The organism is Sphingobacterium faecium, from assembly GCF_003054045.1.
In the GTDB taxonomy this organism is placed as follows: domain Bacteria; phylum Bacteroidota; class Bacteroidia; order Sphingobacteriales; family Sphingobacteriaceae; genus Sphingobacterium; species Sphingobacterium faecium.
In genome coordinates, this window is the sequence record NZ_QBKH01000002.1 from 115,343 (window position 1) to 230,685 (window position 115,343).

General features: G+C 38.4%; 98 protein-coding genes (1 of these 98 cut by a window edge). 74 read left to right on the top strand and 24 right to left on the bottom strand.

Features of this window, described 5'->3' with window-relative positions:
* Positions 1-579 carry the 5' portion of a carboxy terminal-processing peptidase gene (locus C8N37_RS04955; protein ID WP_108158405.1) on the bottom strand. 1,542 nt of this gene lie to the left of the window's left edge, so 579 of the gene's 2,121 nt are visible here — the first part of the coding sequence; it begins with the start codon at positions 577-579; its stop codon lies off the left edge, out of view.
* A gap of 471 nt (positions 580-1,050) precedes the next feature.
* Here C8N37_RS04955 and C8N37_RS04960 point away from each other — a divergent pair, with 471 nt between their 5' ends.
* Entirely contained in the window at positions 1,051-1,788 is a 738-nt protein-coding gene (locus C8N37_RS04960) for a dienelactone hydrolase family protein (protein ID WP_108157874.1), read from the top strand.
* 24 nt (positions 1,789-1,812) lie between these two features.
* Here C8N37_RS04960 and C8N37_RS04965 read toward each other — a convergent pair whose 3' ends face one another.
* On the bottom strand, positions 1,813-2,943 hold the full coding sequence (locus C8N37_RS04965) for a tetratricopeptide repeat protein (protein ID WP_108157875.1): 1,131 nt from the start codon (positions 2,941-2,943) through the stop codon (positions 1,813-1,815).
* 502 nt (positions 2,944-3,445) lie between these two features.
* Here C8N37_RS04965 and C8N37_RS04970 point away from each other — a divergent pair.
* Complete coding sequence (locus C8N37_RS04970) at positions 3,446-4,861, top strand: arylsulfatase (RefSeq protein ID WP_108157876.1); 1,416 nt, start codon at positions 3,446-3,448, stop codon at positions 4,859-4,861.
* A gap of 83 nt (positions 4,862-4,944) precedes the next feature.
* On the opposite strand, the gene C8N37_RS04975 is transcribed toward C8N37_RS04970, so the two are convergent.
* Entirely contained in the window at positions 4,945-6,522 is a 1,578-nt protein-coding gene (locus C8N37_RS04975) for a DUF3843 family protein (RefSeq protein WP_108157877.1), read from the bottom strand.
* A gap of 231 nt (positions 6,523-6,753) precedes the next feature.
* Here C8N37_RS04975 and C8N37_RS04980 point away from each other — a divergent pair, with 231 nt between their 5' ends.
* The 4 genes from C8N37_RS04980 (at position 6,754) to C8N37_RS04995 (ending at position 11,439) form a co-directional block, all read left to right on the top strand.
* Positions 6,754-8,061 carry a replication-associated recombination protein A gene (locus C8N37_RS04980; RefSeq protein ID WP_108157878.1) on the top strand — a complete coding sequence of 436 codons (1,308 nt, stop codon included), beginning with the start codon at positions 6,754-6,756 and terminating at the stop codon, positions 8,059-8,061.
* A 55-nt stretch (positions 8,062-8,116) separates the two neighbouring features.
* Positions 8,117-8,662, top strand: coding sequence for a 3'-5' exonuclease (locus C8N37_RS04985; protein WP_108157879.1), 546 nt, complete (start codon positions 8,117-8,119; stop codon positions 8,660-8,662).
* A gap of 357 nt (positions 8,663-9,019) precedes the next feature.
* Positions 9,020-9,565, top strand: coding sequence for a hypothetical protein (locus C8N37_RS04990; RefSeq protein ID WP_108157880.1), 546 nt, complete (start codon positions 9,020-9,022; stop codon positions 9,563-9,565).
* A gap of 440 nt (positions 9,566-10,005) precedes the next feature.
* Positions 10,006-11,439, top strand: a complete 1,434-nt coding sequence (locus C8N37_RS04995; protein ID WP_186812805.1) for a S41 family peptidase — start codon at positions 10,006-10,008, stop codon at positions 11,437-11,439.
* A 158-nt stretch (positions 11,440-11,597) separates the two neighbouring features.
* Here C8N37_RS04995 and C8N37_RS05000 read toward each other — a convergent pair whose 3' ends face one another.
* The 5 genes from C8N37_RS05000 to C8N37_RS05020 all read right to left on the bottom strand — a co-directional run bounded on the left by C8N37_RS05000 (position 11,598) and on the right by C8N37_RS05020 (position 15,888).
* Positions 11,598-12,518 (bottom strand): hypothetical protein, encoded by a 921-nt coding sequence (locus C8N37_RS05000; protein WP_108157882.1) that lies wholly within the window; start codon positions 12,516-12,518, stop codon positions 11,598-11,600.
* A gap of 10 nt (positions 12,519-12,528) precedes the next feature.
* Positions 12,529-14,112 carry an ABC transporter ATP-binding protein gene (locus C8N37_RS05005; protein ID WP_108157883.1) on the bottom strand — a complete coding sequence of 528 codons (1,584 nt, stop codon included), beginning with the start codon at positions 14,110-14,112 and terminating at the stop codon, positions 12,529-12,531.
* A 69-nt stretch (positions 14,113-14,181) separates the two neighbouring features.
* The gene (locus tag C8N37_RS05010) at positions 14,182-14,451 is read right to left on the bottom strand and encodes a PqqD family protein (protein ID WP_108157884.1); all 270 of its coding nucleotides are present in this window, start codon (positions 14,449-14,451) and stop codon (positions 14,182-14,184) included.
* Between the two features lie 65 nt (positions 14,452-14,516).
* Complete coding sequence (locus C8N37_RS05015) at positions 14,517-14,969, bottom strand: S24 family peptidase (protein ID WP_108157885.1); 453 nt, start codon at positions 14,967-14,969, stop codon at positions 14,517-14,519.
* A gap of 10 nt (positions 14,970-14,979) precedes the next feature.
* Entirely contained in the window at positions 14,980-15,888 is a 909-nt protein-coding gene (locus tag C8N37_RS05020; protein ID WP_108157886.1) for a DUF5106 domain-containing protein, read from the bottom strand.
* 290 nt (positions 15,889-16,178) lie between these two features.
* On the opposite strand from C8N37_RS05020, the gene C8N37_RS05025 reads away from it, so the two are divergent.
* From C8N37_RS05025 to C8N37_RS05120, 20 genes are all read left to right on the top strand, one after another.
* Entirely contained in the window at positions 16,179-16,625 is a 447-nt protein-coding gene (locus C8N37_RS05025; RefSeq protein ID WP_228115774.1) for an adenylyltransferase/cytidyltransferase family protein, read from the top strand.
* A gap of 120 nt (positions 16,626-16,745) precedes the next feature.
* Positions 16,746-17,174, top strand: a complete 429-nt coding sequence (locus C8N37_RS05030; RefSeq protein WP_108157887.1) for an adenylyltransferase/cytidyltransferase family protein — start codon at positions 16,746-16,748, stop codon at positions 17,172-17,174.
* A gap of 79 nt (positions 17,175-17,253) precedes the next feature.
* Positions 17,254-18,252: a mannose-1-phosphate guanylyltransferase gene (locus C8N37_RS05035; protein ID WP_108157888.1), complete on the top strand. Its 999-nt coding sequence runs from the start codon at positions 17,254-17,256 to the stop codon at positions 18,250-18,252.
* Positions 18,253-19,102: 850 nt separating this feature from the next.
* Positions 19,103-21,340: an LruC domain-containing protein gene (locus C8N37_RS05040; RefSeq protein ID WP_108157889.1), complete on the top strand. Its 2,238-nt coding sequence runs from the start codon at positions 19,103-19,105 to the stop codon at positions 21,338-21,340.
* Between the two features lie 151 nt (positions 21,341-21,491).
* Positions 21,492-21,857 (top strand): response regulator, encoded by a 366-nt coding sequence (locus C8N37_RS05045; protein ID WP_108157890.1) that lies wholly within the window; start codon positions 21,492-21,494, stop codon positions 21,855-21,857.
* On the top strand, positions 21,857-23,047 hold the full coding sequence (locus tag C8N37_RS05050) for a sugar transferase (RefSeq protein WP_108157891.1): 1,191 nt from the start codon (positions 21,857-21,859) through the stop codon (positions 23,045-23,047). The genes C8N37_RS05045 and C8N37_RS05050 overlap by 1 nt, the downstream gene beginning before the upstream one ends.
* Positions 23,048-23,072: 25 nt before the next feature.
* Positions 23,073-23,813 (top strand): TolC family protein, encoded by a 741-nt coding sequence (locus C8N37_RS05055; protein WP_108157892.1) that lies wholly within the window; start codon positions 23,073-23,075, stop codon positions 23,811-23,813.
* A gap of 4 nt (positions 23,814-23,817) precedes the next feature.
* A complete protein-coding gene (locus C8N37_RS05060) occupies positions 23,818-25,968 on the top strand; it encodes a GumC domain-containing protein (RefSeq protein WP_108157893.1) in 2,151 nt (716 codons plus the stop codon).
* Between the two features lie 177 nt (positions 25,969-26,145).
* Positions 26,146-27,432: an O-antigen ligase family protein gene (locus C8N37_RS05065; RefSeq protein WP_170114474.1), complete on the top strand. Its 1,287-nt coding sequence runs from the start codon at positions 26,146-26,148 to the stop codon at positions 27,430-27,432.
* Positions 27,413-28,318 carry a glycosyltransferase family 2 protein gene (locus tag C8N37_RS05070; protein WP_108157895.1) on the top strand — a complete coding sequence of 302 codons (906 nt, stop codon included), beginning with the start codon at positions 27,413-27,415 and terminating at the stop codon, positions 28,316-28,318. Before C8N37_RS05065 ends, C8N37_RS05070 begins: the two co-directional genes overlap by 20 nt.
* A gap of 8 nt (positions 28,319-28,326) precedes the next feature.
* On the top strand, positions 28,327-29,508 hold the full coding sequence (locus C8N37_RS05075; protein ID WP_108157896.1) for a glycosyltransferase family 2 protein: 1,182 nt from the start codon (positions 28,327-28,329) through the stop codon (positions 29,506-29,508).
* On the top strand, positions 29,477-30,616 hold the full coding sequence (locus tag C8N37_RS05080; RefSeq protein ID WP_108157897.1) for a glycosyltransferase family 4 protein: 1,140 nt from the start codon (positions 29,477-29,479) through the stop codon (positions 30,614-30,616). The genes C8N37_RS05075 and C8N37_RS05080 overlap by 32 nt, the downstream gene beginning before the upstream one ends.
* A 31-nt stretch (positions 30,617-30,647) precedes the next feature.
* Entirely contained in the window at positions 30,648-31,196 is a 549-nt protein-coding gene (locus C8N37_RS23205; protein ID WP_147051534.1) for an acyltransferase, read from the top strand.
* Positions 31,193-32,128, top strand: a complete 936-nt coding sequence (locus C8N37_RS05090) for a glycosyltransferase (RefSeq protein WP_108157899.1) — start codon at positions 31,193-31,195, stop codon at positions 32,126-32,128. Before C8N37_RS23205 ends, C8N37_RS05090 begins: the two co-directional genes overlap by 4 nt.
* On the top strand, positions 32,129-33,580 hold the full coding sequence (locus C8N37_RS05095) for a lipopolysaccharide biosynthesis protein (protein ID WP_108157900.1): 1,452 nt from the start codon (positions 32,129-32,131) through the stop codon (positions 33,578-33,580).
* Positions 33,581-33,669: 89 nt separating this feature from the next.
* Positions 33,670-34,791 carry a glycosyltransferase family protein gene (locus C8N37_RS05100; protein WP_108158407.1) on the top strand — a complete coding sequence of 374 codons (1,122 nt, stop codon included), beginning with the start codon at positions 33,670-33,672 and terminating at the stop codon, positions 34,789-34,791.
* Positions 34,792-34,963: 172 nt separating this feature from the next.
* Complete coding sequence (locus C8N37_RS05105) at positions 34,964-36,142, top strand: glycosyltransferase family 2 protein (protein ID WP_108157901.1); 1,179 nt, start codon at positions 34,964-34,966, stop codon at positions 36,140-36,142.
* Between the two features lie 13 nt (positions 36,143-36,155).
* Positions 36,156-37,979, top strand: a complete 1,824-nt coding sequence (locus tag C8N37_RS05110; RefSeq protein WP_108157902.1) for a PAS domain-containing sensor histidine kinase — start codon at positions 36,156-36,158, stop codon at positions 37,977-37,979.
* 10 nt (positions 37,980-37,989) lie between these two features.
* The gene (locus tag C8N37_RS05115) at positions 37,990-39,048 is read left to right on the top strand and encodes an endonuclease/exonuclease/phosphatase family protein (protein WP_108157903.1); all 1,059 of its coding nucleotides are present in this window, start codon (positions 37,990-37,992) and stop codon (positions 39,046-39,048) included.
* A 167-nt stretch (positions 39,049-39,215) separates the two neighbouring features.
* The gene (locus C8N37_RS05120) at positions 39,216-40,346 is read left to right on the top strand and encodes a hybrid sensor histidine kinase/response regulator (protein ID WP_108157904.1); all 1,131 of its coding nucleotides are present in this window, start codon (positions 39,216-39,218) and stop codon (positions 40,344-40,346) included.
* Between the two features lie 60 nt (positions 40,347-40,406).
* Here C8N37_RS05120 and C8N37_RS05125 read toward each other — a convergent pair whose 3' ends face one another.
* Positions 40,407-41,342 (bottom strand): UDP-glucuronic acid decarboxylase family protein, encoded by a 936-nt coding sequence (locus tag C8N37_RS05125; protein WP_108157905.1) that lies wholly within the window; start codon positions 41,340-41,342, stop codon positions 40,407-40,409.
* A gap of 192 nt (positions 41,343-41,534) precedes the next feature.
* Between C8N37_RS05125 and C8N37_RS05130 the strand changes: the two genes are divergently transcribed.
* Positions 41,535-42,917: a nucleotide sugar dehydrogenase gene (locus tag C8N37_RS05130; RefSeq protein ID WP_108157906.1), complete on the top strand. Its 1,383-nt coding sequence runs from the start codon at positions 41,535-41,537 to the stop codon at positions 42,915-42,917.
* Between the two features lie 38 nt (positions 42,918-42,955).
* Here C8N37_RS05130 and C8N37_RS05135 read toward each other — a convergent pair whose 3' ends face one another.
* Positions 42,956-43,567 (bottom strand): response regulator transcription factor, encoded by a 612-nt coding sequence (locus tag C8N37_RS05135; protein ID WP_108157907.1) that lies wholly within the window; start codon positions 43,565-43,567, stop codon positions 42,956-42,958.
* Positions 43,558-45,456: a sensor histidine kinase gene (locus C8N37_RS05140; RefSeq protein ID WP_108157908.1), complete on the bottom strand. Its 1,899-nt coding sequence runs from the start codon at positions 45,454-45,456 to the stop codon at positions 43,558-43,560. Before C8N37_RS05140 ends, C8N37_RS05135 begins: the two co-directional genes overlap by 10 nt.
* Before the next feature lie 270 nt (positions 45,457-45,726).
* Here C8N37_RS05140 and C8N37_RS05145 point away from each other — a divergent pair, with 270 nt between their 5' ends.
* The 36 genes from C8N37_RS05145 (at position 45,727) to C8N37_RS05320 (ending at position 82,634) form a co-directional block, all read left to right on the top strand.
* A complete protein-coding gene (locus C8N37_RS05145; protein WP_146171007.1) occupies positions 45,727-46,239 on the top strand; it encodes a hypothetical protein in 513 nt (170 codons plus the stop codon).
* Positions 46,240-46,741: 502 nt separating this feature from the next.
* Complete coding sequence (locus C8N37_RS05150; protein ID WP_146171010.1) at positions 46,742-47,116, top strand: hypothetical protein; 375 nt, start codon at positions 46,742-46,744, stop codon at positions 47,114-47,116.
* A 149-nt stretch (positions 47,117-47,265) separates the two neighbouring features.
* The gene (gene rfbB, locus C8N37_RS05155; RefSeq protein ID WP_108157911.1) at positions 47,266-48,318 is read left to right on the top strand and encodes a dTDP-glucose 4,6-dehydratase; all 1,053 of its coding nucleotides are present in this window, start codon (positions 47,266-47,268) and stop codon (positions 48,316-48,318) included.
* 129 nt (positions 48,319-48,447) lie between these two features.
* Entirely contained in the window at positions 48,448-49,008 is a 561-nt protein-coding gene (gene rfbC, locus C8N37_RS05160) for a dTDP-4-dehydrorhamnose 3,5-epimerase (RefSeq protein WP_108157912.1), read from the top strand.
* The gene (gene rfbD, locus C8N37_RS05165; protein WP_244914345.1) at positions 48,956-49,861 is read left to right on the top strand and encodes a dTDP-4-dehydrorhamnose reductase; all 906 of its coding nucleotides are present in this window, start codon (positions 48,956-48,958) and stop codon (positions 49,859-49,861) included. The genes rfbC and rfbD overlap by 53 nt, the downstream gene beginning before the upstream one ends.
* An 80-nt stretch (positions 49,862-49,941) precedes the next feature.
* Positions 49,942-50,802, top strand: a complete 861-nt coding sequence (gene rfbA / locus C8N37_RS05170) for a glucose-1-phosphate thymidylyltransferase RfbA (protein ID WP_108157914.1) — start codon at positions 49,942-49,944, stop codon at positions 50,800-50,802.
* Between the two features lie 35 nt (positions 50,803-50,837).
* Positions 50,838-53,348, top strand: a complete 2,511-nt coding sequence (locus C8N37_RS05175; RefSeq protein WP_108157915.1) for an SLBB domain-containing protein — start codon at positions 50,838-50,840, stop codon at positions 53,346-53,348.
* A gap of 3 nt (positions 53,349-53,351) precedes the next feature.
* Positions 53,352-54,428 (top strand): lipopolysaccharide biosynthesis protein, encoded by a 1,077-nt coding sequence (locus C8N37_RS05180; RefSeq protein WP_108157916.1) that lies wholly within the window; start codon positions 53,352-53,354, stop codon positions 54,426-54,428.
* A 76-nt stretch (positions 54,429-54,504) separates the two neighbouring features.
* A complete protein-coding gene (locus C8N37_RS05185; RefSeq protein WP_108157917.1) occupies positions 54,505-56,022 on the top strand; it encodes a lipid II flippase MurJ in 1,518 nt (505 codons plus the stop codon).
* Entirely contained in the window at positions 56,019-57,137 is a 1,119-nt protein-coding gene (locus C8N37_RS05190) for a glycosyltransferase family 4 protein (RefSeq protein WP_108157918.1), read from the top strand. The genes C8N37_RS05185 and C8N37_RS05190 overlap by 4 nt, the downstream gene beginning before the upstream one ends.
* A gap of 17 nt (positions 57,138-57,154) precedes the next feature.
* A complete protein-coding gene (locus C8N37_RS05195) occupies positions 57,155-58,231 on the top strand; it encodes a glycosyltransferase family 4 protein (protein WP_108157919.1) in 1,077 nt (358 codons plus the stop codon).
* Positions 58,218-59,177, top strand: coding sequence for a glycosyltransferase family 2 protein (locus C8N37_RS05200; protein WP_052627649.1), 960 nt, complete (start codon positions 58,218-58,220; stop codon positions 59,175-59,177). Before C8N37_RS05195 ends, C8N37_RS05200 begins: the two co-directional genes overlap by 14 nt.
* Positions 59,174-60,319 (top strand): glycosyltransferase, encoded by a 1,146-nt coding sequence (locus C8N37_RS05205; RefSeq protein ID WP_108157920.1) that lies wholly within the window; start codon positions 59,174-59,176, stop codon positions 60,317-60,319. The genes C8N37_RS05200 and C8N37_RS05205 overlap by 4 nt, the downstream gene beginning before the upstream one ends.
* Before the next feature lie 6 nt (positions 60,320-60,325).
* Positions 60,326-61,423 carry an EpsG family protein gene (locus C8N37_RS05210; protein WP_108157921.1) on the top strand — a complete coding sequence of 366 codons (1,098 nt, stop codon included), beginning with the start codon at positions 60,326-60,328 and terminating at the stop codon, positions 61,421-61,423.
* Between the two features lie 17 nt (positions 61,424-61,440).
* Positions 61,441-62,250: a glycosyltransferase family 2 protein gene (locus C8N37_RS05215; RefSeq protein WP_052627648.1), complete on the top strand. Its 810-nt coding sequence runs from the start codon at positions 61,441-61,443 to the stop codon at positions 62,248-62,250.
* A 70-nt stretch (positions 62,251-62,320) separates the two neighbouring features.
* On the top strand, positions 62,321-62,911 hold the full coding sequence (locus C8N37_RS05220; RefSeq protein WP_045754541.1) for a DapH/DapD/GlmU-related protein: 591 nt from the start codon (positions 62,321-62,323) through the stop codon (positions 62,909-62,911).
* 35 nt (positions 62,912-62,946) lie between these two features.
* The gene (locus tag C8N37_RS05225; RefSeq protein ID WP_108157922.1) at positions 62,947-63,771 is read left to right on the top strand and encodes a glycosyltransferase family 2 protein; all 825 of its coding nucleotides are present in this window, start codon (positions 62,947-62,949) and stop codon (positions 63,769-63,771) included.
* Positions 63,771-64,673 carry an NAD-dependent epimerase/dehydratase family protein gene (locus C8N37_RS05230; protein ID WP_108157923.1) on the top strand — a complete coding sequence of 301 codons (903 nt, stop codon included), beginning with the start codon at positions 63,771-63,773 and terminating at the stop codon, positions 64,671-64,673. The genes C8N37_RS05225 and C8N37_RS05230 overlap by 1 nt, the downstream gene beginning before the upstream one ends.
* 412 nt (positions 64,674-65,085) lie before the next feature.
* Positions 65,086-66,054, top strand: coding sequence for an MraY family glycosyltransferase (locus C8N37_RS05235; protein ID WP_108157924.1), 969 nt, complete (start codon positions 65,086-65,088; stop codon positions 66,052-66,054).
* A 95-nt stretch (positions 66,055-66,149) separates the two neighbouring features.
* Positions 66,150-66,575 (top strand): WxcM-like domain-containing protein, encoded by a 426-nt coding sequence (locus tag C8N37_RS05240; RefSeq protein ID WP_108157925.1) that lies wholly within the window; start codon positions 66,150-66,152, stop codon positions 66,573-66,575.
* A 404-nt stretch (positions 66,576-66,979) separates the two neighbouring features.
* Positions 66,980-67,498, top strand: a complete 519-nt coding sequence (locus C8N37_RS05245; RefSeq protein ID WP_108157926.1) for a winged helix-turn-helix domain-containing protein — start codon at positions 66,980-66,982, stop codon at positions 67,496-67,498.
* A gap of 15 nt (positions 67,499-67,513) precedes the next feature.
* Positions 67,514-68,482: an SDR family oxidoreductase gene (locus C8N37_RS05250; protein WP_108157927.1), complete on the top strand. Its 969-nt coding sequence runs from the start codon at positions 67,514-67,516 to the stop codon at positions 68,480-68,482.
* A gap of 61 nt (positions 68,483-68,543) precedes the next feature.
* A complete protein-coding gene (locus tag C8N37_RS05255) occupies positions 68,544-69,827 on the top strand; it encodes a nucleotide sugar dehydrogenase (protein WP_108157928.1) in 1,284 nt (427 codons plus the stop codon).
* A 53-nt stretch (positions 69,828-69,880) separates the two neighbouring features.
* Positions 69,881-71,320, top strand: coding sequence for a lipopolysaccharide biosynthesis protein (locus C8N37_RS05260; protein WP_108157929.1), 1,440 nt, complete (start codon positions 69,881-69,883; stop codon positions 71,318-71,320).
* On the top strand, positions 71,317-72,426 hold the full coding sequence (locus C8N37_RS05265) for a polysaccharide pyruvyl transferase family protein (RefSeq protein WP_108157930.1): 1,110 nt from the start codon (positions 71,317-71,319) through the stop codon (positions 72,424-72,426). Before C8N37_RS05260 ends, C8N37_RS05265 begins: the two co-directional genes overlap by 4 nt.
* A gap of 3 nt (positions 72,427-72,429) precedes the next feature.
* A complete protein-coding gene (locus tag C8N37_RS05270) occupies positions 72,430-73,323 on the top strand; it encodes a glycosyltransferase family 2 protein (protein ID WP_108157931.1) in 894 nt (297 codons plus the stop codon).
* Complete coding sequence (locus C8N37_RS23210; RefSeq protein WP_108157932.1) at positions 73,317-73,832, top strand: acyltransferase; 516 nt, start codon at positions 73,317-73,319, stop codon at positions 73,830-73,832. Before C8N37_RS05270 ends, C8N37_RS23210 begins: the two co-directional genes overlap by 7 nt.
* Positions 73,833-74,023: 191 nt before the next feature.
* Positions 74,024-75,172, top strand: coding sequence for an EpsG family protein (locus C8N37_RS23260; protein WP_373866212.1), 1,149 nt, complete (start codon positions 74,024-74,026; stop codon positions 75,170-75,172).
* Positions 75,156-76,280, top strand: a complete 1,125-nt coding sequence (locus C8N37_RS05285; protein ID WP_108157934.1) for a hypothetical protein — start codon at positions 75,156-75,158, stop codon at positions 76,278-76,280. The genes C8N37_RS23260 and C8N37_RS05285 overlap by 17 nt, the downstream gene beginning before the upstream one ends.
* On the top strand, positions 76,273-77,370 hold the full coding sequence (locus C8N37_RS05290; RefSeq protein ID WP_108157935.1) for a glycosyltransferase: 1,098 nt from the start codon (positions 76,273-76,275) through the stop codon (positions 77,368-77,370). The genes C8N37_RS05285 and C8N37_RS05290 overlap by 8 nt, the downstream gene beginning before the upstream one ends.
* Positions 77,371-77,372: 2 nt before the next feature.
* A complete protein-coding gene (locus tag C8N37_RS05295; RefSeq protein ID WP_211322201.1) occupies positions 77,373-77,942 on the top strand; it encodes an acyltransferase in 570 nt (189 codons plus the stop codon).
* On the top strand, positions 77,939-79,099 hold the full coding sequence (locus tag C8N37_RS05300; RefSeq protein ID WP_108157936.1) for a glycosyltransferase: 1,161 nt from the start codon (positions 77,939-77,941) through the stop codon (positions 79,097-79,099). The genes C8N37_RS05295 and C8N37_RS05300 overlap by 4 nt, the downstream gene beginning before the upstream one ends.
* A complete protein-coding gene (locus C8N37_RS05305; RefSeq protein ID WP_108157937.1) occupies positions 79,096-80,271 on the top strand; it encodes a glycosyltransferase family 4 protein in 1,176 nt (391 codons plus the stop codon). Before C8N37_RS05300 ends, C8N37_RS05305 begins: the two co-directional genes overlap by 4 nt.
* Before the next feature lie 2 nt (positions 80,272-80,273).
* Entirely contained in the window at positions 80,274-80,879 is a 606-nt protein-coding gene (locus tag C8N37_RS05310) for a sugar transferase (protein ID WP_108157938.1), read from the top strand.
* 11 nt (positions 80,880-80,890) lie between these two features.
* Complete coding sequence (locus C8N37_RS05315; RefSeq protein WP_108157939.1) at positions 80,891-81,478, top strand: acetyltransferase; 588 nt, start codon at positions 80,891-80,893, stop codon at positions 81,476-81,478.
* A gap of 19 nt (positions 81,479-81,497) precedes the next feature.
* Positions 81,498-82,634, top strand: a complete 1,137-nt coding sequence (locus C8N37_RS05320; RefSeq protein ID WP_108157940.1) for a DegT/DnrJ/EryC1/StrS family aminotransferase — start codon at positions 81,498-81,500, stop codon at positions 82,632-82,634.
* A gap of 54 nt (positions 82,635-82,688) precedes the next feature.
* Here the strand turns inward: C8N37_RS05320 and C8N37_RS05325 are convergent, their stop codons facing one another.
* Positions 82,689-83,792 (bottom strand): nucleotidyltransferase family protein, encoded by a 1,104-nt coding sequence (locus C8N37_RS05325; RefSeq protein WP_108157941.1) that lies wholly within the window; start codon positions 83,790-83,792, stop codon positions 82,689-82,691.
* A gap of 324 nt (positions 83,793-84,116) precedes the next feature.
* On the opposite strand from C8N37_RS05325, the gene C8N37_RS05330 reads away from it, so the two are divergent.
* From C8N37_RS05330 to porN, 5 genes are all read left to right on the top strand, one after another.
* A complete protein-coding gene (locus C8N37_RS05330; RefSeq protein ID WP_244914346.1) occupies positions 84,117-84,812 on the top strand; it encodes a polysaccharide biosynthesis/export family protein in 696 nt (231 codons plus the stop codon).
* A gap of 8 nt (positions 84,813-84,820) precedes the next feature.
* Positions 84,821-87,217, top strand: coding sequence for a GumC family protein (locus C8N37_RS05335; protein ID WP_108157943.1), 2,397 nt, complete (start codon positions 84,821-84,823; stop codon positions 87,215-87,217).
* A gap of 214 nt (positions 87,218-87,431) precedes the next feature.
* Complete coding sequence (locus tag C8N37_RS05340) at positions 87,432-88,115, top strand: outer membrane beta-barrel protein (protein ID WP_108157944.1); 684 nt, start codon at positions 87,432-87,434, stop codon at positions 88,113-88,115.
* Between the two features lie 42 nt (positions 88,116-88,157).
* Positions 88,158-89,450 (top strand): T9SS ring complex lipoprotein PorK/GldK, encoded by a 1,293-nt coding sequence (porK, locus tag C8N37_RS05345; RefSeq protein ID WP_108157945.1) that lies wholly within the window; start codon positions 88,158-88,160, stop codon positions 89,448-89,450.
* A 14-nt stretch (positions 89,451-89,464) separates the two neighbouring features.
* Positions 89,465-90,415, top strand: coding sequence for a type IX secretion system ring subunit PorN/GldN (gene porN, locus C8N37_RS05350; protein ID WP_170114475.1), 951 nt, complete (start codon positions 89,465-89,467; stop codon positions 90,413-90,415).
* A 291-nt stretch (positions 90,416-90,706) separates the two neighbouring features.
* Here porN and C8N37_RS05355 read toward each other — a convergent pair whose 3' ends face one another.
* From C8N37_RS05355 to C8N37_RS05405, 11 genes are all read right to left on the bottom strand, one after another.
* Complete coding sequence (locus tag C8N37_RS05355) at positions 90,707-91,318, bottom strand: response regulator (RefSeq protein ID WP_108157947.1); 612 nt, start codon at positions 91,316-91,318, stop codon at positions 90,707-90,709.
* 1 nt (position 91,319) lies between these two features.
* Complete coding sequence (locus C8N37_RS05360; RefSeq protein WP_108157948.1) at positions 91,320-93,308, bottom strand: sensor histidine kinase; 1,989 nt, start codon at positions 93,306-93,308, stop codon at positions 91,320-91,322.
* Between the two features lie 44 nt (positions 93,309-93,352).
* Entirely contained in the window at positions 93,353-93,964 is a 612-nt protein-coding gene (locus C8N37_RS05365) for a hypothetical protein (protein WP_108157949.1), read from the bottom strand.
* A 22-nt stretch (positions 93,965-93,986) separates the two neighbouring features.
* Entirely contained in the window at positions 93,987-94,955 is a 969-nt protein-coding gene (locus C8N37_RS05370; RefSeq protein ID WP_146171012.1) for a TolB family protein, read from the bottom strand.
* 238 nt (positions 94,956-95,193) lie between these two features.
* Complete coding sequence (gene porM, locus C8N37_RS05375) at positions 95,194-96,726, bottom strand: type IX secretion system motor protein PorM/GldM (protein WP_108157951.1); 1,533 nt, start codon at positions 96,724-96,726, stop codon at positions 95,194-95,196.
* Positions 96,727-96,755: 29 nt separating this feature from the next.
* On the bottom strand, positions 96,756-97,568 hold the full coding sequence (porL, locus tag C8N37_RS05380; RefSeq protein WP_108157952.1) for a type IX secretion system motor protein PorL/GldL: 813 nt from the start codon (positions 97,566-97,568) through the stop codon (positions 96,756-96,758).
* 203 nt (positions 97,569-97,771) lie between these two features.
* Positions 97,772-99,418: a gliding motility protein RemB gene (locus C8N37_RS05385; protein ID WP_108157953.1), complete on the bottom strand. Its 1,647-nt coding sequence runs from the start codon at positions 99,416-99,418 to the stop codon at positions 97,772-97,774.
* Positions 99,419-100,045: 627 nt separating this feature from the next.
* Positions 100,046-100,858 (bottom strand): N-acetylmuramic acid 6-phosphate etherase, encoded by an 813-nt coding sequence (gene murQ, locus C8N37_RS05390; RefSeq protein ID WP_108157954.1) that lies wholly within the window; start codon positions 100,856-100,858, stop codon positions 100,046-100,048.
* A gap of 122 nt (positions 100,859-100,980) precedes the next feature.
* Positions 100,981-102,735, bottom strand: a complete 1,755-nt coding sequence (locus C8N37_RS05395) for a RagB/SusD family nutrient uptake outer membrane protein (RefSeq protein ID WP_108157955.1) — start codon at positions 102,733-102,735, stop codon at positions 100,981-100,983.
* Positions 102,736-102,739: 4 nt separating this feature from the next.
* Positions 102,740-106,027: a SusC/RagA family TonB-linked outer membrane protein gene (locus tag C8N37_RS05400; RefSeq protein ID WP_211322202.1), complete on the bottom strand. Its 3,288-nt coding sequence runs from the start codon at positions 106,025-106,027 to the stop codon at positions 102,740-102,742.
* A 40-nt stretch (positions 106,028-106,067) separates the two neighbouring features.
* The gene (locus C8N37_RS05405) at positions 106,068-107,318 is read right to left on the bottom strand and encodes an exo-beta-N-acetylmuramidase NamZ family protein (protein WP_108157957.1); all 1,251 of its coding nucleotides are present in this window, start codon (positions 107,316-107,318) and stop codon (positions 106,068-106,070) included.
* A gap of 435 nt (positions 107,319-107,753) precedes the next feature.
* On the opposite strand from C8N37_RS05405, the gene C8N37_RS05410 reads away from it, so the two are divergent.
* The 6 genes from C8N37_RS05410 (at position 107,754) to C8N37_RS05435 (ending at position 114,208) form a co-directional block, all read left to right on the top strand.
* The gene (locus C8N37_RS05410) at positions 107,754-108,446 is read left to right on the top strand and encodes a sugar transferase (protein WP_108157958.1); all 693 of its coding nucleotides are present in this window, start codon (positions 107,754-107,756) and stop codon (positions 108,444-108,446) included.
* A 222-nt stretch (positions 108,447-108,668) separates the two neighbouring features.
* The gene (locus C8N37_RS05415) at positions 108,669-109,448 is read left to right on the top strand and encodes an ABC transporter ATP-binding protein (protein ID WP_108157959.1); all 780 of its coding nucleotides are present in this window, start codon (positions 108,669-108,671) and stop codon (positions 109,446-109,448) included.
* Complete coding sequence (locus C8N37_RS05420) at positions 109,445-110,257, top strand: ABC transporter permease (protein ID WP_108157960.1); 813 nt, start codon at positions 109,445-109,447, stop codon at positions 110,255-110,257. Before C8N37_RS05415 ends, C8N37_RS05420 begins: the two co-directional genes overlap by 4 nt.
* 65 nt (positions 110,258-110,322) lie before the next feature.
* Positions 110,323-111,852, top strand: a complete 1,530-nt coding sequence (gene murJ, locus C8N37_RS05425) for a murein biosynthesis integral membrane protein MurJ (protein WP_108157961.1) — start codon at positions 110,323-110,325, stop codon at positions 111,850-111,852.
* The gene (locus tag C8N37_RS05430; protein WP_108157962.1) at positions 111,846-113,063 is read left to right on the top strand and encodes a glycosyltransferase family 4 protein; all 1,218 of its coding nucleotides are present in this window, start codon (positions 111,846-111,848) and stop codon (positions 113,061-113,063) included. Before murJ ends, C8N37_RS05430 begins: the two co-directional genes overlap by 7 nt.
* Entirely contained in the window at positions 113,060-114,208 is a 1,149-nt protein-coding gene (locus C8N37_RS05435) for a glycosyltransferase (RefSeq protein ID WP_108157963.1), read from the top strand. The genes C8N37_RS05430 and C8N37_RS05435 overlap by 4 nt, the downstream gene beginning before the upstream one ends.
* Positions 114,209-114,221: 13 nt before the next feature.
* Here the strand turns inward: C8N37_RS05435 and C8N37_RS05440 are convergent, their stop codons facing one another.
* Positions 114,222-115,334 (bottom strand): glycosyltransferase family protein, encoded by a 1,113-nt coding sequence (locus C8N37_RS05440; RefSeq protein WP_108157964.1) that lies wholly within the window; start codon positions 115,332-115,334, stop codon positions 114,222-114,224.
* Between the last annotated feature and the right edge of the window lie 9 nt (positions 115,335-115,343).

Below are 115,343 nucleotides of genomic sequence, written 5' to 3' on the forward strand. Positions count from 1 at the left end.
CAAGGTCTCTTTTTGCTTGGTTTCCGTGCTATCTGTTTTTTTAGCAGTTGTCATTTCCAGATTCAACAAATCATATTTCACACGATGTTTCCATTGCGTATCGGCTTCGGCTGTATTTTTGAACCAACCTAATTTCTCTCTGCTCGGAAGAAAATATTCATCTAGAGTAAAATCTTGCTTAACATCCACTTGTTTGAGCGCATATTGCATGCGTTCCAAATAGCGCTTGGAGTACACATTGAAAATATGAAAAGGCGCGGATAAATCACCATTTCTAAAATCTTGAGCGATTGTATTGCGGTATTGTTGAAATTCATCGATATCGGACTGTAATAGGTAGTTTTTTCCTTGATCCAACGTTTTTATTAAATTGTCAAAAACAATCTTCGAGATGGAATCATTCAGTTGTACTTTTTTATAACTGGTCGATTCTAAGAGTCCTGCAACTTCTTTTGCGATGACTTCGTGTTGTGCGCTAGGCTTTAAACCTCCTTCTACTTCGGTTAAATTAACTCGCGGCTTCGAGCCGCAGGAGACGATCGAAATAACAAAAAGGGTGAATATTAGCTTTTTAAACATATTTTCTATAATTTTAATAGTCATTTTTAATATATGAGATAGCGCTTTAAATCCAAAGAGCTAAATTTAAAGAATTTCAGTTCATATTTTTAACAAATCAACAAATTTATTTGATACTTTATTTGAAACATCTCTAATATTTATATTTCTTGTAATAATAACTCATTTTAATGAATTTAAGTATCTTTATCCAACAAGCAATTGATGCTGTAATAATAATGTTATAAGAAGATCATGTGCTTCAGTCGGTTTAAGAGCCATATCAGTTGTGCGTACAATATGCGTCTCACGAACAATGAAATTTAGCAGAGCGACCTCTATAGTCGTAGTTTAGACGATAAGAGCAGCAGTCAAGATCCAATGGCACAGCATATACGTGTTTAAAAACGAAGTACTAATTAACTAAACAAAGCTGGATACCAGATGTTCATTTCACTTCATAATATAGAAACTTATCAATAATAATAGCTAATGAAAAATTTAATAATGACCATTATATGTTTGTGCGTCACGGAGACCAGTTTCGGGCAACTTAAAAACATCCGCTATTCAGATGGCGACCAAGGATTAACGGGTTTATTAAATACGGATGCTGGTGAAGGTGCACCAGGTGTATTGATTCTTCCAGCTTGGATGGGTATTGATGATGAAGCTACGCAAGCTGCTGTACAGCTGAGCAAGGAAGGGTATATCACCTTTGTTGCCGATATCTATGGCGATGGCAATAAGCCGACTACTGCAGCAGAAGCGGGGCAACAGGCTGGAAAATATAAGCAGGACTACCAAGCTTATCAAAGAAGGATTCGTCTTGCTCTAGAGCAGCTGGTCAAAGCTGGAGCGAGTCCACGTCGTTTGGCTGTTATGGGCTACTGTTTTGGTGGTACCGGAGCTTTAGAAGCTGCAAGAGCAGGCTTAGAAGTGCAAGGTGTCATTTCTGTACATGGCAACCTTGGTAAAGGTAGTCGTCCAGATGGAGCGCTCAAGACTAAAATATTGGTTCTTCATGGTGCCGCAGACCCACATGTATCAGCACAAGAAATTGCAAATTTTAGAAAAGAAGTGGAAACCGCGCATGCCGATTGGCAAATGATTTATTATGCTGACGCTAAACATGCTTTTACCAATCCTGCGAGTGCTGATTTTCAGCCGATAGCCGCACAGCGATCCTGGAAACATTTACTTGTTTTTTTAGATGAAATATTGAAATAAGTGCGACTCTTTTCAAGCTATAGATTAATGAGCGTATTCCTCTATAGCTTGATGAAAGGAAGCTTTTAGTTTTGCAAAGTCCTCATACGTATTTTCTGCTTGTTTATAGTCTTTTAGAAGGATGTATACCTCTCCCAGTTTATCTAAAACTGCGAGCTCAAGCTGTATGTCTTTTCTTTCACGTGCCAGGAGAAGAGCTGAAAGGAATTCTTTTTTTGCGATTTTGATATTATTGTCTAACAGTTTAGACGAAGCAAGTACATATTCTATAGCCGCCAGTTCATGGGTTAGTTTTTTATTTTCTGCGAGTTGTTGCGCCTGCAGTAAAAACCATTGTGCTTCGGTAAATTTATTTTGGTCAAAATATACTTGAGCGAGTTGTTGCCAAGCAATGATCTTATCCCCATAAGCCTTTGATTTGTTATAAAGGGGTATCGCTTTCCTAATGATATCCAGTTCTGCGCCATCATAGTTTTTCATCCCAGCTTTAGCCATAGCAATCTGCATCCAAGCATTTGCTTGTTCATGGGTGTTTTTTGACTGGACAGCAGACTTCAAATTTTCCTGTGCAGCCAGTTCTGCTTTTTCAAATTTTCCTGCATAAAGTAACACAACAGCAAGATTTTGGTTCAATAGTGTTTTGTCCAGTTTATGGTTTCCTTTAGCAGCAATTTGGATCGCATTTTCAAAATAAGCGATTGCTTGATCTGGTAAATTATGATTTACCGCAAATAAACCGGCTTCATTTAAAAGGCTGTAGTTTGCGTGATCATCGTATTGTTGCCCGATACGGACTAATAGTTCATTCCATTTGCCTAAATCAGTAGGTACTGGATGGATTAAATATTGAAATTGTGCCTGATCTGTCAAGCTTTTAATTTGCGTGAGCAAGGTTTTATAACGCAGTTCCTGAGCTATTTTTTTTGCAAAATCTTTTCGCGTGCTGCTATCAAATAGCTCTATTAATTGTTCTGTTTTGCTCTTAGGAGGTGGGAGAATATATACCTTCGGGCCTATACCTTTAAAATCACTATTATACTTTATGATGGTATTCGTATTATCTGTGCTTGATTCCTGAGCATACGACATGAAGCAGCCTATCAAAAGATAGCTACTGGTAAGAAAAGTAATTTTCCAATATTTCTTTTTAGTCATGTATATCCCTGCTGTTAGTGAGGTTATTGCAAATATGGAGAAAAAATGTGTAAAATACTGTTAAAGGGATAACTAGAACGTGGCGTGCACCTATTTTTAACGAAAAAATTAAATTTTCAAGATTTTAAAGGAGTTCATAATACACGGATTGATTATCCGATATCAACCCTAAATCTGAAAATCGAACCCATCTTAATTTTCTGTAAAGCACACTATATAATATACAAATTGGAGTTGCCTATCTATATCTTCTTACCACTGTAACTTTTTTATCGAAAAAACTGATTTGCTTGCATCAAGTTTTAACCTTTCATTTATCTTCTTTACTTTAGCTTCTGATCAATCCTCTAAACTTTAATCTTTTATACATGACAATCAAAAAGAGACGTGTAAGATTTGTTCATGTCCTATCGTAATTTGGGAAATCTATTCCCCATGATCTTTAGATCTTTGTGAACTTATTTCAACCATTTTTAATTTACAAGAGTAATAAACCAATAAAATGAAAAAACCAGCACTATTTGCGTTATTTTTTGCCCTGAGCAGCATTGCCATAGCACAAAAGAAAAGCGATCGACCTAATATTGTCTTTATCATGGCGGATGACCTGGGATATGGTGATCTTGGAGCTTATGGGCAGCGAATCATCGAAACAAAGCATCTGGATGCTTTAGCAAAACAGGGGATGCGTTTTGATAACTTTTATGCCGGTACTTCTGTTTGTGCACCTTCCCGATCCGCTTTGATGACTGGTCAACATACCGGACATACGCCTGTGCGTGGTAATAAAGAATTAGAACCCGAGGGACAGCAACCCTTAGCAGATTCGGTGCAGACGATCGCGATGCTATTGCAAAAGGCAGGTTACGCGACAGGTGCATTTGGAAAATGGGGATTAGGTATGGTGGATACCTACGGTTCTCCGAATCGGAAGGGCTTTGATGAGTTCTATGGCTATAACTGCCAGCGACAATCCCATCGTTATTATCCAACACATCTGTGGCATAATCAAGAACGTATCGAGTTAGAAGGAAATGGTTTAATGGCCAAAGGGCAATATGCTCCAGAGCTGATTCAAGAAAAAACACTGGAATTTATTGAAAACAATCAGGATCGACCTTTTTTCCTGTATGTTCCGACGGTATTACCACACGCCGAATTATCCGGACCTGATGATCAATTTTATGCGCAATATGCCAACACATTTGATGAAAAAGCGCATAAAGGAAATGACTATGGTTCTACAGCGACCATTGCAGGATACGCTTCTGTGGCTAAACCAAGAGCTACTTATGCCAGTATGGTCAGCCGTATGGATGCACAGGTTGGACAAATAGTTGAAAAGCTCAAAGCGTTAAATTTATTGGACAATACCATCATTGTCTTTACAAGTGATAATGGATCACATCGCGAAGGAGGTGCGGATCCCGAATTTTTCAACAGTTCCGGAGGTTTGAGAGGGTACAAACGCGATCTGTATGAGGGTGGTGTAAAAACACCATTTATTGTTTATTGGCAAGGAAAAGTGTCTCCAGGATCTACTTCTGATTATTTAGGGGCATTTTGGGATGTTATGCCCACTCTAGCAGAAGTTGCGCAGGCAGGAAAACCGCAATATACAGACGGTATTTCGTTTGTTCCGACATTACTTGGAAAACCTAAAAAGCAAAAGCAGCATGATTACTTATATTGGGAGTTTCATGAAGATGGCGGCCGTCAAGCGGTGCGTCAAGGTGATTGGAAATTGATTTTGCAAAAAGTGAAAAGTGGAAATCCTATCCCCGAATTGTATAACCTGAAACAGGATCCTCAGGAACAAAACAACTTGGCCGCAAGTAGTCCCCAAAAAGTGGAGGCCTTGCGTAAAATTACAACAAAAGCACATGTGGAAAATCGTGATTTTCCCTTAGTTAGATAAGAGAGTGAGAAGGTTAGAGCTGGAGGTTAGATATTTAGAATGTTCTCACCTACTAACTAGCTCACCTTCTCACTTTTTTCACCTTACTTAATCATGATATGTGGTTGATTGTGATAGGTTTCACTTTTATAAAAACGAATAAGGAAATCCAATGTTTCGCGTGTTAATGGATAGAAAAACTGCTCATTGATTTCCTTTTGGTAAACTTCATAATAATGTTGTACGAGTCCAACAGAGAAAAACTTCTGAACCAATAGTTGCAATAAGTTTTGCGCATAGTTTGTTGGTTCATGTTCATCTTCCACAAAAAATGGATTATTTTTTAAGGGGAAAAGATTTTCAATACCACCAAAAAATTCCAGACCTATTTTCGGATTATAAAATGCGGTCACAGGCGTATCCTTAGAAGCATTGGGGTTAGCCACCTCTTCGATGAGCGGTAGCCCTACTTGTTCACGATATGCTGTGGTGAGCTCATGGATGTAACCTGAAATTTCAGCTTCCTTCATAAATGCCAGCAGGCCGTCATGCTTGTCCATAAATAACGTTTTTACATCTTCCACCTGTTGTTCTGCTTTTTCAATATGGCTCCTTTTACCCTTTAGTGCTTCTACCAAATAAGCTTGATCCATTTCTTGGTCAGCAGTCAGGTCGATTTGATCAGCATCAACAGCAGACATCATACCCGATAAGTTCCAAGCATCTTGCCATGGAACAATCTCCATATAGAATAATTGTGCAGCTGGAGGCTCCTGGAAATTTTGAATTGAATTTTGATTGACAAAAAAGAGTTCCCCTGTAGTCAAGTGTTTCAATTGTAGGCGTTCCGCTTCTAATTTTTCAAATTCAAAGAAGCTATCGATCCGTTTTCCAATTTGGCGTACCTGCTCATATTGTGGATGATGAGGAGTTAAAGTCGAGGCAACAAATTCACAAGATCTTAAACCCAATAGATGTAAACGGAAGAAAACAAAGTGATTATCGCGCACGCGGAAAGTCATTTGATTCAAATACGCAGGATCATGCTGATAGCGACCTAAGTCTGCAATATCCATATGCTGCATCAAACTGTTGTAATAATAACCTCCCGTGATATAGTTGGTTGCGATTACCTTTTCCGCAAAATTGCGAACCTCCAGATAATTGGCATCCGCTGCTAGTTCGTATTCCTTTTGTAATAAGGTATTTTCTGGTGCGACCTCATAGTGCTCTTCCAGCACCGCATAAGCAAGATCTGTTACTAAAGCGAGCAAACGACCTTCTTTATCTAAGAAAAGGTGCGGATTACGCTCGCTGAAAAACAACCAAGAAAGAACCAGTACATCCTGCGGATTGATATCTTCAGGGAAATAGTCTGTTAAATCCTGATCCTCAAAAAAGGGAAGCATTTTTCCATACAGCGCTTTGTGCTCTGTTCTGAAAGCATCAAAAAGCTTTGTTCCAGAAACTACATCCTCGAGATAGCAGGTCAAGTAAACGCTGAGTGTTTTTATAATTTCAGGTCTGATCAGCGCATCTGTTTCTTCTTCGTCAAACCATAATGTGCTTAGCGCATCGTGTATGTCATTGGCAACTTGTAAATAATAACGATCGGCATCCGATCTTCCTTGATAAGGATGTTGTCCTAGCCAATCTTGTATATAAATACGATTTTTGTTCATCAAATAAATAGTTAATGAGTATAAGTTTCAGTATGTAAATGAGCCTATTTTTTTATAATTAAGGTGATGAGAATACGAGCAGTACCGTTGTTCATCTTGTTTTAAAAAACAATTTTACTGTTGATAAGTCTCCTATATAAAATGCTCATCCAAAAATAGCCAAATTTTTGAATTCCATAAATTGATTGTGAAGTAAATGAACAATTGCTAATATCTTCTTACTTTTGATCTATGGCTACACGAATTCCACTGGCAGAGCGCATGCGTCCCAAGAAATTGGAAGATTATGTTGGACAGCAACATATTATCGGTCACGATGCGGTTTTATATCATGCCATTCAACAAAAAAATATTCCTTCCATGTTACTTTGGGGTCCTCCGGGGGTTGGGAAAACGAGTTTGGCACTTTTGATGGCCAAAGAATTGGGTAGGCCATTTTTTTCTTTAAGTGCGATTCAGTCTGGCGTGAAAGATATTCGTGAAGTCATTGAAAAAGCAGAGAAGCTCATGCAGGTCAATCAGGAGCAATCTTTGATGAATTTTAATCAAGAACAACCCATTTTGTTTATTGATGAGATCCATCGTTTCTCCAAGTCACAACAAGACTCCTTATTGGGAGCGGTAGAACGCGGTCTGGTGACCCTCATTGGGGCCACGACCGAAAATCCGTCCTTCGAAGTTATATCGGCACTACTGTCGCGCTGTCAAGTCTACGTACTAGAACATTTAAGCAGCGAAGATCTGATCGGTCTGATGGAGAAAGCGCTCCACGAAGATGCCTACCTGAAAGACTTAAATATAGAGATTGAAGAATATGAGGCTATTTTAAGACTTTCGGGCGGAGACGCGCGCAAACTGCTCAATGTATTAGAATTGGTCAGTAATGCAGCAGTATTGCATCATGAACCAGTGACCAATGCATTTGTATTGAAACAAGTGCAGCAAAATATGGCTATTTATGATAAGACCGGGGAGCAGCATTACGATATCATATCTGCTTTTATCAAATCCATTCGTGGTTCGGATCCCAATGCGGCTATTTACTGGTTGGCGCGTATGATTGAAGGTGGAGAAGATCCTTCTTTTATTGCCAGAAGATTATTGATTTTAGCATCTGAGGACATTGGCAATGCTAATCCCAATGCACTTTTACTAGCCAATACCTGCTTTCAGGCGGTCAATGTGATCGGGTGGCCCGAGTCACGTATTATTCTGGCTCAGGCAGTGACCTACTTAGCAAGTTCTCCCAAGAGCAATGCCTCTTATGAAGCCATTAATAAAGCTCAGGGAGTGGTGAAGCAAACAGGAGACCTTTCTGTACCTCTTCATTTGCGCAATGCGCCGACTAAACTGATGAAAGAGCTTCATTATGGTGCCGAATATAAATATGCCCATGCTTATCCCGGTAATTTTGTGATTCAAGAATTTTTACCCGATGAACTAAGCGGTATGACCCTATATGAACCAGGTAAAAATCCGCAAGAAGAAAAGTTAAGACAGGGATTGCGAGACAAGTGGAAAGAGAAGTACAGGTATTGATTTCATTTTAAATCTCAGAGGATATTGTTTACCTTTGCTCGGATAGGATTAAAGCATGACATCAGATTTAACATTTACAGCGATAGATTTTGAAACAGCAACAGGGCATCAAAATAGTGCCTGTGCAGTGGGTATCGTTACAGTGGAATCTGGTATCATTACCAATGAGTTTTATTCCTTGATCCAACCGCCACGCAATGAGTATATGTGGCAGACGACGCGTGTGCATGGTATCAAACCTCGAGATACACAGCATTCGCCAACATTTAAGGAATTGTTCCCATCCATTAAATCTTTATTGGCAAATAAATTAATGATTGCGCACAATGAGCTGTTCGATCGTAATGTTTTACGCAAAACGATGCTTCACTATGGACTTTCCTACGAAGAGCTGCAGTTGGCTGAGATGTGGGAGTGTACGTATAAGATCTACCGCAATAAAGGTTTTAAACCTGCACGTCTAAATGCATGTTGTGAAGTGTTAGGCATCACACTGAATCATCACGAAGCTTTATCCGATGCCAAAGCCTGTGCAGAACTCTATCTCCGCCACCCCTATGTGGCCACATTGGAAAGTAAGGTCGAAGGTTTAGAGGGGTAGCCTATCGTGTTGGCCTTGTATCAATAACCACTACCTGACTCGATTTCGGAGTAACATCATTAAAGACCTTTATTTTTGAAGGAAATTATCATCTATGGGTTAAGATATGAGCATGCGATGATGGAGTCGTTTTTCACTACGATATCATCAGGATTTCGAAAAGCATATGGCCCAGAAACTGGTTCTAATTGTTCGATTTTCCACATTTAGGTCAGATGTCCCCTACTTTGTCCCCCCTTTGTCCCCCTTGTAAAATTGCGTCTCCATCACGTAAAAATTATATTTGCTGCGTCTTTTAAAAGATTCGTTATTTCTTAATTAATTAAATGATTAACCTTTTCTTTATTTTAAATTAACATGTTTTACGCCTTCCTTTTGATCACGATTTTGATTTTTATAGCTGGATTTTACTATTGGAAAAGATTCAGTTTATCCCGTCACTTTTTAGATCGGGCCTCCGTGAACATCGAGCACCGCTACCATCAATTGGAAAGTGGTGATTCGACATCTGGTAAATCAAAAAATGGAGCACTCCTATTTACAGTAAAAAGAATAAGCCTAGATACCCGCAATATTGTGATCAAAGATGTAAAACTCGATCATGCATCCATTCATGTCAGTTTAGATCAATTGATTATGATCACCTTTCCTGCAGAGTCAAATCAAGCTTATGAAGCTTCCGTGCGTTTTCGAATACGTGGACAATCGCGTCCTTCAGATTTTATGAGCCAGCGTCGCGCAACCGTTAGTGGTTATATTACCTCCGAATCATCAGGCCGTATTCCTTTTCGTGTTCAATTGCCTGTCTCGCAGTTTATGGAAGAAGCAAACGCAGTGGGCTCCGAAAAGGAGCCGGTTAGCATGTCAGATCGTGTGCGGGTGAACAAATTGAAGGGGGAGTAGCTGACTTCATGAGTTGATTATTTTGGATTGTTTTATGTTACATTCATAGTTAGGATAAGACTGATTCACCATCTACCTAAGTCTTGTTTATAATGCCTTGATCTGTCAAGGCATTTTTTATTAAACATCAGGTCAGCTGAAGTTCGAATAGCTATCTCCTCATCTGCAAGAAAGTTATCGTTATTGCTTATTACTTAAAAGATGTCGTCATCAGCACCGGCCCCATGACCTATTAAATTCTGTCTGTTGATTGTCGCGATCACCAACAATCATAGATTGCGATCAGGTGTCATATTGAAAATCAAGTTTGCCTCATATGCTTGTTGTATATGAGCTTCTATTTATATAAGTTTGTATATCTTATAGATTTAAATATGAAATTATTTTCAACGCAAATTTTAGGGAAAGGATTATTTTTTTCTCTGGTTGCACTTTTTTTTATGAGTTGTAAAAAAAACAATCCACAACCCGAGCCTGAGCCCTTGGTCCGTACGAGCGATCAAATGATTCGGGATAGTATCTACTATTACTATAAGTTATATTCATTGTGGGGAGACCAATATATACCCCAATACGATGATGCTTTTAAATTTACAGATCAGTATACCTCTGCAGATGCCGTCCTGGTCGGATTGAAGAGTTTAACTCCTGCTTATCCTAATTATGCTTCTTATGGAGGATTCTTGGATCGATTCTCTTTTATCGATGGGCTGAATGGGTATAACACGGGTACGCAATCTAGATTAAAAATGGATAGAAATGAGGGTTATGGATTATATATATCCATGAGCCCCATTGATTCAAAATTGGCCAGGCCCGTTATTTATTTTGTCGAAGGTGGTTCTCCAGCTGAAAAAGCAGGATTGAAACGTTCCGATATGATCACTTCCATCAACGGTGATCCTAATTTTGCAGTTGCCATCACCTGTGATGCTTTCGGTTGTAAACCCCAGGATCCCAAGGATCTTGATGATGTAATAACCCGTGTTGCAAATGCACTGGAGGGAGGCGGGCTTCAGCTTGAATTGCTACGTCAGGATCAGACCACTTACAGGCAAAATCTTTCCTATGCTTCTTATACCATTGACCCCCTGTATCGCGATTCGGTTTATCAATATGCAAGTAAGAATGTCGGTTATCTTGCGCTATCTTCCTTTGAAGAAATCGAAAACAATAATCGTAATCAGCAAAAAATTGATGCCGTATTTCAAGGTTTTGAAAATAAGGACATTGAAGATCTTATTGTGGACTTACGCTATAATACGGGAGGATATGTTGATGCTGCTGTATATATTGCGAATAAGATCGGTGGATCGACCACATCGGGCAAACTGATGGTGACCTATCTATGCAATTCCTATATGGAGAAAACATATAAAGGGGCTAATGGCATGTTTAAAGATACTTACTTTACTAAAACCAGTAATTTGAACCTTCGTAAAGTCTATTTTTTGGTGAGTGAAACGACCGCTTCGGCCGCAGAGATGCTCATTAATGTACTGAAACCTTATCTTTCCATTCAGATTATTGCTACGGGTACCCATACCTATGGTAAACCCGTGGGTTTCTTTGAGCAAACTATTGAAAACAAAGTGTCCTTCTGGCCTGCTTCTTTTCAGCTGAAAAATGCCGCAGGTTTTACCGATTATTGGGATGGTCTGCAGGCCGACAAAAGCGATATCAACGATTATATCTTTGTAGAATCAGGAGATATACAAGAAACCATGTTGGAAACTGCCTTGGGAGATGCCGTACCCGATAGTAAAAAGAAAGCTCATGCAGGTCGATCGACCAATCAAACTGCCCCTCGGATGTTATTGGGTCAGCAGCAGATCAATACCTTGCCTGAAAGAGGACTTTTAAAGAGTCCATAAGATTTTAGCCCGCTCAAGGTTTACTCCATCCTGTTTTTCTCCTACAGATTGTCAATAGGACTTGAACTTGAATAGATGGCGCTAAGCGAAATTTAAGCCTATGTAAGACCAGAATTTGAAAGCGTTCTGGTCTTACTTCTCAGAAGAGTAACGTGCTTTTATTTTACCGCTATATCCACTATGCGATCATGACAGAGCTGTGCCGCCTCTTGGTCGGGCAAGCACTTTAAAAACCCGACCGGCACTTTGGCGATTACCTTTTCAAGTGTCGTGTTCATTTCAGCAAAAAGATCTTTATTCCATCGGATCGCACTACAGCTCGGCAGCACAGCGATAAAACCTTTGACACCCTGCAACGCTTCAAATTTATTTTCAGGAGCTTGCTGCAGGCGAACGAAAGCTTTTAGCAAAATCGCTTCATTCTTATAGCAGGGCGTTTTTCCGCTCCATGGTGTTCCATAGATCAGTACCCCACGCGCTGTCACCCGGATAGCAGGATTATCATCATTGAGCAAGGAAGTTTCTGCGATATGGTTCAACCAAAGACGGCTGTGGGTACTCTTCCCTGTGCCACTTTTCCCTAAGAAAGCAATACCCTGACCCTTTAAGTTAATGACAGAACCATGGATCATAATGATTTCATGTAACAATGCCGCTTGCCCAAATATCATCATCAACATCCAGCAGATGACCGTACTTTGTTCATAATCATTGCTTTCAGGTATGTAAACTGTAGACTGCGCAAAATTTCGCTCGCTATACAGATACCACAGTTCATTACCCTGTTCGTTCACGATGGTCGTGATGTAGCCCTCTTCTTTTTCATAGAAGCAGAAACGATCGCCCCAAGATATGGACAGGTCACTTCGGAGCATTCCCATATCTGGCTCAACTGGAGCTTTATCTGTTGTTAAGTTGACCTGAATAACAGGATTACTGCTATGCTCACGCCATTCAAAATCTCGAAAAGTCGGTAAGAGCTTCTCCAGATCCAAAACGATTGGATAGTTGATTTGCAGGATGATATCTGCTATTTTGTACTGTTTTTTTTGAATGTCAGTTGATGTTGTCAAAGTCATAGCGCGTTCATTAGTCTAGGTAGATGCGTTGTTTGCACCTATTGGCCAAGTTTAAGTCGTGTGTTACAAAAAGGCATAATTTATGGTGGCCATAGTGCAGTAATCTTTCGATCAATGTATCGGCAGTTTTTCGATCCAGAGCAGAGGTCACTTCATCAAATAACCAGATATCACCATCGTGCATGAGTGCTCGGGCTATGGCGATCCGTTGTGCTTGACCTTCCGACAGGCCCATTCCAGATTCCCCCACCACGGTATCCACGCCTTCCGGTAGCTCCATGACAAATTCAGCACAAGCCACATACAAGGCTTGATCCATATCGATATGTTTACCCTCCTGTACATGGAGCATCAGGTTTTCCCGTATCGTTCCGCTAAAGAGGGAGTTACCCTGTGGGATATAAGCAAAATTAATTCGGTGAGCAGCAGATAGAGGTCTTTTACCTGCTTGATCTGTCAATACGATCTGACCTTTTTCTGCTTGGATCAGCGATAGGAGCAAGCGGATCAGGGTCGTTTTTCCTTTTCCGCTAGGCCCCACAATAGCAGCGGGTTCGCCAACACGTAGATGCAGATGGAAGTGATCCAGCACCCATTTATCTTCATACCTAAATGAGATATCCTGGATTTCCAGTGCTGTGGTACCCTCCAAGCGCTGCTGTGCGATCTGAGGTTCTATTTCACCAGATTTCAATTCCAAAAGGCGGTCAGCAGAAACGCGGAACCGGACAAATCCAGGTATAAAAGTGATGAGTGCCAAGATGGGCGTTTGTATCCGCGCTACCAGCTGTAGAAAGGCCGTCATCGTACCAAAGGAGATCTGGCCACTGTGTAATCGATAGATGCCCCAGATAAAGGTCAGCAGGTAGCCTGCATTGATGCTCACTTTCATTACACCTTGTGTATAGGTTGAAAAGTTAAGCTGTTTCATTTTCAACAGAAAAAGTTCCTGTTGACTGTTAGTGAGTTTTTTTCTTCTTTTAGGGAATATGCCCATCGCGCGTATCAGCAAACGAAAACGAAGATTTTCTTGTAAAATATTGGAAAAATTACTTTCCTCACCCTTCACTTCCTGACTGAGCTTGCGCATCCGTTGGAAATATATTTTTGAAAAAAGGAATAAGGGAGAAATGGCCAATATCATTAGTGCCAACATGGGGTCCATATACCACAGGAAGGCCATGGATGCGAGCAGCTGTATGGCTGTGAGCACAAACGCTAGGACAGTTTTGGCAATCATATTGGCCACCTCCTCACAATCCGTTTGAATACGGACCTGTATATCACCAGTATGCCAGTTTTTAATCAGTTTCCACACCGACAGCATTTGTGCATCAAGCATATGACGCTGCAGTTGAAAAGTAAGCATCATTTTAATGCGTTCATTGAGCCAGCCCGTATAAGCGCGAATACCAATTCCAACACCCACGCTCGCCACAATACCGATCAACGTCCATTTTAGGGGAAGATCTTCCGGAGAGATCGCCATATCGACTGCCCTTTTAGAGAGGTACACAAATAGCAGCGAAAGACCAATCGCTATCAGTTCCAATAAAAAATAGAGGAGTAATTTAGATCGGTATCCTTCGCTCATGGACCAGGCCAAGCGGATATGGTGTTTTAGGTTATTATGTTTGATCACAGCTTGCGCTCTTACAGGTGTTTATTTTTCCAATAATCCCTGCTTTTTGAAATCTTGAATCAGGATTTCCGCATCAGCAGCTGCCTTTTCTGCGGTCACATCGTACTGCTCGCAAAGCAGATTTGCCACCGTCGTAGGAGAAAATTCTATGCCTTTTAGTTGCTCCCATAGCCATGCTGCCGAATCATTGAGGGTATATACGGTAGAAAGGTCAACCATGTCCTGACTCGGATCTACAATCATGTGATCCGAACCAATGGTTCTTAAAACTAAATCTGCTCTTAATTTCATGTTATTAGGGTTAAAAAATAGTTATAAACAAAGTTAATCATTCATTCGCGGTATAAAAAATTAGCTTAAAATATTCTTTTTAAGCTGGCAAATAGGCGTCTTACGATGCGTAAATGATACCAGATCATTCCCCGCATTCGTTTCCAGCGGTTATCGATGTTCAGCGGAGCATCACTTTCATCTGGATAATGTAATAGGCCAATAGCGATAATATCCGAATCCAGTATATATTCCTGCAGGACCAGATTGCCGTCACCAGCAAGGACGATATTCCCATTCTTTTGACCCACATAGCGATGGAAAACAAAATTCCCGTCGTATTTGGCCAGTATGTTTGCTCCCAAAAACAGGCGATCACTACGATAGGAAACCAATAACACACGATCACCGCTCTTTATAAAAGGAAGCATGCTGTTGCCTTTTACCCGGATACAAACCTCCTTGCCCGCACGCAACTGGTACGCTACTTCTTCGAAATAAAGCGCATTGCTGATGATGCGCGATTCCTTTTTATCCATCTGATTGACATTAAGGAAGTTGAGGTATGATTTGTAAGGTTAGTTGCAGTTCTACATCCTTCAATAGCACCTTTTTATGCGCATCCAAGAGGTAGATCGTTGGCGATGCTTTTGTATCGTAAAGCCTTTCCCGCTGAATAACGGTATGGGGATCAAATCCATTGATCCAGTTTTTCGCTAGGTGAGGCTCATAATTTACCCACTTTTTACGATCACCCCAGGGTTCGATCGTCACTATTTGGATCTCCTTCTTTTCAAACAGATCCGTCAATTGTGGGGTATCTTTCAGTAAAGCAAGAATTTCTTTACAGTGTGTACATTCCGTATCGTAAAATAGCATCATGGTATATTTCGCCTTTACGTCCGATAGTTTTTGAATTTTACCATCAAACCGTTCAAAACTAAAATCCTCCGCTATCTGCCCTACTTTATTGCGCTGTACTAATTTATAAATAGGACGATAGGCTTCTTTTTCGAGATCCGTCAGGTGATCTGATTGGATGAGATAACGTAGTACCGATTCATAGCGCACATCGTTGCGCATAGGCGAGTTTCCATCATATAAGTAGTGCTCATACAGGTTCAGGAAATAGGCTAGACTTGTTTTGTTCAATTTTGCTTGATCCAGCATTTTGGCGATCGATTGATCAGCGATTGAGTCTGAACAGCTGTTGAGCGCTGTGAGAAAGTCAACCAATTTCTGTTCTCCGATTGTTGGATTTATCATATTTGCCGTATCCTGCATGTCCACATCGTCCCAATAGTTGAGTGCTTCACGCTCTGCTGCGGTGTATACAGATGTACTGGTATCGATTGTAACCGTATCCTGTTTAGTCGATTCGCGGTTGTGGTTACAAGAAAAGAGTAGTAAGCTGATTACTCCAAGGGAGAAAACAAATTTAACAAGTACACATTTCATTATGAATAAGGTTATAGAAACAAACTTAAATAAATTGTCCTTGATATACAATATTATTTACGTGAAGTTAAATATAAGTATCGAGATCAATGGCCGCACCTTGCGTATCCCGCTCCTGCGAGCGGTAGATGCTACAGCGGCATGACCAGCATTGCTAACGAGGATGTCCTTATTGCAAGTCTATAATTTCTTTTGTCAGAACTTTTCATCTCAGCCTTTGTTTTATAAATAATCTCTATCTTTGAGATAGCTAATATGAGGAGCTTAATTCATTTATTATTGTTTTAAATATGATTACAATACCTGCTAAAGAAATGCGTATTGGTATTACTTTTAGTGCATTTGATCTGCTGCATGCCGGTCATATCAAGATGCTCGAAGATGCCAAACGTCAGTGTGACTATTTAATATGTGGATTGCAGACCGATCCTACATTGGACAGACCGGAGAAAAATAAACCAACACAAACCGTGGTGGAGCGTTATCTTCAACTCAAAGGCTGTAAATATGTCGATCAGATTGTCCCTTATGCTACTGAACAAGACTTGGAAGATGTATTACGTTCCTTTAAAGTCGATGTCCGTATTGTTGGCGACGAATATCGTGAACGCGACTTTACAGGACGTCAGTACTGTGAAGAATCGGGGATAGCGTTATATTTCAATAGCCGTGACCATCGTTTCTCCAGTTCTGGATTACGTCGGATCGTCGCCGAACATGAGGTTGAAAAAGGATAGAGAGTAACTGAGTAACAGGTAGTACATAACTCGTCACTAGTTCAAGGTCGTTACTACGTCACTACAAAACTGCGTTACTGAGCAATATGTTATTAAATTAAAAGAATAGAACACGTATACATGAAAATAGGAATTACATTTGGTGTATTTGATTTGTTGCATGCCGGGCATATTATGATGTTGGAAGAGGCGCGTCGCAACTGTGATTATCTCATCGTTGGACTCAATACCGATCCTTCCGAAGTGTCACCAGAAAAATCTGCACCGACACAAACCGTGGTGGAGCGCTATATTCAATTGGAAGGTTGTCGTTATGTGAATGAAATCATTCCATATGAAACCGAACAAGACTTGATCGATATCATTAAAGCATTGCCTATTCAAGTGCGTATCATTGGTGAAGAATACCGCGATATGGATTTTACAGGTAAAAAATACTGTGTCGAAGAAGGCATTGAGATCTATTATAATAAACGTACCCATCGATTTTCGAGTACAGGGTTGCGTAAAGAAGTTGCGGCAAAAGAAGCGCAAAAAGTAGTAAAGTAAGAAGTGGATGCTGTCAAAGGCGCTGCTTTACAGATCACAAGTGACCACATCAAAAAAAAGAAGATTATATAAAAATAGAATGAGCAACATCGTACATGTGATTTTATCGGGTGGAGTAGGGAGCCGTTTGTGGCCATTATCGCGCAAGAGCTATCCGAAGCAATACCTTTCCTTATTTAAAGAAGGATCGTTGTTTGAGATGACCGTCAATCGTAATCAAGGATTGTGCAATCAGGTGATCGTCGTCGGCAATAAAGACAACAATCAGTTGAGTCGTGGAGTGATGGAGAGCAATGGTGTCGATTACATCGATATTGTAGAGTCCACACCCCGCAATACCGCTGCGGCAATTGCCTTTGCTGCTTTCGCTGCAAAATCCGATGATATTCTGGTCGTAACACCCTCAGATCATGTCATTGTAGGCGACGAAGGTTACTCAAAAGCCATCCAAGAAGGGATTGAAAAAGCAAATCAGGGGTATATTGTTACCTTCGGTATTCAGGCGACCAAGCCGGAGACCGGTTACGGATACATTGAATACAAGGGCGATCAAGTACTGTCGTTTCGTGAAAAACCAAATAAGGAGACCGCTGAAGATTTTATTGAAAGAGGTAACTTTTTGTGGAATTCAGGGATGTTCTGTTTTCGCGCAGATACCTTATTGCAAGAATTGCAACAGTTTGAGCCTCGCGTATATGCCACCGCATTAGCGGCATGGCAACATAAACAAGATGGTGTTTTGGATGAAGCATTATCCAAAGAGATCCCATCGATCAGTATTGATTATGCGGTAATGGAGCGATCTAAAAAAATTCGTGTAGTAGCAACAGATTTTACCTGGTCAGATCTGGGATCTTTTGAGTCGATGTACGATTATCTAAAAGAAACTGGTCATCCTACAGATGAAAATGGTAATATGGTCATTGGGACAGAAGTCTTCAGTGCATTTGTGGGGTTAAGAAACACTATTTTAGTGTATACCAAAGACGCTTTTTTAATTTTACAAAAAGAAAGCTCCCAAGACGTCAAAAAAATATACAATACCCTAGAAAGACATCAGTCTAAGTTGATTGATTAATCGGATTTAGGCTGACTTATAGTGTCCGCTCTTCAAGAATTAAGAAGCGCTGGAGCAAGATGTCAAATAGAATATAATACATGCAAAAAGATAAGCTTATTATCAATTGCCAAAAATAAAAGGAATTGGAACCCGATTATACGAGTCAACCAATTCCTTTTTACGTTTAAGTCCTTCCGAGACTTGTTCAAATCCTAGCTGATCGTCGATTTCCTTATTTCAGACCTGTCCTATGGCATTCAAGAACAGGTATGCAGCGACTAAGGATGCGAGGTATGGTCATGATTTTCAATAATCTAGCAGAAGGATGATACTATTTTAAATAAAATAAACAGCCAATTAAAAAAAATCAAATCTCAGCCATCTAAAAGTAATCTTGCAGATACGAAATATCAGGTCAGTGCATTAAAAGATAACGATCAGAAAAAAGAATTACTGAAATTATTGGAATAAGTAAAATTCAGCACCGCAGTTATCCGGTTATACCGTTATCCCAATCTGATTATTTCAGATTGACCGGACCTATTTTCTGTTTAAAAATTTTCTTCCCGGGTCATTCTATGGGATTTCCTTAGGCATGATCTTTACACGTCAGCAGATCCCATAGAGCGTGATTTTTAGGCATGATTTGCACAATTCAGGAAAAGATTTTAATGTAGTCGATTGAATGTAGTTGTCGCGCTACAACTTTTGTAAAATCTTCTACTTATCCATTTATTTTTTATCGTTGTGACTGAAATAAGTCCTAACTTTGTGCCAAACAGTTTGATATTATAATCAATTACTTACTTCACATATTTAAGAAGAGATTCATGACCAATATGAACTGTTTATATTAATCTATTATATTATGTATCAAGGAAAAAGATTTCATCTCTTTTTAGTTAGCCTAGTTGCCATTACGCTTATAGCGTCAAGTTGTTCTAAAGTGAAGGACTTATATGAAGAACCAGATACTGATTCTTCCACATTATTTCCTGACGGCAGTAATGTTCCCTCCGACTTTAAATGGAATTCGGCCCAATCTATGGATATTCGCGTAGCTGTAGATGATAAGTTTGATGGTCAATATTTTTATCGTGTTGAGATTTTCGACAACGATCCTCTACTTGGTCAAGGCGCAAATCTATTGGCGGCAGGACAAGCAAAAAAAGGACAAGATTTTGTTGGAAAGTTGATGTTACCCACTATGGCTAAATATCTTTATCTAAGAGAAACTTCACCTTTAGGTATTGCTTCTGTTACGATGATCGCAGTGGATCCATTAAAAAGTAACATTCAAGTAGCGCCTACTTCTTCATCAAGCTCCAATAGAGCGAGTGTAGCACGTGCGTCGATCAACACAACGATCTCCAATACAAACTCCGCTACAGTTAGTGCATTAGCAGCGACTCCAGTTGTTGTTCCCAATGATGCGGTTCAGATTAGTGGAAACACAAATGTGGTTGTGGAAGCTAACAAATCCTATGTGGTTAAAACAGGAACAACCTTTACGGGTCAGATTGATGCCAACAACGGTACAAGCAATGTAAAAATCTATGTGCAAGGTACTTGGAAAAATTCAAGTTTTGAATTCAATTTAGGAAGCAACAACAGCTTATATATTACAGATGCTGGATCGATCGATTTAGTGAATGTAACCCAAAATACCAATGGTGGTTTTGTCAATTACGGTACAGCATCTTTATCCAAGATGGAAACCAAAAACACGACCTTATATGTCAATTACGGCACCTTAAATGCAAATAAGGCCGACATTACCAATGGTAGTTTTACCAATTACGGTGTAGCAACTATTCAGGAATTGGTGAGTACAACCAATTCTACTGTAATCCGAAACGAAGGTACACTTACGGTAAAAAATGCAAATTTGACCAATGCGACATTAGAAGCTGTTTGTCATACGACCATTCAGTCGTTAACGACAAATGGTGCGATGATCAGCATCTCATCTGGAGCTTTGTTAAGCTTGGATAAGTTGGATGCAGGAGGTACTAAATTTAATTTAGCTTCTTCTTCTATCTTAGCGGTTAATAATTTGGCTAAATTCAATAGCCAAGCGAGCACTATGCAGGGACCCTCATCTGGACAGGCTTTGGCACGCATGAAAAAAGTAGATGTCAACAATCAATATATGGCCATTACTTATTCCGGTAATCTAGAGGTTGCATCTTCAGATCACACAGCCAACGGCCAATGGAATACATATTATGTTTTAAACAGTCCTGCTAAATTAGTTCCTTATGACAAGTCTACGGTAGTTATCGCAGGTACAGCTTGTAATGCTGGTGGAAACAATGCGCCAGGAGGCAATCCAAATGATCAAACGGTGACCGAAGTGAACTTGGGAACTTACTCTTACGCATTCGAGGACAACTGGCCTAACAAAGGTGATTACGATATGAATGACTTTGTGGTGGATATGAATATCACGAAGTTTCAAAATACCGCTAATAAAGTCACTAAAGTTACGTTAAAAGGTAAATTACGTTCTGTAGGTGCTTCAAAACGTTTAGCAGCTGCTATTCAATTGGATGGTGTTCCTGCAGGAAATGTGAAATCGGTTACCTATTCTAAAAAGGATTTGGTCGGAGCAAACTTGGCTTTGGCAGCAAATGGAACAGAAACAGGTCAGACCAATGCCGTAGTAGCGATTGTTGACGATGCACATAAAGCATTCGGAGTAGCAGATACACGTTTTATCTCCACACAAAGCGGTGCTTATGCTCCAGTGGATGTCGTGATCACCATTGAATTTACAACTCCATTAGACAATTTTAGCTACAATACCTTGAATATGTTTATTGTCAACTATGCACAAAATGTGGGGGGCAGAAATGAAATTCACTTAGTCGGTTATGCAGCGACAGATAAGATCAATAAAAGTATTGTTTCAAGAGAAAGTGGTAAACTTTTATCTGCAACAGATCCATTTAAAACAATCAAAAATGAACCTTTTGCTTTAGCATTACCGGTTTCATTTAAATATCCAACAGAAGGCCAAAAAGTATATGATGCTTACCCATTATTTAAAGATTGGGTTACGAGTGGCGGTCTTCAAAATGCGAACTGGTATTTAAATAAATAGAAGATAAATTGAAATAAAATTCCCTATATTACAAAATTAAGTACTCCGGATTATCAGGAGTACTTAATTTTTTTTGACTAAAATATATTGAGGAGCAGATCGTTTGATAAATTTTAGGGAAATAGATACTTTTATAATACTAAAATAAGTCATGAAGAAAAAGATCCTGATAATTGATGATAAACCAGCAATAGGCCAATTGATCACCCTATACTTAAATGCAGACTATGAGTTTCATTATTTTGCAAGTGCGATCGATGCTTTCAACTGGCTTAAAGACGGTCATATCGTCGATTTGATCCTGTCGGATTACACCATGCCCGAAATGAATGGTTATGAATTGTTGGTCATGATCAAGCAGAATGAATTTTTAAAAGATATTCCCGTCATTATACTTTCAGGTGAAGATAATACCAATACGCGTATTAGTTTGTTAGAAGCAGGAGCAGAGGATTTTATTTTAAAACCCTTCAATCCGTTGGAATTAAAGCTTAGAATTAAAAAAGCATTAAAATAATGCCGTTATATAGCGATTATATTTACTTTGGTCATAGCCAGCAAAACTTTGACTATTTTAAACTCCAGGTGCAAGACACATTGGGTGTGGAGTTAAAGTATTTCAGCTCTTTCGAAAGTATGGATCAGTATTTTCAAGATCATCGTGGTCAGTTTCTTTCGGTTATATTTTACGAACAGAGCACGAGCCTCATGGCCGATCTACGGCAATTGACCAAACTGAGTTCTTATGGTAAAGAAACACTGCTCTTTTTAGTAGGTAAAGGATTTTCTCTGCTCGAAAAGAAATCGTACCTGGAGGCCGGTGTGACCAATACCATCAGCTCCAATGCCAACAAAGACGTTTTCCAATCGTTAAAAAAATATATTCACTTATACTTTGAGGCAACAGCGCAAGCTGAAAGATTTGATGCGCCAGCATCGTCCTTTCCCAAGCTTCGCATTCCAATCGGTAAAAGACTCTTTGACATTGCCGTTTCTTCTTTGCTGATTCTCATGCTGTCACCCTTACTCATCACCGTGTATCTGGCCATCATCATTGAAAGTAAAGGTCCTGCTGTATACCGTTCCAAAAGAATTGGAGCCGGATATTATATGTTTGACTTTTACAAATTCAGATCGATGTATGCCGATGCGGATAAGCGGCTCAAAGAGTATATGATGCACAATCAATATGCAAAACAAGAAACTGTTGTGAAAAGCAACGCCCAGTCTTTCGCCAATGCCGACATTCCACAATTTACAATCGACGAATTGCGTGATGTATTGATTGACGATAATGCTGTGGTCAAAGGAACAGATATGAGTTCGAGACAAAAAAAGGCGGCTTTTTTCAAATTAGAAAAAGATCCCCGCGTGACTAAAGTGGGCCGTATCCTCAGAAAATACAGTATAGACGAATTACCGCAATTGTTCAATACCTTATTTGGCGATATGTCCATCGTAGGAAATAGACCGCTGCCCTTATATGAAGCCGAAATGCTGACGACAGATGACAGTGTGGAGCGCTTTATGGCACCCGCTGGTATCACGGGATTATGGCAAGTAGAGAAAAGGGGCGACAACGGTAGCATGTCCGATCAGGAGCGTATTAATTTCGATATTGACTATGCTAAAAACTATTCCGTATGGATGGATGTTAAGATATTGTTTAAGACATTTTCTGCTTTTATTCAAAAAGCAGATGTGTAAACTACACCAATAAATAATTATTTCAATGAATAAAGTATATAAAAGGATTTTTTTGTTTGTTATCTCGCTGTCTACAGGGATTTTCGCTCAGGCGCAAGCTCAGGTTGACCAGATTGATATGATCGATTTGACCAGATTAACCTTGCCGCCCTTGGAGACGCTTTACGAAAATGCAAAGAGTAGTCCCAGTGTCGAAATGTATCAGGCAAAAATCGAAACCGAAGAAAGCAAAGTTCTGACAGAAAAAAGAAACTGGTTAAAATATTTTAAAGCAGGCGGATCTTGGCAATATGGTAATATCGCCATTAATTCTTCCTTTACGAATGAAAATACGCCTTTATTTTTTCAATCCTCTGGCCAGTCCCAAAGTTCTTATTATGGGACAGTAGGGGTCAGCGTTCCTTTTGATGATATCTTGGACCGCAAAAACAAAGTAAAACGCCAACAGACGGAAAAACGTTTTGCAGAACTTGAAAAAGGAAAATGGCTCGATGAACAACGCATTCGCATTGTTAATGCTTATGTGAAAGCAAAAACTGCGCTCGCGATGCTCAAAAAAAATGTCGAAGATCATAATGTTGCGTTAACCAATTATAGAATGATAGAAAACGAATTTAAATCAGGTAATGCCAATATTACAGATCTAAATGCGGCGAAGAAATTGGAAACCGAAGCCTATGAGCTATTCAAGACTAGTGAAGCCAATATTATCAGTGAGATTCTGACATTAGAAATTTTGAGTAGGACCAAAATAATTAGTCAATAGTATTATGAATATTTTCCATTATATTTTTCGTGCCATATTTAGGATCAAATGGTGGCTTTTGATTTTGCCACTGCTATTTGCTCTATTGGCCATATACATGACCCGCAATCTGGATAGACAGTATAAAACTGATGTGACGATCTATACAGGCGTTATTTCCAGTTATGGAAGCGATCCCGGAGAGTCTAATGCATCGTCAAACTGGAACGTACTCAACAATTCGATTCAGAACATCATCAATACCATCAACTCCAAAGAGACCCTCAAACGCTTGTCGTTAAACCTCTATGCTCGTTTGATGATTCATGGTGACCCCAACAAAGACAATGTCTACATCTCAGCCAAGCATTATAAAGAATTATTGGCCATTACACCAAAAGAGGTGCGTGCATTGATCGATAAAAGCTCGGAGGAAAATACCGTACGCAACTTAGAACGATATGAAAAGCCTGACCGCAATAATTTTGTATATGGCCTTTTCAATTGGAATCATCCGTACTTTAGTTATGGAGCGCTCCAAGAAAATATTAAAATTTCCCGTATCGATAACAGTGATATCTTACAGGTCAATTATCAAGCAAACGATCCTGGGATCGCTTATCAGACGCTTGAAGTCTTGAGCAAAGTATTTGCGATAGAATACACCAACCTGCAATTTGGAAGTACCAACAATGTGATTCGTTATTTCGAAGCAGAACTTGCCCGTCTTGGAAGAGAATTGCGCGGTCAAGAAGATTCGTTAACGACATACAATGTCGAGAACCGGGTCATCAACTACGATAAACAGACGGAAGCTATCGCCGTTTTGGATAAAGAATATGAGCTGCGCTATCAAGACGTCGTATTTGCTTACAATAGCGCGCAAGCGGCATTGAAACAACTGGAATCGGGTATGGATGCCAATATGCGATCCATCAAAAATAATTCGGAATTCTTGTCCAGAATGAATCATATTGCTGACCTGAACTATGATATTTCCACCATAAAAACCTTAGGTACCGATTCTTTAAATCTGCAGAAGGCAGGGAGTCTCAATTCACTATCGAGCGAGCTGAATAAACAGGAGAAGGAATTCCGAACCTTTATGGATCAGTATTCTTCTGAAAAATATACCCGCAATGGATACCCCAATGCCAATTATGTTAAACAATGGGTAGAGGAACTTTTGAAATTCAAAAGCGCGGAAGCGGAGTTGAATGTCGGGAAAAATTTCAAACAAGAGCTGGATCAAAAATATACCCAGTATTCGCCCATTGGTTCTGTGCTGAAGCGTAAAGAAAGAAGTATCAATTTTTCTGAACAGAGCTATCTATCCATTCTGACCAGTTTAAATGCGGCACGTCTACGATTGAAAAGTTTGGAAATGAACTCAGCAACGCTGAAAGTCATCAATCCGGCAACTTTCCCGCTCAATGCGCTCCCTTATGGACGAAAGATGATTGTTATTGGCGTATTTTTAGGAACGATCGCCTTTATCTTGGGGATCCTCCTTATCCTAGAGCTTTTTGATCGGACTCTACGCGATAAAATACGGACCGAGCGTATTACCCGAGGAAAAGTGGTCGCTGCATTTCCAAAATTATTAAAAAGTAAAAATCGCTCCGCAATCGAAGAGCGTGCGGTACATGTATTGGCCAATCGACTTTACGGTTTCTACGATAATAACTCAGCTGTCAATTTTATCAATGTTGTCAAGCTGTCCACGTCTCTCGATTCCAGTCGCATCACGACATTATTGACCGATTATTGGTCGACAATGGGGTTAAAGATTAAAGGTTATTACGAAGGACAGGATTTTGAAGCCCAATCGAGAGCATATCTTGTAGAGCAGGAATGGGTCAATCAGTTGGCCGATTACGATCTTTCTCTCGTGCAGCATGGTTCGATGGCCTTGACCCCTGTGCCCAATGTATTCTTGGAAAAAGGGATGGCTACGTTGCTTGTGCTACGCGCAGATAGCGTTTGGAAAACAGAAGATGAATTATTATTTTCAGATCTATTGGAACGATCAGCAGGAAAACCGATTGTCATCTGTTTGATGAATGCACAAAAATATGTGGTAGAAGAATTTACAGGTATGTTACCTCCATTTACGTTTTTACGTCGTTTGGAATATCAACTGGCCAATTTTGGCTTGACATCATTAGGTAAATAAAATAGGATCGGTATGATGCAATCTGATCACAACAATGGGTCAACTCTGATCACCGAGCGTCATGTGCTTCTGCTTATACTCATTTTGGGAGGGTTAGCAGGAGCATACCTATTTGTATTTGCTGGAACATCAGTAGGGATGGTGTTCTACCTTGTTCCGCTCCTGTTGCTGTTCCTCATGAGCTGCTTATCATCGCCTGTACGCTGCTTTTTTCTGTTATATATCGCCTCTTATTTTGTGATGGGCGTAGCGCGTTACGTGACATTTCCCATGCCCGCCGGTGTGATATTGGATATCTTGATCTTATTCAACTTCCTTTGTTTGTGCTTGCATTACATCCGTGGCAATCCCATTGGAAAACTCCATTTCAATCCCTTTTTGATCATCTCCATCTTGTGGATGATCTTCTGCTTGCTGGAGATTATCAATCCCATGTCCAGCTTTTCCAATTGGATCACTACCGTGCGAAATATCGGTATCCATATTGTTTTATTTCAACTATTGGTCTTTTTAAATCTGGACAATCTCGACAAGCTGCGCTTATTTTTTGGGTTATGGGGCACGCTGATTGTCTTGGGAGCCTTAAAAGCCATCGGTCAGAAGTATATCGGTTTTGATCGATTCGAGTCAGCCTGGTTATATACCTATGGAGCACATACACACGTCATCTATAGTGGTATCCGCTACTTTTCATTTTTCACCGATGCCGCCAATTTTGGTTGTCATATGGGTCTCGGGATTGTGGTTTTTACCATTCTGTCGTTTTATGAAAAAGTAGCCAACAGACGTATTTTTTATATTGCCGTAGCAATTATTGCTTTCTATGGTTTGATGATCTCCGGTACCCGAGCTGCAATAGCTGTACCCTTTGTTGGCTTCGCATTTTTTATCATATTGGTCAAGGAATGGAAGTGGATTATGGTAGGTGTCGGCTTATTGGCGCTTGCCTTTTCCTTTTTCAACCTGACCACCATTGGCAATAGCAATGGCGATATCCGCCGCATGCGGACTGCGTTCTCTTTTTCTCAAGATGCATCATTCAATGTACGTTTGGAAAACCAAAAGAAGATGCGTAGTTTCATGAGCGATCATCCATTCGGTATCGGACTTGGAGCTTCTAAACATGCCAATGAGGGTGATCTCATTCACGGCATCGCGACAGATTCCTCTTTTGTCTTTATTTGGGTGGAGACTGGTATCGTAGGTTTGGTTATTTATGTGTTGCTGTGTTTGACTATACTCGGTTTCGGGACTTACTATGTTCTGGTTGTCTTAAAAGATAACCGCATCAAATCCATCGTTGCTGCTTCCACAGCAGGTCTTGCCGGGATTATGGTCGCCGGATATGCCAATGAAGTACTCCATCAGATGCCTACCGGGCAGACCGTTTATATCTTGATGGGTATTATTATGCTATCTCCTGTTATTGATAAAAAGCTAGCCCATGACCACTCAACCGTATAAAATTTCCTTTATTACTGTTAATTATAATGGACTGGTCGATACCCGGGCATTTTTAGCGCGTATCGGCAGTATCCCATTCTCGTTTCCATTTGAAGTGATTGTTATTGATAATGGATCGGTACAAGACGAATATGCCTTATTAAAGGCCGAGTTTCCCTTTATTACGGGTTGCTACAGTGCCGCTAATCTAGGTTTTGCAGGAGGCAATAATATCGGTATAAGGATGTCACAAGGTGAATTTTTATATTTTTTAAACAACGATACCTTGCTTCCTGAGGCGGCCGATGAACAGCTACTGGCCATGCTGGCATTTTTTGAACAGCATCCTCTAGCCGGAGGTATCACGCCAAAGATCAGGTATATGGATCCGCCAAATATGATCCAGTTTGCCGGTTGTACACCCTTGACACCGATCACCTTACGCAACAAACAGATCGGTTATCAGGAGATCGATCATGGTCAATACGATCAGAATAGGGAGATCCCTTATTTACATGGTGCTGCGATGCTAATTCCGCGCCAGGTGATCGACAATATCGGCTTGATGCCCGAAGCGTTTTTTTTATATTATGAAGAACTCGATTGGTGTTGCCAGATCAGCAAGCGGTATTCCTTATATTACTTTGCCGGAGCGCTTGTTTTTCATAAAGAAAGTGCCTCAACAGGAATCGATTCCCCTTTTAAAACCTATTACCTCACCCGCAATAGGCTGCTGTTTGCTTATCGTAACAGCAGCGGAATAGTCCGGATATTGTCCTTATTGTATCTCCTATGCGTCGCAAATACCTCAAAAATGTGTAGCTTTATACTGAATGGGAAATGGAAACATGTCTTTTCCATCTGGTCCGCTACACGCTCTGCCTTTAAGCTGTTTAAATCAACGTAATTAGGACTATGGAATTAGTATTGCACATTATAGAAGGGATATTTTTTATTCCGTTTTTGATCTGGATCATCTATTTTTTGGTGTTTTCCATCGGATACCGTATTCCCAGAAATCAGAAATTCAAACAGGCTGTTCATCAACATCGGTATTTAGTGATTTTCCCCGCCTATAAAGAAGATGCTGTTATTGTGGAAAGCATTCGATCCTTTCGGAAACAAGACTATCCGCATCATCTGTATGAAATTGTTGTCGTGGCAGATAGCATGCAGGAAGATACCAATGCTGCTTTACAGCATTTGGGAGCCACAGTTCTTGTTCCCACTTATGCGCATCGATCCAAGGCCGCAGCGCTCAATCTGGCGATTACACATACTGCCGATCAACCATTCGATGCTGTTGTTATTTTAGATGCCGACAATTTGGTCTATCCTGATTTTCTAGAGCAGATCAATCGGGTATTCGATTCTGGATGCAAAGCGGTACAGGCACATCGCATCGCCAAAAATGATAATACCGATACCGCCTACCTGGATGGGATCAGTGAGGAAATCAACAATTCCATCTTTCGTCAAGGTCATGTCAATCTCGGACTGCCTGCAGCACTTACCGGTTCTGGGATGCTGTTTGAAATCAATTGGTTTAAACAGGTCATGCCCAAGATCAGCTCCATGGGAGAAGATAAAGAATTGGAATACCACCTCCTATTGGAAGGTATCTTCACGACTTATTTAGAAGATGTATATGTGCTCGATGAAAAAGTCCAAAACCGTAGGGATCTTTCGAATCAAAGGAAAAGATGGATTGCAGCACAGATCGATACTTTTTTAATGGCTTTTAGCGGATTGAGTACTATTTTTAAGACCCGCAACTGGGCGATGCTCGATAAATTGGTACAATGGTCCATCCCCCCACGCATTATTTTACTCGGGTTTGTTCCCATTTGGGTCTTCATCTTGTATATATTGGCTCCAATATTGATGTATAAATGGCTGGTACTCTATCTGTTGTTTATGCTATCACTTGGTTTGGCCGTTCCAAACCGATTTTACACCAAGCGAACATTAGTGTCCTTTTTAAAATTACCGTTTATTTTTATCGCGATCTTGCGTAGTTTTATGGGTATAAAATCAGGACGTAGTACTTTTGTTCACACACCACATGGCGAAAAGAAAGAAGATTATAGTAATTGAAGCACAACGGATATTCCGCAAGAATAAGCATGGAATGGACTTTGTCGCGCTGGAAATGATTCGTGGCTTGCAAAAGTTAGATACGGACAATTCCTATATTATTGCTGTTGGACCCGGTGAAGACCGCTGCCTCAGCGAAACGCGCAATTTTAGGATTGTTGTATTGGAAAGTTCCAATTACTTCATTTGGGAACAGATACTCCTCCCTCAGCTCTTAAAAAAAGTAAAGGCCGACCTGTTGCATTGCACTTCCAACACGGCACCTTTAAACATGCATATTCCGTTGGTATTGACTCTGCATGACATCATCTTTATGGAAAAGAAGATCGGCAACAATGCCTCGATGTATCAAAATCTCGGTCGTATCTATCGCCGATGGATCGTTCCGAAGATCTTAAAAAAGGTGCATACCGTGATTACGGTTTCCGACTACGAACAAACCAATATTGCAACAGCTTTTCCAAAGTTACGTGAACAGATCGTCACCGTCTACAACGGCGTCAGTCCACGATTTAAACCGCTGACAGCATTTGCGGATCCCCGATTTGCATCTTGGGAGAAAGGTAGTTATTGGTTGCTTTTAGGCAATACAGATCCTAAAAAAAATCTAAAAAATACGCTAAAAGCTTATGCTTGTTATTTACAGGAAAGCCGACATCAGAAAAAGATGCTGCTGGCAGATTTGGATCAGGCTCATCTGGATAAACTGTTGATCGAACTCGACTTACACGCTATCAAAGAGTACCTGATCGTCGAAGAGTATATTGCACATGATCTATTGGTCCAAGTATACAACAAAGCATTTGCATTTCTGTATCCTTCGGTTCGCGAAAGTTTTGGTTTACCGCTGTTAGAAGCGATGGCCTGCGGGATCCCGGTTGTTACTTCCGATACATCGGCCATCCCGGAGGTTGCTCAGGACAACGTCGTATACAGCCATCCCAACGATATCAACTCCATTGCAGCAGGCATGTTGCAGCTGGAAAATGATCCGGACTTATACGACAGTTTAGTTGCTAAAGGATTAGCCCGGAGTACAAAATTTGACTGGAATCAAACAGCAGCAAAGACATTGGATATTTATGAAGCAGTACATCTATCAAAATAAAACGCTGAAGCGGCTGGTGCATTGGCTGATCATGAGCCCCACGCGGACAAGACCGCGTTGGTATGTGCGTATGTTGCAATTTTTATATGTCAAGAGAGGGCGAGGTTCGGTCATATACAGTAGTGTACGTCGGGATCTAGTGCCGTTTCGCAACTGTTCCATCGGATCCAGGTCCGTCGTCGAATCCTTCTCCGTACTCAATAATGCGGTAGGGGACCTCCACATTGGACACCATTCACGCATCGGTATCTGCAATACCATTATCGGTCCGGTGACCATTGGCAATCAGGTTAATATCGGTCAGCATGTGTTGATCTCTGGATTAAATCATCAGTATGAAGATGTACACCGCAGCATTGCAGAGCAAGGAGTCTCCGTAGCAGAGGTCCGCATCGCCGATGATGTCTGGATCGGTGGAAATGTGGTTATTTTATCCGGAATCCAGATCGGTGAGCATGCCGTGATCGGAGCAGGATCTGTGGTGACCAAAGATGTCCCGGCATATAGCGTTGTCGTAGGCAACCCGGCTAAAGTAGTGAAAGTGTATGATTTTAGTTTAAATGGTTGGGTAAAAGTATGAAAGAGCAGCCGTTGATCAGTATTATTATGCCTGTTTATAATACAGAAGCGTATCTGGATATGGCTATTCAAAGCATATTAGAGCAGACACAGGAAGACTTTGAGTTGATAATTGTCAACGATGGCTCGACCGACGGCAGCCCAGCTATTGTGTCCAAATGGCAAAAACAGGATCACCGTATACAGATTGTTGCTCAAGACAATCAAGGCCTTTCCGCCGCGCGTAACACCGGCTTGCGGCATGCCGTGGGAGAATTTATCTATTTTATGGATAGCGATGATTACCTGCGTCCAGATGCCTTAAGCGCTTGCGTCCGCTATGCACAGGATGCGGCACTGGATCTCGTCTTTTTCGATGCCGATATTTTACGCGAGCAAAATCAGGAAAACCAGCTTTCTTCCGCTTTTCCTTATATCCGAAAAAAAACCGCGCCCCATCAAGTGATGAAGGGCAGTGAGGCCTTAGCGCAACTGTTGGATCATCAGGAGTTTTTTTCACCCGTTTGGATGCTATTCATTCGACGGAGTCTAATTTTAACCGAAAACTTGAAGTTTGAAGTGGGCATTATTCATGAAGATGAATTGTTTACCATGATGACCTTTTTACTCGCCCAGCACGTGGGGTATTTGCCCGAACCCTTCTTTTCTCGCAGGATCCGCGCCAACTCCATCATGACCAGCAGCTTTAAATGGTATAATATATCATCCTACCTGAAAGTCGCTGAGGAGCTGCAACGATTTATACAGGTGCATCCTACGAACCGGGCTGTTGTCGAGCGGTATCTCAACCGGATGCTCAATGCTGCGGTATGGAAGGCACATGCATTGCCTCGTGGTGAGCGCGTTAAGCTCTTATTCATACTCATCAGCCGATGGAATAAGTATTTGCATATGCGCACGTACGGAGTCTTATTATTCAAAAAGAAAAAATAGATGAAAGATATACAAGGACAGCTGATCTCAGGCGTATTTTTTACCGCACTGGCTAAATATGCCAACCTGATTATATCTTTGATCGTCACGGCTGTCTTGGCTAGACTCCTTGCTCCCGATCAATTTGGAGTGGTCGCCATTGCAACGGTCGCCATTACATTTCTCAATCTCATCGCCGATATCGGCTTGTCCGCAACCGTGATCCAGCACAAAGAGCTCGATCAAAAAGCCATGAGTGCTTTGTTTTCTCTATCGGTCTATATCACCGTGCTGCTATCGGTGCTGTTCTTTTTATGTGCAGGCATATTTGCCAGCTGGTACGATCAGCCGATTCTGAAACCCATTTGCCAATGGCTTGCCCTTAGTTTGCTGTTTTCCGGGATAACCGTGGTGCCCAATGCCCTTTTTTATCGCGAACGCCTGTTCAAAGCCATCGCTTTGCGCAGCTTGGTCATCCAGCTTGTCGGTGGAGCGATATCCGTAGCAGCTGCATTCAATGGCTATGGTGTGTATGCGTTGATCATTAATCCGATCTTTTCTTCCTTACTCATTTTTGCGATATCCTATGCCAAATTTCCGCTGAAGTTTACATTCCGCTTCTCTTTACAAGCCCTGCGGCCTATTTTTTCCTATTCGCTCTATCAATTTTTATTTAATATCATCAATTATTTCAGTCGCAATGCCGACACCCTATTGATCGGTAAATATTTGGGTATGGTACCTTTGGGTTATTACGATAAGTCGTACCGCCTGATGTCGCTCCCGCTGCAGAATATTACACAAGTGATCACACCAGTGATCCATCCCATCCTCAGCATGAAGGGTAAAGATTTGGAGTATTTAAATCGAGTCAACCTCAAGTTGGTCAGTTTTCTCGCACTGATTGGGTTCCCATTGGCAGTCTTCCTGTATTTTTGTTCCGAAGAGCTGATTCTTTTATTCTTTGGACCGCAATGGGAATTGGCCATTCCGACTTTTAAAATATTGAGTCTGACGGTGGGCATCCAATTGGTCTTATCTTCTTCAGGATCTATTTTCCAAACCGCTGGCGATACCAGGAGCTTATTTATCTGCGGATTATTTTCAGCAGTGGTCAATGTCACCGGTATTCTGTTGGGCGTATTTTACTTCAAGAGTATCGAAGCTGTCGCCCAATGCCTGTTGGTCACCTTCAGCATCAACTTTGTACAGACGTATTGGCTGATGTATCGGGTTATTTTTAAAGAAAGCTTGCTTGCTTTCTTCACCTGCCTGTGGAAGCCTATACTCTTTGCAGGCCTATTAGCGGTGCTATTATTCGGCGCCGATCTTTGGTTTCATTGGGATCAGCAACTGTATAATTTTCTGATTAAAAGTTTGATTTTCGGTCCATCTTTTGCGTTATTGATCTGGTTTGGAGGCTATCAAGCAGATATTAAGCAATTTATCTATAGAAAAAGATCGAAGCAATAAAACTTGATTTTTACTTGCGATGTATGCCTATTTTTTTGTATTTTCTTGCATTCAAATAAAGGCCATAAAATAAATTAGATATCATGGGGATGAAGGTGCTTTTTTTAATATTTCATGGTTTTAGCGAACATAACGGAATCAGTAAAAAGATTTGGGGACAGATCAATGGGCTCAAACAAAATGGTGCCCAAGTGACCCTCTGTCATTATACCGTAGAGGCCAGTGGACATCGGGTGTGGAAGGTCAATGAGGATGTACTCGTGGATCTCGGCAAAGGAACCTCGGCCAAGATTCGCAAACGCATCGATTACCGCGCCATCCAGGAGTATGTTGTGAAAAATAATTTTTCACTCGTTTATATCCGTTCGGATCACAATGCCAATCCATTTACGATCCGTTTGGTGAAAAGCATACGTCAATCCGGAGCTACCGTGATGATGGAAGTCCCGACTTATCCCTACGATCAGGAATACAATACCGCCAAAATGAAGCTGGAATTGTGTGTCGATCGCTTGTTCAGAAGGCAGCTAGCCAAGCAGTTGGATGCTGTCGTCACCTTTTCCAATTTTGATCAGATCTTCGGTCAAAAAACCCTCCAGATTTCCAATGGAATTGACTTTGGCGCCATCCCGATCCGCCATCCCATTACCAAAGGGGGAGAAGAGATTCATCTGCTTGCCGTCGCTGAGATCCACTACTGGCACGGGTTTGACCGCCTGATCCAAGGTCTCGCACTTTACCAACAGCAGCAGTCTGCACGTCAGGTGATTTTTCATCTCGTGGGCGAACTCACGGGGGAACGCGAGCGTCAAGATATTCTGGTGCCCATCCAGAAGCACGGTCTGCAGCAGCAGGTCATCCTCCATGGTGCCCTTTGGGGTACGGCACTCGATACGCTATTTGATCAGGCCGATTTTGCGATCGGAAGCTTAGGGAGACACCGTACCGGCATCGATGTGATTCGCACCTTGAAAAACCGCGAATATGCGGCACGCGGCATTCCATTTATCTATTCCGAATCGGATCCAGATTTTGACCAGTGCGATTACATCATCAAAGCAACGGCAGACGAATCGCCGATTGATATCCAGCAGATTTTGGATTTTATAAACCAATTGAAGACATCACCGGATACCATCCGAGCCAGTATCCAAGAACTTTCTTGGCAAGGCCAGATGAACAGGTTGTTGCAATCCGATCTATTGCAGTAAACGTGCTTTTTTTGATCTTTTAGATAGGGAATCTCGGTTGGACAACGGTAAGCGATAAAACTGATACAAGCGTAGCCTGCCCTATGTGGAATAGTCAAAAAAGGATAACAACTGCGATGATCGCGATAACCAAATAATTAGTATATTTTTGTCATAAATACAACGATCTCCTATGGTACAGTTTTTATTTTGGTTCAGTTTGCTGTTGGTACTTTATACCTATGTAGGCTATGCCCTGTTGATTTTTTTATTGGCAAAATATAGACCTTATAAAACACAGGTACAGACCCCAGATGGGCGTGCAGAAGAACTTCCTGAGGTCACCCTATTTATAGCGGCTTACAATGAAGCGGATATTATTGCAGAAAAGATGCTCAACTGCAGGTCACTGGCTTATCCTGCACAAAAACTCCAGATCATTTGGGTCATTGATGGGAGCAATGACCAGAGCGAAGTCCTCTTGCAGCAGTATCCAGACGTGCAGATCGTAAGTTCTCCTTTACGCAACGGGAAAACTGCGGCCATCAATCATGGAATGCAACATGTCAATACACCTATTGTCATTTTTAGCGATGCCAACTGCTTGCTCAATAGCGATGCCATACACATCATGGTCAGCCAATTTAACGATCCTAGCATCGGATGCGTATCCGGGGAAAAAAGAGTTGCTTTTACGGATGGTGATACCATATCATCCAAAGGCGAGGGAACCTACTGGAAGTATGAATCCCTGCTCAAAAAACTGGATTTTCAATATTACTCCACCGTAGGTGCCGCAGGTGAGCTTTTTGCCATTCGTACGCAATTGTTTACCGTGATGCCAGAAGATACGTTGTTGGACGATTTTATGTTGTCCATGGGGATTGCGCAAAAGGGTTATCGCATTGCGTATACTCCTGATGCCTATGCCGTAGAGTCTGGTTCACTCAATATGGAAGAAGAAGCAAAGCGTAAAAGACGCATTGCAGCTGGCGGCTGGCAGTCCATCAACAGGCTGCTGCCCTTACTCCATATCGTGCGTTACGGCAAGTTGAGTTTTCAGTATATCTCGCATCGGGTTTTGCGCTGGTCCGTCACTCCCTTTGCCCTATTTGCGCTATGGCCACTATCTTTCGTGATCGGACTAGGACAAGAGTCACCCTATAACGTGTTTCATGTCATTTTTGTCGCCCAGGTAGTCTTTTACCTTTGCGCAGGCATTGGATATCTCCAGCGAGATCATCCCCATGTGTCAAAATTGTTTTATGTTCCCTATTATTTTATATTTATGAATATAAATGTCCTGTTGGGGATTTACTACCTATTAAGCAAACAACATCGCAGCGGATGGGAGAAATCTCAGCGAAAATAATTTAGCAAACATCATGGAGGAAAGAGCATTACATAGCTTAAAATATTTGGAAAAGATCTTAGATCTGACCAGTGATACGTTATTCCTGATCGATCAGAATAATGTATGTGTGGATGCCATTGTTAAGACCGAGAACCCGATCATCAATCCCCGGATGGCATTGGTCGGAGTCCATTTACTTACTCTTTTACCGGCATCTACAGCGCAGCTTATTGAGGACGAATTTGCGAAATGCCGCCAGACGGGAGAGACTTCCAACCTCAATTACGATTTACCGGCCCATGATCAGACTTATTATTTCAAGTTTATCATCCATAAGTTTGATGACGAACATTTGCTGTGTCAATATCGCGATATTACGCAGCGCAGTAGTATGAAACTTCGGCTCAAATCAGCTTTGAAAGCACAGTTGGAGGTGGGCAAGGTGGCGATGATCGGACATTGGCGTTTTGATTCCCAAGAGCAGACATATCTGCATACCGGATATTCCAATCTGTTGCACGCCAACCTCTTGGAGCCAAAAATTACGACCATGACGGAACTTTTGGAGTACATTCATCCCGATGACCGCAAAAAGTTAAGTGATTTTGTCAACCAGGATCAAACCGAGTTTGCGACTTTAGAATACCGCATGATCTTTCCAGATCTGCCGATTACCTATATCCGCGCAACCAAATATGCTCGGTTAGTGGAAAATGACCAATGGATCATCGATGGCTTTTCGCAGAATGTGAGCGATTTTATGAAAAACAGAAATGAGCTGGAAATGGTGCTGGCCGTCGTGCACAATGCGCCGTACAGCATTTTTGCGTGTCATATGGATGGTCAATTGGCTTTTGCCAACAAGGCCTGTCGCCAACAGAATGCACTTACTGAACAAGAGCAGATCGATCATTTCAAAGTGTATGAACGGCTGAAAAATTTCAGTTCAAAAGAAGAATGGGAAGCATTTTTACAAAAATTAAAAGAAGCCGAAGGTTATTTACAATATCGCTGTGATATTCCCTATCCGCTAATGGATATTATTGGTTCCGAATGCAGCTCATTGATTATTAAAAATGGTAATGGCGAAGATATAGTATGGACCATCCAACGCGATATCTCCGATCAGATCAGATATGAAGAGCAGCTCCTCCGCTCCAAACAAACCGCAGAGGAGTCTGAAAAGTTAAAATCGGCCTTTATTTCCAATATGAACCATGAAATCCGTACCCCATTGAGTGCGATCATGGGCTTTGGTAATATCATCGCTGAGACCCCAGATCCCGAATTACGGAAAGAGTACGGACAGATTTTGACGACCAACAGTAGCCAATTGCTGCGCTTGGTGTCCGATGTCTTGGAAATGTCGCAGATGGAAGCCGGTAAGGTGCGGTTTGAATCTGCTCCTGTATCGCTCAAGGGGATTTTCAACGAACTCTCTTTAAGCTTTCTTCCTTCGGAAGATCTGCCTGACTTGTTTTTTGATATTCCCGAACAGGAGGTTGTGGCCTATTTGGACCGCGGGCGGGTGATGCAGGTCTTGGTCAATTTGATCAACAACAGCAGGAAGTTTACCCCTTCCAAAGGATCTATTCATGTCGGTTATGTTCTGCATAAGGATACCGTTGAGTTTTATGTTAAAGACAATGGCATCGGAATTGCTAAAGAGTTGCAGGAATCGATCTTCAACCGCTTCTTTAAGGTCAATGAGTCCGACAAAGGCAGTGGCCTGGGGCTATCCATCTGCAAAGGCATTGTCGAACAGATGCATGGTACAATTTGGGTAGAGTCAGAAGAAGGGGAAGGATCGACCTTTAAATTTATGCTCCCATTAGATATTCCGACATCATCCTAAGTGCCCATCTATGAAAAACATCACAGAACCTCAGCCGGTACGTATCCGAGCCACAATCGGTAAAGCCGTATATGTGCTTTTGATGATCGTCACATCGCTATCCTTTCTGGCGTTGTATGTTTCTCCTGAAACTATTGTGCTCTTTCAATGGATCGGTGTGGTCTTGCCTGTATTGCTCCTTTGCAATTTATTATTTTTGATTATTGGACTATATAAACGGAGTTGGTATAGTATTTGTCCCATTATTGCGATACTGGCAAACTATCATTATTATCCGCACAAATTTCAGATGCATAGACCGGAGGAAGGAAATTTAGCCGAGATTAAGTTTGCGACATACAATGTTCACGAATTCAAAATGAGCTATAACATTTCCTCTATGGAACATATTGCGGATTATTTTTCCACCAATCAGGTGAATACCATTTGTTTGCAAGAGGTTCCTGCCGACTTAACGGAGGCAGATCTCAAGCGGGTATTTAAAGACATGCCCCATATTGTGACCACAAAAGGAGGAGGAAAGCACTTTCAACTTGCTATTCTCAGTAAATATCCATTAGATTCTATTTCCACTATTTCCTTTCCAGAACGCCCAAATTGTGCTTTATTTGCCGATATGATGGTTAATAATGAAAAAGTACGTATCGTAAACTGCCATTTGCAGACGACAAATTGGAATCAGGTCAAAGGTACACTGCTATACGAAGAAGAGACAGGGGCTAGCTGGACAGATGCACTGGGTATCATTTCCAGCAATTTTAAATTTAGAGGCAGGCAAGTGGATTCCTTAAGGAGCATACTGGATCGTTCCCCTTATCCATTGATCGTGAGCGGTGATTTTAATAATACTCCCGTTTCCTACGGCTATAAAACGATCAAAGGAGAGTTGAAAGATGCCTATTTGGAGGCCGGAAATGGCTATGGCTATTCCTATCGTTATTTTATGAAGCTTTTTCGGATTGATTTTGTATTATATTCAGGCACCAAACTGAAAGCCGCCAATTACCGGACAGGAGCTCTGGACTACAGTGATCACTTACCGGTCCTTGTTGATATTGGTCTGAACTAACCGCAATTATAACATTTTTGAGACATACATGATTTGTGTTGTTGCTCATGGCAAATAATTAATTTAAAAATGATACTTTAACAGTACCGAAATTGTTGATCTAACATTATATTTACAAATGATATTAGGTATTTATACGTACTATTGTGTAAGCTGCAAATTGACCTATGGAAATTGATTTTTCACTATATAATATCCTCATCGTCGAGGATTCGGAAGTTAACCTTTTTATGTTAAAGGGGATTCTTGAGAGAGAATCTTTCCGTGTGTTTTCTGCTTTGGATGAATTCGCGGCACTGGAAACCCTAGAAAAGGAAAGGATCGACCTGATTTTAATGGATGTGATGCTGGGCGATTCAAATGGTTATGATCTGACGCTCCGATTGAAATCAATGGATCCCTATCAGCATATTCCCGTTATTTTTATTACCCACCTGAGATCACCTGAAGATGTGGTCCGCGGTTTTGATAGCGGTGGAGTGGATTATGTGGCCAAGCCTTTCAATAAAATGGAATTGCTGCAGCGGATCAAGCATCAGATCCGTTTAATTGCATCCAATCAGACCATCAGCAGACAGACCGCAGAGCTAAAAGAGGCTATTCTCAATCGCGACCGCATGTATGCGATATTGGCACATGACCTCCGGAGCCCCATTTCCTCGCTCAAGATGATCTTCAATATTTTGAGTGTGCAGGCCGAAACTGCAGCCAATGGTTATAGCGATATGGTCAATACCGGAAATGATATTGCCGAACAGCTCTTTACGGTGCTCGACAATTTACTGAAGTGGACCAAGTCCAGCTTGGGCATGCTCAGTTATATTCCCCAAAAACTGGATTTAAATGAGCTCATCCAGGGCGTGACAGAAACCTTACTCCCGACTGCCAAATTGAAAAATATCGCTATTGAACTTGATTTACAGGATGGATTAGAGATCTTTTTTGATGTGGATATCATGAAAAGCATCTTGCGCAATCTGATGATGAATGCGGTGAAATTCAGCCATAACGATTCTGCGATTACACTGAATCTTCATCGGGAACAAGAATGGGCAGTGGTAGAGATTATCGATACAGGTATCGGTATGAGCCCTGCCGTGCAAGAACAATTAAATAAGCAGATTGCGAGAGAGGGAGCGGTGACGCCTATGCATGATCAAGGCAAAGGACTTGGACTTTGGGTCGTTTACCACTTTATTCATACCCATGGAGGTAAATTCTTTTTCGAATCGGAAGAACATAATGGATCCCGTGTTGGATTTAAAGTGAAACTGGTTAACGATGATTTAATCGCCTAAGGTTGATTTAAAAGGACAGATGCACGGTATTTCTTGTTGAAGGACCGTGCATTTGTCTTTTTATGTGATGCTTTTAAAATAAGCAATGGTTTTTTTAAGACCTTCCTCCAATTGGATTTTTGGTTCCCAATTTAAGGCTGATTTTGCCAGATCAATATCCGGTTTACGCTGTTTAGGATCGTCAGAAGGCAGGGGTAGAAAGATGATTTTCGATTTCGATCCCGTTAGAGCAATCACGCGCTCCGCAAGTTCTCGAATGCTAAACTCATTGGGATTGCCCATATTGATTGGACCGATCGTATCGTTCGGGCTTCCCATCATTTTGATCATCCCTTCAACGAGATCATCCACATACTGAAAACTTCTGGTCTGCGAACCATCGCCATAAAGCGTGATATCTTGATTGTTCAAGGCCTGAATAATAAAATTCGATACCACCCGCCCATCATTGGGGTGCATATTGGGTCCGTAGGTATTAAAGATCCGGATGATTTTGATCTGGACATCATTCATTCGATGGTAGTCCATAAAAAGTGTTTCTGCACATCTTTTTCCTTCATCATAACAGGAACGGATACCTATTGGGTTGACATTTCCCCAGTATGATTCCGTTTGTGGATGGATGATCGGGTCACCATAGACCTCACTGGTAGAGGCTTGTAAGATTTTAATGTTTAATCGTTTGGCCAATCCCAGCATATTGATGGCACCCATCACCGAAGTTTTGACCGTTTTGATCGCGTTAAATTGATAATGAATCGGAGAAGCCGGGCAGGCCAAGTTATAGATTTCATCCACTTCTATAAAATAGGGCATGGTCACATCATGTCTGATCGCCTCAAAATATGGATTGGACAAGAGTGGTGCTATGTTATCTTTCGATCCGGTAAAATAGTTATCCAAAGAAATGACCTCATTGCCCTCATCGAGCAATCTTTTGCACAAGTGCGAGCCAATAAAACCAGCTCCACCAGTTATCAAGATTCTTTTTTTCATGTATATTCTTTTTATAAGAAGTTGAACATTACGAAGATATAGATCTCGCAGTTGTCAGACAAATTTATTCCGCTTAGTATTGAAATTTAGTAAATAAATGATTAATTTCGATACATACACATATCTACGGTAACGTCCTTATATGTTGCGAGTTAAAAATGGTAGATGATGTTGTTGTTTTATTATACATAGATGAGAGAAATTAAGAGAATAGCCTGTGTTGGCGCCGGTTATGTGGGTGGTCCGACGATGTCGGTTATTGCGCAGAAGAACCCGGATATTACGATTACCGTTGTTGATTTAAACCAATCCCGTATCGATGCGTGGAATGATCCAGATTTAGACAATTTACCCATATATGAACCCGGTTTGGATGCGGTTGTTGCTGAGGCCAGAGGGCGCAATCTTTTTTTCTCTACAGACGTTGATCAAGCGATTGAAGAAGCCGATATGATCTTTATTTCGGTCAATACGCCGACCAAAACTTATGGTAAAGGAAAAGGACAGGCGGCCGATTTAAAATATATCGAACTTTGTGCGCGTCAAATTGCACGGGTAGCGAAGAACGATAAAATTGTCGTTGAAAAATCTACTTTACCAGTCCGTACAGCAGCAGCTTTAAAGAGCATATTGGATAATACGGGCAATGGTGTTAATTTTCACATCCTCTCCAATCCCGAGTTTTTAGCAGAAGGTACAGCAGTACCGGATCTGCATAACCCCGATCGGGTGTTGATCGGTGGTGAAGATCAGGAAGCGATAGAAGCGCTAGTACAGATTTATGAAGCCTGGGTACCCAGAGATCGCATATTAACGACCAATCTATGGTCATCCGAATTGTCAAAACTTGTGGCCAATGCGTTCTTGGCGCAACGCGTATCTTCGATTAATGCAATTTCCGAACTATGTGAAGTGACAGGAGCCAATGTAGATGAGGTTTCACGCGCTATTGGTTATGATTCCCGGATTGGACCTAAGTTTCTAAAGGCATCGGTTGGATTTGGTGGATCATGCTTTCAAAAAGATATTTTAAACCTGGTTTATATCGCCAGGTCCTATAACCTAACTGCTGTCGCGGATTATTGGGAACAAGTGATCCTGTTAAACGATCACCAAAAAGACCGATTTGCGCAGAAGATTATTCAGACCATGTACAATACGGTCAATGGTAAAAAGATTGCATTCTTAGGTTGGGCATTTAAAAAAGATACCAATGATACCCGCGAATCTGCAGCGATTTATGTGGCCGATCATCTTTTAGATGAAGAAGCCGAAATTGTCGTTTACGATCCCAAGGTCTCCGCCGAGCAGATTTACCGCGATCTGGATTACCTGGGTACGCGTTCTCCTGCAGAAAATCGCCGTCTACTGACGGTGGTGAACGAACCCAGGGAAGCGCTAACCGGCGCACATGCGGTGGCCATATTGACCGAGTGGGATGAATTTAAACAATACGATTGGGCCGAAGTAAAAAATGGAATGAAAAAGCCGGCTTTTGTATTTGATGGGCGCAAGATTTTAAATCGAAAACAACTCGAGGGGTTCGGCTTTCAATATTACGCTATTGGTGAATAGTAGCTTGAAAGTTGTTTAGGAGTGATCCTAGACAACTTTCAATTTTCCAGCATATGCTGATGTTCAATAGCCCAGGTCAGCAGCGCATTATTTTCCTCCTCCAGACAGAGTTTGCGACAGATGCGGTGACGCGTATTTTTAATCGTATATGGACTCAAATATAGTTTCTCTGCAATATGCTTGGTCGTATACCGATTGGCAATTAATTTTAGCACCTGTTTTTCCGAAGACGTCAGCCCATCCAGATTCAGCTCTACCTTTGGAGCCGTATACATCCTGAGCAGACGTTGTATGACCATATGCGTTCCCGCGTAGAGACGGCTCTCATTCAACGGTTTTATAATGTAATTTTCAGGATTGACAGCGATAGTACGATCGATGCACTGTTTGGATTCATAAGAGGTGATAAAGATCAGTGCAAATTGTTTTTCAGCCTTATATTTCACCATCAGGTCAATTCCATCACAATCATCCTGCAGCTGGATATCGCAGAGGACCAGATCCGGTTGCTGTTCCTGCATGTAGGTGTCGACCTCTTCCACTGAAAGCGCAATATTGATCTGGATATTCTCGTAGAAAGAAGAGAAATGCTGTTCGATAAAACGCGCGATGATCATTTCATCTTCAATAATTAAGATCTTTATTTCCATACCCCTTTTTTAAATTCAAATTGATAGTGATAGCCATTTTTATGATTGATGCTGATCTCGCCCTTGATCTGGCGGGCCAGATCCCTGATCAGCGCGATTCCCAAAGACGAATGCGCAATTAAGGTATCCGAGCCCACGCCATTATCCCAAAATAGGATAGACAATTTGTCCGTTGACTGTTGGATGTCCAGCGTGATTTTAGGGGACTTCTCCCGATCATTTGGAAACGCATATTTATACGCGTTGGTCAGGAGCTCGGTGATGATCAAGCCCAAGGATGTTGAAATATGGGTCGGAATCCAATAATCGAGCACACAATACAGATCAATCGCGATCCTCTTCTGTGGATCATACAGCAGCTGCAGGTAACTGATTGTTTCCACCACCAATTGATCCAGTTTTAATTTATTGCCTTTATTATACACCAAGAGCTGATTGACCAGCATCATGGTATGGATGCGGCTTTGCATCTCCTGAATGGCCGGATTGCTGGTTAAGCCATTTTTATCCCCTGTTCGGTAGAGACTGCCCAAGCTATATAAAAGTTGCAGATTGTTTTTCACCCGATGGTTGAGCTCATCGATCAAAGTTTCAATGTATTTATTCTTCTCCAAGAGCTCCGATTGCTGCTTATTTAACACGGTATTTGCCATATTGAGCTCAGCAGTACGTTCCTCCACTCTGATCTCAATTGATTTATGGTATTCCAGTTCTTGCTTGCGGATCCGCAGGCGGATAGCGACCAGAAAAATAATCGTGATGCTCAGTACAAATAGTTGGATCACGGCAGGGATATAGAGCAGTGATTTTTCATCCATCTGGATCAACATCGCGATAATTAGGCTGATCCCAACCGCAAAGAATAGCGTTCCGTAAGCCAGAAAACGTTGCGTTGCATTGATCTTTTTCCAGTTGTAAATAAATAAAGTCGACAGATAAGCGATATGTATTGCCCCTAAAATAAAATTAATGCGGTTGGACAGAAAATAATTGGAGGTGCTATAGCAGTAGATCAAGCTGATCACAGCAAAAGAGATCACCAATGAGCAGATGAGAAGTGCTGCTTTATAAAATAGCGGGCTCAGTTTTTTCAGATTCAGAAAATCAAGGAGCAGCAGATAGAAGCTGATGGTCCCGATCCGGTAAAATATAGGACTTATGGTCCAGCCCAGGCGCGGGTTTTCAGCAAAGAATAGATCGATAAATTCCTTCTGCAGGGCAAAACTGTACAGGCCCAAAGCCATTAAAAAAGTAAAGATCCAGATATAGGGCCGATAGCGTGACACCAGCCAAGCCAGTGCAATATAGAGGAGCAGTACGATGATTGCGCCTTCTAAGAAAGCATAGATATTGGACTCTTTCTGCTGCCGTTTCAGGTAGTTCAGTTGATCTTCGATATAAAAGTCCAGCTGGGGACTATACCCCTTGATATGCTCAATTTTTAATAGGCAGGTGTAAGTCTTGGTGACATCCAGTTCAAGTGTAAAATGATTACGGTCATCGCCTGGAGTGATCTCCTTGAGGGGTCTGAACAGTCCTGATTTTCGATTTTCGATCGCTAGGCTTGTGCGGTCATCGATCAAGGTGAGGTCCACATAGGTCAGATTGTTAAAAGAAAGGACATAGGTTTTTCTTTTCAGGTCTCTGCTTGCCGGGATATTGATTCGGAGCCAATAGATTCCTTTTGCCTCGTATTTGCCCGGCTCGACTTGTGGATTTTTGAAAATGGATTTATTGTGGTAGTAAAACAGTGGACTGTCTTCGTTCAGCTGTTCTTGTGCAATGAGAGGCGTTGAAATATGAGCTGCGCGTTCTGTATTTGCAGATCCGGTGAAGGATGCGACTAGGAAAAAAAATAGCAGAAAAGGCGTAACAAGGTAAGGCTTCATTTGTCCCTACAAATGTGCAGTATTTACCTGAATTTTGAAATTTATTACTGTGATTTTTTTTTATCTAAAGTTAAATAAGACCCTGGGGTCTCTGTTGTAACATCAATTTTCATTCTATTTTTGATAAAAATTAAGAGCTGTTATTTATGTCCTTTTAAACGTCTGGTAAACAGTCATTCAAAATGGGTTAATGATTTTTTACAGCCTGATAATTTGTTCTTTGCTACTGACCGAAGTTCTAAGATGTTGTTTTAATGTTAACATATACATATGATGATTTATATTGTTATTTTAGTTTCCCTGTCTGCCTGTCTGTTATATTATTTATACGAAGGGAAATACCGTGGTTCGCACGTGGAGAAGCAGGTTACATTAAGTGCTCAGTACCGGATCCAAGATCATGCAGGTCAGTATAGTGGGAATCTCAAAAGTCGCCATGGCTCCCTTATTTTTAGTGCATCGCGCCAAAATGAACAGCTCCGAGCTATCGTGATTAGAAAAGTCAAGATCTATCATTCAGGAGTGTTGGTCAAATTAAATCAATCTGCCATTATTCCCTTTGTTGAACATAAAGATCAAGGGTTATCGATTTCGGTTCGTTTTCGAATCACTTCAGCTCGGCAGGTCATTGATCTAACAGGAAGTAAAGTCACGTTGATTGGTGTATTAAATTTGAAAGGTGGAGATCGTCTTCCTTTCAAAATGAGTATCCCCATTGAAAACGTATATCAGCATCAAGAAGAACAAAATATCCAGCATTTGGATCTACCCCTATTTCATTAACCTTATTCATTTCCAAATTATGATTTAGTTTCGGGTGCCTTGCTTGTCAAGGCACCTTTTTATATGCCGATCACTCCAACACAGTGACAATACCTAAAAAGAAAAACAAATGATTAACCCGTCATTTTATAATAAATTAATAGTAAAGAAGCATCTACTTGATATGCAGCAGTTATATTTGTGATCTGCGAAACGATAGTATTTCATCGTTTTAGATGGACAGTTTTAAAGTTTGTATGAAATTAAAAATATAGGAAACAATTTAATTCAATACGATGTTACTACTTCACGACGTTATAGGATAAGTGATTGCAAGACAAAGAAGCAGTTCACTTGTTTTTGCGGCACGAGCGTCACTCGTTACTGTGTCACTATTTTACTTTTTAATCCCTGAACCACGATGATTTTTATCCCATTGATCGGCTTATTGTTAATAGGCATTTATTACTTCTGGAACGCAAAGCAAACGAAACAACAATTGGCCAATCATGGCGGGCTCTCCGTGAGTTACCTTTTTCAAGAGCATCCGGGGCAATACAGTGGCGATCGGAGTGTGAAGAGTGGGGTGATTGTGATCCATACCTCCAGCCACAATCAAAAATTAAAACATGCAACATTAAAACGTGTTTCCGTCAAACATCCCGATTTACATATCCAGCTTGATCAATCGCTGGCCCTTCCTTTTCACTATGAGCTGCTACCCAAGCCCGAAGTTTCTATCCGTTATAAGGTGATCAATAAAGAATTGCTTAGCCTCGACTTAACCGGAGTAATGACGACCATTGCCGGTAAACTTCACTTTGAAGGCGGAAAGACCAGACCTTTTCAGGTTATGGTACCGATTTCGGGTTTGTACCAACAACAAAGCGTACACTAGTTTGCTGAAAAAACTGGCTAGCAAACCTATTGTAGGCGGTTTTACTCATCTCCTTTATTGTTTGTTCATAAAATCTTATTACTTTTGATGCTATTCCCTTAATTACAGTTGGGAAGTTTTAAGCTGTTAAGAAATATTTTGCGCATATGATGAATAAAACGATCATTATTACAGGAGGAGCGGGGTTTATTGGTTCGCATGTAGTCCGAACTTTTGTCAATAAATATCCTGATTACCATATTGTCAATTTAGATGCATTGACCTATGCCGGTAATCTTGAAAATTTACGGGATATCGAAGATAAACCAAATTACACTTTTGTTAAGGAAGATATTACCGATGCTGCGGCCATGTTTCGCATTTTTGCCGAATATCAGCCCGATGGGATTATTCATTTAGCGGCAGAATCGCATGTCGATCGTTCCATTGCAGATCCTTCCGCATTTGTGATGACCAATGTCATTGGTACGGTTAATTTACTGAATGCTGCCCGCGAAATCTGGAAAGATAATTTTGCAGGAAAACGTTTTCATCATGTTTCTACCGATGAGGTATTTGGTGCATTAGGAGCAGAAGGATTATTTACAGAAGAAACCGCTTACGATCCGCATTCCCCTTATTCAGCTTCCAAAGCTAGCTCTGATCATTTTGTTCGCGCTTATCACGATACCTACGGCTTGCCGATGGTATTGACCAATTGTTCCAACAATTACGGTCCCAATCATTTTCCGGAGAAATTGATCCCCTTATGTATTCACAATATCCTAAACAATCGTCCCTTACCGATCTACGGTGATGGTAGGTACACCCGTGATTGGTTATTTGTGATCGATCATGCTACCGCCATTGATTTGGTATTTCATGAAGGTAAAGATGGTGATGCTTACAACGTCGGTGGATTTAACGAATGGCAGAATATCGATTTGGTCAAAGAACTGTGTAAACAAGTCGATGAAAAATTAGGTCGACCTGCAGGTACAGCCGAGCAATTGATCACTTTTGTAAAAGATCGTCCGGGTCACGATCTACGTTATGCCATAGATGCGACTAAGATTAATCAAGAATTAGGCTGGTATCCTTCCGTCACCTTTGAAGAAGGCCTTTCCAAAACCATCGATTGGTTCTTGAACAATAAGGAGTGGTTAGAAAGTGTTACTTCCGGAGATTATCAAAAATATTACGATCAGCAGTATAAAGGTTAGTTAGTAAAGAAGTGACCAAGTAAAGAAGTGACTACGTTACTACTAACGTCACTGCGTTATTCATAACAAAGTTACTATGTTACTCATGTCACTGCGTTACTCATAACTTCGTTACGAAAAAAATAAACAATGAAATTCCAAGAAACAAAATTAAAGGGTTGCTTTATTTTAGAGCCAACAATATATGAAGACGAAAGAGGATACTTTTTCGAGGCTTTTAATGATCAAAAATTTGAACAAATAGTAGGCGTTAAACCGCTATTTGTACAAGATAACCAATCCCAATCCCAGTATGGCGTAGTCCGTGGATTACATATGCAAGCTGGTGAATACAGCCAAGCAAAATTAGTGCGTGTACTGGAAGGAAAAGTATTGGATGTTGCGGTTGATGTACGACCCGGGTCGGATACTTATGGTCAATCTGTCGCAGTAGAATTGTCCGCAGAGAATAAGCGACAATTGTATGTTCCACGTGGATTTTTACATGGATTTTCGGTCTTATCCGAAAATGCAGTGTTCTTTTATAAATGCGATAATCATTATCATCAAGTAGCAGAAGACGGTGTTCATCCGTTAGATAAAACAATAGGTATTGATTGGCAAGTTCCACGGGAAAATATGATTCTTTCCAAAAAAGATGAAGAAGCACAATCCTTTACGGCATTTAAAGATAAAAATGGAATCGGTTAATCAAAAGCAAAGGATCGTTATTACAGGCGCATCAGGGCAGTTGGGGCAGGAATTGAAAGTCCTCTTGGAGCATGATGCGGAGAAAGAATGTTTCTTTTTAGATCGCAAACAGCTTCCTTTGGATCAGATCATGATTATTCAAGATATTTTGGGGATGTATCAGCCCGATCTGATTATCCATGCTGGAGCTTATACCGCTGTCGATCAGGCCGAGTCAGAATCTGATCTTGCCGATCTGGTGAATCATTTGGCAACAGAAGAGATTGCTCAATATTGTCGTTTACACGGCACACAATTGATCGCCATTTCAACCGACTATGTATTTGATGGAAACAGCTGTGCCGCTTTGACAGAAGATGCACCCGTCAGTCCCATTAATGTTTATGGTGAAACAAAGTTAAAAGGAGAGCAAGCGATACAAAAATGGTACCCCGAAGCGATTATCATCCGTACTTCATGGGTATACTCCACTTTTGGGAAAAACTTTGTTAAGACGATGTTGCGTCTGCTATCCGAGCGCGATTCGATATCTGTGATCAACGATCAGATCGGTTCACCGACCTCAGCAGCAGATCTAGCAAAAGCGATCGTCCATATTGTTGATGGAGAAAGTTGGCAAGGTGGGGTTTATCATTATAGCAATGAAGGCGAGATCAGCTGGTATGATTTTGCTGTTGCCATTCGCGATCTCAAAGGACTCGAGTGTGAGATCAATGCGATTCCAACGACAGCCTATCCCACACCAGCTAAGCGACCAAATTATTCGTTATTAAATAAAACAAAGATTAAAGAGACATTTGGGGTAGAAGTGCCATTTTGGAAAGATAGTTTAAAGAAGCAGTTAGAGAGTTAAATAGTTACGAAGTTAGAGAGTTAAATAGTTAAGAAGTTTCTAACCATCATCTAACCTTCTAACCATAAAAAACAAAAAAAATGAAAGGAATTATATTAGCAGGAGGCTCAGGTACACGTTTACACCCCATGACATTGGCTGTGAGCAAGCAGTTGATGCCTGTATATGATAAACCGATGATTTATTATCCATTATCCACCTTGATGTTAGCGGGAATCAATGAGATCCTGATCATTTCGACACCTCAAGATCTGCCGCAGTTTAAAAGACTGTTGGGAGATGGTTCGCAGTTGGGCTGTCGATTTGAATATATTGAACAACCCAGTCCAGATGGTTTGGCTCAAGCTTTTATATTGGGTGAGGAATTTATTGGGGATGATAAGGTAGCTTTAATATTGGGAGATAATATTTTCTATGGTTCGGGTATGTCTAAACTGTTACAATCCTGTGCCGATGTTGATGGTGGGACAGTGTTTGCCTATCAAGTCAATGATCCCGAGCGTTATGGCGTGGTCGAATTTGATCAAGATAAAAAAGCAATTTCGATAGAAGAAAAACCGTTAGCACCAAAGTCAAACTTTGCGATACCAGGCTTATATTTCTATGATAATGATGTGGTGCAAATAGCCAAGGAAATTAAACCATCTCCCAGGGGAGAATTGGAAATTACAGATATTAACAAAGTCTACTTGGAGCGAGAAAAGCTTAATGTGGCAGTTTTTGATCGGGGTACAGCTTGGTTGGATACGGGTACGATTCAGTCTCTTATGCAAGCAGCGCAGTTTGTACAGGTGATCGAGGAGCGTCAAGGAATGAAGATTGGAGCGATTGAAGAAGTGGCTTACCGAATGGGCTATATTGATAAAGCGCAATTACTAAAAATCGCTGATCCCTTGCGTAAATCAGGTTATGGGGAGTACCTCAATCTCTTAATTAAATAAATTTACCTACTTTTGTGAAAATTTCAGGGTATAGAATGAAAAGAGTAATATTGTGGTTGTTTGTCATAAGTCTAATGGGCTCTGTACAGGCACAAACCAATCCAGCTAATATCAAAGTGGACGATTTAACAGATGCTCAAATTGAGCAGTATGTGAAGCGAGCTGAGTTAATGGGCTATAGTGAGTCACAATTGGATGGATTTGCACGTGCTCAAGGTGTATCTGCTGTTGAAGCTCAAAAACTAAAAGACCGTTTACAAAAAATCAAACGTAATAAGCAACAGTCTAAAAATTTAGATACGAGACAACAATCTGGAAATGCCGCCACTGGTCGTCAGGTCAATGGTGCGGCACAACCTGATTCTTTAAGAAATAAAAAATCACTACAAGACTCTTTAAGAATTGATGAAAATAAACTAAAAGTTTTTGGTTCAGATCTGTTTAAAAACAGTGAAATCACATTCGAACCTAATTTGCGAATGGCTACTCCAAGCTCTTATATTATTGGTCCTGATGATGAGATACTATTAGATATTTCGGGAGATAATGAGGCGTCTTATAAATTGCCAGTCAGCCCAGATGGTAATATAACCGTGGAGTATGTCGGCAAGATTGCGGTCTCTGGGTTATCTGTAGCGGCAGCGAAAAATAAAATTCAGCAACGGTTAAGTGGAACTTATCCTGCGATTCGCTCAGGCAATACGCAAATTGATGTCAATATTGGTAATATCCGTACCATTCGGATTACGTTAACAGGTGCAGCTACCAAACCGGGGACATACAGTTTGCCCTCATTAGCAACCGTATTCAATGCCCTATATGCGGCAGGTGGCCCAGGCGAAAATGGAACTTATCGTAAAATTCAAGTCATCCGTAACAATCAGGTGGTGACCACCATTGATTTATATGACTTTTTAGCCAATGGAATCCAACGTGGTAATATTCGTTTGCAAGACCAAGATATTATCCATATCCCGGTATACGGCAGTCGCGTACAATTTGAAGGAGAAGTTAAACGTCCGGCAATATTTGAGACCGTTTCGGGCGAATCCCTATTGGATTTAGTCAAATATGCAGGCGGCTTTAGCGAAGATGCCTATACAGCTAAGATTAAAGTGTTGCAAAAGACAGATAAAGAGCGCAGTGTCAAAGATATTTATGCCGATCAGTTTGCCGATTATAGTCCAAAAGCAGGCGATCAGTTTATTGTAGAACCTATCTTGGAGCGTTTTGCCAATCGTGTCAGTATCTTAGGGGCCGTTTTCCGTCCAGGTCTATATGGTATGGAACCGGGTATGACGTTGAAGCAATTGCTAGAGCAGGCAGATGGTTTACGTGAAGATGCCTTTTTAGAAAGAGGCATTATTAATAGGCTTAGAGCAGATAATACAGCGGAGTTGATTAACTTTAATGTGCGTGAAGTATTAGCAGGAACAACAGCAGATATCCCTTTAAAAAGAGAAGATAAGGTAGAGATTGCTTCTATTTTCGATTTACGGGATGAATACAAATTTACGGTTCAGGGCGAAGTACGTTTACCGGGAGATTTCCCATTTGCGAGCAATGCTACTTTAGGCGATCTGATCCAAAAAGCAGGTGGATTAAATGAGGCGGCTAAAAATGCGCGCATTGAGATTGCAAGAAGATTAAAAAACCGGGATGTTACCGACCCAAGTTCATCACAAACCATCCAAATTGATATTAAGGATGGTATTGTATCGGATTTAACGGTTGAATTACAACCCTATGATGTGATTACCGTATTAGGTGATGCAGGTTTCCGAACCCAAAGACAGGTCAAGATAGAGGGAGAAGTATTATTTCCGGGTATTTATACCATTTCCCGTGAGGATGAGCGCATTTCCGATATTATTAAGCGTGCTGGAGGTTTAACGTCTTATGCCTACACAGAAGGTGCATCTTTAAAACGTACCGGAGTTTCTAAATTAAAGGCCGAAGAGAAAAAAGAAAAAGAGCGCCTCAAAAAAGAAATGGCAAAAGACTCCATTGATGAGGTAGAAACAGAAGATGAATTTGAAAAAGAAACGACAACGGTTAATGCAAATGCTAAGAATAGTGCATTAGCAAAAGTTTCGCAGCAACAGGGTGCTTCCACGACCGAGATTGAGCCCAGTGATCTGGTGGGTATAGAGCTTAATAAAATACTTGCCACTCCTTATCAACGTGGTGACCTATTGGTTTTAGATGGTGATATTATTCGTGTACCAAAAGAGTTGGAAACTGTCAAAGTAATGGGCGAAGTTTTAAATCCAAATAATGTCGTGTATGTGAAAGGTAAAAGTCTCAAATATTATGTCAATCAAGCAGGAGGTTTTACGGACAATGCCTTAAAGAAAAGGGTATTTGTTCAGTATGCCAATGGGGCGGTAAAAGGTAAGTCAGGTGGTTATCCCGAAGTAAAACCAGGAGCAGAGATCATGGTACCTAAACGCGCTCCTAGGGAAAAAATGAATGTACAGGCATGGGTAGGGTTAGGTACAGGTATTGCTTCTTTAGCAGCGATTATTGTCAGTCTTTTAAGATAGGGTATGAATAAATTGAAGCAGACAAAAGAGCTTACTTTTAAGGAGCTCCTATTAATTGTACAAGATTGGATAAAATATTTTTTGTCAAAATGGTACGTTCTAATGATTACAGGAATCATTGGTGGTGGGATGGGCTACTTTTATGCCAATAGAAAAGAACCAGTTTATACTGCCACAACAACATTTGTACTTGAGGCAGGTGAATCTGGAGGAGGTATGGGACAAATGGCGGGTTTGGCCGCTTTAGCAGGTGTAGATGTATCAGGAGGAAGCAATAGCTTATTTCAAGGGGATAACCTTTTTGCATTATATAAGTCCAGAACGATGCTGGAGCAAGCTTTGCTTAGTTCAAATCCATTAGACACTAATGAGTTGTTAGTTAATCAGTATATACGTTTTAATAACATTAATCTGAAAGGATCAAAAAAACTTAATAATACTAAAGTAGATTTCAAAAAAGATCCAAGATTGTTTGATGTGTCAACATTGCGAATGCGCGATAGTCTAATAGGGATATTTACTCATAACATCGTTAAAAATAATTTAAAAATAGATAAAGTAGATAAAAAAGCGAGCATTATTAAAGTAGAGATTAATGCTACGAATGAAGATTTTGCAAAATCTTTTAATGAGGTCCTAGTGAGTACTGTCAATAATTTTTATGTTAGGACTAAGACTAAAAAATCATTAGATAATATTGCGATTTTACAGGTTAAGACTGATTCAGTGAAAGCAGTTATGAATGGCAATATTGCTACAGCAGCAGTTATTATAGATGCCACCCCTAATTTGAATCCCACGAGACAGGCTAAACGTATAGTTCCCACTCAAAGATCCCAATTCTCGGCAGAAACTAATAAAGCCATTTTAGGGCAGCTTGTGCAAAATTTGGAAATGGCAAAAATGAGTTTAATGAAGGAAGCTCCGTTGATAGAAAAAATAGATATACCAATTTATCCATTATTGAGTACAAATACGAGTAAAACCAAAATGGTTGTTCTTGGTTTTATTGCAACTATTTTTTTAACACTTTTTGGTTTGTTATTAATACGAATTATTAAAGCATCTTTAGAGGATTAGCTTATCTCAGCTAGCTATAGATGTGTAAATCTATAATTAAAATCTATTAATTCACTTATTTATTATATAAAATAAATTGAGACAAACATCAGCCATATTATTTTTAATTAAATTACTAAAAATACCAGTTTCACTTTATTCATATAGTCTAATTGCAAGGCTTTTTGGTGTTTCATTAGAAAAGGATCAGTGGCTATTGGCATATTCCATCATAATTGTTCTTGATTTGGCTATCTGGGGTCCAATAAATGAGGTTTTTAGAGTCAGGTTTATAGGTGAAAAAGAAAAGAAGGGAGAAGTTATTGCACTTAAGCAGGCACAATCACTGTTATTTTACATTTTTTTGTTTTCCACTCTTATTGTAAGCTTTGTTATGATAAAGCCAGATATTATTTCTACACTTTTAGTATCGGACTATACATTAGATCAACAGCAAAGTTTAAATCATATGGTTCAAATTGTTGCGCCAATTCTGTTGATAAATCAGGCTACGCTGATTGGTATTTCGATATTGAACGCATATGATATTTTTTACATTCCCGAAATAGCATCTTTTGTGTCTCAGATTTTTGGAATTACGATCTTACTCCTTACAGCCCAACACCTGGGGATTTATAGTTTAGTTTTATCGACAATTTTAGGATTAATTATTCTGCTTCTTTTTGTAGTTTTCAAAATCAGAAAAACTAAAATAAATTTATTTAACTCGTTTGTTCCTAAATTCCATGATTTTAAACAATATTTTATTTTTGCCTTACCATTATTTGTTCCTTATTTTATCGGTCAGATTAATACTATTGTTGAGAAGCGGTTAATTTCAGATCAAGGAATAGGCTCAGTTTCAATTATAGATTTTTCAAAAAAATTTCCAGATATGGTCTATGCAATCATTTCAAGTGTTTTAATAACAGTTTTGATACCTGTACTTGCAAAAGCTTTTGTTAAAGATGACCATGCTAATTTTTCAAAAAATTTTAATCAGATTTTTAGTCTTGGCATCTTGGGTTTGGGTTTTTTTGTCGTATTTATGCTTTTTGGATCTTCAGATCTGATGTCTCTTTTTTATGGAAATTCTGATATAAGCACCGAAAGTATGAATAAGATTATAGAGTTGAATATTTTATATGCCATATCGATTGTCTCAATCTTTATCTATCTTATTTTTAGCATGTGTCTGTTGGCTATCGGAAAAAATAAACGAAGCGCATTTGCCGGAGCAATTACTCAAGTATTAGTTATTTTATCCAATGTTTTGCTTGTTAATACTTTTGGAATAATTGTATTCCCTATTACCGTGACCGTCACGCATCTTTTAAGCGGGCTTTATATGTTCGGTTATTATCCATATTCCAAATATAATGTGATAAAAACTTTTGCTAAAAATGTCTTCATGTTATTACTTGTATTATTGCTCATGAAGTTCATCTTAGCTTTTATTTCGCCTCTGCTAACTTCGGATTCGATCACCCTAGTACGATTAGCGATTTTGGGTTTTTTGCAATTGATTATCTTTATTATGGTGGGTTATCTTTTGAAGTTGGAGGAATTTACAAGTGGATTAATTATTGTAAAAAAACGGTTAGGGATAAAATGAAAAAAAAATTTTTATGTTTGTTTCCAACAGGTGAAGATATTGTACTTGTAAAGGATGTTGGAATGATACCTTATTATTTGTCTAAAGAAGGATATTATGATTCGTATATATCGTTTTATAAACCTCAGGACGAATTACCTTATTTAAAATCTGAATTACAGGGTTTGAAATATATTCAAATGAATAACTATTTTAACCATGAGATTTTTAATATTTTTTTCTTCTTATTAAGGAATCTATTTAGGTTTGATGTGATTATGTTATTCCATCCTAATCCTTATAAAATATTGATGGCCAATATCATCAAGGTATTATCTTTTAATAAGATTAAGTTTTATTTTAAGATGGATGCCGATCATCGTGTCATTGAGCAAAAATTAGCTCATCAAAGTTTGGGTGGCAGAATCAAGAATTTTTTATGTAAAAGAATAGATTTGTTTACAGCTGAAAGTCAAGAAGTCTGCAATTATTTAAATGAACATACTTATTACGATGCTGTGCGATATATTCCAAATGGATGTGTAGTGTCAGATATTTTATCAGATAAAGTACGTAAAGAAAATATATTTCTTACAGTTGGTCGACTAGGGACTTATCAAAAGGATACTGAGACTCTTTTGGAGGCTTTCGGTGTTGTTGGCCAATATACAGATTGGAGACTAGTGCTCGTTGGTACAATAAAAGATTCTTTCAAAGACTATATTAAGGATTATTTTCGCAAATATCCATGGGCTAAAGATAAAGTTGATATTCTAGGTCCCATTTATGATCGGAATAAGCTGTTGCATATTTATCAAAGAAGCTCAGTATTTGTTTTGTCCTCCAGGTATGAGAGTTTTGGACTAGTGTTACTAGAGGCCATGTCTCAAGGCTGTTATATTCTTTCTACAGATCTTTCTCCTTCAAAAGATATCATTGCAACCAACTCTCTGGGAGCTTTATATCCTGTTGAGGGTAAAGCTGAGCTTGCCAAGCTTATGAAACAAATTGTTCAGCATGAAATAGTACTTCCAGAAGTACATTTGGTTCATGAATATATCAAAAAAAATTACTCATGGAGTATTGTCGTTGATCGTATTGCGTCTCATCTCGATCACGAAATCACTTCTACTTAAAGACAGATTTAAAATATATGAAATATAATTTTATTTTACCATTTTATACAAAGGTTCCGAGTGGTGGTACTAAGATCATGTACGAGTACGCTAACCGATTGGCTATTTTAGGTCATGAAGTTACGGTTTATCATTGTATAGAAGCTCCTTATTTTAAATACGCGAAAAGCCGTCCTTTTGTATTGAGAAAGCTAATTACACTATTGATTTATAAGAATAAACCAAGTTCACCTTGGTTTTCATTTGATGAGAAAGTGAAACTAAAGTTTATTAATCGTTTAGCTGATAAATATATAGGAGATTCCGATGTTACAGTAATCACATGGTGGTCATTAGTGAAACCTTTAAGTCTTTTAAGTGGATCTAAAGGTCGAAAAGTTAATCTTATTCAAGGATATGAAAATTGGGAAGGCAATGATGATTTATTACATCGATCTTATTCCTTTGAAAATATTATTAAAATTGGAATTTCGCCTTATGTGATAGATTCTGTAAAGAAATTTGATGAAAATATCTACTATATTCCAAATGCGATAGATTCAAAGAAATATTTTATAGATATTAATTTCGATCAGCGGAATCGTTTTTCATTTTGTATGCTTTATTCAGAATCTATCATCAAGGGATCAGATTTCGGAATTCAAGCATTTTTAGATCTTAGATCTAAAAATAAGGATTTCACATTAACTTTATTTGGCACATCCCAAAGACCCCAAAGTTTACCTGAATGGATTGAATATATCAGTAATCAATCTGACCTAAAGGATCTTTATAACAGACATACCTATTTTGTAAGTAATAGTCTGGAGGAGGGCTGGGGATTACCTGTACATGAAGCTATGGCCTGCGGATGTATTATTATTTGCACGAAAATAGATGGACATCGTCAATTTTACGAAGGATCAGAGGGAGTTTTTGTTTATGAAAAAGGAAATAGTGAAAATCTAGTTAAAATATTAGAATCAGTATTGGACAAATCTTCAGATCAACTTTCCGTATTATCTAATTTAAATATAAATGCTGTATCTCAATTTGAGTGGGATAAAGTTATTAATCGCTTTATCGAAATAGTGGAGCCCTATGATCAGAAATAAATTAGCAATTATTATTCCTGCCTATAAAGCTGAATATTTAGAAGAAACGCTTTCTTCCCTATGTAAGCAAAGTGATTTGCGATTTACAGTATATATTGGTGATGATGCAAGTCCTTATGAACTTAAGGATATTGTTGACCGTTTTAAAGATAAGCTATCTATAATTTATTGTAGGTTTGAAACTAATTTGGGTGCTATCTCATTAACAAAACAGTGGGAACGTTGTGTTGATTTATCAAATGAAGAATGGATCTGGCTTTTCTCTGATGATGATACTATGGATAAAAATGCTGTTCAGGTATTTTATGATTCACTAGATGAGAATTTTAAGTTGTATAAGTTTCAAACTCAAGTTATTGATGATAAAGGGGATTTAAATCCTTATTATCAAAAGTTTCATGACCGTAATAATTTTAATGATCTCATAAGTTCAACTGATTTTATTCGTAATAGATTATTATGCAATGGTTTTCGAAGCTTTGCAGTTGAGTATATATTTCATAGGTCTTTATATCAAAAGTTTAAATTTGTAGATTTTCCCCTAGCATGGGGATCTGATGATGCTACCTGGTTATTATATTCTTTGGTTAATCATGGGCAGATTAACATTTTAGCCGCTCAAGTTTACTGGCGTTATAGTGGTATCAATATTTCGTCTGACAGTAAGTCTTTACTTGTTGTAGAGAAGAAAATAGCAGCGGCTATTCAGTATGTTAAGTGGATCAAAGCAACAACGAGAGATTATAACATTGTTATTCCTGACACCTTATTGTTACACTGGATTTCTATACAGATTGTGAGTTTAAGATCTGAAATTGGCTATGCAGAATTTAAGAATGTAATTAGAAACTCAACATTAAACATCGATAATTTTAAATTATGGCTTACCTATATTAAGATGATTAAAAGGCGACAGTTTATTAACCTATTAAAAAATAGCAGATGAAAAAAACAGTTGTCATTGATACATTTTCAATAGGCGGGTTTCATGAAATGTTTAATGCATCCTTTTTATATGTTATATTTAATAGCACAGAGGGACCTATAACCTATATTGCAGATAAGACTGCAGTACAGTCTATTAAGCAATTGTTGAAAAATAATAGTCAATTTCACGAATTGCTTGAGCGGGTAACCTTTAAGGAGAAGTGTTTACTTAAAGGGCTTTCATTCTATGCCATATTTTTTAGATACTTTTTTGGAGCATTGCTAAACATTTTTTATTTATTTAGATACCGACGCTATCGGATTATGTTTCCAGCTTTAAATCCGGTTTTTAGTATTTTTTTGAAAATGATCTTAAAAGTACAAAAAATAGAAACCTATGTGGTTTGTCATGGCGAATTGAGCTATCTATTTACGAGTTATCGTAAGACGAGTCCTTTGTTTTGGTATGCGTCTTTTTTACGCCCGTTTTTTTCGGGTTTATTACCGAGCTCATTAAAATTAATTCTATTAGGACCATCTATAGTTCGGAATTTCACTGTTCATTATTCGAAATTGCTTCCCAATATTGTGAGCATCCCTCATCCGTATATATTCAATGAAGTTGAGATTCGACGTTCACAAGACAATCAGGTGGTACATTTTGGATGGGTTGGGGTAGCAATAGAGGCAAAAGGGTTTTCTATTTTCGCTAAAATGGTGCGCCATTTTAGTGAACGTTATAATCATATATTTGCGGCTCATCTGGTGGGATGGCATCCTTTTTCGGAGGATGCATATCCAAGTATCCAATTTGCTTCTCCAGCACATATTTTTTTAGAGCGGCCACTTTTTAATCAAGCTGTAAGCCAGTTAGATTATATTTTATTTTTTTATAATAACGCACAGTATCAATATACAGCAAGTGGTGCGATCTTTGATGCGATTCAGCACGGAAAATTGATCATTGCTTTGCGGAATGACTATTTTGAATCCGTTTTTGAAGCGTGTGGTGCCATTGGATTCCTTTGTGACAGTATTGAAGATATGTATCTTACTATTGAATCATTACTTCGTGAGGAAGTAAAGGTAGAACAGTTTTATGATAACTTACAAACCGCAAGAAAGATTTTCAGTTGTGAACACATAAAGTTAATGACGTAAGTTACTATGTATTTATATCTCGTCTATTTTATTATTGCGCTTCTTGCTTTTTTTGAAATTAATGGAGGATCTTCTCTTTTAAAAAAGGTTTTAGTTGTTCCATTTTTAATCTTATTTGTTTTAGCAAGTATAAGATGGGAAAGGGGTACAGACTGGCTGTCTTATATTACTCTATTTGAAAATGTAGATAATGTATTCTATTTATTGGCATTTGAACCTGGATTTTATTATCTCAACTATATTGTAGCATCATTCAGTGATAATTATACAATTGTACTTCTTCTTCAGGCAATTATCATTTATGTGCTTCATTTTTATGTTATAAAGAAATACTCGATATCGCCTTTTGTGACATTGATGATTTGGTTTGGATTTTATATTGGCTCTATCTTTTTTGTTCGTTTTCATGTTGCATTAGCGATTACTTTATTTTCATTTATTTTTATAGTAGATCGAAAATTCTGGAAGTTTTTTATTTGTGTTCTTGTTGCTTTTTGTTTTCATCGTTCTGCTATTTTATTTATTCCGGCTTATTTTTTGTTTGATAAAACCTTTACCCGAAGGCAATTGCTATTGGGTATGGTCGTGTCTTTTTTCCTGTCTGCATTATTTGAGATCGGTTTGAATTTTTTGGGACAGATTAACTTGGGTATTATATCTGAAAAAGCTTCAACATACTCCGAAGTAGGCTCGGAGTATGCAGAAGAGCCTACACGTTCAGCCTTTCAGATCATGTTGATCGGGTCAAGTTATCGCGTTTTACTTTTACTTTTGATTGTTGGATTTTATTATGACTTGTATAAAGAGAATGTAACATTTAGAGGTTTGCTCAATATATATTTTGTAGGGATGTGTCTATTTATCATAGTAACGCCAGTATCCGTGTCTGTAGCTCGTATGTCTCAGTATTACGAATACTTTCAGTTTTTAATGATTCCATATTTCATTTTGCGTTTTGAATATAGATCTAACCGTAATTTGGTGCTTTTATGTATAATGCTGTTTTATTTAATGCGATTGAAAAGCAATGTTTCTTTTTATGAAGATTTATATGTTCCGTATAAAACAATTTTTAACAAAGAATTGCCAGTAGAGATTGGGTAATTTATAATTAATGTAAAATGAATAACGTACAAGTATCGGTTGTCATTCCGATGTATAATGCCTCTGGGTCAATAATAGGGGTTTTGGATAGTGTTTATGAACAGACCTGGAAAGAGAATTTAGAAATTATAATTGTTAATGATGGTTCCACAGATAATTCAAAACAATTGGTTGAATCTTATATTTTGGAGCATAAAGATTTGCAGATTGTTTTAGTGAGTCAGGAGAATAGTGGTGTATCACGTGCTCGAAATGAAGGTATGAAACGCTGTAAAGGTGACTGGATATGTTTATTGGATTCGGACGATATTTGGTTACCTAATAAATTAGAAAGGCAATTACAAGTGTTATTTGAAAATCCAAAGATTGATTTCTTGGGTACTACTAGAAATGATGAGCGTTTTGATCGCATAGGTTTTCGTCGTTTAGATAATTTAAGTAAGATATCCGCAAAGGATCTTTTGTTTAAATTTGTTTTCGTAACTCCAACCGTTATTTTTAGAAGGTTAATATTAGAAGATATTGGATACTTTGATGAAACCCAAAGGTTTGCTGAGGAAGGTAATTATTTTATCCGAATAGCACATAAGTATAACTGTTTTTTGCTAAATGAAAGCTTAGTAATAACTGGAGGAGGTAAACATCATTTTGGATCTTCGGGATTGTCCAGTAACTTATGGGGCATGGAGAAAGGTGAGCTTAAGAATATCGGATTAGCCCATTCTATGGGTATCATTCCTATAGCCCAGTATATATTTTTTACAATATTCTCTATTGTAAAATACTGTAGAAGAGTTTTAATTGTTGTAGCTAGAAGTGAACGTTAATTCTGATTATTTCAATCTAAAAAATACTTTCAAGGTGAAGTAATTGTTTAAGAAATTAATAATATATAAGATGTTAAGGAGATATGGTATTTTGGGGAGCTTTAGGTTAGTAGTTTCTTTGATTTTTACTAAATTAAACTACCCAAAGGCACGATTAATAAGGCTTCCATTTGATATTAGAAATAAAAGATTAGTATCTATTGGTGAGAACTTTACGACAGGATTTGGGTGTAGACTTGAGGCTCATCCTTTAAAAGATAAAAATAATGCCTGTTTATTTTTTGGAAGTAATGTTCAGATAAATGATTATGTTCACATTGCCGCTGGAGAGCAAATTGTCATCGGTGATAATGTTTTGATTGCGAGTAGGGTTTTTATTTCAGATTTAAATCACGGATCTTATTCAGGAGATTTTCAAGATAGTCCGTTAACACTTCCAAATTCCCGTAAATTGTCTACTCAACCTGTTCATATTGAGGATAATGTTTGGATTGGGGAAGGTGTATGTGTCCTCCCTGGTGTGACAATTGGCAAAGGAAGTATCATTGGCGCCATGTCCGTAGTGACAAAAAGTGTCCCAGATTACAGCATAGCAGTCGGTGTACCCGCTAAGGTTGTTAAGATTTATGATTTTACTCAAGAAAAGTGGCTTTCAGTTTAAAGCATTTTTCTATATAATATGAAAATAATACATTAATGGAAGATATAATTACCGGTTCCATAGTTTTATATCAGAATGACGAGCAGATTCTGAGGGCTGCTATTGCTTCATTTTTAAAGACAGATCTGGATGTAAAACTCTATTTAATAGACAATTCACCATCTGATACGCTTAAAAGTATTATTGATGATTTAAGAGTAATTTATATTCATAACCCCTCTAACCCTGGATTCGGAGCAGCTCATAACATTGCTATAAAAATGGCAATGCAGGACAATTCCGATTATCATCTTATTTTAAACCCTGATGCTTATTACGGCGATGGTGTATTAGAAGAGCTGACGCAGTATATGGAAGACAATCTTGACATCGGCAATATTATGCCTAAGGTACTATATCCCAATAATGACATTCAGCATCTCTGCAAGCTTTTACCTACTCCGTATGATTGGATAGGTAGGCGATTTAATCCTTTTAAGGGTATGGTAGAGAAAAGAAATGATTTGTTTGAACTGCGGTTCACTGGTTATGACAAAATCATGGATGTACCATATTTATCGGGATGTTTTATGTATCTGCGAATTTCCGCTCTTAAGAAGGTAGGACTTTTTGACGAAGGTATTTTTATGTATGGAGAAGAGACCGATTTATGTCGTCGATTGATTGATGGTGGATATCGCACGGTCTTTTACCCTAAAGTGCATATTTATCATCACTTTGAAAAAGGGTCCCATAAGTCGTGGCGATTGACGAAAATTGGGATTCAATCAGCCATTTATTATTTTAATAAGTGGGGATGGTTTTTTGACAAAAAAAGAACATTGATCAATCGTTCTATCCTATCTAAACTTAATAGATAATGAGTGCAATAGCAGTTTTTGGTGGAAGTGGTTTTATTGGCAAAAATATATTGAATATTTCTAATCAATATATTAATATAAGTTTAAGAGATTCCGATTGGAAGAAGCAAGTAAATGATGAAGAAATTTGGTTAAACCTTGTTGGTAAAGCGCATGATCATAAGGGAGTGGCAACACAAGAAGATTACGATTATGTAAATGTTCAACTAGTCAAAGAAATATTCCAAGCTTTTATTTTATCAAAAGCGACTACATTCATTCACATTAGCAGTTTAGCCGCATTGGAAGAGTTTGAGTCAAATCGACCACTTTCTGAAGAAGATGAGTGTCATCCAGTATCTTGGTATGGTCAATCCAAGCGAATGGCTGAAAAATGGTTGATGGAACAGCAACTTCCGGCGAATAAAAAATTAATTATTCTACGCCCTCCAATGGTTCATGGACCGGGGGATAAGGGAAATTTAGGCCTATTATATAAATTAATTGCTAGAGGCATACCGTATCCACTAGCCGCATTTAATAATCGTAGATCTTTCATATCTATTGATAACTTTTGTTATTTTATAGAGCAGATCATCAATAATAAAGAAAAGATGAAAACTGGTATCTATCATATTGCAGATGATGAGCCATTATCTACTGGTGAAATTATTGAGGTTATCAGTAGGATAACTGGGAGGAACACGTGGAATATTGCTATTCCTAAATTTTTAATCCAGAGAATTGCAAAAATTGGTGACGTTATTCCTATCCCATTGAATACAAATCGTTTGCGAAAAATGACCAGTAATTTATTGATTTCCAACCAACATATAAAAGAGATTCTTAATATTGATCAACTACCGATCACAGCTACTGATGGTTTGAGGAAGACCATCAAATCTTTTAGCGCAATAGATTGATCGTTTAATTTTTTGCTCACAAAGAAATATGAGAATTGATCAAAAATGATCTTATTAATGCCATTAATTAGATCATTTTTTAACAGAATAGTATTTCCTTAATATATGAATTTATCGAAGTTTATATCGGATTTCCAAACATCTTTCTTCTGTATAATTATTCTAAATAAATGCTATTCAAGTAAACTGTGCCTATCTATTTGATAAATAGTAATATACTATATTTAAAAATATTTTTGTTTAATACTAATTGTTACAAACTTTTTATCGCAAAATATGGCTTAAAATGGTTTAAATTCGCATAATAGAGAAATTTTTCATTTTGCCTGTAACGTTTTAAATAGATTTAACGTTAAGTAAATAAATATGGCAATTATCAGTATATTTGCAACTTTAAATATTAACTAAATTTATGGCGTATATCTTTACCGTTATATTATTATTTGTACTTGAACTTTTGTATTTCAGAATTGCTGATAAGTACAATATTATTGATAAACCAAATCAACGTTCATCGCATACTACCATTACTTTGCGTGGAGGAGGGATTATTTTTTATATCGCCATACTTATATTTTTTATACAGTCAGGCTTCTCTTATCCTTGGTTTATGCTGGGTTTGACGCTTATGGCTACCATTTCTTTTCTGGATGATATTGTCGAAATTTCTACTCGGTTAAGATTAGCAATTCATTTTACATCTGTATTACTGATGGCTTTTCAAATGGGTATTTTCTCACCACCTTGGTATTATATTATAGTCACTTTTATTATTGTGGTTGGGGTGATCAATGCCTATAATTTTATGGATGGTATTAATGGTATTACTGCGCTTTATAGCTTAGTGGTATGTGGATTGTTATATTATGTCAATACATCCATTCAATTTATTGAGCAGGATTATTTGATCTTTGCACTCTTAGGGATACTTGTATTTGCTTTTTTTAATTTTCGCAATAAAGCAAAATGTTTTGCTGGAGACGTAGGATCGGTTGGTATTGCTTACATCCTATTATTTGCTTTAGGTACTTTGATTTTTAAAACGGGTGAATTTATTTATATTCTATTTTTAGCCGTTTATGGTGTAGATGCCATCTGGTCTATTGTACGCCGTCTATATCTCGGCGAAAACATCATGGAGGGACACCGCACACATTTGTACCAATACCTTGCCAATGAGGCTGGTTACAATAGATTGGTTATTTCCGGACTTTATGGTGCATTGCAATTAATTATAGGCATTATGGTTATTTATTTTGCACAGTTTGATGGTAAAATCAAATGGTTATTTGCTGTTTTGATCGTAGTAGCAATGAGTGCGATTTATTTGGCATTGAAAAATTACATCATCAAACAATACGTACTCAAATTAGCTAAATAGAACTTTTATTACAGTAGTACTACTCGCGATAAAAGTTAATTATTGTTGTTCTCCATCTTTCTAATTTTTTAGATAGACTCTTTTTTAATTTAATTATGATTACAAGTATACAAGGTGGTATCGCTCAAGATGAGCGAGGTGGGATTCGATTTGTCAATGATTTTGATATGACACCCATCAAACGGTTTTATATTATAAAAAATGTGGATACCACATTAATCCGTGGATGGAGAGGACATCGTATCGAACAAAGGTGGTTCTATGCATTATCCGGTTCTTTCTCTGTGGACATTGTCAAAATAGATGATTGGGAAAATGCTTCTCCGAATTTAGAAGTTAAAAATTTCGTTTTAAATGCTACTGATTTACAAGTTCTTTATATTTCTGCGGGATATGCAACAGCTATTCGTGCTTTAGAAGAAGGAAGTGAACTTTTAGTACATTCTGACTATCCTGTGTCACATGCATCCGAAGATAATTATACTTATCCAGTAGATTATTTTGTCAATATGAAAGGATAAAGGATTCTCTAAGCAATCCTTTCTTAATGGAATATATACAGGCAGCCGTTTTTTAATAGTTGCCTATTTTTTGTTTGCTCATGTCCCTTCTTCGAGGGCCCGTTTTCTAACTCTGTTCGTACTTGCTTTTAACCTGATTTTATGTTTTCACATAGTAAAACTACACCTGCACCGTTTCTGCACCGTCATTTTCCCGATGCATGTATGGTGAAAAGACGGTGCTGAGGTAATACAAAGACGATCTGGGTTAAAGGCAAATTAAATACTGGTTAGTAGGAGGTTGTATAGGGAGTCCACCAACCTTTAGGACTTCTAATCATAGACTTTAAAGTTTCTTAACAAAATTTTAATTTGGAGATTTAATTTTCATTGAGTACTTTTGTTACTCAATCAAAACGCTACCCATGTTAGATTCTTTAATAACCTCTAAAACTAGACTCAAACTTTTGATTAAATTCTTTGTTTCGGCAAATAATCAAGGTTATTTAAGAGGTCTAGCTGATGAATTTCAAGAATCAACCAATGCCATTCGTAAAGAACTTAATCAGCTAGAAGAAGCAGGATATTTGAATAAAAATTCAGATAAAAATAAAATCTTTTATCGCGCCAATACCAAACATTCCTTATTTAAGCCGCTTCAAAAATTAATTCACACTTTTTTAGGTATTGATGAGATTATAGATCATGTTTTTGCTAAAGCAGGTGATATACAGTCTGTAAGCTTGATTGGTGATTATGCTAAAGGCTTGGATTCTGGAGAGATTGAGGTTTTAATTTTAGGAGAAAATGTAAATCAGGCATATTTATTGCAGTTAGCGGCGAAGGTTGGAATTAAGTTGAATAAGCAAGTAAAACTTTACATCAATGTTCCTCCGCACGATGGGCATTGCATTCATTTGTATACCAGTAACACAGAAGTATAATTATTTCAAATAAAAATGAGTAAAATATTAATAACAGGAGGAGCCGGCTTTATCGGATCCAATTTGACAGAACATTTCTTAGGAAAAGGTTTTCAGGTAGTTGTTTTGGATAACTTTGCAACTGGTCACCGTCATAATCTGGCGCAGCATGCAGACAATCCTAATTTTTCTTTAATTGAAGGTGATATACGCAATACAGCAGACTGTGAGTTGGCTGTACAAGGTGTAGACTATGTGCTGCATCAAGCCGCATTAGGTTCAGTTCCACGGTCAATCAAAGATCCACAGACGACCAACGAAGTGAATGTCACAGGCTTTTTAAATATGTTAGTCGCTGCTCGTGATGCAAAAGTAAAACGTTTTGTCTATGCAGCATCTTCTTCCACATACGGTGATTCCGAAAACTTACCAAAGGTAGAAGACATCATTGGAAAACCGCTATCGCCTTATGCGATTACTAAATATGTGAATGAGCTATACGCTGATATTTTTTCTAAAACATATGGTTTAGAAACTATTGGTTTACGTTATTTTAATGTCTTTGGCCGTCGTCAAGATCCGAATGGCGCATATGCTGCTGTTATCCCATTGTTTGTAAAGAAATTTATGAATCACGAAGGACCTGTGATTAATGGAACTGGTGATTTTTCACGTGATTTCACTTATATCGATAATGTCATTCAAATGAATGAGCTAGCCATGCTGACTCAAAATACAGACGCTGTCAATACGGTATATAATACAGCTGTTGGAGATCGTACTACTTTAAATCAATTGGTGGGTTATTTAAAAGAGTATTTAACAGAGTTTGATGGCGAGATTGCACAAGTTAATGCTTCATATGGACCAAATCGTCAGGGCGATATTCCACATTCATTAGCATCAATTGATAAAGCAAAAAGTTTGTTAGGTTATGAACCTACGCATACCATAGATAAAGGCCTAAAAGCAGCTGTGCAATGGTATTGGGAAAACTTAAAATAGAATATAAAATATCGAATATAGGAGTTATTTAAAATTTAGAACACCAAAAATTATAAAATAGATGAAAAAAATTGCAGTTATAGGCTTAGGATACGTAGGATTACCTTTAGCCCGCTTGTTTGCAACAAAATTTCCAGTGGTAGGTTTTGATATCAACCAAAAACGTATCGATGAGCTGCGTGCAGGAAAAGATTTAACATTAGAAGTGGAAGATGATATTTTACAAGCTGTTTTAGCAGAATCAAATCCACTTTCAACAGGTAATAACGGTTTATGGTGTTCTAACCAATTAACTGATATTGATGATGCGAACTTCTATGTAGTTACGGTGCCTACACCAGTTGATAAAAACAATCGTCCAGATTTGACACCTTTATATAAAGCTTCTGAAACAGTTGGTAAAGTATTGAAAAAAGGCGATATCGTGGTGTATGAATCTACGGTATATCCAGGTGTTACTGAAGAAGAGTGCATTCCGGTATTAGAGCGCGTATCAGGTCTTAAATTTAACGTAGATTTCTTTGCCGGTTATTCACCGGAGCGTATCAATCCAGGAGATAAACAACATACGGTAGAAAAAATATTAAAAGTAACTGCAGGTTCAACACCAGAGATTGGTATTGAAGTAGATGAAGTTTATAAAACAGTTATTACAGCAGGTACACATTTAGCACCATGTATAAAAGTTGCTGAAGCCGCTAAAGTAATTGAAAATTCACAACGTGATATTAATATTGCTTTTGTCAATGAGTTGGCTAAGATTTTTAATATTTTAAATATTGATACCCATGCAGTTTTAGAAGCAGCAGGTACAAAATGGAATTTTCTTCCATTCAAACCAGGATTGGTAGGTGGTCACTGTATTGGTGTTGATCCTTACTATTTAGCTCAAAAAGCACAAGAACATGGTTACCACCCAGAGATTATTTTGGCAGGTCGTCGTCTAAATGATTCAATGGGCGAGTACGTAGCATCACAGGTGATCAAAACAATGATCAAAAAATGTATCAATGTTAATGGTGCAGAAGTATTGATGTTAGGTGTAACATTTAAAGAAAACTGTCCAGATGTACGTAATACAAAGATTGTAGATGTTATTGCAGCTTTAGAAGACTATGGCGTTAAAGTAACGACTTATGACCCTTGGGCAAATCCTGCAGAAGTAAAACATGAGTATGGTATTGACAGTTTAACTGAATTACCTTCAGCAAAATTTGATGCTATTGTTTTAGGTGTAGCGCATAATGAATTCTTAAATATCGATCTTGATGCTTTGAAAAAAGAGTGTGCAATCGTTTATGATGTAAAGGGCATAATATCCGATAGGGCAGATTCAAGATTATAGGCATTTCTTTCAGGAGGTAGTTTTAGACAAATTATTTGATATAAGGTTTTAGAATGGGATTTGTTTCACAAGCAAAGAAGGGGGTAGTTTGGACTTTTTTACAGCAATTTAGTGTCCAATTGATAAATTTTGTTGTACAAATTGTGTTAGCCAGAATTTTGCTCCCTGCCGACTTCGGTTTGATAGCGATGATCACAATTTTCATTGCTATTGGTCAAAGTTTAAGTGACAGTGGAATGACCTCTTCCTTAATCAGAAGTAAAGATAATACTGAACGAGACTATGGTACAGTTTTCCTAACGAATCTAGCGGTTAGTATATTTGTTTATTTAATTGTTTATCTAATCGCACCATTTGTGGCGTTATTTTATAATCAACCTATATTGACCGATCTACTACGCGCTTTTGGTTTAGTATTTATATTATCGTCATTTTATGTTGTCCAACTTGCCAAGTTCTCAAAAGAATTAAATTTTAAGTCGCAATTTGTTTATCAACTACCTTCTGTTTTCATTGGAGCTACTGTAGGAATTTATATGGCTAAAAATGGATACGGTGTCTGGAGCTTGATTGGGCTGAATATATCTCAGGCCTTTTCTTTTGCCCTAATTTTATGGGTATTTTACAGATGGAAACCTAAATTAATATTTGACAAATCTGTATTTCGACATCATTTCGATTATGGTTATAAGTTAACTTTATCAGGTTTGTTGAATACTATTTATTTAAATCTCTATCGAGTAATCATAGGGAAAAGATTTTCCCCAGCAAATGTGGGGTTTTTCACACAAGCTGATAGCTTAAGGTTGTTTCCTGTAAATCAATTATCTGCAGTTTTGAATAAGGTAACCTTTCCTTTATTTGCAAGTATTCAAAATGATGATAGGAAGTTGAAAGAAGCCTACAAGTCAGCTTTAAGATTAGTCTTATCGATCACTTCTGCCATGATGTTAATATTAGTATTAATAGCAAAACCTTTATTTTTAGTAGTATTCGGGGATAAATGGTTACCCTCAGTACCGTATTTTCAGATATTATGTATTGCCTCTATTTTTCTACCCATTGGCACATATAATTTGAATATTCTCAAAGTAAAAGGAAGAAGTGACTTATTCTTAAAGGTAGAAGTTATAAAAAAGGTTATCGGAGTAATATCTCTTTTAGTTTGTATTCCCTTTGGTATTGAGGCTATTGTTTGGTCGTTATGCTTAACAAATATCTTTTTTGCCTATTTGAATGGATATTTTAGTGGAAAATTTATAAGTTACCCTGTATTAGAGCAGTTGAAAAATAGTTTAAGCATTATCATTGTTGCAATCTTGCCGTTTTTAAGTATATATTATCTTGTGAATAATATAGTAGATCTTTCAAACAGGAATGATTTGTACTTAATTTTTATACAAGCTCTATCATTTATTGTTATGTATTTACCATTGGTTTATATTTTTAATAAACCATTATTAAGAGATTTAAAGTTAGTTTTGAAAAGATGATAAAATCAGATATTATTTTCACGGGTTTTTATGGTCAACTCAACACAGGTGATGATGCATTTGTAGAGGTTGCTTCTTGGGGAGCGAATAAAATTTGGGAAAAAGAAAGGTGTAGATTTTTAGCTGTCCAAAGTAAATTACCTGATACAATTGTACCATCAAAGGGTTATCCTATAAGATTTCCGAAAACCTATGATTTTCAAAAAAATATATTAATAAATAATACAGATTATTTAATTTCTGCCGGAGGATCCACTATTCATAGTCAGTTAAACTCGAATAATCCGAAGCAGATTGCTTTAAATTTAAAGAAAAAAAGATCATTAATAAAGATTGGAGCTATTGGAGTTTCCATTGGACCATTTAAAACAGTTGCTGATGAAAAAGCAGTCCAAGATTATTTAAAGAGTATAGATTTTATTGCTGTAAGGGATCAGCGTTCATTTGATTTTGTATCTAGTGTCAATACACCATATCTACCTGTAAATGCATTTGATCTAGCAGCGATGCTGCCTGAGATATATATGAGCACTAATCTGCAACCCTTTCAAAAAAAGACAATTGGTATTAGTGTCTGCCCTTATGAATCAGTTCACAACGGTGGTGATTTGAAAAACGAAGAAAGACGCAATAATCAAATTATTGCATTAATTAAGGATTTAGATAAAAAGGGTGATTTTCATTTTAAATTTTTTATTATAAACGGTAATTCTAGGGTTGGAGATCTAAAGTTGACTAACCAAATTATAAAAGCAGCTAATCCAAAAAACTTTTCTGTAAATAAGTATAATACTAATACTAGAAAAGTTTGGGAAGAAATAAATAAATGTAATACGGTCATTTCAACAAGATTACATGGTGCAATTTTTGCTTGTTTTGGTCAAACACCATTTATGTTAGTGGAATATCATCAAAAATGTGCTGATTTTCTTGAAGATGTTGGATATGATGAAAGCGCTAGAATTTTTGATGCAGAATTTGATATTCAAGAGAAATCAGATATAATATTATCATGGTGTGCTAATGCGTCGAGTTATAATTTGCCAAAGCTGCTTAATGAGAAAATTATCCAATCAAAATTGAATTTTGACTCTATAAAATTATAACATATGTTTTCAGTAGTCATACCTTTATATAATAAGGAACTTAGTATAAAAGAGACAGTTTACTCTGTATTAAATCAAACATTTAAACACTTTGAAATCATAATTGTTAATGATGGATCTACTGATAATAGCCTTAATGTAGTAAACAAAATAGATGATCCAAGAATAAAAATTGTAGATAAGAAAAATGGCGGTGTATCAAGTGCAAGAAACATAGGCATTAGAGAGGCTTCTCATGAATGGGTTACATTTTTAGACGGTGATGATTTATGGGAATTAAATCATTTAGAAGAGTACTCAATTACCATCCAAAGTAATAATAAATTAAACTGGTTACTGTCAGGATATAAAGCTGTCAATGCGAAAAAAGAATTTATCAATATATATAAGAAGGAAGGAGCACTTCATAATGTTTTTGATGACCTTCTGAATGGTTTGAAAATTCATACAAGTACCGTATGCGTAAAACGTGAATTATTTGCAAATAATTCAGAGTTGTATTTTAAAGAAGGTATTAATAATTCTGAAGATAGGGAGGTCTGGTACAAATTATGTGCACTAGATAACAATCCCTATTATGTAATGAAATCATTATCTATTTATAAATTAGATGATGTTAACTCCCTTACTAAAATCCAAACTGCTGATCATTTTTTGAAACTATTTGACCGGATTCAAGTAAGTACAATTTATGAGAATATGAATTTTGATGATAAGCAAAAGTTAATATTACATCTAAATAATTTCAATTCTAAAGCCATTAAAGGTTATTACCTTCGAAATACAAAAATGAAGGATAACTATAAAAATTATTTGTCATCTTCCAGGTGGTTTATATTAAATACAACTATAAATTTTCCAAATATTATCAAAAAAATAATTAGCAGAATATGTTGAATAGAATTAAAAGTATTTATAAAAGATATTTTTGGACTGATGAAAAATATGCGAGATCGATCGGTGTAAAAATTGGACGAGGATGTAAAATAGCAACTAGGTACTTTGGTTCTGAACCTTATTTAATTGAAATTGGTAATCATGTTCAAATAACTAGCGATGTTAGATTTTCAAATCATGGAGCTGCATGGGTATTAAGAGAGAAATATCCAAAAATTGATTTTTTTGGTAAAATAAAAATTGGCAATAACGTATACATAGGTAATTGTAGTATTATCCTTCCTGGAGTTTCAATTGGTGATAATGTGATAATAGGTGCAGGATCTGTTGTTACTAAAAGTTTTCCAAGTAATGTTATAATTGGTGGAAATCCTGCAAAAGTTATAAGTGATGTGAAAAAATTTGAAGAAACCTATCTGTCATATGATCTTAGTACAAAGGGACTTGATAAGAAAAAGAAACAGGATCTTTTAATAAATTTAGAAGAAGGTAGATTTATTAGAAAATAATTATAATTGGATATTAGACTTCTATCATTGAATTATGGAATAGTCTCTTACTAGTACAAAGAACTATAAGGTGATCTATTTCATAAGGTATGATTCAACTACTGATAGCAGTTTGTATTTAAAAAGTTTATAATATAATAAAGTAATAAATGAAAGTAAGATTTCAAAAGGGATATGTCGAAACCCTAATAATGTTTATTTTATCTCCTTTTTTATCAATACCGTTGATATTAATTCAATTAAAAAGGAAAGATAATGGTGTTATATTCTTAATTTCTGCTCTATTTGGTTTCTTAAGTTTCCAATATATACCATCTTTTAGTAATGACAAGGCAAGATATTTTGAACGGTTTGATCAATTTCTGTCTTATGACTATGCACAGTTTTCTGAATATCTAATTTCTGTAAAGCGCCCCGACTTCGTCTTTGACCATTTAATATTTTTGTTCTCTAAATTAGATTTTAATATCCAATGGTTATTTTTTATCATTACTACTTTTACTATTTACTCTTTTTTCTTATTCGTGAAAAGAACGGTTGACGCTCATCATATTAATAATTTTAAATTTTCCATCTTTACCGTTTTAATAATAATTTTTTCGTTGTCATTATCTGGTGTATTTTCTGGAATAAGATTTTATTTTGCAACTAGTTTATTTATTTGGAGCGTATATTATTTGTTTTTTAAAAGCAATTTCAAATTAGGTATTCTTTATTTAGTATTTTGTATTTTAACGCATTTCAGTTTTTCGTTTTTTATTCCGTGTATTTTGGCTGTGTTCTTTTTTCCTAAAAATTTCAATCCTAAAATTTTGTTAGGCATATCTTTACTTTTCTTAGTTTTGCCAAAAGAATATTTAGGAAACATTTTAGGATTTTTACAGATGCCTGAAAGTTATAGCAATAAAGCAGAGATATATTTACAAAATGAAACTAATCTAAGTGAAAATTCTGTGATCTTATCGTTCATAAGAAACCTGTGGTTATATTTTGCTTATGTTTTTCTATTGTTTTTAAATAAAGAGAATAAAAGCAATCTCTATTTAATAACCATAATTTTTTTGTCAGTAATTAATATTACTTACGCTATTCCAATAGTATTCAATAGGTTTAGTCTTGTTGTTAAGTTAATTTTTTTAGTATATTTTCTTGTTCTACTTAAAAATGAGCAAGTTAATTCGAAATATGCTATATTATTATTGTTTTTATTTCTTCTAAATTTTATCGTAGATATAAATGTTTTACGATATAATATTCTTGCATCGTATCATATTTCGGATATGTATACACTTTTTAATTTATTCACAAAAAAAGTTTTTCAATATGAATTCTTACAATAGATATCTGTTAATCTTTATTTCTGTATTTTCTGTACTTTTTGTAAAAGGTCAGAAGATTTTTACAAATAAGTTGCCATCCAGTTTTAATACTTATGATGTTTATAAAATTAAGAACTATAAAAGTTCAGAATTAGACAACTTACTGAAAGTAAATCTAACTGTTGAACAAAGAACTAAAAAATTACAAGAATATATAAATAAAAATTCTGAGGTAATCCTACCAAATAATGAAATTGTCGTTAGTAAAGGTGGTTTAAACCTTGGAGATAATAAAGTTTTAATTTTTCAAAAAAACACAAAATTACGAATTGAAAATAATGATTTAGAGAACTATGGTATAATAAACATTATTGGGTCAACGAACGTTAAAGTATTAAATGCATACATTATTGGAGATAGATATAAACATTATGGCAATAAAGGTGAATGGGGACATGGAATTCGTATAATGGGAGGTAAAAATATTAGTGTTGAAAATTTTTATATTGAAAATTGTTGGGGAGATGGTATTTATATAGGGAAAAACAAAGGTGTAACCTCTTCAGATGTTAATATTACAAATGGTGTAGTTATGAATAGTAGAAGAAATGGAATTAGTATTACATCAATTGATGGACTAAGAATGCAATTTGTAACTGCTGCATTTTCAAATGGTACAGATCCGCAGTTCGGAATTGATTTTGAGGCGAATAATAGTACTGATGAAATGAATAACATTAATCTTTCAAATATTGTTACATATTACAATGCGAAAGGTGGTATGATGATTTCATTTAATAAAATGGCTAGTAAAGCTAAAGTTTCGAAAATTATAAATTTTGATGTTACTGATTTCACTGATGTTGGTTCAAAAGACATTGGATTATTGGTTGCTCAAATATCAAATAATTTTAAAAGTTTAAATGGAAAAATGACATTTAATAATATAAATGTAGAGAAAAATTTAAGACCAATTATTATTAAGAAAAATGATATAAACTCATTTCATATAAATCTGAATAAATTCAATATAATCAATCCCACAAATCGTAATTTTACTAATAAAGAATTCTTACGTGTTCATAAATCAAAGAATAATGTAAATCTTAAACCTGGATCTAATGAATAAGAATGTTATTTTTTTCTTGACTGGATTGGATAGTGGAGGTTTGGAGAATTATCTTTTACGCTTTTTAAAAGAGAATGGATTTACTTTTAATAACATTATTATTTATTGCAAAGGCGGTAAGGGTGGAGTATTAGAAGACGAATACTTAAAGTTACCCAATGTCAGAATTATTAAAAAAAATCTAGGTACTTTTAATATTATAAAATTTTTCAAATTGTATTTATGGTTTAGAAATTATAATAAATATACAGTTTGTGACTTTACAGGAAACTTTAGCGGACCTATACTTTTTGCTAGCAAAATTGCAAATATTAATAATAGGATAGTATTTTATAGGTCTTCTTCAAATCGTTTTCCTGAGACATTTTTTAGGCTTAAGATTAACAGTTTTTATCATAAACTAGTTAAAAAATACGCAACTAATATTTTAGCAAATTCAGCATATGCCTTTGAATTTTTTTTTGGTAAAAATTATTCTGATTTTAGAACAAAAGTAATTTATAACGGTATAAATGCGAAAGAACTATTACAAGAAACTGAAGGAATCCAGACTGAATTAAATATTGATAATAACACTATAGTTATTGGTCATACTGGTCGCTATAATCCTGCGAAAAATCATGGAACAATAATAAAAGTAGCTGAAGTTGTTGTCCGAAAATATGCGAACGCTATTTTTGTTCTGTGTGGTAAAGGTGTTGTTGAAAACTTACAAAGTATTGTTAAAAAAAGAGGATTAGAGTCAAGAATTATTTTATTTGAAAATAGAAATGACATTCCTAAGGTGTTAAATACTTTCGATATATATTATTTCCCATCAATAACTGAAGGACAACCAAATTCATTAATAGAGGCATGGATCAAAGGAATTCCATTTATAGCTTCTAATATTCCACCGATTGAAAATATTACACCATTAAAGTATAAATCATATTTAGTTGATCCCTTAGATATTCAATTGAATATTGATTCTATTGGAAAATTGATAGATAAAAGGTGGAATAATAACGAAAGACATGAGTTAGCTGATTTCGCTATCGAGGAATTCAGCGCAGATAAACGGTTTAGGGAATTTAGAGATATTATTTAAATATGGAATCAGGTAGAGATCAGTTCAAGAAAAGTAAATTTATTATTAATTTGTTCTACAAACTATTTAATTGCTTTCCTAAAGTTTTATTAATATATGTCTGGAATTGCATGTCAAATCATAGTCAAATTTTATTTGTTGGCTTACGGTATGTTATATTAAAGTGCTTGATAAAAAACATTGGAGAAAATATTAAAATTGGTACAAATGTCCAAATATTAGGTTGGAATAACTTAGAAATTGGAGATAATGTTAGTATACATTCAAACTGTTATATAGATGCAAATGGTGGCATTAAAATTGGGAATAATGTTTCAATAGCACATAATAGCACCATATTATCGGCTAATCATGATTGGACAGATGAAAGTGTGCCAATAAAATATAACCCAGTTACATTTAAACCTGTGACAATTAGTGATGATGTGTGGGTTGGGTGTGGATGTCGGATTTTAGCAGGGGTTAAAATAAATTCAAGAAGTGTAATTGCTGCGGGGGCAGTTGTTAATAAGGATATAGAATCAAATACCATAGTTGGAGGAGTACCCGCTAAAATTTTAAAAAGAATATGAGGTTATTGTTTGTTCATGATCATCCTTTTTATCAGGAAGATGAATCGGTATATAGTGGAGGAGGATTACCTGCAAATATTTGGAGAAATTATTTAATTAATTTTGAAAGTATTTCTGTGTTTGGGAGAAAGAGTAGGAATTTAAAAGATAAAAAGGTCATTTCGTCAACAGAAAATGTCCGCTTTAATCTTACTGACTCATATTCGAGTATTACTTCTCTATTTCTTAATAAAAATAAATTAAAAATTGAGTTATTAGATCAAATAAATAAAGCAGATATTATTCTTATAAGACTTCCCAGTATATTAGGTTTTTTAGCTGGAAAATTAGCATTGCAACAAGGTAAAATAATTTGGGTAGAGCAAGTGGGAAATGCTAAGGAAGCTTTAGGAAGTCATGGGTCTTTTTTAGGAAAAGTAGTTGCGCCTATATTTGACATTGTGAATAAGCGCTTAGTAAAAAATGCAAACTTTGTTTCTTATGTAACAGAATCGCAACTACAGATAAATTACCCTGCTCATGAAGACGCAATTAAAGTGTCAATTTCAAATGTTAATATTAAAAATATCATTTCGAAAGATAAATTAGACCGTGATCGTTTTTTTTCTAAATCATTTAAAATTGGATTAATTGGTGGCTTTGATGTTCAGTACAAAGGACAAGAAGTATTATTGAAGGCCATTAATAAGTTAGATGAAAATATCAGAAAAAATATTGAAATCTATTTTGTAGGCAAAGGCGACTTTCATCGATTTAATAAATTAGCAAGTGAGTTATGTCTTAGTGAAAATATTAAATTTTTTGGATCCTTGCAATCTGGTGAAGAAATTTATGATTTTTTAAAAACTTTAAGTTTATATGTCCAACCGTCTTTAACAGAAGGAATGCCTAGAGCTACTATAGAGGCAATGAGTATGGGGTGTCCGGTAATAGGTAGTAATGTGGGTGGAATACCTGATATAGTAAATGATAAATATCTTCATTCAAGAGGTAATTATAATGAATTATCAAGTCATATTAAAACACTTTATTTAGATAGAGATCAATTATTTGTAGAAGCTAATGATAGCCTTTTAAAGGCTGAACCATTTTTACACAGTGCTCTAATGTTAAAGAGAAATAATTTTTATAAAGAAATGAATGAAATTTTAAAATGAAAAAGCTTATTAGAGTAACTACTGTACCTATTTCTTTACGCGTACTTTTGAACGGGCAATTAAAATTTATGTCTAATTTTTTCCGTGTAATTGGTATTTCTTCTCCAGGGGAAGATCTTGAAAATGTAAAAGATGCTGAGGGCATTACTGTAGTACCTGTTAATATGTCTCGTAAGATTACACCTATTGCTGATTTGCAATCACTTGTTCTGTTATATAAAATTTTAAAAAAAGAAAAGCCCTTAATCGTCCATTCTCATACACCCAAAGCAGGTATTGTTGGTATGTTGGCAGCTAAGTTAGCCGGTGTACCAATTAGATTACATACAGTAGCAGGCTTACCTTTGATGGAAGCTACAGGTGTTAAGCGTAAAATCTTAAATTTTGTTGAAAAATTGACATATTCTTCAGCAACTAAAGTATATCCAAATTCTAAAGGATTATATGACTTTATATTGGAAAATAACTTTATTCATCCTCATAAATTAAAAGTTATCGCAAACGGATCTTCCAATGGTATCAATACTGCACATTTTTCTATAAATCAGTTCGATCCTCGGCAAATTGAATCCCTGAAGTTACAGTTAGGTATTAATTTTGATGATTTTGTGTTTGTTTTTGTAGGACGATTGGTAGGTGATAAAGGTATCAATGAATTAGTTGAAGCTTTTAAAGCTCTTGAAAGTTCAGTAAGTAGCTCTGGAAGCATTAAGTTATTGCTTGTAGGTCCATTGGAAACGGAATTAGATCCTTTGTTTGATGTTACGTTAAAAGAGATTCAGTCCAATCCAAATATCATTTCAGTGGGATTCCAAAAAGATGTTCGGTCTTATTTTGCAATTTCTGATGCATTGGTTTTCCCGAGCTATCGAGAAGGATTTCCAAATGTTGTTATGCAAGCCGGAGCCATGGGACTGCCAGCAATTGTATCTGATATTAATGGCTGTAATGAAATTATTGTCGAAGGTGAAAATGGAATGATTATTCCCGTAAAAAATGCAAAGGCAATTCAAGAAGCGATGAGCACATTACTCTTAGATGAAGATTATTTTTCAATTTTAAAACTAAATGCTCGAAAAATGATTTCTGAAAGATATGAACAGCAAGTCGTATGGGATGCACTATTAAAGGAGTATAAAGAATTAATAAAAGATAAAGGTTTAGAACAATAACCATGTATAAATATTTTTTTAAACGGATTTTAGATTTTCTAGCTGCATTTTGTGGCCTAATTATCTTATCGCCTATATTTATTATTGTCTGTATCGGTCTTTACATTGCAAATGATGGTAAACCATTCTTCTTCCAAGCTCGTCCGGGGAAAGGCGGTAAAATCTTCAAGATTATAAAATTCAAAACAATGAACGATAAAAAGGATACAAATGGAAACTTGTTGCCAGATGCAGATCGCTTAACACCTATCGGTTCTTTTGTGCGTAAGACTTCATTGGATGAAATACCGCAATTAATAAATGTATTAAAAGGTGACATGTCCTTAATTGGGCCAAGACCACTATTGATTCAATATTTGCCTTTATATACAGCAACGCAAAGTCGTCGTCATGAAGTAAGACCGGGAATTACTGGTTGGGCACAAGTTAATGGGAGAAATGCAATTTCTTGGGAGAAAAAATTTGAATTGGACGTGTGGTATGTTGATCATATTTCTCTTGCCACAGATCTTAAAGTTTTTTTTACAACTTTTAAAAAAGTTTTTAAACGTGAAGGAATCTCTGCAGATGGGCATGTAACTATTGAACCTTTTAACGGAAATAATTAATTGTTTAGAATATGTATTTGTTAGGCGCAAGTGGTCATGGTAAAGTCATAGCAGAAATTGCAGAGAGCAATGCTTTACTAATTGATGGTTTTATCGATACGGATCTCCATAAATTATCGTTATTGGGGTATCCGGTTTTCCACCAAATCCCACGTGAAATTATAGAAGTTATTATCGCTATTGGAAATAATAAAATTCGTCAAAAATTAGTCAATAATAATGCTAACTTTAAGTATTCCAAGCTTATACATCCTAATGCAAATGTGTCAAGTCGAGCTCTTTTAGGCCAGGGAACTGTGGTGATGGCAGGAGTGGCGGTGAATGTCGATGCGAGCATTGGCGATCACTGCATAATTAATACAAATGCTTCTGTTGATCATGATTGTGTTATAGGAGATTTTGTGCATATTTCTCCCAATGCTGCTTTAGCTGGAAATGTAACTGTAGGCGAGGGAACACATATTGGAATTGGAGCAGCTGTCATTCAAGGGATTAAAATTGGTAAATGGTGTACCATAGGCGCGGGAGCTGTTATAATAAGAGATATACAAGATGGATCTACAGTAGTAGGAAATCCGGGAAGAATAATCAACAAATAGAACGATAAATTTAAATATCATGTCAGATAAAATTTGGCTTTCATCCCCACATATGGGAGGTCGTGAATTAACCTATATTCATGAAGCCTTTGATGCAAATTGGGTTGCTCCCCTTGGACCAAATGTGAATGGTTTTGAAGAGGATTTAGAAAAGTTTTTAAATGCAGATGTTCAGGTAGCGGCATTATCGGCTGGTACAGCAGCATTGCATTTAGCATTGATTGAATGCGAAGTGGGCTATGGTGATGAGGTGATTTGTCAGACCATGACATTTTCCGCTTCTGCCAATCCAATTGCTTATCAAGGCGCTATTCCAGTTTTTGTGGATTCTGAAAAAGACACGTGGAATATGTGCCCAGTGGCACTGAAAGATGCGATCGTTGATCGAATTGCAAATGGTAAAAAACCCAAAGCAATTATTGTGGTTCATTTATATGGCATGCCAGCAAAAATGGATGAAATTTTAGCTGTAGCACAGGAGTTTGATATTCCAATTATAGAAGATGCCGCGGAAGCCTTAGGTTCTACCTATAAAGGTAAATCTTGTGGTACGTTTGGAAAGTTTGGTGTACTAAGTTTCAATGGAAATAAGATTATTACGACTTCGGGCGGTGGTGCATTGGTTTGTCATTCTAAAGAAGATAAAGATAAAGCGGTTTTCTTATCAACTCAAGCTCGTGACGATGCCCCTCATTACCAACATTCGCATATTGGTTACAATTATCGGATGTCGAATATTTGTGCAGGTGTAGGCCGTGGCCAAATGGAGGTTTTGGCTTCTCGTGTGGAAGCTCGCCGTGCTATGACAAATTTTTATGTTGACTTATTTGCTCAGCATAAAGGGGTGACCGTATTTGTGGCGCCCACAGCAGATTTCTATTCTAACCATTGGTTAGCTGCCATCACAATTGAACCGACAGAAGCGGGTATTACCCGTGAAGAGCTTCGCTTAGCATTACTGGAGGTTAATATTGAATCAAGACCGTTATGGAAACCAATGCATTTACAGCCCGTGTTTGAAGGAACACCTTATTATGGCACAAAAGTGGCTGAAGAGTTGTTTGATAAAGGTTTATGTTTACCTTCTGGATCGAATTTAACAGACGAGGAAAGAGAACGAATTAAGGTTGCAATACAACAGGCTTTTAGTAAATAATAATAATTCATATTAATAAGTGGAGCTTTAAAAACATAAAGCTTCATTTATTATTTAATCACGATCAATACCTATAAACTTAGAATAAAGCTTTATTATAGGGAAAAATACAGCTTCTTGCGGTGCATAAGGATAATAGCGCTTAAAATTGTTCCATAATCGTTTTGCGCCATCGGGATGTACAGAAATTGTTTTAATAGTTTTTCCATTCACAAAACGGTCATCATAATATCCGAAATTACCACCCTGCCAAATTTCATTTAACATCCAATTTGATTGCGTATCAGCTGGATATTCGAATGGAATGTCCTCTTTTATAAGTCCAATGTACTTTTCCAGAATTTGGTGGAGTAGGTGAATCCATTTTAAGATTCCTACTTTATTATACATCTCATATAAAGCCTGTTTGTCAATCTTTCCATTATATCTGTTATATAGACGAGCAGCATCACAAATCTGTCGAAATCCTATACCAAAGGAGATCATATGTTTTAGGATGTGAATATTAACTTGTAAGATGTGTAATTCGGGTGCTAAGATAGTAACTGGAACACCATTTATCAGTTGAGACTGCTTCTTATTACGATATTTATCTTGCAAGTCATTTAAATATTTATATTTTAATGGGCTTCGGATATCAAAAAGCAATTTATGATGTTCAATTGCGATTCCATTGAAGTCATAATCTAAACTAAATCCAGCAGTGTCTTTAAAGGGATGCTTCTTTTGTTTTAACAATTCTCTTGCTTGTGCATAGCCATTATTTTCAAAATACCAGTCGATATCTCCACATACGCGATGCTCAGGCTTAGCGTAGCAAGCAGCGACACCTTGTCCCTTTTGCAAAATTGGTTTTAAACCGCTTCTGGTGAAAATTTGTTGTTGTTTTGCGATTACAGCATTCATTTTTGCATTGTGACGTTCAATTTGATCGACACGAACAGTCCATTGCATGCGTAATGTATGTGGCGGGAGTTGTGCTTCATCTAAAAATGAAAAACTGTCGTAAATAATACCTTCCACTGTATGTATGCATGCCAATTGGTAAATCTGTGTCCATTCTTGGAAGGTTAATTTTTGATCCAAAGCAATAGAGCTTTTTTGCCAAAGTCCACTTCGTAATAATTGAAGAAATAAATCAAGCAGTCTATTGTCCATTTAGTTTTGGGAAAAATTTATTCAAATATAGCTATTTTACTGTTGATGACTAAATTGAAAGGTTACTAAATTTATAATTATAAAATGATATTTGAGATTTTTAGGCATTATCTTTGCTAAAGCGTTCTTGAAAATTCTTCTTTTGTTATTAATTAATTTTAATTGGGATAGTGTGAGGAAAATAATATATTTTTGTCATTATATAAAGCAAAATAAATCTTATAATTTGAATAGAACATGCGATTAATCTCAAAGTATGGTGTAGCATTAGCACTGTTTACAGTGTTCCTAATGTTTCTTAGTTCTTGTGGATCCCGTAAAAGTATGGTTTATCTACAGCCGGATTCTACACAAATAATTACTAGCTATGAGCAGTATATCCCCAAAATACAAAAAAACGATATTTTAACAATAGTAGTTTCTGCCACTGATCCCAAAGTTACTGCACCATTTAATCCTGTTAGCTCCTTGGCCTCTAACAATATGACTCAAGCAGTTGATATGGCCCTTCGTCCAACTTATACAGTGGATGTTGATGGAAATATTATTTTGCCGATGTTAGGTAAAGTACATGTTGAAGGACTAACTCGATTACAAGCTATAGAAAAAATTAGAGATGAGCTTAGTCAATATATTAAGGATCCAGGTGTCAATATGAACTTTAATAACTTTAGAGTTTCCGTTTTGGGAGAAGTTGCTCGGCCAGGTTCATTTATTATGCCAACAGAACGTGTAACTATATTGGAGGCTTTAGGTATGGCGGGTGATTTAACAATTCGGGGCGTACGTCAGCATGTGACTTTAATTAGGGAAGTTAATGGACAAAAAAGTATGCATCATTTAGATTTAACGAAGCAAGAAACTTTGAATTCACCCTATTATTATTTGGCGCAGAATGACGTAATTTACGTTGAACCCAATAAGGCGCAAATCAACAACTCTAAGTTAGGAGCCAATACAAATATTATTATTTCAATTGCAGGTCTCCTTATTACCGTTATTTCAGTATTGACACGCTAATATTATCAATGGAACATCAACCAAAACAGATCAAGGAAAATCACGAAGAAGAATTTAACCTGAGACAGCTCTTCGAGCAATATGCCTTTTATTGGAAATGGTTCATATTAGCAGTTGTTCTTTCAGTAGGAACGGCTGTCATCTATCTGCGCTACGCTCAGAAAACTTATAATACAACTGCTAAAATTCTTTTAAAAGATGAGAGAAGCGCTTCTGCGGGTGAATTAGCCGGTATCGCTGAATTAAGTAGTAGTATGGGATTTGGGGGTAGTAGGTCAGCTTTTGTAACCGATCAAATTGCTGTATTATCGTCTAGAAGGTTAATCCGAAAGGTAGTGGACCAGCACCACTTAAATATAAATTATTCTGCTAAAGGACAGATCCGTTCTCGAGAAATCTTAGAACGTGATATGCCTTTTATTATCCAACCGCAAGGAGATATGGATAGCACTCGTTTGAATTTACAAGTTCGCATAGAAGGTAGTAATCTCCAAATAACTAATTTATCATCCGGGGAAAAATTAATAGCCAATTTTGATAAGCCTACTAAAATTGGCAAACACTCTGTAGTTTTTAGGAAAAATCAAAATAAGCACTTTGATATAGATACTGATTATGAAATTAGAGTAATACCAAAGGATTGGGCAGTAGATGCGACTTTAGGTGCAATTAATATTATGCCTAATAAAGAAATGCAATCTTACATTGTTAATTTTTCAATGGTTTCGCGTTTGAGTAAAAAAGCAGATTTAATATTGAATAGTTTAATTGATATTTATAATGCGGATTTGACCAATGATAAAATGCGGATGACGCGAGCAACCTCTGATTTTATTAATAAGCGTCTCGTTTTAATTTCAAAAGATCTATCTGGAGCTGATGAAGAAGTTGCAGATTTTAAATCTTCTAACTCGATGGTTGACATGGGTACTGAGGCTGGAGTTTACTTAAATAATGCGTCTGAAAATGATAAAAAAGTTTTAGAATATCGGACTCAATTACAATTGGTCGATCATATGAACGATTTTCTTAAGGGCGAAAAGGAAGGAAAATTATTACCATCAAATATTGGTTTACAAGATGCTTCTATAGGGGGGGCGATTGAAGGATATAATAAATTAGTTTTAGAACGGGATGATTTATTGAAATCTGCCTCAAATTTAAACCCAACTGTAATTGCATTAAACCAAAGTATAGAAGAAAATCGGAATAATATTCGTCGTTCTCTCGAAAACTATCAACAGGTTACTAAATTGGCTTTAAATAGCATCGAAAGAAAATCGAGTGAAATTAGAGGTAGAATCAATTCCATACCAAATCAAGAACAGGGATTTAAGAAAATTTCTAGACAGCAACAAATAGTAGAATCACTTTACTTATTATTATTGCAAAAGCGTGAAGAATCTGAAGTACGAGCTGCCGCAACTCCAGACAATTTAAAAATTATTGATGCTGCATACGGAAACGGAGTGCCCGTCTCTCCTAATAATAAAATTGTGCTGTTAGCATCATTGGTTTTTGGTCTACTAATTCCCTTTTTGATATTATATTTGAAATTTTTATTCGATAATAAAATCCATTCCCGTAAGGATATTGAAGATGTGGTCAAGATACCAGTATTGGGTGAAATTCCAAGTTCGGAAGATACGGTTATCCATCAAAATGATCGTTCATCTTTAGCCGAAGCATTTAGGATCTTGCGGACTAATATGAATTTTATGTTTGGTGCGGATAAAAAGGATACTTCAAAGGTGATATTTGTGACTTCAACAATTTCAGGTGAGGGTAAATCTTTTGTAACAACCAATCTTGCTCAAATTTTATCCATGTCTGATAAACGTGTTTTGTTAATAGGTGCGGATATTCGGAGTCCAAAAGTTTTGGATTATTTAGGGTTATCTCACTTGCAACATACGAATGTCGGTATTACGCAGTTTCTGATTAATCCAGATATGGATGTGGATAATATCATCATCAAGAAGCCGGGTAATTACGATTTTGATGTTGTTTATTCGGGGTATATTGCTCCAAATCCAGCTGAGTTGTTGATGAATGGACATTTTGATGATGTGATTAAATATACACGAGAACATTATGATTACATTTTAGTGGATACAGCACCAGTAAGTTTAGTAACAGATACCTTATTAATTGCTCATAATGCTGATTTGACCTTATATGTATCACGTGTCAACTACTTGGATAAACGTTTATTACAAGTGCCCCGTGAACTTTACGTAGAAGGAAAGTTGAAAAACTTAGCATCCGTGGTTAATGATGTGGACTTTGCTCGTGGTTATGGTTATGGTTACGGCTATGGTTATGGATATGGAGACAAAGGCACAAAAAAAACTGGTCTAGATAAATTATGGCAAACTTTAAAAACTAAAATAGGTTTAAAATAGATAACTAAATATCATCTAAAAAGGCGCATTTCTCATAGCAGAAATGCGCCTTTTTTGTATTTATTTTATTCTAGTTTACTTTGAATCTCATGAGTATGGCTCAAAAATTGCTAGAAACCTTCATGAAAAACAAAGCTTGGTACACATACAATTCTTTTATTTGCAACAACAATGTGACCAATAAATCGTTTCTTATAACAAATCAACTCATACAATGAAAAAACTATTTTTTACCCTTATGATGTTCGGCTGTCTGGCGACTGCTTCAGCTCAGTTTTCTCGCCCTATCAGTATAGGGGCAGGAGCAGGAGTTTCTTACGGTCTGACAGATCTAAAAAACACAAAAGTACATTTTGCTTGGTATGGCGAAGGAGATTATTTATTAAGTCCTTTTATATCCGTTGGATTACAAGCACAAAAAGGTGAACTGAGTGGTAATAATGGTGATAATTCGTATAATAATAGCTACTATGCCGGTAACGCAAATGCTAAATTGCGATTAGGACAATTTATGGATTTACCTGATAATTATAGCAATTATACATTAGGTGCTAGTAATTTGCAACGTATTTTATCCAATGTGTATGTAGGTGCAGGGGCAGGATTAATGAAAAATCGGATCAAACGTAATTTCACAACTGCTTATAATGAGGGGGTAGTAGATCGAGGAGGTGAAATACCTGAGGATCGATCGGGCATTCATTTTATCGTTCCATTGAATATTGGGGTAGATATCCCTTTTGGAAGAACATTATATGGACCTAAATGGGCAATTAATGTTAATTATCAACACGGCTTAACGTTTAATGATAATGTGGATGGGGTTGTGCTTGGCAAAAACGACCAGTTTGGCATGATGTCCGTAGGTGTGAAATATGCATTTTTTAACCGAAATTAATTTTGACCTTTACTTAATTAACATTTAATAATAGCAGTAATTATGAATAATATGAAAAAATACGTTCCGAATCCTACTATCGGTCTGGTTTTTTTAGCAGTTTTGATCTGTATGCAAGCTTGTAAATCAAGTTCATCAATATATAAAGCTCCTAAAGTAAATGCTTTTCGTGCAGGAACGCTTCCTGCGCCTCCGGGAATGGTTTATGTCCCTTCTGGAACGATCCTCTTTAAAAGTTCTCTGGATACGGCTGATACCGGTAAAAATGTAAGTCTAAGTGCTTTTTTTATCGATGAAGCCGAAGTCACGAATAAACAGTACCGTGAATTTATTAACTGGGTGGCAGATTCAATCGCCATTACGGATTATTTACAAGATGATCAGTATTTTTTAAATACCGGTGAACCGGCAGAGGAACGGAAGATTGATTGGAAAAAAGTAAAAAAGGTTTCGCCTTTATGGAAAAGTAATGATCCAACAATAAGAGAGCGTTTAGCACCTATGTTACTGGTACAGGGTACAAAAAGAATGCTTAACCCTGATGTGCTTCGATATGAGTTTTCATATCAAAAAACAAAAGGTAATGCGAAAAAAGAATTCGTCACAGAACAAGTGCCTGTCATGCCTGTCAACGATATCTGGTCGAGTGATTTCCCAAATGCACAGCTGGCTTCACTAGATATGAATTACTTTACACATGAGTCTTTTGATTATTACCCGGTAGTAGGTGTCACTTGGAGACAAGCGCGTGCTTTTACCGATTGGCGAGGTAAGGAGTTTATGGCGACGATCATGAAGAATTCATACCTCAGTGGTTACCAATTGACATTAAGTCTCCCTACAGAAGCGCAATGGCAATATGCTGCGGAAGGTAAATTGGATCCTCGTGATACCACTACTACAAAACGCTTAACGATTGATGGTGCTGAAGGTAAAGACAGATTAGCGGTCAACTTTAAGCAAGGTGATGGTACCTACTCTCGTGATGGTGCTACGTTTACCCTGCCAGTGAAATCATATACCCCCAATGCTTTTGGACTTTATAATATGGCTGGGAATGTGTCGGAGTGGACCTTAGATGCTTTTAGCCCGTCTGCAACGGTATTTGTCAATGATTTAAATCCGGCACTTTTATATGATGCCGATGAGAAAGATGCGGATGCACTGAAAAGAAAAGTCGTCCGTGGTGGTTCTTGGAAAGATAATGGAGAGCAGCTGAATACGGATACACGTAATTATTCGGTGGACTATGAACCTCACTCGTACATCGGTTTCCGCTGTGTAATGGCTGCATTTGAAATGCCTACGGTACAAAGTAAGACTAGAAAATATTAAAAGCAAACATGCTCATGAAGATATGGATAACAATGGCAATGGCTGTAGGATTGATGCCGGCCTTTGCACAACAAGAGATACCAGATAGTTTGAGATCTCAACAGATCACTACTGCTGCTGAGGGAGAGATATTAATGGATACGATACCGACAACGGATGGTTTTTACCAAGCGAATAACTTGGAAGATGCAGTCCCTTTTGCGTATCCGGAAGTGAATATGAAGAATATCCGCTTCTATAAACGGGTATGGCGCGATATTGATCTTAAAGATGAAAAAAATGCGCTTTTGGCGACGCCAGGAAATTCATTGATGGAGATTATTATGAAATCGATCGAAACAGGTAAATTGTCCCTGTATAGCCCTGATGATGATTCTTTTAAAGCGAGAATGAATGCCAATGAGGGCATGGCTCGTTTTACAGATAGTGTACTGGTTCCCATTTTTGACGATGAGGGCAACCAGATCGATTCCAAGATGACTTTAAATGAATTTGATCCGACTCGCGTCACGAAATTCCGTATCAAAGAGGATATCTTCTTTGATAAGCAACGTAGCCGTTTGGAGAGCAGGATCATTGGCGTAGCACCTTTAATGAACATCACGACTTCTGCGGAATTGGCAGAATCTGTGGGTTCGACACCTGCATTTTGGTTGTATTTCCCGCAGTTGCGCTATAGTTTGGTCAAAGTGGATATTACCGATCCGGATAAAGGTTTGTATGATATGACGATGGATGATCTGTTTGTTCAAAAAAAGTACGCCAGTACCATCATTCGTGAGTCTTCTGCAGGTGCTTTGAAATTGGGTGATGAAGCACAGCAAGCACAAGATGCGCAGCAGATCGAACAAAAGATCGACGCGTATAAAAAGCAATTGTGGACGAGCCCTAAAGGTGTAAAAGAAGAAAACTTGGAAGAGTTTATTCCGAATGCACAGAAACAGAAAAAAGCAAAGAAAAAGTAAGCTCAATTAATTTTAATATCATAAAAAAACATGCTCATCTTTTGAGCATGTTTTTTTATAGCCTGAATTTTCCCTTTAAGATTTTATGGTATTTGATTTTCCCTTCGTGGTGTAATTTTTGTAGCCTGCTTTTATACTACCGATGTTTTGATGTAGAATCGTAACTCTAGAATTGGTTTCTATGATCTATAGCTTCATTAACAAATCGATCTTTTTTGGTCTATCTCCAGTATTTTGTACCAGTGATTGGTTTTGGTGAAAGTTTGATACGATAAAGGAGATCGCTGTTATCTAGATAAACTTCATCTCTGTGGCCTTATGAATTAGGGAGGCCGAATTGACGACACCAAATTTTTGCAATAAATTGCGGCGATGGCTTTCGACTGTCAATGGACTGATAAACATCTGTTCGCCGATTTTTGCGGTGGTATGCCCCTGAGCCATCAACCTGAGCACCTCGCGCTCGCGCTGGCTCACGGATGGTATGGGGTCTTTTTTGTCGGTTAGGATAAAGTTCATCTCCTTACTGAGCACCTGTTCGCCACGGATCACCGCTTGTATTCCTTCGATCAGTTCGTCGGTCGATACATTTTTGAGCAGGTACCCCATGGCTCCTGCTTTAAGCATCCGTAATGCGATACTGCCCTCGTTGTGGTTACTGATCGCAATGATCTGCGTATCTGGACATTGTTTTTTGATGATTTCTGTAGCCTCAATACCATTCATATCGGGCATATTGATATCCATAAGAATCACATCGACAGCTTCGGTGGCTAAAAAATCAAAAGCGTCTTTCGCGTTGTTAAATGAACCGCGTAGTACAATCGTCGAGGTGTTTTTCAAGATAAATTCGAATCCATTGAGGACGAGCGGATGATCATCGACTATAATGACTGAAATCATATTATTTGGTTACTTCAAATTGAATGTGAAACGATGCGCCTTTTCCTATGGTAGCATCGATCTCGAGGTGTCCATTTAAAATCTCTACCCGGTTGCGGATATTGGATAATCCGATCCCTTTCTGTTTGATACCCTCCATAGATGGATCAAATCCCTTGCCATTATCTTCTACGGTGATGTAAAAATAATGATCCGCCTCGGAACATTGCACCCAGATCTGAGTGCCATGGCTATGCTTTACCGCATTGGTGAGCAGTTCCTGCACAATCCGATAGACCGCTATCAGAAAAGACTGGTTGTAATCCGTCTGCAGATTTGTGGCTTGAAAATCGATCTGTAGCTGCGGTTGATTCATCGCATTGCACAGATCGCGTAAGGATACCTCCAACCCCATATACAGTAAAGACTCGGGCATCATATTACGGGCTATTCGTCGAAGTTCATGGACAGAATCGTCCATTTGGTTGATAATCGTATATAAATCCATGGATGAATCGGTTTGTGGCTGTGCTTTCGCTTGTCTATTGGCTACAGCTGACAACTTAAGCTTGACGCCGGCAAGCATACCACCTAGACCGTCATGCAGATCTCGTGCTATACGGCTGCGTTCTCTTTCTTGTCCTTGCAACATGGCATTGAAAAGGTTGAGTTTTTCCCGTTGTGCGGCTAGTCTTTTTCTGTTTCTAAACGATATATACCAGATGAGGCTGAGCATACCCAGCACAATGGTCGTAAGCAAAAAAATACCGGCAAATAGGCGTGTACGCTGAATAGCAAGCTGCTGCTGCTGATTGGCTGCTTTGACGCGGAGCAGTTCATTTTCTTTCTCGCTGGTCTGGTATTTCTTTTCCAGTTCGAGTGTTAGTGCTGTACCTTGATCTGCAAGGAGCGTATCGAGCACAATTTTATGTTTCTCAAACCATTTTACAGCCTCCTGATATGCACCTAGTTTCACCGCGGTAGTCGCGAGATCATAATACACCATTTGTTTATTCTTCAGCGAAGGTTTTTTTTCGACGTACGGAAGCAGTTCGCGTAGTTTCTCCATCGCTGCTGCGGGCTGGTTTGCTGTTTGAAATGCTGCGGATTGGCTGAACAGTATAGAGGCAGCCATATCGCTATTGTTTTGCTCTTTCGCGCCAGCCAGTGCTTTTTCGAAATACATATGGGCACGGCCGAAATTTTGCTGCTTTTCCCAATAGCTGCCTTCTACACTGTAATAGGTTGGGAGGTAGGAAGAGGCGGGGATTGATTTCGCGATATGGGCAGCACTGTCCAGTAAGATTCGGGAGCGTGTATGCTCCTGATCGAGTAAGGCATTACGTGCCGCATTGACAAAGAGGGTAAAGCGTTGCTCGAGGGCATCATTCCTGCCTTGCAGCAAGGTCAAGGCATGATCGTAATACAGCTTGGCTTTACTATATTCTTGCAGATTCATCAAGGCCATTGCTACATTCTGAAGGTTATTACCCCAAAGAGTAGAGTCTTTGATGCTCTTGGCCATTGGAATAACTCGATCGATAAGCACCTGAACATATTCGTGTGCTTTGCCTTCGCGTTGCAAAAGTGCCCCGTAGCTTCCCCACAGGCGGGCTCGGTAACGTGTCGCCAAAATTTTGTTTTTCGCAGGAATATCTCTTTTGAGGAAGGTTTCGGCCTGCATATATAGTTGCTTTGCTTGTTCAGGGTCAATGTCAAACTGAATAGCGCCGCGATAGAAATGGAACAGTCCTTGGTAATAATTCGTATTCGCTTTGTCGCCTAGCAACTTTTTGCTCTCGGATACGTAACTCAATGCTTTCTCTGTATCGTAGTCCGACCAGAAGAAACTCAGATCCAATAATGCCTGTGCTTTTTCTTCCCGATCTTCGATCTGCTGTAGCTGCCTGTACAAGCTATCCCCGTGTTGCGTCAATTGCTCAGGTGATTGCGCACCTGTATTCGCGATGCAAAAGAGTAAGTAAGCAAGCAGGGACAGTAGTTTGTACATGATTTAATGGATGGTTTTTTTGAAATTACAGATTAATCTGCAGATTAACAATCGGGAACCATTCCCATAGTTACCCCCGATGGACTCCATATCGGTACTAGCCGCATCTGACAGCCTGCGCTATGGTCGTTATTATCGATGCTGCGCCGCGTGTCAAAACTGAGTTTGAGCGACGATCCCTTTGGAAAGGGACCGTTTTCTTCTTTAAAATTGACGCGCATGACCATGTTAGCCGTTTCCTTTCTTAGGGTGCCTTGGAAGGACATCTCTTGTTGTGCATTGTTGAGTGTGCCTGTAATCTTTTCGTCTATTATACGAAAGAAAATGTTTGGATCTGTGGTGTCCATACGGTATGTGGACTGGTCGTATTTGCCCCGCACTTTGAAATTCATTTCGCCTAGATCACCAAAATCGGCCATAAATACCATTGAAACCGAGTCTGCCGTGGCTTCGATCAGTGCAACCCGACCTTCACCTTTCCAGGTGTAATCATCCGCTCCATTTTGGGAACGGATGCCTATGGCAGTGCCTTTAAAAGGTTGGCCTCCAAAGGTCTCGTTGAAAGTTTGGTCTGCATCCTGCTCACTGGTATCTTTTGTACAGCCCGTCAGCAACAGAAAAAATATCAGCAGCAGTGTTACATGTATTGTTTTCATTGGTTTGTTTTTAAGTGATAAGTTAGCGCCAGATCATTTGGCCGCCTGCTGTTTCAATCTTTTCTTTACCTTTCAAGATAACGGGTATGACACCGGGTGTGTTAGGTGCAATCGGATCCACATTATACGCTGTACCATCGTTGGGGATAATCTTTAGTGACCACATCCACCCAAAGGGTCCAGTTTGCCTATACTCCGTGCCTACAAGTAAGTATTTGCCATCGGGCGAAAACTCGGGAACGGATTCTTTAAAATTGCTGGTGGTGACTTGTTTCAGGTTTGACCCATCCATATCCATCGTGTACACATGGTTGGCAATGCGCACGGCAAGTTGGTTGCCTGCCTGATTGACTGCGACGTCGCCCCAATCATCATAATTCATCTCTTTTAGCAAAGTACCAGATGTGTAAGGCGGGGCCAAGCGTATGATATAGTTGTTGTGTATGATCAATAAGGCGTTGCCCGGCAACCATAAGCGTTGGTCATTGAAACCCAGCTCTTGTCCGTTGATATCGTGGATACGGCCGACGAACTCGCCATTTCGCTTTAGGATCGTGATACCATCTGCCTTATCGTTTGAAAGCACCACAATATGGCTGTTGTCGGGCGAGAGATATCCCTTGCAATAGCCATTTAGTCCTGGACTATGGTATACAAATTCCTCTACGATGCTGCCATTTGTGATGTCACTTAGCGTAAAGCGGATGGGGTATTTTCCCACCGTCTGCTCATTGACCACCGTGAGTTTATATCGACCATCCCTAGAGATGTCGAAGTTGTTGAGTTTGGATTTATCGGGGATAAAGGTGGATCCCACACCATCGGATAAACTCACTTTGAGTATTCCCTGGGTTGCCCAATCGTAATATATCGTACCTGTTAACGCGGATGGGTAGCCGTTGTCTCCGCCATCTGGACCGTTATTATCCTTTGAACAGGCGGTTAGTAGCATGAGATATCCTACTATGAGTAATAAATGTGTCTTTTTCATCCTTTTCAATTTATTTATGATTCGATTTTCTCTTTAAGGCATTCACGCTGCCTTCGGCGGTTTTATTCTGTGTTGATTTATGCTCTAACAAATTTAACCGCTATATGAATACCGGTCAATCCACGAAAACATGGATTTTTTAGATAGTAAAACCACATGGTCCAGGGGAGCTGATATAAAAAAAACCTTCCCCAATAAAGGAGAAGGCTTTTACGTATAAAGGTAGATTTGTTAATTTTTAGTTTGCCGTCAATGCTACCGCATTTAATTGTCTTGATGTACCATCGGGACCTACAGCGACGATATTATCAAAGATAACACGGGTACCCGGTGTGATACCGTTTAAGGCAGATGCCATGCTGGAACTTAATTGATTGCCAGATGTCGATAATACAATCGCATCAGCACGAGGTTTTGCGATAATCATCGTAAATTTGGTAACTTTAAAGTTTGCGTCAAAATCAAAATTATCCAATTTTGCAAAGATTGCATTTTGTGCTTTTAGTGCTACGGTGGCCATCGAACCACCTGTTTTGCCTGCAAATTTTGCAATAGGATCGGGGATGCGTTTGACACGGAATTCCGTCGTACTCAAGGTTTGCATTTTACCTGGTGCTACTTCCGCGGCGATCGAGATCCGTGCGGTACCTGGTGATGATACACGCGCATTGTATTTCCCGCCCGAGCCAGATAGGCTACCACCTGTCATACTCACTTTTACTTTATCTGTGGGGGTACCAGCTGCTGAAACCGATAATGGATTGTCCACACCGATATATAGGACATTCATTTTATCGGGTGATACCACTGCGGATGGACGAGCAACCTGATAGGTTTGTGTCGCTGTGCGGTATTCTTTCATCGAACCGTCTGTTTGTTTCACTTGAATCACACCTGTCCAAGAGAAAATCCCTTCTTTGCTCGTCGATACGTTGTAAACTCCCTTTCCATCGACAATCTGTAATGGAGATCCATTGACACTGATGGCAGGTTGGGATTTGGAATCTGAAGCCGTTAAAAATACTTCAGCTTGATAAGGTTGTCCTTGTACCAAGTAAGAAGTAGGAGCTACTGCAACAGCTGCAAATTTATCTAGGTTAACAACCGCTTGGTCCATTTTGCCCAAGATTAATTTGACCACATCCGATTCCGCATTTTGAGCGTCCGTTTGTATTTTGGTTAAGATCGTCATAGCGGCGGTAAGGGGTGTGCCGCTTCCAAAATTAATCTCTTCCCAAGTGCGCTTGCCATTGACAGATTTTTCAGGGTCTTTTGCTTCTAATGAAAAAGAAACACTTTTTTGTTCTTCAGGACTTAATAAGGCCAAGAGTTTTGCTCGGGTCTCATTAATTTTATCCTTAAGGACGGTTCCCTTTTTCTCATTGATCATAAGATTGGGCGATATATCTTCGTTTTCTCTTTTGACAAGATCTCCTTTTTCTGGATCAATGCCGCCACCTTGTTTGGTGAAGTCTTCTTTTAATGCATTGATATAAGTATTCAGTTCACCGATGATGGACTGTGCTTTTTTAGCTTTATCATAGATGGGTTTTGCACGAGCAGGCTCCTCTTTCAATTTGGTGCTTTCAAATGCAGAAAACAATTGCTGTACAGCCGTGTTGACATTTGAGCGTGATGTTTCGAGACTATTATTGATGTTCTTAAATGCATCCAAGATGGTATCGGGCACATTCAATGCAAGTAATGCAAGTAATACCAGATAAAGAATGCTGATCATTCTTTGTCTTGGAGTTTCTCTTCCTAATGCCATTTTTAGTGATTTAGATTATACATGGATGATTAAACACGCGGCTGGTTCATAGCACTTAACATATTGCCATAGATAGCATTTAAAGCGTTTAGGTTTTTTGCCAACTTGCCAACTTCTTCTTTGAATGCTTTAGAATCATCTAACGATTCATTGAAGTTTTGCATCGTATAATTTAAATTCTCGTAAAATTGGTTCATCGATTTTAGGTGCGAAGCAGAGTCTTGAAGTTCGCGCTCGTACATCCCGTTTAACTGCTGCAAATTGGTGGTCAATTTACTCACTTGCTCGTGGTAACTGGTCGTATCTGCAGATGAATTGGACATCTGTACCAAATTGGCCGATGCCTGCTCAAAAGCGAGACTCATGTGATCAAATTTGGATGTTGCTAATTTCAATTTTTGTGTAAAATCTTCCGTTGCTAGGGAAACATCAGAAATTTTATTGATCGCCGACATTTTTTCACTGAAATCACGTAAGCCTCTTCCTAAATTGCCGATACTTGTCTCATCAATACTGGCATCTGCAAACATTTTATCCAAGGCTACAGTTGCTGATGGACCTGAAGGGGTATGGACAGCCGTGGCACCACGTACTGGAAGTTCGCCTGTATAATTTTCATCCAATTCGGGATAGACGCGGCTCCAATCTGGTTCTGGTGCTGGAGGATTAAGACCCATTAGGAAAAATAAAAATGCTTCAACTCCCAATCCAATTCCGATCATATAGTTCGCATAGGATCCTCCAATGTGAAGGATTTTAAAAAGTACGCCGATAATAACGATACTTGCTCCCCAAGAAATGGCGACGTTCAACCATTTCGAATTGTCTTTTTTCTTACTCATAGTTTTTAATTTTTAAGCTGATTATGCGAAATTGATATTATAAAAGTAACAATTGTTGATGTCATTTGTTATGGCAATTTTCAAGCCTAAAATCCGGATCCCATAAAAAGTAGATTCTTTTTTTATATAAAAATACTCCTATCAGAAGATCTTCCATAACGATTGTTTAATTAGAAATGCTTTTATCCAATAGATATAAATGGTTAAAAATCTCCGTATAAAGACTTCAAGCTTGACCGAAGACCGATATTCAACACCCCTGACTTATGCGTGACCGGCGTATCATATTGGATCTTTTGATAACGCTGTGTATAGCCGACTTCAAAACGGAGGTTATATTTAGGATTGAGCACATAGGCTGCTTTTGCATCTGCATATACAACCTGACTTCCTATACCTTGGCCAATGTGGTTTCCATAACGCTCTGGAAATGTTCGATAAGACTGAAAAATATTACCACCCATATTCGTGCCATCTGCAGGGTCTAAACCTTTTTCATTGTAATTGAGCTGTGCTGAAAAGTCAAACCGTTTCCACGAGTAATTCGCAATTCCTACTATTTCTCTAAAATTTGCACCTAAGGGATGTGCTAAAGGTTCTGCATGATTACTATAATTGGATCCTGTGCTAAAATGCGCATACGTATAAGGTCTAACCGTATTGTATTCGACTAAAAAGTTTAAATTTTTTACCGCAAATAGATCATATCCTCGTACCCCGAGCTGAACGCCCCATTTATTGTGAATGTACCCATTGTTTGCAAAAAATTCTTTTGCTGTAAATTCTCCAAGTAGAAATTGTCCATAAGCGCTTATATTATGAAGTATTTTATATTTGGTATTTAAGCCCAGAAACATTTTGTCGGGAGAATCTGAATTATTGGATTCAACAGGACGTAAGAACATCACCGGATTGATGTAGGTGAAATCAAAACCTCGGGTTCCTGCGGCATCACGGTTAGCCCAAGTTATGGCTTGGAAAAAACCAATGGATAAGCGATTGGTTGCATTGTAATCGATGTATTGGAAGACGCCCCACTTTTTACCATCACCATACCGATTGGTTGCAAATAGCTCTTCTGGACGTCTATGGGTGGGATCGTTCATATATGCCCATACAGAAGTATATTGCACATTGCCGATGGTACCACTTAATTTTAAATGGGTGTAATTTGCCGAAAAATCGGAAAGTAATAAGGAACGATATCCGTCACCAATAAAGTTTTTATCGTATGCAGCAGTAGCCTGAAAATGCTTGCTAAAAGCATAGGTTAGACTTGCAGTGGTGTTCCACCAGTCTTTTTTATTTCCAGAACGATCATCAAAGGATCCCTGTCCTGTAACAACTTTACTTTCATTGATATAGTCGTCTAAATATTGTGGGAATACCGCTTGATTTTTCGTTAAATTGGTATAGAACGTTAATTTTTTTCCATAGGTAGCTCCAGCTTGAAATCCAAGGGAATTCATCCAAGTGCGACGTTTATCGCCTAAGCGGTCTTTACCTATGGTGATATCGGGTAAAAAGTCGGCGTAAATGCTATAATCTTCCCGATCGACCTGGATCAGGTGCTCATTAAAAAGCTTGCGCAACAACAAGTTGTCTGATGAAATAGGTTGATTGGACTGTAAGGAATCGAAGGTAACGAGCAATTCATCAGTAAAAAGGTAGGGCTTGGACGATGTATGCAATCTGGTATGTGGTGAATACAGCACAGGATTCATTTTCTGGGAAAATGAATAGGAATAGGGCTGATTCTTTACTTGTGCCTGTACATCATGCTGACTGAATAGGGTTTGTCCGATTAGACCAGCTAATGCGATATATTTTAAAGGACAGTTTTGTTTCATGAGCGTTGAAAAACGAGGAATAACAAATTTTATACCACGACTACAATATAAAGCTTTTAATATCCGTTAAGGTTTTTTTAATTTTAGAAAGTTTGGGGATTGGTAAGTTCATAACGGAGCTTTAAACTCCTTATTTTGATTTTTATTGAGCCATTCGCGCCTATGCACTGTTCATGGCAAAACACGATTTGCAGATATGAAGATTTTTAAAGGCTTATTTTTATGGACACTGTGCTAAGGAACTGTATGATATACATGGACGAGTTGTTAAGATGAGGAACTAGGACCGGAGATGATCGATGTTGCACAGATGCAGTAGCGTATCATAGGTTCAGAAGATGTGAATATCAACTCGATCCTCTATTCCGACCGGAACTAAACAGAAATATGGACTGTAAATTTTGGTTCATCCTGGACCAGCGAGCGAGTCATCAACAACGAAGAGCAAACCAGCATCCTGGTAAAGGCCGATGGACTATCGGATGAATCGATGTTAAAAGCCCAAATGATCAAAGATGACACAGTGCTCAAAGAGAGCTCCGTGTCTGGTAAAAATTTGTCTATTCAGCTGGTATTGAAATACTGGTCAGAAGTGTAGATCAGTTTGATGGATCTCATTTGTATCAGCTACAGCTGCTTTTTGATGTGCGCAATAGCTTCGCGAACATTTCCAAATCGGTTGATATATAAAGTGGCGTCTGCTTCGCTTGCTCCGGTTTCCTCCATCACAATACGGACGCCACGGCCTACAAGTTTATGATTAGAGAGCTGCATATCGACCATTTTATTGCCTTTGATTCGTCCCAGTTGGATCATGACCGCAGTACTAATCATATTCAAGACGAGTTTTTGAGCTGTCCCTGCTTTCATCCTTGTTGAACCAGTAATAAATTCTGGACCGACAACAACTTCTATCGGGTATTGCGCTACTTCAGCAATTGCAGAATGGCTATTGCAAACCAGACAACCTGTTATACAACCGTGCGCATTTGCTGCTTTCAGTCCCCCGATCACATAAGGTGTGGAACCAGAAGCTGCAATGCCAATAACGGTATCATGCGATCGGATCCCGTATTCCTGCAGATCCTTCCATGCCTGCTCCAGATCATCTTCTGCAAATTCAACAGCTTTTCGAATGGCACCATCACCCCCGGCAATAATACCAATAATCCAATCATGGGGTACCCCAAACGTCGGTGGACACTCGGAAGCATCCAAGATTCCTAAACGACCACTTGTGCCTGCTCCAATATAAAAAATTCTTCCTCCTTTCTTCATGGAAGCCACAGCGACAGTGACTAGTTTTTCAATCGCAGGGATAACCAATTCAACCGCGTCGGCAACTATCTTATCTTCATTGTTGATATGGGACAAAATCTCTCTTGTTGACATGCTATCTATTCCTTGATAATTGGACTCACTTTCTGTTACTACGACCATATGCTTAAAATTCATATCAAATTATTCTTTTGCTTTCCTTTAAAATTTGCTTTTCAGCACTGAAAAATGTCCTCCATATGCAACGTTTAGATATGGAGGACTTATTTTTTAATAGAGATGTTTTACCATCCCGGGTTTTGAGCCAGTTCGACTCCCTTACTTTTATAAAGTGAAATTTGATCGATCGGGATCGGATCTAAATAATATTTATCGACAACCAGTCTTTTATTGACGCTGGATGGAATGATATAGCCTTCCTGACTGCCATCAATGGCAATTCCGTTTAACAGTGCTGGTGAGTAGTTAGCCTTCACAATATAAGCTCCCCTGTTGATCGTCGGATTTTTATCGGTATCGGCATATTCCAATTTCTTCCAACGACGCAGGTCATTTAGTCTCAACCCTTCGAAGATCAGTTCAGAACGACGTTCCCTCCTAACTTCCCAAAGGAGGCTGGGCACAGTAGCATCGCGTGCGGGATCATCATAGACAACACCATTGACCGCAGGTTGCAAACCCATAACTTGCAACTTAGGAAGGCCAACGCCATTTCTGTTGCGCAGCATATTGATTGATCTGTCTAAAGCAGCTTGATCAAGAGCACCCAGCTCTGCAGCTGCCTCTGCATAGTTCATCAACACTTCTCCGTAACGAATAATGGGTGCATCGGTCATATTTAATTGACCACTTCCAACCGGTAGATTCTTGAGACTTTCATTTAAAAATTTTTGAACCGAATAACCGGAAAAAGCATAATTGGATAAGGTATTCAACATTCTCAGTTGCGGTACAACTGTTTGAACTAAACGACCGTCTCGGTTTGCCAACGCATCTGAAACAGATTTATCGCCTTTATAAAGTGGTGATAACCGAATCGGAAGTCCATCGGACAAGAGGTAGTTGTCGATTGCATTTTTTGAGATCCCTGCCTGCGGCTCCAGATTATTATAGGACATTAAACTATGCTGCAAAACGCCTTCCGCATATTCTTTGAACAGAATAATTTCGCTATTGCCCTTTAGGGTTTCAGAACTAAATAAATTGCGGTAGTTATTGGAAATGGAATATGCGCCGCTATTGATGATTTCTTCAGCAGCCCATTTGGCAGCTTCTAAATATTCTTTTGACTTGGCTTCATTTTTATTGTGGTATTTTAACCAGGTTCCTTCAAAAAGAAAAACGCGTGACATATAAGCTAAAACCACATACTTGGTAACGGACTGTTGTGCAGGGCCATCGCTTTTACGTACATGCTGTGCTGCAAATTTAAAATCTTCGAGTACTTTATCCATGACAAAAACTCGGGAATCACGAGGTCTGTAAAGTTCGGGATCGTCCTCTGTCAGCACACGGTCAACATAAGGAATATCTCCAAAAGCATTGACAAAGTTAGCATATTCAAGACCTCGGAAAAAGCGTCCAATGCCCAACCAATGGTTTTGAACTTCTTCTGCTAGCTGTGCTTTGGGCACACTTGCTATAAAGTGATTTGCCTTACGGATACGTGAATAATAAGAAGAAACGCCTGTCGGTGTTTGATTGGTCGGTAAAGCTGGAGACCAACCGCCACCTGATGTTGGGATATTTTGAACAAATTCGGTGATGACATTTTCATTGGGGCTTAACGGAGCAGAATCATCATTGATAAATTGTCCAGAAAAATAAGAACCCCAGGTGAACCCTTGCCCATAACCTTTGAAATACGAATTGTAAAAACCAAAGGTATAGGTGCGGATATTATTTTCTGAGGACCAGAATGCTGGATCTGTCAGCTGATCCAAGGGATCTTTCTTTAAAAAGTCGTCGCCTAAAAATTCTTTAGAGCAGGAGGAAAAGGATAATAATCCTGCTACTGCGATATATTTAAATAGTTTCATTTCTCTAAAAAGTTAGTTGAAGCCCAAGTGAAAAAGTTCTACGATAAGGGTAAGAGCGACCAAATGAATTGGCATCTTTAATTCCTTCTTCGGTATAATCCGTTTCTGGATCGATCGGTATATTTAAGTTATCAAATTCCAGTAAATTCTCGCCGGAGAAGAATACCCTAAATTTGGAGATCTTGGCCCTTTCTGTAAAAGATGTGGGCAAGGTGTAACCCAAAGAAAGGTTTTTTAATCGCAAATAGGACATATCCAATAGATATCTTGTCTGTGGCATATGATTCATGGTCGTATTGCTCTGATTCTGATTGGTTGGCCTGTAGTAGAAGGCATTGGTGTTTTCTGGTGACCAGTAATCCATTTGGTGTTCGTACCACGCTTCTGCAGGTCGCCATCCTGGAACGGCAAAATCGCCACCAACCCAATTGTGACGCTGCCCTACGCCTTGGAAAAAGATCCCTAAATCAAAGCCTTTAAAATCAAAATCCGCGCGGAAGCCATATTGATAGCGTGGGTTTGAATTTCCAATAATCCTTCTGTCCCCCGGATTTTCTACCGTACCGTCACCGATACCGATCACGCCATCGCCATTCAGGTCTTTATATTTGACATCTCCAGGTCCATATTTAAAGGTTGTCGTTTCGTAATAAGATTGCGAAGGAATTCCTGGCTTCAGCGTATAGGTGCCATTACTGTTTGCAATAAAATCATCCGCCTGAAATATCCGATCGGTTTCATATCCCCAGATCTCGCCAATCATCTTTCCGTTATAGTTGGAAGAAGTACCATTCACATTGACTTGTGCCTGTCCATCAAATTTTGTAATCGATTCTTTGTAATCGGATAGTTGACCAGACAACCGCATCGTTAAACCATTGCTAAAACTTTGGTTGAACGCGAGTTCTAATTCCCAACCATTGGTCTGCATTTCACCGAAATTGCGCAGCGGTGATGGTGCTCCAAAGCCAGATGGTAAAATCACGCCGCCGGTGATCAGGTCTGAAATGGTTCTCCGATACCGATTATAGGTTAAGTTCAATTTGTTCTGAAAGAAGGCGAGGTCAACCCCAATTTCTTTGGTCGTCACGGTTTCCCAGGTCAAGTCCTTCGATACAATCGATGGTGTGGTCATCGTCGTTTGGTTAACACCACCCACGACCCAGTTGGTCGGAGCCTGGCTTAAAGTAGAAAGATACAGCCCCGTTGGTACCGTTTGGTTCCCTACACTTCCCCAAGAAGCACGTACCTTGAAGAAATCTAGATAGGGTTTGGACCAATCCATAAACTCTTCTTTCGAAAGCACATAACCGGCAGATACTGCAGGGAAAAATCCCCAGACATTATCTTGATTAAAACGAGATGAACCATCATAACGCGCTAATGCTTCGAAAAGATACTTATCTTGATAGCTGTAGTTGACACGTCCGAAAAATCCTAAGGTAGACCAATGTGACGCTTCCGAGCTCGTGGTCATATCGCCATTGGCAAGGCCGAGTTGGGGATAATTTTGATCAAGAAGTCCCAACCGTTGTCCCCATACATTGTCCGATTGAAAGAGTTCAGCATTGGCACCGGCCATCACTTTGAAGTTATGCTGGTCGAAGCTCTTGTCGTATGTCGCATAGATGTTGGCGACATGCCTATCGGTCATCGTACGTTCTTTTCGTGCCCGATTATAAGCAGCTCCGGTATAGGTGATGTATTCAAAGTTATTTTTATTCCAAAAATCCCATCCCGTTACCGTACCGCCATTTTCATTAAATTTGTTGATAAATTGAGAATAGGTATAATCAGCATCGACTGTCAACCCAGGTAATATCTTGGCTTGTGCACCAAAGGTGTAACGCCCCATGTTGAATTTGCGCTCATTCATATTTGCTTGTTGCACATCGGTAATCGCGTTACGCATCGGCAATCCATCGATCGTCCCATAAGGAAAGTTTCGAGGCCAGCGGTAGAGGTAGAAGATCGGTTCATACACATTGCCATTAAACGAAAAAGGCTTACTCACATCTGAGGATGAAAACAAAATTTTGGTATAACCTGTCAACCAGTTTGTGATATCGGCATTGATACCTAAGTTAAAGTTATAGCGGTTGTATTTATCTGGATTATCTTTTAAGATCCCCGTTTGGGACATTAAACCAAATCCGGCATTATAATTTATTTTGTCAGACCCGCCATTGATACTCAGGTTATGGTTCTGTTGAGGGGTATATTTTTTCATAAACATGTCCTCTGCATCCCACTCCCGATGGAAATATAGGTAACCGTCCTTAACTTCATAATCTCGGCCCTCGACCATGTCGAGTCCCAGATCTTGTCCACCGTATAAGCTTTGCCATTCTTCCATCTTTTTGATGGCATAATCATCATATCGTGTTCCGAGATTAACATATCCGGTCAAGGAAGGGTTTGTTCGTTGCATGGCGAGCAATCCCGCTCTTGCGCCTGCTGCTCCTCCTGCAATAACCGGTGTTGAGGTGAGGGTTTGAAGGGCGAAATTATTGGAATAATTAATGGAGGTTTTGGTGTTTCTCTTTCCAGACTTGGTTTTGATCAACACGACTCCCCAAGCAGCTCTGGATCCATAGATGGCCGCAGAAGCATCTTTAATGACCGACATACTTTCGATATCCGTGGGATTGATCATAGATAAACTGGTCACTTCAACACCGTCAACCAGGATGAGCGGAGATGCTCCGCCTTGGGTTTGCAACGATCCACTGACACCACGAAGCCGAATTTTAGGGTCACCCCCTAGATCTCCACTTGCGGTGGATACGGATAGACCAGCTACAGCTCCTTGTAGGGCGCGACCCACATCAGTGACTGGACGGGTTTCAAATGTCTTCTTGGTATCTACGGTAGATACGGCTCCAGTTACATTGGAGCGCTTCTGTGTACCATAACCTACCACTACGACTTCTTCCATGTTGGTCGCATCGGATATTAACATGACCTGGACCGTGGAGGAACTCGCACTGATCTCTTGCGTCGCATAGCCAATGCTGCTGAAGCGTAAGGTAGCACCTGTCGAAGCGGTGATGGTAAATTTCCCTTTGGTATCTGTCTGTGTGGATATGGAAGACCCAACGACCGTAACCGTAACGCCCTCCAGCGGACCTGATGAATCTGATACTGTTCCTTGTATCGTGTTCTGCAAGGTCTCATGAACGAGATGAGCCCATGCTGGCTTTGGCGTAAATAGATTACTCTTCGAGCGGCTGTGCCCCTGAGCTTGCATAATTACTCCTAAAGCAGTAGAAAAAAGTAGTATTCTTCTCATACAATTTTTTGTTAATTGACGTTTATGGAAAATAGAAGGTTTATTCAGTATCTGGATACAGCAGGTATTTCTGACGCATTTGTTTATATTGATCCAGGTCTTTTTGCCAAGACGCTTTAATTTCTTTTTCAGAAAGACCAGCAATAATCTGCTTTCTCAGCACATCGGTTCCCGCCAGTTTATCAAAAAACTCTGCTCTGGAAAAAAATTTACTTTTATCGGGCATTTTATTGTAGAAATCCAGCACGTATTTTAGAGTGAAGGTTTGCTTGTCGGGATCTAAACCTCGTAAGTCCAATCCATAATGCAGTTCTCCTTTTCCAGCGACATGTTTGGCCATACCTGATTTTTCCCCTGGTGTAAACTGGAAACTACCGAATACTGGATCGGGATAGCCAATGACTTGAAAAGGCCAATCGGTACCTCGGCCCTCGGAAATACTCGTTCCCTCGAATAAACACAAGGAACCATATAACCGCACAGACAGATGATTGGGCAATGAGGGAGAAGGGATGACCGGTAATTTATAAACCAGCGCATGATGGTAATTTTTTAAAGGAATAACCGTTAGGTTGCATTGTCTTCCTTCTTCTAACCATTTTTCGCCGTTGATCATTTGAGCCATTTCACCCATGGTGAGTCCATGCATAATAGCAACTTTGTGAAAGGAAATATCGGCTTTAAATTGATCATCATGACGTACAGGACCATCGATCTGATCTCCACATGGATTTGGCCGATCTAAAACAATAAGCTCTTTATTGTGCTTGGCACATAATTCCATCAGATGATGTAAGGAAGCCATATAAGTATAAAACCGGGCTCCGACATCTTGGATATCAAAAATCATGACATCGATCGACTGTATAATGGAATCCTGTTTTTCATTACCGCCATATAGCGTATATAAAGGTAATCCAGTTTTTTTATCCATTTCATTACTGACTTTTTCGCCCCGTTCGATTTCACCGCGAAAGCCATGTTCTGGAGCAAATGCAAAACGGAGATCTACTTTTTCCCGCTGTAGGACATCTGCCAGATGTTCCAGATGGGCAGTCGTTACTGTGGTTTGATTGCCCATAAGGCCCACTTTCTTATCTTTTAAGAGTGGTAAATAGGCTTCCAACTGGTCGGCACCAAGCTGGAGCAGACGGGAAGATTGATTGGAGTCTTGTTGAACGGCATGCGAAGATGTTTTGCTCGAAGACTGACACGATACACATACGAATATTGTCGCTAGAGCGATAATATGACACACGTATATAACCAAGGGATGAGGTTTACATTTCATGTTTAATATTGATTAGTTACACTAAAATTAAAAAAATAATGCGGAATTATGCATATTTAATTTTAAAGTATGCGTAAAAGTGTTGTTTTTGCATCTAAATTTTCGTTTAAATAGCATCACTCTTGCAAATACGTAACAATTTTCGAAAAGATAAATAAGCTATAAATATCATTAACAGCCGTTTAAATTGCAGTCATGTAAGTTTAATGCGTTAAAATCACAGCTTATTTTACATCATTGTAATAATTTAGTTGCAATTAATTTTTAGTATTTTTGTTCTTGACCACGCGGCCTCAGCACTATTTTTATCGCTTAATTATTAATTTTTGGATATTCTTTAGTATTTTGTAAATAATTTAATTGATGCTCTTAAACCTGTATGCTATGACCTTATAGTCACTTTTGGAACAATGAATATAAACCGATAAATTAACGATGAAGGAGCCCTACGTGAACGCTTACGACTATGTTCTGCCGGTATATAAGCGCTTTTTTGATCTCATCATGGCGATCTTTTTACTGATCATCACCTGGCCCATATGGATGGTGATCGCTATGCTCATACGGGTCGAAACGAAGGGACAAGTCATCTATCAAACAAAACGTGTAGGTGCTGGACGTAAAATTTTTACGCTTTATAAGTTTAGAACGATGTGCGTCGGAGCGGACCAGATTGTAGGAGATATGGCCCATTTGAACGTCTATTATCAAGATGAATCGACTGCTAAAGCTTTGATTTTTAATAAATTTGAACCTGATTTCAGAGTGACTAAAATGGGTAACTTTTTGAGAATCTCTCACCTAGATGAATTGCCGCAACTGGTCAATGTCATTAAAGGGGAGATGTCTATTGTAGGCAATAGGCCTTTGGAATGCTATGAAGCAGAAAAATTAATCAATAGGAATGAAACCTTGCGTTTTGATGCACCCTCCGGTATGACGGGTTTGTGGCAGGTGCAACAGTACTGCAATAAGAGGTTAATGGAGCACGAACGCATAGCGCTCGACAATCAATATGCCGTAGAGCAATCCTTTGGATTGGATATTTTAATTCTTATGAAAACAATTCCCGTCTTATTTATCTGGTCTAAATTTTCCCATAACGACCAGCGAGAGGTGAATAATTAACGCCTGAATATCTATTTTCTTCTAGTCATATCAGCAGGTTGCTGATCAGCTGTGTTTTTTTTATCAGATGCTATATTTCTTGCTTCTTGCTATTGTTTTGTAACGTAAAATTCATATTTTTATACAACAACCAATTCGTTGTCCAGTAGCTAATTGTATACGCAATAAGGTGATGGGCTTTGTAGAAAAGACTTAATCGTTTAACTTGTACCTGGTTTTATTATGATCCATATTAAAAATGTTTCCATGACCTTTCCTGTCCCTAAAAGATATGTGGATTATCTCCTTTTTAGAAAGAACCAATATTTCTATGCCCTTGATGATATAAATTTAAATATAGCAGATGGCGATCGTGTAGCTTTTCTTGGGGTGAACGGGGCAGGAAAAACAACCTTATTAAAATTGATTGGAGGTTTGCTGTATCCCAGTACGGGAGTAATCGAGGTGAATCAGTGCGATACTATAAAAGAGAATATAAAATCCCGTAAAAATGTGGGTTTTGTCCTTAATGAGGAACGCAGTTTTTACTGGCGATTGAGTGGTGTAGAAAATCTGGAGTTTTTTGGTGTTTTGGATAATTTGAATGGGGAAACTTTACGGTATAAAATTAAGGAGCTGATCCGCTTAGTGGGACTGGAAGGTTTCGAACATAAACAGGTGGCTACCTATTCTTCGGGGATGAAACAACGGCTCGCATTAGCAAGGGGATTGCTGCGGGATCCGAAGATCTTAATCTTGGATGAACCTACCCGTACCCTTGATCCGCAGGCTGTGCAGGATGTCAAGATGTTGATCTCAAACAAGATACATGACGATAAGCAACGGACTTTATTGATTGCGACACATCGTTTTGATGAAGCGGAAGAGCTCTGTAATAAAGTCTGCATCATGAAAAAGGGAAAATTATTAGCCTGTGTTCCTATACAAGAGATTAAAGCGGAATATCAGAATTTAGAATCCTATTACCACAGTGTCATGAACGAAATCGAACACATCATATGATGATATATGCTAAAATGAAAGGTTTTCTCAAAAGAGACTACCTCATAGAATCGCGATATAAGCTTAATTTTATACTGAATTTCGTAAATTCTATTTTTCCTGTCGTTTCATTTTTTTTTGTGTCCAAGCTGATCAACGGATCGGATGCGGAGAGTTTGGCCAGATATGGTGGTGACTATTTTTCATTTGCACTGATTGGTGTTGCCTTCACCCGATTTTTTCAACTGGCCGTCGATACTTTTTCAGGAAGTATTAAGAGGGCGCAAATGGCCGGTTGTCTGGAAGCGATATTAAGTTCGCAAACGGATTCAAAAACAGTGGTCTTATTCTCTTCCATTTACAGTTTTTTAACTGCAGGCATTCAATTGATTTTTATGTTTCTAATCGGAACACTTTTCCTAGGCTTTGATTTTTCCAATACCAATAGCTTATCTTTAGTGGTCTCCTTGATCATTTCACTTTTTGCTTTTGTCAGCCTTGGGATATTTTCTGCAGCAGGTACGGTGATCTACAAGCAAGGGGAACCTATCGGTTGGGTATTCGGTGCCATCAGCGCCCTAATTGGGGGAGCGATGTTTCCAGTCAGCATTATGCCGGGCTGGCTACAATTTTGCTCTAAAATTATCCCAACTACCTATGCTCTTGATACCATTCGCTTATCTGTTCTTCAGGGATATTCCATTGATATGATGGGCAAGGAACTGTTGATCTTATTGTTGATGTCGGTGATCCTATTTCCATTAAGTCTTCGAACATTTAATTGGGCCGTAGAAAAGGGGAAAAAAGATGGTACGTTAATGAGCTACTGATCAAATTATGAATGGATAAGGATGCGGGTGGATATCTAAATTTTACGTATAAATAGAAATTTACAATGATGGATCGCTTCTTTAAATCAACTAGTTGGAGTCCTATTCTTACTTCTTCACTTATTTTAGGGGGTCTCACACTCGTTATTAAAGTTCTAGGTTATTTTGAGAAGCTGATCTTGGCCTATTACTTTGGAACCAGCTATGAAATCGATGTTTATAATGTCGTGGTGGCCATTGTTTTTAGCGTGTTCATTATTTTTCGTGAAGTCGTCGAACCGGGTTTTCTTCATGCTTTTCTAAAGGCTTTAAATCTCAAAGATATTCCGGGTGCATGGAAATTGTTTCGCGTATTTTTTAGAGGTATTGGGATCATAACGTTGGTGTTAACGGCTTTTTGTTTTTTCTTTCCAGCGCAGATCGTGGACCTGTTTGCACCTGGATTTACATGGGAAAAACGAGCATTGGCCATTAACCTCCTCAAGATCACATTTCCCGCTTCTATTTTTCTTTCGCTGACGGCACTGACCAATATCACCCTCAATGCCAGGAAGCAATTTGCACTACCAAATATGGGGGATATTATTTTTAAGATCTGTATTTTGTTGACGTTAGTGATCCTTTATAAACACTTGGGCATCTATGCTGCAGGGATCGGGTTTCTTATTGGGGCGCTGTTAAAACTTGTTTTTCACCTGATCTGGCTTTATAAGGGCTTGATCAGGCAGGAAGCTGCTTATGCTACGCTTTACCTGAAAGAAACCTGGAAACTTTCTTGGCCCTTGCTAATTGGGGTTCTTTTCTCTCAAATCAGTACACTCATAGACAATGTATTTGCTTCTTATCAACAAGAGGGGGCCATATCGGCCTTGAGCTACGCGAAAAAGTTAGTGGATTTACCCGTGCTGATTTTTCCATATATCTTAAGTGTAGTGGTCTTTCCATATTTCTCGGAATTGGCAATTGCTAAACAAAAAGAAAGTTTAACCGACTTGCTCAGTAAATCATTGTCCTGGATTACCTTGATCTTTCTGCCTTTATCGATTTACTTTTATCTCTTTTCTTATGAACTGACCGCGCTGATCTTCAAAAGGGGAGCTTTTGATGAGCATTCTACATTATTGACGGCTTTGCCCTTAAAATATTATGCGATAGGGATGATCTTTTTTGCTATCGAAACCATTTTAGTCATCTACTATTTTGCCCATTCAAATACGAAAACACCCATCTTTGTGGGCATATTAAGTGTGCTTGAAAATATCATCTTAACCATCATTTTGATTCAATTTTTTGGATACGTAGGCATTGCTATGGCCTTGGTTATTTCTAAAGCAACGAAGAATATCGTGCTGTTATGGTTACTCAAAGATCTGGTAACGATTGATTTTCAGAAAGTCCAGATCTTTTTATTTAAATTGATGATCACGTTTTCATTGACACTGAGCAGCATGTTAGGTATCAGATGGCTCTTGCCCGCCTGGGGTGAATCGACTGTTTCCAGAATGTCGTACTTAGCTATGATGCTGTTTGCTTGTTCCATCATCTATGTCAGTGGGCTATGGATATCGAAATTTGACCGGAAAAGTTTATGGTGAAAAAGGATCCAGTAATCGTCTATATTGTGGGACAATATCCCAGCTACTCAGAGGGTTTTATTGCGAATGAAATCGCAACTTTAAGGAAAAGGAACGTTCAAATAAAAGTCCTTTCACTTCACAGGGGACCGATTGAACTTGCGGTGGATGAGGGTGTGATCTATGATTGTGCTCTGGTAAGCATGGACAAAATCCAGGCACAATTTTCGTTGATTCAAAAAATCGGATTTACATATTTTGTTCTGCTTGCTAGAACTGCAGCGTCATCCGGGGCATCTCCACTCGCTTTTTTAAGAAATATAAAGTATTTTTTTTCAAGTGTCTATTTTGTTCAACAGGTGAACAGGTTGCCTGTGCGCCATATTCATGCCCATTTTTTATCGACTCCAACTAGTGTCGCCGCAATCATGTCTGACCTCATGGCGATTCCTTTCAGTGCTACGGGGCATGCACATGATATCTATACAACACAAGAAAGTGAATTGATAAAAAAAATAACAGCAGCGCAACTGATCATCACTTGTACACAGTTCAATAAAGCATATTTAAAGGGATTGGTGTTGCCAAAATTTCAGGATAAATTACACCATATTTATCACGGCATCGACCTGGGCCATTGGAAATGGAAAAGCCGGAATCCCGATCTGGCGAAAAAAGAAGTGGTGCAGATTTTATTGATTGGAAGATTTGTAGAAAAGAAGGGAATTATCTACTTATTGCAAGCATTAGCAGCCCTTAAAGGATCGGCTTATACAATCGAATGCCGCATCATAGGGGGTGGGGAACTCTATAGTGCGTACCAAAAGTTTATGGAGGAACATGCATTAACGCAAACCGTATATCTTCATGGCGCTTTAAAACAAGAAGAATTAACCTACTACTATAATCAAGCGGATATATTTGTTTTGCCTTGCTTAGTCGCCTCCAATGGTGATCGAGATGGCCTGCCCAATGTCCTATTGGAAGCTCTTGCTCTAGGTCTACCGGTCATAACAACAGCTGTCTCAGCCATACATGAATTGATTGAACAGGAACACACCGGTTTGACTGTGCCTGAAAAAGATGCGGATGCATTAGCAACAGCAATCCTACGCTTGATTAAAGATTCTGAATTGTATGCGCATCTTTCCTTGCATGGGCGCAGCAAGGTGGAGCAATTTAATATCGATAGGAGTACGGATCAGCTGATCCATATTTTTTCTGCACGATGAAGGTGAAAAAAATACAGATACTCTATGGCCTAGAAGCGGCTGATGCAGGAGCGCTCAAGCACTTGATGCAACTCGTCTGTCATTTAGATCGCACGTTGTATGCAATCACCGTGATGATTTCTCCTAATAGATCGAAAAGGATACAGCAGGAAATCACAAAAATGAAGGCTCTCGGAATTGGGGTGATCCTATTACCGATGGTGGGAAAAATACATCTGTTGCACGATCTTAAAATGATTTTCAAAGTTAAGGCACATTTAAAACTTCAGCATTACGATATCGTGCATGCCCATAGTTCTAAGGCGGGAGTTATCTTCAGGATTGCGGCCTGGCTGAGTGGTGTTAAAAAAATAATGTATACACCACATTGTTTTTATTTTCAAGCCCAAAAAGGATTTTCGAGGTTGTTATTCTGTTGGATAGAACGTCTGTTAGGAAGCATAACCACCTCCTTTATTGTTTCGGACACTGAAAAAGAATGGATGATGCACTATCGGATTGCTCCTCTTTCAAAAATAAGGGTCATTAATAATGCGATACCCATACCTGAATACCTACCTACAGAAACTGCGGAACAAGTTAAGAGCAGATGGGCTATTCCTCCAGATCATCTCATCATTGGGGGCGTAGGAAGATTGTGCAAACAAAAAGATTGGCCTACGTTGATTTATGCCGCTCAGCAGGTGATTTTGTATCATCCTCATGTCCAGTTTATCATTGCAGGGGAAGGGGAAGAATGGGATCATCTTAAGCTCTTGATCAGCAGTCTTCAGTTAGAGCATCATGTGCGTCTGATCGGTCAGGTGGAGGATATCAAAAATGTCTATACCCTATTTGATATCTTTGTCAGTGCTTCGCACTGGGAGGGCCTTCCCTATGTATTGCTGGAGGCCATGTGTTTTAAACTCCCTATTGTTGCTTCTGATCTGGGATACCAAGCCGTTTTATATGATCAAAAAAATGCGTTGCTGTTTACTCCGGGTTCCGTTCAGCAACTTACCGATACGATCCTATCATTACTGGCTGATGCATCGAGAAGAAAAGCTTTGGGACTAGCTGGTTATGAGCATCTATTGGCTTCCTGCCAGTTTTCAGAGTTTGTCCGTAAACACGAGGAAATTTATCAATTGAAATGGGAGTTATAACGCATTTTTTAGTTTAATAGTGGGATATATCATGTTTGAATGTAGCGATAAAATCGGGTAGATTAGACTGTAATTTTACGATGTTTTCATGCAATTCCCGGATCGGCTCCAAGTTGAAATTTTCATCTTTCCATTTTTCAAATGACATCCCAATTTTATTTTCATCAACAATTACAGCATTTCCCTCTTCATTTTCACCCATGGGTTCTAAATAGATGAGGGGCGTGCCGGTTATCAATGAATCGGTCAATGTCATACCGCCGGGCTTTGAAATAATGGCTTTGCTCTGGTTAATTAAATCAAGTGCGGGGTGATAATGCTCTTGGTGGCGATAGCTAATATGGTCCAGCTGATGGATGTGCCCAATAGCGGGAAAAGGTTCCGAGGAACTGGTTTTGTTTAAGAAATCCCAATCGGGGTCATTTAAATAGAAAGAGGTTTCTGGATCTTCAGGTCTGTATTTATTTAACGATTTGATCAGGATGTTTCGGTGGTATCCGGCTTCCGCTAATGCTGCTGTTTTGGTGATAAAATCTCCTAAGCCCCATCCCCCACCATGAATAACAACGTTTTTGCTCCTCTCGGCATAGGTTATATTTTTTAATTCGGGAATATGAAATGCATAATTGATTTTTTTATGTTGGATATCGAAAAGAAAATAAGATCGATCTATAGTGAGCTGCTGGTGATTGGACCAGGTATGTGCATGGCCAGCATCCATTCTACAGCAGTGGATCGTTTTCTGTGCAAAAGGTGGATGATAATTTTTCAAGATAGCAAACCATAAACCTGAAAGACAAAGAAAATGTGTCTGTTCCTCTTGCGTCCATTGTTGATAGAGCTTTTCCACCAATTTAGGATCAGTGCTAGCCTGATAATTGACCGGGATCTTGGTTGCTAATTGGGCTAGTTTATAGTTGTCTGCATAGGCGGCAGCGGAATCTGAGAAGATTTTTTTCTTTTCCTGATCGTATAGCCATTCGAAAATTAAGATTTCTGATGCGATGCCGCTGGCTGCAAGTTGTTGTTGGATGATCTGCGCAGGGAGGTAGATGCCATAACCAATGAGCGAAGTGAGAATCTTTAGGGTATAAGGCTTGGGTAATTTTTTTTCGACCTCCTTCATAAAAGTGCG

Excerpts from the sequence above, each read along its gene's own strand:
- C8N37_RS04960 (WP_108157874.1), top strand. The coding sequence starts at position 1,051 with ATGAAAAATTTAATAATGACCATTATATGTTTGTGCGTCACGGAGACC.
- C8N37_RS05180 (WP_108157916.1), top strand. The coding sequence starts at position 53,352 with ATGAATAAATTGAAGCAGACAAAAGAGCTTACTTTTAAGGAGCTCCTA.
- C8N37_RS04990 (WP_108157880.1), top strand. The coding sequence starts at position 9,020 with ATGTTTTACGCCTTCCTTTTGATCACGATTTTGATTTTTATAGCTGGA.
- C8N37_RS05070 (WP_108157895.1), top strand. The coding sequence starts at position 27,413 with ATGACCACTCAACCGTATAAAATTTCCTTTATTACTGTTAATTATAAT.
- C8N37_RS05355 (WP_108157947.1), bottom strand. The coding sequence starts at position 91,318 with ATGATTTCAGTCATTATAGTCGATGATCATCCGCTCGTCCTCAATGGA.
- porM (WP_108157951.1), bottom strand. The coding sequence starts at position 96,726 with ATGGCATTAGGAAGAGAAACTCCAAGACAAAGAATGATCAGCATTCTT.
- C8N37_RS05315 (WP_108157939.1), top strand. The coding sequence starts at position 80,891 with ATGTATTTGTTAGGCGCAAGTGGTCATGGTAAAGTCATAGCAGAAATT.
- C8N37_RS23210 (WP_108157932.1), top strand. The coding sequence starts at position 73,317 with ATGTTGAATAGAATTAAAAGTATTTATAAAAGATATTTTTGGACTGAT.
- C8N37_RS05410 (WP_108157958.1), top strand. The coding sequence starts at position 107,754 with ATGAAGGAGCCCTACGTGAACGCTTACGACTATGTTCTGCCGGTATAT.
- C8N37_RS05435 (WP_108157963.1), top strand. The coding sequence starts at position 113,060 with ATGAAGGTGAAAAAAATACAGATACTCTATGGCCTAGAAGCGGCTGAT.
- C8N37_RS05125 (WP_108157905.1), bottom strand. The coding sequence starts at position 41,342 with ATGAAAAAAAGAATCTTGATAACTGGTGGAGCTGGTTTTATTGGCTCG.
- C8N37_RS04985 (WP_108157879.1), top strand. The coding sequence starts at position 8,117 with ATGACATCAGATTTAACATTTACAGCGATAGATTTTGAAACAGCAACA.
- C8N37_RS05310 (WP_108157938.1), top strand. The coding sequence starts at position 80,274 with ATGTATAAATATTTTTTTAAACGGATTTTAGATTTTCTAGCTGCATTT.
- C8N37_RS05230 (WP_108157923.1), top strand. The coding sequence starts at position 63,771 with ATGAGTGCAATAGCAGTTTTTGGTGGAAGTGGTTTTATTGGCAAAAAT.
- C8N37_RS05135 (WP_108157907.1), bottom strand. The coding sequence starts at position 43,567 with ATGGAAATAAAGATCTTAATTATTGAAGATGAAATGATCATCGCGCGT.
- rfbA (WP_108157914.1), top strand. The coding sequence starts at position 49,942 with ATGAAAGGAATTATATTAGCAGGAGGCTCAGGTACACGTTTACACCCC.
- rfbD (WP_244914345.1), top strand. The coding sequence starts at position 48,956 with ATGAAGAAGCACAATCCTTTACGGCATTTAAAGATAAAAATGGAATCG.
- C8N37_RS05225 (WP_108157922.1), top strand. The coding sequence starts at position 62,947 with ATGGAAGATATAATTACCGGTTCCATAGTTTTATATCAGAATGACGAG.
- C8N37_RS05235 (WP_108157924.1), top strand. The coding sequence starts at position 65,086 with ATGGCGTATATCTTTACCGTTATATTATTATTTGTACTTGAACTTTTG.
- C8N37_RS05025 (WP_228115774.1), top strand. The coding sequence starts at position 16,179 with ATGATTACAATACCTGCTAAAGAAATGCGTATTGGTATTACTTTTAGT.
- C8N37_RS05265 (WP_108157930.1), top strand. The coding sequence starts at position 71,317 with ATGATAAAATCAGATATTATTTTCACGGGTTTTTATGGTCAACTCAAC.
- C8N37_RS05215 (WP_052627648.1), top strand. The coding sequence starts at position 61,441 with ATGAATAACGTACAAGTATCGGTTGTCATTCCGATGTATAATGCCTCT.
- C8N37_RS05110 (WP_108157902.1), top strand. The coding sequence starts at position 36,156 with ATGGAGGAAAGAGCATTACATAGCTTAAAATATTTGGAAAAGATCTTA.
- C8N37_RS05055 (WP_108157892.1), top strand. The coding sequence starts at position 23,073 with ATGAATAAAGTATATAAAAGGATTTTTTTGTTTGTTATCTCGCTGTCT.
- C8N37_RS05250 (WP_108157927.1), top strand. The coding sequence starts at position 67,514 with ATGAGTAAAATATTAATAACAGGAGGAGCCGGCTTTATCGGATCCAAT.
- C8N37_RS04975 (WP_108157877.1), bottom strand. The coding sequence starts at position 6,522 with ATGAACAAAAATCGTATTTATATACAAGATTGGCTAGGACAACATCCT.
- C8N37_RS05440 (WP_108157964.1), bottom strand. The coding sequence starts at position 115,334 with ATGAAGGAGGTCGAAAAAAAATTACCCAAGCCTTATACCCTAAAGATT.
- C8N37_RS04995 (WP_186812805.1), top strand. The coding sequence starts at position 10,006 with ATGAGTTGTAAAAAAAACAATCCACAACCCGAGCCTGAGCCCTTGGTC.
- porK (WP_108157945.1), top strand. The coding sequence starts at position 88,158 with ATGAATAATATGAAAAAATACGTTCCGAATCCTACTATCGGTCTGGTT.
- C8N37_RS05430 (WP_108157962.1), top strand. The coding sequence starts at position 111,846 with ATGGTGAAAAAGGATCCAGTAATCGTCTATATTGTGGGACAATATCCC.
- C8N37_RS05240 (WP_108157925.1), top strand. The coding sequence starts at position 66,150 with ATGATTACAAGTATACAAGGTGGTATCGCTCAAGATGAGCGAGGTGGG.
- C8N37_RS05030 (WP_108157887.1), top strand. The coding sequence starts at position 16,746 with ATGAAAATAGGAATTACATTTGGTGTATTTGATTTGTTGCATGCCGGG.
- C8N37_RS05080 (WP_108157897.1), top strand. The coding sequence starts at position 29,477 with ATGGCGAAAAGAAAGAAGATTATAGTAATTGAAGCACAACGGATATTC.
- C8N37_RS05245 (WP_108157926.1), top strand. The coding sequence starts at position 66,980 with ATGTTAGATTCTTTAATAACCTCTAAAACTAGACTCAAACTTTTGATT.
- C8N37_RS05015 (WP_108157885.1), bottom strand. The coding sequence starts at position 14,969 with ATGGATAAAAAGGAATCGCGCATCATCAGCAATGCGCTTTATTTCGAA.
- C8N37_RS05365 (WP_108157949.1), bottom strand. The coding sequence starts at position 93,964 with ATGAAAACAATACATGTAACACTGCTGCTGATATTTTTTCTGTTGCTG.
- C8N37_RS05100 (WP_108158407.1), top strand. The coding sequence starts at position 33,670 with ATGAAGGTGCTTTTTTTAATATTTCATGGTTTTAGCGAACATAACGGA.
- C8N37_RS05330 (WP_244914346.1), top strand. The coding sequence starts at position 84,117 with ATGGTTTATCTACAGCCGGATTCTACACAAATAATTACTAGCTATGAG.
- C8N37_RS04965 (WP_108157875.1), bottom strand. The coding sequence starts at position 2,943 with ATGACTAAAAAGAAATATTGGAAAATTACTTTTCTTACCAGTAGCTAT.
- C8N37_RS05210 (WP_108157921.1), top strand. The coding sequence starts at position 60,326 with ATGTATTTATATCTCGTCTATTTTATTATTGCGCTTCTTGCTTTTTTT.
- C8N37_RS05300 (WP_108157936.1), top strand. The coding sequence starts at position 77,939 with ATGAGGTTATTGTTTGTTCATGATCATCCTTTTTATCAGGAAGATGAA.
- murJ (WP_108157961.1), top strand. The coding sequence starts at position 110,323 with ATGATGGATCGCTTCTTTAAATCAACTAGTTGGAGTCCTATTCTTACT.
- C8N37_RS05005 (WP_108157883.1), bottom strand. The coding sequence starts at position 14,112 with ATGAGCGAAGGATACCGATCTAAATTACTCCTCTATTTTTTATTGGAA.
- C8N37_RS05200 (WP_052627649.1), top strand. The coding sequence starts at position 58,218 with ATGATCAGAAATAAATTAGCAATTATTATTCCTGCCTATAAAGCTGAA.
- rfbB (WP_108157911.1), top strand. The coding sequence starts at position 47,266 with ATGAATAAAACGATCATTATTACAGGAGGAGCGGGGTTTATTGGTTCG.
- C8N37_RS05395 (WP_108157955.1), bottom strand. The coding sequence starts at position 102,735 with ATGAAACTATTTAAATATATCGCAGTAGCAGGATTATTATCCTTTTCC.
- C8N37_RS23205 (WP_147051534.1), top strand. The coding sequence starts at position 30,648 with ATGAGCCCCACGCGGACAAGACCGCGTTGGTATGTGCGTATGTTGCAA.
- porN (WP_170114475.1), top strand. The coding sequence starts at position 89,465 with ATGAAGATATGGATAACAATGGCAATGGCTGTAGGATTGATGCCGGCC.
- C8N37_RS05285 (WP_108157934.1), top strand. The coding sequence starts at position 75,156 with ATGAATTCTTACAATAGATATCTGTTAATCTTTATTTCTGTATTTTCT.
- C8N37_RS05040 (WP_108157889.1), top strand. The coding sequence starts at position 19,103 with ATGTATCAAGGAAAAAGATTTCATCTCTTTTTAGTTAGCCTAGTTGCC.
- C8N37_RS05420 (WP_108157960.1), top strand. The coding sequence starts at position 109,445 with ATGATGATATATGCTAAAATGAAAGGTTTTCTCAAAAGAGACTACCTC.
- C8N37_RS05065 (WP_170114474.1), top strand. The coding sequence starts at position 26,146 with ATGAGCTGCTTATCATCGCCTGTACGCTGCTTTTTTCTGTTATATATC.
- C8N37_RS05020 (WP_108157886.1), bottom strand. The coding sequence starts at position 15,888 with ATGAAATGTGTACTTGTTAAATTTGTTTTCTCCCTTGGAGTAATCAGC.
- C8N37_RS05175 (WP_108157915.1), top strand. The coding sequence starts at position 50,838 with ATGAAAAGAGTAATATTGTGGTTGTTTGTCATAAGTCTAATGGGCTCT.
- C8N37_RS05190 (WP_108157918.1), top strand. The coding sequence starts at position 56,019 with ATGAAAAAAAAATTTTTATGTTTGTTTCCAACAGGTGAAGATATTGTA.
- C8N37_RS23260 (WP_373866212.1), top strand. The coding sequence starts at position 74,024 with ATGTTTATTTTATCTCCTTTTTTATCAATACCGTTGATATTAATTCAA.
- C8N37_RS05405 (WP_108157957.1), bottom strand. The coding sequence starts at position 107,318 with ATGAAATGTAAACCTCATCCCTTGGTTATATACGTGTGTCATATTATC.
- C8N37_RS05270 (WP_108157931.1), top strand. The coding sequence starts at position 72,430 with ATGTTTTCAGTAGTCATACCTTTATATAATAAGGAACTTAGTATAAAA.
- C8N37_RS05320 (WP_108157940.1), top strand. The coding sequence starts at position 81,498 with ATGTCAGATAAAATTTGGCTTTCATCCCCACATATGGGAGGTCGTGAA.
- C8N37_RS05260 (WP_108157929.1), top strand. The coding sequence starts at position 69,881 with ATGGGATTTGTTTCACAAGCAAAGAAGGGGGTAGTTTGGACTTTTTTA.
- C8N37_RS05060 (WP_108157893.1), top strand. The coding sequence starts at position 23,818 with ATGAATATTTTCCATTATATTTTTCGTGCCATATTTAGGATCAAATGG.
- C8N37_RS04980 (WP_108157878.1), top strand. The coding sequence starts at position 6,754 with ATGGCTACACGAATTCCACTGGCAGAGCGCATGCGTCCCAAGAAATTG.
- C8N37_RS05105 (WP_108157901.1), top strand. The coding sequence starts at position 34,964 with ATGGTACAGTTTTTATTTTGGTTCAGTTTGCTGTTGGTACTTTATACC.
- C8N37_RS05255 (WP_108157928.1), top strand. The coding sequence starts at position 68,544 with ATGAAAAAAATTGCAGTTATAGGCTTAGGATACGTAGGATTACCTTTA.
- C8N37_RS05360 (WP_108157948.1), bottom strand. The coding sequence starts at position 93,308 with ATGTACAAACTACTGTCCCTGCTTGCTTACTTACTCTTTTGCATCGCG.
- C8N37_RS05095 (WP_108157900.1), top strand. The coding sequence starts at position 32,129 with ATGAAAGATATACAAGGACAGCTGATCTCAGGCGTATTTTTTACCGCA.
- C8N37_RS05370 (WP_146171012.1), bottom strand. The coding sequence starts at position 94,955 with ATGAAAAAGACACATTTATTACTCATAGTAGGATATCTCATGCTACTA.
- C8N37_RS05220 (WP_045754541.1), top strand. The coding sequence starts at position 62,321 with ATGTTAAGGAGATATGGTATTTTGGGGAGCTTTAGGTTAGTAGTTTCT.
- C8N37_RS04970 (WP_108157876.1), top strand. The coding sequence starts at position 3,446 with ATGAAAAAACCAGCACTATTTGCGTTATTTTTTGCCCTGAGCAGCATT.
- C8N37_RS05195 (WP_108157919.1), top strand. The coding sequence starts at position 57,155 with ATGAAATATAATTTTATTTTACCATTTTATACAAAGGTTCCGAGTGGT.
- C8N37_RS05295 (WP_211322201.1), top strand. The coding sequence starts at position 77,373 with ATGGAATCAGGTAGAGATCAGTTCAAGAAAAGTAAATTTATTATTAAT.
- rfbC (WP_108157912.1), top strand. The coding sequence starts at position 48,448 with ATGAAATTCCAAGAAACAAAATTAAAGGGTTGCTTTATTTTAGAGCCA.
- C8N37_RS05115 (WP_108157903.1), top strand. The coding sequence starts at position 37,990 with ATGAAAAACATCACAGAACCTCAGCCGGTACGTATCCGAGCCACAATC.
- C8N37_RS05415 (WP_108157959.1), top strand. The coding sequence starts at position 108,669 with ATGATCCATATTAAAAATGTTTCCATGACCTTTCCTGTCCCTAAAAGA.
- murQ (WP_108157954.1), bottom strand. The coding sequence starts at position 100,858 with ATGGTCGTAGTAACAGAAAGTGAGTCCAATTATCAAGGAATAGATAGC.
- C8N37_RS05205 (WP_108157920.1), top strand. The coding sequence starts at position 59,174 with ATGAAAAAAACAGTTGTCATTGATACATTTTCAATAGGCGGGTTTCAT.
- C8N37_RS05335 (WP_108157943.1), top strand. The coding sequence starts at position 84,821 with ATGGAACATCAACCAAAACAGATCAAGGAAAATCACGAAGAAGAATTT.
- C8N37_RS05340 (WP_108157944.1), top strand. The coding sequence starts at position 87,432 with ATGAAAAAACTATTTTTTACCCTTATGATGTTCGGCTGTCTGGCGACT.
- C8N37_RS05145 (WP_146171007.1), top strand. The coding sequence starts at position 45,727 with ATGATGATTTATATTGTTATTTTAGTTTCCCTGTCTGCCTGTCTGTTA.
- C8N37_RS05090 (WP_108157899.1), top strand. The coding sequence starts at position 31,193 with ATGAAAGAGCAGCCGTTGATCAGTATTATTATGCCTGTTTATAATACA.
- C8N37_RS05045 (WP_108157890.1), top strand. The coding sequence starts at position 21,492 with ATGAAGAAAAAGATCCTGATAATTGATGATAAACCAGCAATAGGCCAA.
- C8N37_RS05290 (WP_108157935.1), top strand. The coding sequence starts at position 76,273 with ATGAATAAGAATGTTATTTTTTTCTTGACTGGATTGGATAGTGGAGGT.
- C8N37_RS05050 (WP_108157891.1), top strand. The coding sequence starts at position 21,857 with ATGCCGTTATATAGCGATTATATTTACTTTGGTCATAGCCAGCAAAAC.
- C8N37_RS05120 (WP_108157904.1), top strand. The coding sequence starts at position 39,216 with ATGGAAATTGATTTTTCACTATATAATATCCTCATCGTCGAGGATTCG.
- C8N37_RS05140 (WP_108157908.1), bottom strand. The coding sequence starts at position 45,456 with ATGAAGCCTTACCTTGTTACGCCTTTTCTGCTATTTTTTTTCCTAGTC.
- C8N37_RS05035 (WP_108157888.1), top strand. The coding sequence starts at position 17,254 with ATGAGCAACATCGTACATGTGATTTTATCGGGTGGAGTAGGGAGCCGT.
- C8N37_RS05075 (WP_108157896.1), top strand. The coding sequence starts at position 28,327 with ATGGAATTAGTATTGCACATTATAGAAGGGATATTTTTTATTCCGTTT.
- porL (WP_108157952.1), bottom strand. The coding sequence starts at position 97,568 with ATGAGTAAGAAAAAAGACAATTCGAAATGGTTGAACGTCGCCATTTCT.
- C8N37_RS05385 (WP_108157953.1), bottom strand. The coding sequence starts at position 99,418 with ATGAAACAAAACTGTCCTTTAAAATATATCGCATTAGCTGGTCTAATC.
- C8N37_RS05400 (WP_211322202.1), bottom strand. The coding sequence starts at position 106,027 with ATGAGAAGAATACTACTTTTTTCTACTGCTTTAGGAGTAATTATGCAA.
- C8N37_RS05010 (WP_108157884.1), bottom strand. The coding sequence starts at position 14,451 with ATGAAATTAAGAGCAGATTTAGTTTTAAGAACCATTGGTTCGGATCAC.
- C8N37_RS05130 (WP_108157906.1), top strand. The coding sequence starts at position 41,535 with ATGAGAGAAATTAAGAGAATAGCCTGTGTTGGCGCCGGTTATGTGGGT.
- C8N37_RS05000 (WP_108157882.1), bottom strand. The coding sequence starts at position 12,518 with ATGACTTTGACAACATCAACTGACATTCAAAAAAAACAGTACAAAATA.
- C8N37_RS05305 (WP_108157937.1), top strand. The coding sequence starts at position 79,096 with ATGAAAAAGCTTATTAGAGTAACTACTGTACCTATTTCTTTACGCGTA.
- C8N37_RS05325 (WP_108157941.1), bottom strand. The coding sequence starts at position 83,792 with ATGGACAATAGACTGCTTGATTTATTTCTTCAATTATTACGAAGTGGA.